At 63.7% G+C, this 115086-nt stretch carries 98 protein-coding genes, 3 tRNA genes, 1 other RNA gene and 1 riboswitch (1 of these 103 only partly in view); of the genes, 61 read left to right on the plus strand and 41 right to left on the minus strand.

Going from position 1 to position 115086, the window contains the following annotated elements:
• Positions 1 to 201 precede the first annotated feature (201 nt).
• Entirely contained in the window at positions 202 to 555 is a 354-nt protein-coding gene (locus tag EPB08_RS08520; RefSeq protein WP_130618671.1) for a hypothetical protein, read from the plus strand.
• Positions 556 to 1087: 532 nt separating this feature from the next.
• On the opposite strand, the gene EPB08_RS08525 is transcribed toward EPB08_RS08520, so the two are convergent.
• Complete coding sequence (locus tag EPB08_RS08525; protein WP_130618672.1) at positions 1088 to 1789, minus strand: transposase; 702 nt, start codon at positions 1787 to 1789, stop codon at positions 1088 to 1090.
• A gap of 178 nt (positions 1790 to 1967) precedes the next feature.
• Between EPB08_RS08525 and EPB08_RS08530 the strand changes: the two genes are divergently transcribed.
• A complete protein-coding gene (locus EPB08_RS08530; RefSeq protein ID WP_130618673.1) occupies positions 1968 to 2990 on the plus strand; it encodes an RHS repeat-associated core domain-containing protein in 1023 nt (340 codons plus the stop codon).
• Between the two features lie 1549 nt (positions 2991 to 4539).
• On the opposite strand, the gene EPB08_RS08535 is transcribed toward EPB08_RS08530, so the two are convergent.
• Both EPB08_RS08535 and EPB08_RS08540 read right to left on the minus strand, forming a co-directional pair.
• On the minus strand, positions 4540 to 5553 hold the full coding sequence (locus EPB08_RS08535) for a gliding motility protein GldB-related protein (RefSeq protein ID WP_130618674.1): 1014 nt from the start codon (positions 5551 to 5553) through the stop codon (positions 4540 to 4542).
• A gap of 363 nt (positions 5554 to 5916) precedes the next feature.
• Complete coding sequence (locus EPB08_RS08540; RefSeq protein ID WP_165418448.1) at positions 5917 to 6747, minus strand: helix-turn-helix transcriptional regulator; 831 nt, start codon at positions 6745 to 6747, stop codon at positions 5917 to 5919.
• Positions 6748 to 6951: 204 nt separating this feature from the next.
• Between EPB08_RS08540 and EPB08_RS08545 the strand changes: the two genes are divergently transcribed.
• Together EPB08_RS08545 and EPB08_RS08550 are read left to right on the plus strand one after the other, a co-directional pair.
• Complete coding sequence (locus EPB08_RS08545) at positions 6952 to 7332, plus strand: cupin domain-containing protein (protein WP_130618676.1); 381 nt, start codon at positions 6952 to 6954, stop codon at positions 7330 to 7332.
• A 126-nt stretch (positions 7333 to 7458) separates the two neighbouring features.
• Positions 7459 to 8322 (plus strand): PhzF family phenazine biosynthesis protein, encoded by an 864-nt coding sequence (locus EPB08_RS08550; protein WP_130618677.1) that lies wholly within the window; start codon positions 7459 to 7461, stop codon positions 8320 to 8322.
• A 178-nt stretch (positions 8323 to 8500) separates the two neighbouring features.
• Here the strand turns inward: EPB08_RS08550 and EPB08_RS08555 are convergent, their stop codons facing one another.
• The 3 genes from EPB08_RS08555 to EPB08_RS08565 all read right to left on the minus strand — a co-directional run bounded on the left by EPB08_RS08555 (position 8501) and on the right by EPB08_RS08565 (position 11729).
• Positions 8501 to 9613: an alkene reductase gene (locus EPB08_RS08555; RefSeq protein WP_130618678.1), complete on the minus strand. Its 1113-nt coding sequence runs from the start codon at positions 9611 to 9613 to the stop codon at positions 8501 to 8503.
• Between the two features lie 86 nt (positions 9614 to 9699).
• Positions 9700 to 10503 (minus strand): 2,5-didehydrogluconate reductase DkgB, encoded by an 804-nt coding sequence (gene dkgB / locus EPB08_RS08560; protein ID WP_130618679.1) that lies wholly within the window; start codon positions 10501 to 10503, stop codon positions 9700 to 9702.
• Between the two features lie 41 nt (positions 10504 to 10544).
• Entirely contained in the window at positions 10545 to 11729 is a 1185-nt protein-coding gene (locus EPB08_RS08565; RefSeq protein WP_130618680.1) for an MFS transporter, read from the minus strand.
• Positions 11730 to 11830: 101 nt separating this feature from the next.
• Here EPB08_RS08565 and EPB08_RS08570 point away from each other — a divergent pair, with 101 nt between their 5' ends.
• The 3 genes from EPB08_RS08570 to EPB08_RS08580 all read left to right on the plus strand — a co-directional run bounded on the left by EPB08_RS08570 (position 11831) and on the right by EPB08_RS08580 (position 14669).
• Complete coding sequence (locus EPB08_RS08570) at positions 11831 to 12733, plus strand: LysR family transcriptional regulator (RefSeq protein ID WP_130618681.1); 903 nt, start codon at positions 11831 to 11833, stop codon at positions 12731 to 12733.
• Positions 12734 to 13091: 358 nt separating this feature from the next.
• Positions 13092 to 13733, plus strand: a complete 642-nt coding sequence (locus EPB08_RS08575; RefSeq protein WP_130618682.1) for a hypothetical protein — start codon at positions 13092 to 13094, stop codon at positions 13731 to 13733.
• A gap of 228 nt (positions 13734 to 13961) precedes the next feature.
• Positions 13962 to 14669 (plus strand): DUF4386 domain-containing protein, encoded by a 708-nt coding sequence (locus EPB08_RS08580; protein ID WP_229238268.1) that lies wholly within the window; start codon positions 13962 to 13964, stop codon positions 14667 to 14669.
• 54 nt (positions 14670 to 14723) lie between these two features.
• On the opposite strand, the gene EPB08_RS08585 is transcribed toward EPB08_RS08580, so the two are convergent.
• The 3 genes from EPB08_RS08585 to EPB08_RS08595 are packed head-to-tail and all read right to left on the minus strand — an operon-like array spanning position 14724 to position 17123.
• Positions 14724 to 15473: a LytR/AlgR family response regulator transcription factor gene (locus EPB08_RS08585; RefSeq protein ID WP_165418449.1), complete on the minus strand. Its 750-nt coding sequence runs from the start codon at positions 15471 to 15473 to the stop codon at positions 14724 to 14726.
• Positions 15466 to 16536, minus strand: coding sequence for a sensor histidine kinase (locus tag EPB08_RS08590; protein WP_130618685.1), 1071 nt, complete (start codon positions 16534 to 16536; stop codon positions 15466 to 15468). The genes EPB08_RS08585 and EPB08_RS08590 overlap by 8 nt, the downstream gene beginning before the upstream one ends.
• Positions 16537 to 16541: 5 nt before the next feature.
• Positions 16542 to 17123 (minus strand): hypothetical protein, encoded by a 582-nt coding sequence (locus EPB08_RS08595; RefSeq protein WP_130618686.1) that lies wholly within the window; start codon positions 17121 to 17123, stop codon positions 16542 to 16544.
• Positions 17124 to 17289: 166 nt separating this feature from the next.
• Here EPB08_RS08595 and EPB08_RS08600 point away from each other — a divergent pair, with 166 nt between their 5' ends.
• Together EPB08_RS08600 and EPB08_RS08605 are read left to right on the plus strand one after the other, a co-directional pair.
• On the plus strand, positions 17290 to 18015 hold the full coding sequence (locus EPB08_RS08600; protein ID WP_229238269.1) for an ABC transporter ATP-binding protein: 726 nt from the start codon (positions 17290 to 17292) through the stop codon (positions 18013 to 18015).
• Positions 18008 to 20377 carry an ABC transporter permease gene (locus EPB08_RS08605; protein WP_165418450.1) on the plus strand — a complete coding sequence of 790 codons (2370 nt, stop codon included), beginning with the start codon at positions 18008 to 18010 and terminating at the stop codon, positions 20375 to 20377. The genes EPB08_RS08600 and EPB08_RS08605 overlap by 8 nt, the downstream gene beginning before the upstream one ends.
• A 111-nt stretch (positions 20378 to 20488) precedes the next feature.
• On the opposite strand, the gene EPB08_RS08610 is transcribed toward EPB08_RS08605, so the two are convergent.
• Complete coding sequence (locus tag EPB08_RS08610) at positions 20489 to 20764, minus strand: hypothetical protein (protein ID WP_130618688.1); 276 nt, start codon at positions 20762 to 20764, stop codon at positions 20489 to 20491.
• 420 nt (positions 20765 to 21184) lie between these two features.
• Here EPB08_RS08610 and EPB08_RS08615 point away from each other — a divergent pair, with 420 nt between their 5' ends.
• Positions 21185 to 22123: a Vgb family protein gene (locus EPB08_RS08615; RefSeq protein ID WP_425598250.1), complete on the plus strand. Its 939-nt coding sequence runs from the start codon at positions 21185 to 21187 to the stop codon at positions 22121 to 22123.
• A gap of 207 nt (positions 22124 to 22330) precedes the next feature.
• Here the strand turns inward: EPB08_RS08615 and EPB08_RS08620 are convergent, their stop codons facing one another.
• Positions 22331 to 23023 carry an SGNH/GDSL hydrolase family protein gene (locus tag EPB08_RS08620; RefSeq protein ID WP_130618689.1) on the minus strand — a complete coding sequence of 231 codons (693 nt, stop codon included), beginning with the start codon at positions 23021 to 23023 and terminating at the stop codon, positions 22331 to 22333.
• A gap of 321 nt (positions 23024 to 23344) precedes the next feature.
• Between EPB08_RS08620 and EPB08_RS08625 the strand changes: the two genes are divergently transcribed.
• From EPB08_RS08625 to EPB08_RS08635, 3 genes are all read left to right on the plus strand, one after another.
• The gene (locus EPB08_RS08625; protein ID WP_165418451.1) at positions 23345 to 24370 is read left to right on the plus strand and encodes an alpha/beta fold hydrolase; all 1026 of its coding nucleotides are present in this window, start codon (positions 23345 to 23347) and stop codon (positions 24368 to 24370) included.
• 288 nt (positions 24371 to 24658) lie between these two features.
• Positions 24659 to 25684 (plus strand): alpha/beta fold hydrolase, encoded by a 1026-nt coding sequence (locus tag EPB08_RS08630; protein ID WP_229238271.1) that lies wholly within the window; start codon positions 24659 to 24661, stop codon positions 25682 to 25684.
• A 218-nt stretch (positions 25685 to 25902) separates the two neighbouring features.
• Entirely contained in the window at positions 25903 to 27003 is a 1101-nt protein-coding gene (locus EPB08_RS08635) for a serine hydrolase domain-containing protein (protein WP_205746317.1), read from the plus strand.
• Positions 27004 to 27567: 564 nt separating this feature from the next.
• Here the strand turns inward: EPB08_RS08635 and EPB08_RS08640 are convergent.
• Complete coding sequence (locus EPB08_RS08640) at positions 27568 to 28101, minus strand: dihydrofolate reductase family protein (protein ID WP_130618693.1); 534 nt, start codon at positions 28099 to 28101, stop codon at positions 27568 to 27570.
• A gap of 515 nt (positions 28102 to 28616) precedes the next feature.
• Between EPB08_RS08640 and EPB08_RS08645 the strand changes: the two genes are divergently transcribed.
• Both EPB08_RS08645 and EPB08_RS08650 read left to right on the plus strand, forming a co-directional pair.
• On the plus strand, positions 28617 to 30116 hold the full coding sequence (locus EPB08_RS08645; RefSeq protein ID WP_130618694.1) for a GGDEF domain-containing protein: 1500 nt from the start codon (positions 28617 to 28619) through the stop codon (positions 30114 to 30116).
• 210 nt (positions 30117 to 30326) lie between these two features.
• Positions 30327 to 31916, plus strand: a complete 1590-nt coding sequence (locus EPB08_RS08650) for a carboxylesterase/lipase family protein (RefSeq protein ID WP_130618695.1) — start codon at positions 30327 to 30329, stop codon at positions 31914 to 31916.
• A 73-nt stretch (positions 31917 to 31989) separates the two neighbouring features.
• On the opposite strand, the gene ssrA is transcribed toward EPB08_RS08650, so the two are convergent.
• Positions 31990 to 32342, minus strand: a transfer-messenger RNA (tmRNA) gene (gene ssrA / locus EPB08_RS08655).
• Positions 32343 to 32448: 106 nt separating this feature from the next.
• Here ssrA and EPB08_RS08660 point away from each other — a divergent pair.
• On the plus strand, positions 32449 to 32961 hold the full coding sequence (locus EPB08_RS08660; protein ID WP_130618696.1) for a GNAT family N-acetyltransferase: 513 nt from the start codon (positions 32449 to 32451) through the stop codon (positions 32959 to 32961).
• Here EPB08_RS08660 and smpB read toward each other — a convergent pair.
• Entirely contained in the window at positions 32953 to 33441 is a 489-nt protein-coding gene (gene smpB, locus EPB08_RS08665; RefSeq protein ID WP_130618697.1) for an SsrA-binding protein SmpB, read from the minus strand. The two genes, EPB08_RS08660 and smpB, sit on opposite strands and share 9 nt — an antisense overlap.
• A gap of 80 nt (positions 33442 to 33521) precedes the next feature.
• Here smpB and EPB08_RS08670 point away from each other — a divergent pair, with 80 nt between their 5' ends.
• Both EPB08_RS08670 and EPB08_RS08675 read left to right on the plus strand, forming a co-directional pair.
• Complete coding sequence (locus tag EPB08_RS08670; RefSeq protein WP_130618698.1) at positions 33522 to 33953, plus strand: type II toxin-antitoxin system RatA family toxin; 432 nt, start codon at positions 33522 to 33524, stop codon at positions 33951 to 33953.
• Positions 33946 to 34227 carry an RnfH family protein gene (locus EPB08_RS08675; protein ID WP_130618699.1) on the plus strand — a complete coding sequence of 94 codons (282 nt, stop codon included), beginning with the start codon at positions 33946 to 33948 and terminating at the stop codon, positions 34225 to 34227. The genes EPB08_RS08670 and EPB08_RS08675 overlap by 8 nt, the downstream gene beginning before the upstream one ends.
• A 16-nt stretch (positions 34228 to 34243) precedes the next feature.
• Here EPB08_RS08675 and EPB08_RS08680 read toward each other — a convergent pair whose 3' ends face one another.
• Positions 34244 to 34702: an outer membrane protein assembly factor BamE gene (locus tag EPB08_RS08680; RefSeq protein WP_130618700.1), complete on the minus strand. Its 459-nt coding sequence runs from the start codon at positions 34700 to 34702 to the stop codon at positions 34244 to 34246.
• A 76-nt stretch (positions 34703 to 34778) separates the two neighbouring features.
• Here EPB08_RS08680 and fur point away from each other — a divergent pair, with 76 nt between their 5' ends.
• Positions 34779 to 35195 carry a ferric iron uptake transcriptional regulator gene (fur, locus tag EPB08_RS08685; RefSeq protein WP_130618701.1) on the plus strand — a complete coding sequence of 139 codons (417 nt, stop codon included), beginning with the start codon at positions 34779 to 34781 and terminating at the stop codon, positions 35193 to 35195.
• Positions 35196 to 35589: 394 nt separating this feature from the next.
• On the opposite strand, the gene EPB08_RS08690 is transcribed toward fur, so the two are convergent.
• Positions 35590 to 37185: an MASE1 domain-containing sensor histidine kinase gene (locus EPB08_RS08690; protein ID WP_130618702.1), complete on the minus strand. Its 1596-nt coding sequence runs from the start codon at positions 37183 to 37185 to the stop codon at positions 35590 to 35592.
• 69 nt (positions 37186 to 37254) lie between these two features.
• On the opposite strand from EPB08_RS08690, the gene EPB08_RS08695 reads away from it, so the two are divergent.
• Complete coding sequence (locus tag EPB08_RS08695) at positions 37255 to 37890, plus strand: response regulator transcription factor (RefSeq protein WP_130618703.1); 636 nt, start codon at positions 37255 to 37257, stop codon at positions 37888 to 37890.
• A 262-nt stretch (positions 37891 to 38152) separates the two neighbouring features.
• On the opposite strand, the gene recN is transcribed toward EPB08_RS08695, so the two are convergent.
• Complete coding sequence (gene recN, locus EPB08_RS08700; protein WP_130618704.1) at positions 38153 to 39823, minus strand: DNA repair protein RecN; 1671 nt, start codon at positions 39821 to 39823, stop codon at positions 38153 to 38155.
• Between the two features lie 192 nt (positions 39824 to 40015).
• Between recN and hrcA the strand changes: the two genes are divergently transcribed.
• The 6 genes from hrcA to EPB08_RS08730 all read left to right on the plus strand — a co-directional run bounded on the left by hrcA (position 40016) and on the right by EPB08_RS08730 (position 47368).
• Positions 40016 to 41068, plus strand: coding sequence for a heat-inducible transcriptional repressor HrcA (gene hrcA, locus EPB08_RS08705; protein ID WP_130618705.1), 1053 nt, complete (start codon positions 40016 to 40018; stop codon positions 41066 to 41068).
• An 85-nt stretch (positions 41069 to 41153) separates the two neighbouring features.
• The gene (grpE, locus tag EPB08_RS08710; protein WP_130618706.1) at positions 41154 to 41687 is read left to right on the plus strand and encodes a nucleotide exchange factor GrpE; all 534 of its coding nucleotides are present in this window, start codon (positions 41154 to 41156) and stop codon (positions 41685 to 41687) included.
• A gap of 158 nt (positions 41688 to 41845) precedes the next feature.
• Positions 41846 to 43774 (plus strand): molecular chaperone DnaK, encoded by a 1929-nt coding sequence (gene dnaK, locus EPB08_RS08715; protein WP_130618707.1) that lies wholly within the window; start codon positions 41846 to 41848, stop codon positions 43772 to 43774.
• Between the two features lie 131 nt (positions 43775 to 43905).
• Positions 43906 to 45033 (plus strand): molecular chaperone DnaJ, encoded by a 1128-nt coding sequence (gene dnaJ, locus EPB08_RS08720; protein WP_130618708.1) that lies wholly within the window; start codon positions 43906 to 43908, stop codon positions 45031 to 45033.
• A gap of 145 nt (positions 45034 to 45178) precedes the next feature.
• Entirely contained in the window at positions 45179 to 45982 is an 804-nt protein-coding gene (gene dapB, locus EPB08_RS08725) for a 4-hydroxy-tetrahydrodipicolinate reductase (RefSeq protein WP_130618709.1), read from the plus strand.
• A 142-nt stretch (positions 45983 to 46124) separates the two neighbouring features.
• A riboswitch (yybP-ykoY riboswitch) is annotated at positions 46125 to 46296 on the plus strand.
• A gap of 64 nt (positions 46297 to 46360) precedes the next feature.
• Positions 46361 to 47368 (plus strand): sodium:calcium antiporter, encoded by a 1008-nt coding sequence (locus EPB08_RS08730; RefSeq protein WP_130618710.1) that lies wholly within the window; start codon positions 46361 to 46363, stop codon positions 47366 to 47368.
• A 133-nt stretch (positions 47369 to 47501) separates the two neighbouring features.
• Here EPB08_RS08730 and EPB08_RS08735 read toward each other — a convergent pair whose 3' ends face one another.
• Positions 47502 to 48197 (minus strand): 2OG-Fe(II) oxygenase, encoded by a 696-nt coding sequence (locus tag EPB08_RS08735; RefSeq protein ID WP_130618711.1) that lies wholly within the window; start codon positions 48195 to 48197, stop codon positions 47502 to 47504.
• 213 nt (positions 48198 to 48410) lie between these two features.
• Here EPB08_RS08735 and carA point away from each other — a divergent pair, with 213 nt between their 5' ends.
• From carA to greA, 3 genes are read left to right on the plus strand one after another with little or no spacing between them, the layout of a single operon-like run.
• Complete coding sequence (carA, locus tag EPB08_RS08740; protein ID WP_130618712.1) at positions 48411 to 49547, plus strand: glutamine-hydrolyzing carbamoyl-phosphate synthase small subunit; 1137 nt, start codon at positions 48411 to 48413, stop codon at positions 49545 to 49547.
• Entirely contained in the window at positions 49540 to 52767 is a 3228-nt protein-coding gene (gene carB / locus EPB08_RS08745; protein ID WP_130618713.1) for a carbamoyl-phosphate synthase large subunit, read from the plus strand. Before carA ends, carB begins: the two co-directional genes overlap by 8 nt.
• Entirely contained in the window at positions 52764 to 53243 is a 480-nt protein-coding gene (gene greA / locus EPB08_RS08750) for a transcription elongation factor GreA (protein WP_130618714.1), read from the plus strand. Before carB ends, greA begins: the two co-directional genes overlap by 4 nt.
• A 250-nt stretch (positions 53244 to 53493) precedes the next feature.
• Here greA and ykgO read toward each other — a convergent pair whose 3' ends face one another.
• From ykgO to EPB08_RS08770, 4 genes are all read right to left on the minus strand, one after another.
• On the minus strand, positions 53494 to 53619 hold the full coding sequence (ykgO, locus tag EPB08_RS08755; protein ID WP_010342887.1) for a type B 50S ribosomal protein L36: 126 nt from the start codon (positions 53617 to 53619) through the stop codon (positions 53494 to 53496).
• A gap of 158 nt (positions 53620 to 53777) precedes the next feature.
• Positions 53778 to 54674, minus strand: a complete 897-nt coding sequence (locus EPB08_RS08760) for a LysR family transcriptional regulator (protein ID WP_130618715.1) — start codon at positions 54672 to 54674, stop codon at positions 53778 to 53780.
• A gap of 369 nt (positions 54675 to 55043) precedes the next feature.
• Positions 55044 to 57056, minus strand: a complete 2013-nt coding sequence (locus EPB08_RS08765) for an NADPH-dependent 2,4-dienoyl-CoA reductase (protein ID WP_130618716.1) — start codon at positions 57054 to 57056, stop codon at positions 55044 to 55046.
• Between the two features lie 291 nt (positions 57057 to 57347).
• Positions 57348 to 57605 carry an acyl-CoA-binding protein gene (locus EPB08_RS08770; RefSeq protein ID WP_130618717.1) on the minus strand — a complete coding sequence of 86 codons (258 nt, stop codon included), beginning with the start codon at positions 57603 to 57605 and terminating at the stop codon, positions 57348 to 57350.
• Between the two features lie 117 nt (positions 57606 to 57722).
• Here EPB08_RS08770 and cmk point away from each other — a divergent pair, with 117 nt between their 5' ends.
• The 12 genes from cmk (at position 57723) to EPB08_RS08830 (ending at position 76544) form a co-directional block, all read left to right on the plus strand.
• The gene (gene cmk / locus EPB08_RS08775; protein ID WP_205746318.1) at positions 57723 to 58403 is read left to right on the plus strand and encodes a (d)CMP kinase; all 681 of its coding nucleotides are present in this window, start codon (positions 57723 to 57725) and stop codon (positions 58401 to 58403) included.
• Positions 58404 to 58572: 169 nt separating this feature from the next.
• Positions 58573 to 60246: a 30S ribosomal protein S1 gene (gene rpsA, locus EPB08_RS08780; RefSeq protein ID WP_130618718.1), complete on the plus strand. Its 1674-nt coding sequence runs from the start codon at positions 58573 to 58575 to the stop codon at positions 60244 to 60246.
• A 73-nt stretch (positions 60247 to 60319) separates the two neighbouring features.
• Positions 60320 to 60607 carry an integration host factor subunit beta gene (locus EPB08_RS08785; protein WP_130618719.1) on the plus strand — a complete coding sequence of 96 codons (288 nt, stop codon included), beginning with the start codon at positions 60320 to 60322 and terminating at the stop codon, positions 60605 to 60607.
• A gap of 182 nt (positions 60608 to 60789) precedes the next feature.
• A complete protein-coding gene (locus EPB08_RS08790) occupies positions 60790 to 61050 on the plus strand; it encodes a LapA family protein (protein ID WP_130618720.1) in 261 nt (86 codons plus the stop codon).
• Entirely contained in the window at positions 61047 to 62222 is a 1176-nt protein-coding gene (gene lapB / locus EPB08_RS08795; RefSeq protein ID WP_130618721.1) for a lipopolysaccharide assembly protein LapB, read from the plus strand. The genes EPB08_RS08790 and lapB overlap by 4 nt, the downstream gene beginning before the upstream one ends.
• A 7-nt stretch (positions 62223 to 62229) precedes the next feature.
• Complete coding sequence (locus tag EPB08_RS08800) at positions 62230 to 63261, plus strand: MraY family glycosyltransferase (RefSeq protein ID WP_130618722.1); 1032 nt, start codon at positions 62230 to 62232, stop codon at positions 63259 to 63261.
• The gene (locus tag EPB08_RS08805; protein WP_130618723.1) at positions 63248 to 65131 is read left to right on the plus strand and encodes a polysaccharide biosynthesis protein; all 1884 of its coding nucleotides are present in this window, start codon (positions 63248 to 63250) and stop codon (positions 65129 to 65131) included. Before EPB08_RS08800 ends, EPB08_RS08805 begins: the two co-directional genes overlap by 14 nt.
• A gap of 12 nt (positions 65132 to 65143) precedes the next feature.
• Complete coding sequence (galU, locus tag EPB08_RS08810; protein ID WP_130618724.1) at positions 65144 to 66016, plus strand: UTP--glucose-1-phosphate uridylyltransferase GalU; 873 nt, start codon at positions 65144 to 65146, stop codon at positions 66014 to 66016.
• 332 nt (positions 66017 to 66348) lie between these two features.
• Positions 66349 to 72378, plus strand: a complete 6030-nt coding sequence (locus tag EPB08_RS08815; RefSeq protein ID WP_130618725.1) for an MG2 domain-containing protein — start codon at positions 66349 to 66351, stop codon at positions 72376 to 72378.
• A 48-nt stretch (positions 72379 to 72426) separates the two neighbouring features.
• The gene (gene pbpC, locus EPB08_RS08820; protein WP_130618726.1) at positions 72427 to 74820 is read left to right on the plus strand and encodes a penicillin-binding protein 1C; all 2394 of its coding nucleotides are present in this window, start codon (positions 72427 to 72429) and stop codon (positions 74818 to 74820) included.
• 87 nt (positions 74821 to 74907) lie between these two features.
• Positions 74908 to 76197: an NAD(P)/FAD-dependent oxidoreductase gene (locus tag EPB08_RS08825; RefSeq protein ID WP_130618727.1), complete on the plus strand. Its 1290-nt coding sequence runs from the start codon at positions 74908 to 74910 to the stop codon at positions 76195 to 76197.
• Positions 76194 to 76544, plus strand: a complete 351-nt coding sequence (locus EPB08_RS08830; RefSeq protein ID WP_130618728.1) for a tRNA-binding protein — start codon at positions 76194 to 76196, stop codon at positions 76542 to 76544. The genes EPB08_RS08825 and EPB08_RS08830 overlap by 4 nt, the downstream gene beginning before the upstream one ends.
• Here EPB08_RS08830 and EPB08_RS08835 read toward each other — a convergent pair whose 3' ends face one another.
• Positions 76545 to 77819 (minus strand): MFS transporter, encoded by a 1275-nt coding sequence (locus EPB08_RS08835; protein WP_130618729.1) that lies wholly within the window; start codon positions 77817 to 77819, stop codon positions 76545 to 76547.
• Positions 77820 to 77888: 69 nt separating this feature from the next.
• On the opposite strand from EPB08_RS08835, the gene EPB08_RS08840 reads away from it, so the two are divergent.
• The gene (locus EPB08_RS08840; RefSeq protein WP_130618730.1) at positions 77889 to 78500 is read left to right on the plus strand and encodes a TetR/AcrR family transcriptional regulator; all 612 of its coding nucleotides are present in this window, start codon (positions 77889 to 77891) and stop codon (positions 78498 to 78500) included.
• A gap of 12 nt (positions 78501 to 78512) precedes the next feature.
• Here EPB08_RS08840 and EPB08_RS08845 read toward each other — a convergent pair whose 3' ends face one another.
• Positions 78513 to 79460 (minus strand): MBL fold metallo-hydrolase, encoded by a 948-nt coding sequence (locus EPB08_RS08845; RefSeq protein ID WP_205746319.1) that lies wholly within the window; start codon positions 79458 to 79460, stop codon positions 78513 to 78515.
• A 79-nt stretch (positions 79461 to 79539) separates the two neighbouring features.
• Positions 79540 to 80241 carry a pirin family protein gene (locus tag EPB08_RS08850; RefSeq protein WP_130618732.1) on the minus strand — a complete coding sequence of 234 codons (702 nt, stop codon included), beginning with the start codon at positions 80239 to 80241 and terminating at the stop codon, positions 79540 to 79542.
• Positions 80242 to 80515: 274 nt separating this feature from the next.
• Here EPB08_RS08850 and EPB08_RS08855 point away from each other — a divergent pair.
• The 5 genes from EPB08_RS08855 (at position 80516) to EPB08_RS08875 (ending at position 82022) form a co-directional block, all read left to right on the plus strand.
• A tRNA-Gly gene (locus EPB08_RS08855) sits at positions 80516 to 80591 on the plus strand.
• Positions 80592 to 80675: 84 nt separating this feature from the next.
• A tRNA-Cys gene (locus tag EPB08_RS08860) sits at positions 80676 to 80749 on the plus strand.
• Between the two features lie 105 nt (positions 80750 to 80854).
• Positions 80855 to 80941, plus strand: a tRNA-Leu gene (locus EPB08_RS08865).
• Between the two features lie 34 nt (positions 80942 to 80975).
• On the plus strand, positions 80976 to 81218 hold the full coding sequence (locus tag EPB08_RS08870; protein ID WP_130618733.1) for a hypothetical protein: 243 nt from the start codon (positions 80976 to 80978) through the stop codon (positions 81216 to 81218).
• Between the two features lie 150 nt (positions 81219 to 81368).
• Complete coding sequence (locus EPB08_RS08875) at positions 81369 to 82022, plus strand: response regulator (protein ID WP_130618995.1); 654 nt, start codon at positions 81369 to 81371, stop codon at positions 82020 to 82022.
• Positions 82023 to 82097: 75 nt separating this feature from the next.
• Here EPB08_RS08875 and rne read toward each other — a convergent pair whose 3' ends face one another.
• A complete protein-coding gene (gene rne / locus EPB08_RS08880) occupies positions 82098 to 85187 on the minus strand; it encodes a ribonuclease E (RefSeq protein ID WP_130618734.1) in 3090 nt (1029 codons plus the stop codon).
• A gap of 342 nt (positions 85188 to 85529) precedes the next feature.
• Here rne and EPB08_RS08885 point away from each other — a divergent pair, with 342 nt between their 5' ends.
• Positions 85530 to 86543 (plus strand): RluA family pseudouridine synthase, encoded by a 1014-nt coding sequence (locus tag EPB08_RS08885; protein ID WP_130618735.1) that lies wholly within the window; start codon positions 85530 to 85532, stop codon positions 86541 to 86543.
• Here the strand turns inward: EPB08_RS08885 and EPB08_RS08890 are convergent.
• The gene (locus EPB08_RS08890) at positions 86511 to 88025 is read right to left on the minus strand and encodes a CPBP family glutamic-type intramembrane protease (RefSeq protein WP_130618736.1); all 1515 of its coding nucleotides are present in this window, start codon (positions 88023 to 88025) and stop codon (positions 86511 to 86513) included. The genes EPB08_RS08885 and EPB08_RS08890 overlap by 33 nt on opposite strands.
• Positions 88022 to 88363 (minus strand): 4a-hydroxytetrahydrobiopterin dehydratase, encoded by a 342-nt coding sequence (locus tag EPB08_RS08895; RefSeq protein ID WP_130618737.1) that lies wholly within the window; start codon positions 88361 to 88363, stop codon positions 88022 to 88024. The genes EPB08_RS08890 and EPB08_RS08895 overlap by 4 nt, the downstream gene beginning before the upstream one ends.
• Before the next feature lie 138 nt (positions 88364 to 88501).
• Between EPB08_RS08895 and EPB08_RS08900 the strand changes: the two genes are divergently transcribed.
• On the plus strand, positions 88502 to 89107 hold the full coding sequence (locus EPB08_RS08900) for an NfuA family Fe-S biogenesis protein (RefSeq protein WP_130618738.1): 606 nt from the start codon (positions 88502 to 88504) through the stop codon (positions 89105 to 89107).
• A gap of 72 nt (positions 89108 to 89179) precedes the next feature.
• Here EPB08_RS08900 and EPB08_RS08905 read toward each other — a convergent pair whose 3' ends face one another.
• Together EPB08_RS08905 and EPB08_RS08910 are read right to left on the minus strand one after the other, a co-directional pair.
• Positions 89180 to 89533 carry a c-type cytochrome gene (locus tag EPB08_RS08905; protein ID WP_038617254.1) on the minus strand — a complete coding sequence of 118 codons (354 nt, stop codon included), beginning with the start codon at positions 89531 to 89533 and terminating at the stop codon, positions 89180 to 89182.
• Between the two features lie 19 nt (positions 89534 to 89552).
• Positions 89553 to 89876, minus strand: coding sequence for a c-type cytochrome (locus tag EPB08_RS08910; protein WP_130618739.1), 324 nt, complete (start codon positions 89874 to 89876; stop codon positions 89553 to 89555).
• 230 nt (positions 89877 to 90106) lie between these two features.
• On the opposite strand from EPB08_RS08910, the gene EPB08_RS08915 reads away from it, so the two are divergent.
• Positions 90107 to 91216 (plus strand): glycoside hydrolase family 18 protein, encoded by a 1110-nt coding sequence (locus tag EPB08_RS08915; protein WP_165418452.1) that lies wholly within the window; start codon positions 90107 to 90109, stop codon positions 91214 to 91216.
• Positions 91217 to 91274: 58 nt separating this feature from the next.
• Here EPB08_RS08915 and EPB08_RS08920 read toward each other — a convergent pair whose 3' ends face one another.
• The 4 genes from EPB08_RS08920 to EPB08_RS08935 all read right to left on the minus strand — a co-directional run bounded on the left by EPB08_RS08920 (position 91275) and on the right by EPB08_RS08935 (position 95150).
• On the minus strand, positions 91275 to 92507 hold the full coding sequence (locus tag EPB08_RS08920; protein WP_130618741.1) for a TraB/GumN family protein: 1233 nt from the start codon (positions 92505 to 92507) through the stop codon (positions 91275 to 91277).
• Positions 92508 to 92588: 81 nt separating this feature from the next.
• Positions 92589 to 93479, minus strand: a complete 891-nt coding sequence (locus EPB08_RS08925) for a carbon-nitrogen hydrolase (RefSeq protein ID WP_130618742.1) — start codon at positions 93477 to 93479, stop codon at positions 92589 to 92591.
• 137 nt (positions 93480 to 93616) lie between these two features.
• Positions 93617 to 94651 carry an agmatine deiminase family protein gene (locus EPB08_RS08930; RefSeq protein ID WP_130618743.1) on the minus strand — a complete coding sequence of 345 codons (1035 nt, stop codon included), beginning with the start codon at positions 94649 to 94651 and terminating at the stop codon, positions 93617 to 93619.
• A gap of 154 nt (positions 94652 to 94805) precedes the next feature.
• Positions 94806 to 95150, minus strand: coding sequence for a hypothetical protein (locus tag EPB08_RS08935; protein ID WP_205746330.1), 345 nt, complete (start codon positions 95148 to 95150; stop codon positions 94806 to 94808).
• A gap of 172 nt (positions 95151 to 95322) precedes the next feature.
• Between EPB08_RS08935 and EPB08_RS08940 the strand changes: the two genes are divergently transcribed.
• From EPB08_RS08940 to recJ, 3 genes are read left to right on the plus strand one after another with little or no spacing between them, the layout of a single operon-like run.
• Entirely contained in the window at positions 95323 to 97239 is a 1917-nt protein-coding gene (locus tag EPB08_RS08940; RefSeq protein WP_130618744.1) for an ABC-F family ATP-binding cassette domain-containing protein, read from the plus strand.
• Between the two features lie 2 nt (positions 97240 to 97241).
• Positions 97242 to 98162 carry a phosphoglycerate mutase gene (locus tag EPB08_RS08945; RefSeq protein ID WP_130618745.1) on the plus strand — a complete coding sequence of 307 codons (921 nt, stop codon included), beginning with the start codon at positions 97242 to 97244 and terminating at the stop codon, positions 98160 to 98162.
• Entirely contained in the window at positions 98159 to 99874 is a 1716-nt protein-coding gene (recJ, locus tag EPB08_RS08950; protein ID WP_130618746.1) for a single-stranded-DNA-specific exonuclease RecJ, read from the plus strand. The genes EPB08_RS08945 and recJ overlap by 4 nt, the downstream gene beginning before the upstream one ends.
• A gap of 4 nt (positions 99875 to 99878) precedes the next feature.
• Here recJ and EPB08_RS08955 read toward each other — a convergent pair whose 3' ends face one another.
• Positions 99879 to 101045 (minus strand): hypothetical protein, encoded by a 1167-nt coding sequence (locus EPB08_RS08955; RefSeq protein ID WP_130618747.1) that lies wholly within the window; start codon positions 101043 to 101045, stop codon positions 99879 to 99881.
• A gap of 35 nt (positions 101046 to 101080) precedes the next feature.
• Entirely contained in the window at positions 101081 to 101929 is an 849-nt protein-coding gene (locus tag EPB08_RS08960) for a hypothetical protein (RefSeq protein ID WP_130618748.1), read from the minus strand.
• A gap of 313 nt (positions 101930 to 102242) precedes the next feature.
• On the opposite strand from EPB08_RS08960, the gene EPB08_RS08965 reads away from it, so the two are divergent.
• The 3 genes from EPB08_RS08965 (at position 102243) to EPB08_RS08975 (ending at position 106001) form a co-directional block, all read left to right on the plus strand.
• A complete protein-coding gene (locus EPB08_RS08965) occupies positions 102243 to 103631 on the plus strand; it encodes a DUF3300 domain-containing protein (RefSeq protein WP_229238273.1) in 1389 nt (462 codons plus the stop codon).
• 2 nt (positions 103632 to 103633) lie between these two features.
• Positions 103634 to 104533 (plus strand): DUF2950 domain-containing protein, encoded by a 900-nt coding sequence (locus EPB08_RS08970; RefSeq protein ID WP_130618749.1) that lies wholly within the window; start codon positions 103634 to 103636, stop codon positions 104531 to 104533.
• 220 nt (positions 104534 to 104753) lie between these two features.
• Complete coding sequence (locus EPB08_RS08975; protein ID WP_130618750.1) at positions 104754 to 106001, plus strand: BamA/TamA family outer membrane protein; 1248 nt, start codon at positions 104754 to 104756, stop codon at positions 105999 to 106001.
• A 34-nt stretch (positions 106002 to 106035) separates the two neighbouring features.
• Here EPB08_RS08975 and EPB08_RS08980 read toward each other — a convergent pair whose 3' ends face one another.
• From EPB08_RS08980 to EPB08_RS08990, 3 genes are all read right to left on the minus strand, one after another.
• The gene (locus tag EPB08_RS08980; RefSeq protein ID WP_130618751.1) at positions 106036 to 106503 is read right to left on the minus strand and encodes a glycine zipper domain-containing protein; all 468 of its coding nucleotides are present in this window, start codon (positions 106501 to 106503) and stop codon (positions 106036 to 106038) included.
• A 65-nt stretch (positions 106504 to 106568) separates the two neighbouring features.
• Positions 106569 to 107150, minus strand: coding sequence for a DUF4136 domain-containing protein (locus EPB08_RS08985; protein WP_130618752.1), 582 nt, complete (start codon positions 107148 to 107150; stop codon positions 106569 to 106571).
• 76 nt (positions 107151 to 107226) lie between these two features.
• The gene (locus EPB08_RS08990; RefSeq protein WP_165418453.1) at positions 107227 to 107889 is read right to left on the minus strand and encodes a response regulator; all 663 of its coding nucleotides are present in this window, start codon (positions 107887 to 107889) and stop codon (positions 107227 to 107229) included.
• 468 nt (positions 107890 to 108357) lie between these two features.
• Between EPB08_RS08990 and EPB08_RS08995 the strand changes: the two genes are divergently transcribed.
• The 3 genes from EPB08_RS08995 to EPB08_RS09005 all read left to right on the plus strand — a co-directional run bounded on the left by EPB08_RS08995 (position 108358) and on the right by EPB08_RS09005 (position 111107).
• Positions 108358 to 109947, plus strand: a complete 1590-nt coding sequence (locus tag EPB08_RS08995) for a sensor histidine kinase (protein WP_130618754.1) — start codon at positions 108358 to 108360, stop codon at positions 109945 to 109947.
• A complete protein-coding gene (locus EPB08_RS09000) occupies positions 109902 to 110546 on the plus strand; it encodes a response regulator (RefSeq protein WP_130618755.1) in 645 nt (214 codons plus the stop codon). Before EPB08_RS08995 ends, EPB08_RS09000 begins: the two co-directional genes overlap by 46 nt.
• Before the next feature lie 150 nt (positions 110547 to 110696).
• Complete coding sequence (locus EPB08_RS09005; RefSeq protein WP_165418454.1) at positions 110697 to 111107, plus strand: response regulator; 411 nt, start codon at positions 110697 to 110699, stop codon at positions 111105 to 111107.
• A 7-nt stretch (positions 111108 to 111114) separates the two neighbouring features.
• On the opposite strand, the gene ligD is transcribed toward EPB08_RS09005, so the two are convergent.
• Positions 111115 to 112017 (minus strand): non-homologous end-joining DNA ligase, encoded by a 903-nt coding sequence (ligD, locus tag EPB08_RS09010; protein WP_229238275.1) that lies wholly within the window; start codon positions 112015 to 112017, stop codon positions 111115 to 111117.
• A 318-nt stretch (positions 112018 to 112335) separates the two neighbouring features.
• Here ligD and EPB08_RS09015 point away from each other — a divergent pair, with 318 nt between their 5' ends.
• Positions 112336 to 112572, plus strand: a complete 237-nt coding sequence (locus tag EPB08_RS09015) for a hypothetical protein (protein ID WP_130618757.1) — start codon at positions 112336 to 112338, stop codon at positions 112570 to 112572.
• Between the two features lie 92 nt (positions 112573 to 112664).
• On the plus strand, positions 112665 to 114341 hold the full coding sequence (locus EPB08_RS09020) for an amidohydrolase (protein WP_130618758.1): 1677 nt from the start codon (positions 112665 to 112667) through the stop codon (positions 114339 to 114341).
• 723 nt (positions 114342 to 115064) lie between these two features.
• Here EPB08_RS09020 and EPB08_RS09025 read toward each other — a convergent pair.
• Positions 115065 to 115086, minus strand: partial view of an FMN-dependent NADH-azoreductase gene (locus EPB08_RS09025; RefSeq protein WP_130618759.1) — the end only. Its footprint extends 563 nt past the window's final position; the window shows 22 of its 585 coding nt (coding positions 564–585); its start codon lies beyond the right edge, outside the window; it ends in the stop codon at positions 115065 to 115067.

Raw genomic sequence — 115086 nt, forward strand, 5'->3', positions numbered from 1 at the left:
TGGCGATGTCGATCCCAATGCGCGTAAGCTTCATGAGTGGACTCCTCCTCACTGTGACTGGTTGTCTCGCAACTCCAGTCTGGCACTCTTAGATGCCGAGGGTGGGGAGGAGTCCATCCCATTGCTTTCGACCCGAAGCGGATATTGCAGGAATATCGTAACGATCATCTGGCGAAGGTCTAAATAGTCGAGGGGAAGGAAATGGGCGTTCTCGAATTTGCTGGAGGGGCGCTCATCTTCGGCCTCGGCCTTTGGATTGTGCTGGGAGCTTGGCAATCGCAGCTCGTTCGTATTGCGAGTCAGCATGACTTGCCGACGAGATTAAAAGTGGCCGAACGTTGGTATGTATTCGGGATATTTCCGCTGCTTCTGTTCATCATTGGTGGCACTTTCCTGCTGAGCTTGATCGGTGCCAGCCAGATGGGTGGTGACGCTACAGAGCGTCGAGTTCACTTGCTTCTCTTGGTCGGCTTGTACGTTTTGACTGCCTATCCTGGCTGCGAAAGGTGGTTCAAGGCTTCACCGGCGCGAATTGCCGTTGGCTACAAGTGGTGATTACCTTCGAAAGCGCCATGGCGTAGTGTCTGCTGTCGACCCAGTACGGACCTAATCACAATCGGAGAGATGGATTGGCTGAGATTCGAATAGCGCCGGCTGTGTGGCTAATGTCGATGATGATCGCCGTTTGCCTTGCATCTTGTAAGCAATCCGATGCCCCTCCTGCACCGCGTGGCGCGCGGTCCGTGCAAGAGCTTCACGCGGGCTGTGCAGCGCTTGCGGAGTTTGCGAAGGATCTGCAGGCACAAGCCCCAAAGAATGACTTTCAGCGATTCGCCGCCTCCCCAAATAGCTATACGTTTGTCGTTAGAGAGAGTAGCGACTCCTACACCTTCTACTTTGCGCTGAAGCCCTTTCGCGGACGACCAGTAATTGATGAAGGCACGGCCTACAAAGTAGACAAGGCCAACATGAAAGCCGTGGGAGTTGCGTCTCACTGAAACGACCGCTCTCGACCGAAAGTGGACATCGCACTCCCAAAAGGGGCCGGAGGCTGTTAAGGGTCTCATGCGATACATGCCTGCCAAACTCAGACTATCGAGGTTTGTGATCGTGACGGGCGCCCGGGTGATCTAACGGATGCCGGTCGTCCAAGCGTCTTTTCAACCATGGCTTGGAAACGTTGGTCGCCAAGTGCGCGCCCTTGCTTCAGGTGCAATCGAATGGCCGCAATTTCATCGTCGCTAACGCCTTGGCGCAACCACGAACGGTAGGCTTCTGCACGTTGCAGTGCATCTGGCGCCATGGTCAGGAACGTCTCGTGCGGGGTAACGAGAGGATCAGCGGACCGCCCGAGATTGGCATGCACACTGGACCACGGATGATCTTCTGGTGCCTGCACCATGCCAGCCCGGACCGGGTTAAGTTCAATGTAGCGGTAGACCGTCAATAGATACTGATCAGTATTCACCAGGCATGACTTGAAACGTCCTTCCCAAAGCGTGCCGCTACGTCGATGCCGACGATTGAAGGAAGGTACATAGCTTTGTCCGATTTGCCGCATCGCGTTGGATACACCCCTGGCTTGAGCCGTACTGACGAGCAAGTGGACGTGGTTGCCCATGAGAACGTATGCGTGTACGGCAAGTTCGTGATCACGAGCACTTTCCGCGAGAAGCATCAGATAATGTTGCCGATCATCGTCATCAACGAATACAGCACCGCGATTGACGCCGCGCTGGGTGACGTGAAGAGGATGCAAAGGTAGTTCAAGTCGCAATCCGCGTGGCATGCTGCAAGTCCGCTAGGGGAGGGCTTGTGCATCTTTGACGATTTGCTGGTTGGGGTGATGTCCGTGCATATGCGGGTGCAGCGACAGATGAAGTCTCAGCCGAAAGTGATCGTTTAACTACCTCCGGTCCCTTTTGGGCGACAGCCGAAAGTGATCGTTTAACTACCTCCGGTCCCTTTTGGGCGAGACCTTCGGCTACGGCTACAACGGCCGCAACCGAATGACAGTCGTGCAACGCAATGGCGCCGCCGTGGGTACCTATACGTACAACGCCCTGGGCCAACGCACGGCAAAGGCGGCGACGCTCCCTGTCGCGCTCAATCAGCGCTTCGTGTACGACGAAGGCAGCCAGCTGTTGGGTGAGTATGGAGATACCACGCGGGACTACATCTGGCTCGGCAGCTTGCCGGTGGCCGTGGTCGATACCGCCGGGTCCTCGAGTACCGTGAGCTACGTGCATGCGGATGGCCTTAATACCCCGCGCGCCGTCGCAGATGGGAGTGGCAACACTGTCTGGCAATTGGCTTATCAAAACAATGCTTTTGGCGAGGAGCAGCCAAGCAGTGCGAGCGGCTATGCCTTCAATTTGCGCTTTCCCGGCCAGTATTACGATGCTGAATCTGGAATCGCTAATAATATGAATCGTGACTACGAGGCGGCGTCAGGTCGATATGTGCAGAGCGACCCTGTTGGGCTGACTGGCGGCGCAAATACCTATGCCTATGTGAGCGGCAACCCGCTGAATATGATTGATCCGTTGGGTCTTTCGGGAATCTATATCAACTACCCGGATTACCCGATAACCATTCCTGGAACGTCGACTCAAATAGCGCTTGGCCACGCTGCGGTTGTCGCGATAGACGACAACACCGGTACGACTCAGTACTTCGAGTATGGGAGATATGACAGCGACTTTGGCAACGCGAGGCAGGAGCCTGTGCCAAATGTCCAAATAGGGGATGACGGTTTACCCACGCAGGCATCACTCACGAACCTGATGAACTTCGTCTCTAAGCACTATGGGCATGGCAGCCCTGTGGATGCCCAGTATTATCAGGACGCGGACTACCAGAAGACAGTTGATTTCGCTCGGAACCGGATCCGAGACAAGAATCGTGATGCCTACAGCTGGAATCCCCTTCATATGAACACGTGCAAGACCTTCGCACATGACGCTATATCAGCAGGACTAGGGAAATGAGCATGATGACCAAGCGGAACATTTCAACGATCGTTATATGGGTGCTGTCGGTCGCCTTGGTGGGAGCCACTTCATTGCTCTTGTTTGTTTCGGCGAACTCCGGGGTATCGCTGGATAACGCACGGCAAGCGCAGGGCTCGTACCGAGAAGAGGCCAGTGTTCTACGGTCACTTCTTTTGAATGTGGCATCCCTAAACCAGGAAGATGCACTTCGCGTCATTCAGGGGAAGTACTCAGGCTCACATGTGGTCAAGCACGACGTGCAAAGCATTAGCGTTGATTCCGTTCTTCTGAAATATCAAAACGGAAGGCTCGCCCAGGTGTGCTCTGCGCAAGATGACTCATTGAACTCGTGTATAAGCCGCTCTGACTAGCAGGGTCTTGCGAGGCCCAGCGGACCAGACATATATGCGTACGTGAACGGGAATCCCTTGGCGCACTGGGACGTCCTTGGCTTGGCTGACCTGTACTACTGGAGGGGTGTTGGTGGTGACTGGGGACACGTTGGATTGATGCTGAATGACGGGAGCACTTATGTAAGTTGGTGGCCCGTGGACTACGGCCATGTTCATCCGCTGGGCAACCAGACGTTCGAGCATTACTGGGAAGCAGATGCTAGGCCGAATTACACCCCCGAGGCTGATACCAAAGGTGAGGGATATCGGCCACCAACAATTATTCACTTAGACGGGCTGGACGAGGATGCCATACGAGATTGGTGGGACACGTTCAAGAAGTCACCTCGGTGGAACTCTGTGTCTCAGAATTGTTCGACGACGGTGGCAGACGCGCTTAGAGCGGGAGGAATGGAAGGTGTCATGGCAGGGTATCCGAAACCCTTGATATGGAGCCCAGAGGCAGTTGTTGATTACGTAAATACGTACAACGATGTTCGTGCCAATCCAGCTAGTCACGCTTGGTTACTGCGTTAACTACTGTTACGAATTCGAGGTAACAATGAAGTCAATCTACCGACATGGACCCTTGTCCTTCTTGGTCGCAATTGCTCTTATCGGTTGTGGAAGCCCTGCAGGCTCGGAGGTGGGGGGCTCTCAGTCAATTTCTGCGTCCTGCAAGTCAGTAACCGCTGAAGACCAAGCTGCTCTGGTTGCCAATGTGGCTAAGCTTCAGATTGGTGATTCGCAATCAAGGGTTGAATTATTGCTAGGTAAGCCAGGCGACGTGGATCGCCCGCTTGGAAAACCTTCGGGTCAAGTCATCGGAACCGAATACATGTATTTTGTGAAAAAGTGTGACGCCAGCCCGCATGCAGGTTGGGACGATGACTACGTTAGGCTTAGCTTTGATCTTGATGGTCGATTGGGGCTCATTGAGGGGATCCGTGTACAAGGAGTGACTGTGCGTACTCAACAACTCCGGAAGTAGCACTTGAGGCATTCCAAAACGGGGTCAAAACGGGGTCAGGTTCACTTCTGTCGCGGTGGGCGATGGGCGGGCCCAATACTGGCGAAGCGATGCGTTTTGGCCTCCATCATCGCCTTGAAGCAGTCACGCCCAAATGCGCGGTTCGCCTATGCTCGGCGCGAAATCACTTTGACGACGTGGGCGTCTTCGTCGATGCAAACCGCTGCGCATAGCCACTTTCCTGCAGAATCATCTGCGGGTCCTTCAGCGCGATGAGCACCTGCAAGGCCTCGTCCTTGTCTGCCGCACGCTGGTAATAGGCAGCGGCGATGCGCATCCCTATCCAGTATCCCGCTTCGGCGGGCCAGCCTTCGGGCGCGGCACCCTGGTTCCACATCCAGCGGTGCATTGCGGCTTGCCACTCGGCATCGGGCTTACCGTCGACCGGCGGATGCGCGAGTATCGTTGCCCGGTCCTGCGTGAACTGCTTCCACAGGGCTTGCTCCTGCGGCAGACCCCATGCGTCGTGCGAATCCGGATCACCCGTTACCAGGCCCCCGATCAAATTGGCGACGCCTTCGCGCAGTGCCTGGGCAAGCAGGTCGTTGTCCTGGTCGTCGGGCATGGGCGGTTGCAGGGTGTGGACGGTCTCGTGCGCGAACAGGCCACGCAGCCGTCGTCGCAGGTCGGCCGCGTCGACCACGCCATTACAGGCGGCTTCCAGGCCGATGACCTGTGCCCCCGGCTCGGCGGAGCCTCCGGCGTTGCCCGCGCCAAACACCGCGTATACCTGAGGCAGAACAACACCGGGCATCATTCGCTGATACGCCGAATAGATGGTGCGCAGTTCGGGAGTGGCGGTTTTCGCCGCAGGAAGGCAAACGTCAATCGCGTGCTGGTAGATCGGTTGCCTTTCCGCCACCACCTGCGCGAGGTGGGTTGCATCGATGATGCGGTAGGGCGTGAACACGGCGATGCCAGGTGTGCCCTTGTCGAGATAGTCGGACTGCAATTGCGCGGCGGTGGGCCGGCCGTGGGTCCGCTTGAACAGCGCGGCGAATCGATCGGCGTCTGCGGTATCGACGACAGCTGTCTGCGGGTCCCTTACCGTGTTCTTGGTCGGGGCATCCTGTGCCGTCGCAGTCGCCCACGACAGGAGCGCGAGCAAACCCATCCCTGTATTCGTCAGCATTCGCATCGTACCTCCGGTTATCCCTGACCTCTGGCCACGGCATCGTAATCCGCATCCGGTCCATCGTGCCAACCCATCGCGATGATGCCAATGAAACAGGGATGGAGTGGACTTCAGGTGATGACTGGCGTCCTGACGATGCCGGCCGGGTTCTCCAGCACCATGCCTCGTGCGAATTGCCTCTTTAGCGCCTCGCGAAATCGCTAAGGCCCCAGTACGTATTGCACATGCAGGCGGATCGATTCGAGTTCATCGTTCGACATGGCCTTCGTTGGCAACGTACGGCAGACAACGTGTCGTTCTGCTGCGCGCCGAGAGATAAATGGCCGCCATGAGCCACGGCAGGGTGTCCAGGTGTCGCCCACCGGCTTAGTGCTCGATGGCGTAGCTCGAACAGGTGGCGAGCCGATACCGGCCGGGCGTCACGCCCTCGTGTTGCTTGAAGCGGCGGGTGAAGTGACTTTGGTCGGCGTAGCCGAGGCGCAATGCGATATCGACGATGGAGAGCGTCGATTTGAGCATGTGTCTGGCTATGCCCATGCGAACGGCTTCTGCATAGATGGCGATGGGAGCACCGACCTCGGCTGTGAAGACGTGCGCCAGATGGTAAGGGCTCATTCCGGCGATCTGCGCCAGTTCCACCAGCGAATGATTGCGTGTCGGATCGTCATGAATCGCGGACCGGACCTTGCGCACCGCGGGTCGATGGGAGGGACAGGTTCGAGCGGGTGCGTTCTGCTCCGCGTTACGAGCGATCAGCGCTTCGATAAAGTCGATGAGAAGCTGCTCGCACGCGAGAGTCGGGAGGCCAGTATCCATCGCCTCGTGCAGGGCGACGAGACCGGCATGGAGCTTCGCGTTGTAGATGACGGGATCCCTGAAATGCAGTTCATGGAACCGGTGGTCGTCAAACAGGCGGCGAAGCACGCTCATATCCAGGCAAAGGCTTCGATAGGTGTAGCCGTGCTCGTCGCCGGCCTCGCCCGTGTGCGCCTCGCCGACATTGACGAAGAAGAGTCCCTTCGGACCGGTGACATGACGACCGCCGCGGTAGACATAGGACTGCAGTCCGGATTCAACGAGGCCGATGACCGCGTGCTCGTGCGCGTGGCGGCTATATCGATAGGCTTGAAAATGGGCGCGCAGGACTTCGATGCCGGGAAGATCCGGGCGAACCAGCATGTCCGCATGATCGCTCATTTCGGCATTCCTGATATTGGGTCGCGGTGACTCGCTGCGTCGAGCTTGGTCCGTGGGTTCACCACCGTCGAAAGTGTATCTCCAGTCCATTGATGCTCACCAGAGCGCAAGCGAGCGACTGACAGTCTGGATCCTCGCAAGATCGTTCAAGACGTGGAAACGCTCGTCGCTAGTATGCGAAGGCAACTACCGAGGAGCAGGCCAATGGTCAACGATAATCTCGACGTTCTCTTGAAGCGATTCGAACAGCCCGATGAAGTCCATGAAATGGAGAAGGGCAGGTTCGAGGTAGTCCGGCTTGGCGGCATGACGATCGGGCGTGCGACGTATGAGCCCGGTTGGCGTTGGTCCGAGCACGTCGGGCGGCAGCAGGGCGTTGCGCTTTGCGAGGTGGAGCACGTTGGCATGGTCGTCGCAGGACAGGCGACGGCGGCCATGAGCGATGGCCAAGTATTCGTGATGTCTGCCGGCGACGTTTTCTATGTGCCGCCCGGTCACGACAGCTGGGTCGTGGGAGAGCATCCCTATGTCTCTCTCCACTTCATCGGGGCGGACCACTATGCTCGTGACTTGGCCGTTGATTGAGCGCGATGGATGCTGGCTGCCGCGGAGATGGTTCCGGCGCCGTCGCGTCGTTCGCCACCGAACGTCAGGGCTGTGGCATGGCAACAAAACGAACGACGGCTAACGTGTCACATGGGAAATATTCGAATGAAACTCGAATTTCGCCACGTCGACGTCTTTACATCGCAGCCGTACAGCGGAAACAGCCTGCCGGTCTTCCTGGATGCCGGCGGGCTGTCGGCCCGACAAATGCTCCGCATTACACAGGAGCTGCGGCATTTCGAGGCGATTTTTCTCGAGCGGACTGAACGGCCTGATACGGTTCGCGCGCGCGTTTTCGACCTGTTCGAAGAGCTTCCTTTTGCGGGCCACCCGGTTATCGGAGCGGCAGCGGCGTTGCATGAGCATACGGACGTCGAAGATAAATACCTGTGGAACTTCTGTCTTCCCGACAAGACGGTGACGGTCGCGACCGAGCGAACCGAGACTGGCTTCTTTGGTCTGCTCGAGCAGGGGCGGCCGGAAATCATCGGGCCGCCTCTCGATCAGGCGTGGATGGCTTCGGCGTTCGGTTTGGAAAGCTCTGACCTTCATCGCCAGTTGCCTGTCGAGATTGTCAGCACGGGGCTGCGATATCTGATCGTCCCGCTGATACCGGAAGCGCTCGGCCGCGCGCGGATCGCGCGCGATATCAGCTCACAACTCGAGGCCGTCGGCGCGCAGTTTGCGGTCTTGTGGGATGAGTCGGCGGCGGAAGCCAGGCACTGGAACAACGATGGCGTGATTGAGGATGTTGCAACTGGCAGTGCCGCCGGCACCATTGGCGCGTATCGCTTGCGCCACGGTCTCGCAAGATCGGGCGAAACCTTCGTTCTCCATCAGGGGCGATTCACAGGAAGGCCCAGCATCCTGCGTGTCTGCCCGGTGGGTTCGAGCCAAAACATCGAGAACGTCAGCGTAGGCGGAGACGTCGCGATGGTTGGCCGTGGTTGGCTGGATGTCCGGCCATGATCGCTCGTGCTTGGGGCGAAGCCGTGAAGCGATGATCACTCCGAGGATAGTCAGTGCGAATGAGTTGCCTGCATGTATCTCGCGAAGCCGACGGGATCCCGGTGCGAGTCGTCGTTGTACATACGGGTGGGTCGATTGGTGGTCATGCTCCCAAAGTACCTCCGTGGGAAGCATTTGCTCAGGCCACGGCCAACACGGGGTAATCCGTGAGGCCGTGTGCGCTGCCGCCGAAAAGCGTGGCGCGGTCATGCGTATTGAGCGCCGCCCCGGTACGCAGTCGCTCCGGCAGGTCAGGGTTGGCGACGAACGGACGGCCAAACGCGATGAGGTCGGCCCATCCTTCGCTGAGCGCGGCGCGGGCACGCTCGGCGGTGTACTTGCCAGCGTAGATCAGCGTGCCGGGGAAGGCGGCGCGCAGCTTCTGCTTGAACTCGACCGGCATGTGCGGGGCATCGTCCCAGTCGGCCTCGGCGATATGGATATAGGCGATACCTAGCGTGCCGAGCAGCTTCGCCGCGGCCAGATACGTGGTTTCCGGATCGGCGTCGGCGCAGCCATTGAGCGTGGTCAGCGGCGCCAGGCGAACGCCCACGCGACGCTTGTCGCCGGTGCTTTCGATCAGCGCCTGCGTGACTTCGGCGAGGAAGCGCAGTCGGTTCTCCAGTGATCCGCCATAGGCGTCGGTGCGATCGTTGGCGTTGGAGTCGATGAACTGGTTGACCAGATAGCCATTGGCCGCATGCAGCTCGACGCCGTCGAAGCCGGCCGCCATGGCGTTGCGTGCCGCCTGGCGGTAGTCATCGACGATAGCGTGGATTTCCTCCACCTTGACTGCTCGCGGCTTGGACGCCTGCACGAAGCCGGGCGTGCCGTTGCTCTCGGCGACAAAGACGTTCACGCCCTCGGCCTGGATGGCCGACGACGAGACGGGCGCCTGGCCATCGAGCAGACTGGTGTGGCTCAGGCGGCCGACGTGCCAGAGCTGGGCAAAGATGCGCCCGCCGGCCTTGTGCACTGCCTGCGTGATCTTGCGCCATCCAGCGACCTGCGCCGGCGAATGGATGCCCGGCGTCCACGCATAGCCTTTGCCGAGCGGCGAGATCCAGGTGCCTTCGCTGACGATCAGGCCGGCGCTGGCACGCTGCGCGTAGTACTCGGCCATCAACTCGTTGGGTACGTCGCCGGGCTGGCTCGCGCGGGAGCGCGTCATCGGCGGCATGACGATGCGGTTGGGCAGTTCGAGACTGCCGAGCGCATAGGGTTGGAAGAGGGCATCCGATGTATCAGACATGAGGGTCTCCGTGACCGGCACATGCATGCCGGTCGATGAGTAGAGTGGGTGGCGTCAACGCCGGTTCGTGCGATCGACAGTCGCGATCAATCCCATACCGGCGCGAGGCCAGCCGGGTTCACTTCGCGGCCATCACGCTCGAGCGCAGCGATCTTCGTCATGTCGTCGGCGTCGAGTTGCAGGTCGCGGGCAAGCAGGTTGCTGGCGAGGTTCTCGCGCTTGGTGGACGAGGGAATCACCGCATAACCAAGCTGCAATGCCCACGCCAGCGCCACCTGGGCCACGGTCGCCTGATGCTTGTTCGCGATCTGCGCCAGTACCGGATCCTTCAGCACCTTGCCGTAGGCAAGCGTCATATAGGACGTGACCGTGATGCCCTGTTCCTTGAGGAACGAAGTCAGCTTGCGGCTCTGAAGATAGGGGCTCAGCTCGATCTGGTTGGTGGCGATCTCGTTCTTTCCAACGGCCGCAATCGCTTGCTTCGTCAGCTCGATGTTGAAGTTGGAAATGCCGATCTGCCGGGTCAGGCCCAGGACCTTCGCTTCCGCCAGCGCCGTCATGTATTCGGACAGCTCGACACCGTTGCCGGGTGCCGGCCAGTGGATCAGGGTGAGATCGACATAGGGCATGCGCAGCTTTTCGAGGCTTTCGCGCAGGCTGGGCACCAGCTTGTTCTTCGCGTAGTTCTCGGTCCAGATCTTGGTGGTGACGAACAACTCGTCGCGGTTGATGCCGCTGTCGGCGATGGCCTGTCCGACTTCGGCTTCATTGCCGTAGATCTGCGCGGTGTCGACGGCGCGATAGCCGAGTTCCAGCGCGGTACGCACCGAGTCGATGACGGTCTGGCCGGTCAGGCGGAAGGTACCGACGCCAAAGGATGGAATGCTCATGGGGGACTCCTGAGGGAATAGGTCGATGGAGGGAAGGGAGATCAGGCTTGGGCGAGCTGGGTCGATGCCTGGCGGTTATCCAGGCGGCCGGCGAGTACGGTCAGTCCGAAGGCGCCGAGCGTTACCAGTGCGGCGATCCAGGGCGTATGCGCCAGACCGAGATGACTCACCACTTGCGCACCGGCCCAGGAACCACCGGCTACGCCGAGATTGAATGCGGAGATGTTGAAGCCGGCGGCGACATCCGTGGCTTCGGGCGCCACCTGTTCGGCCTGCCGCACGACGTACACCTGCAGGGCCGGTACGTTGCCGAATGCCACGGCGCCCCATGCCAGCACCGTCAACACCACCAGCGGCTTGCTGGGTGCGGTGAAGGTGAGCACGAGCAGCACGACAGCCAGCAATCCGAAGATGATCTTCAGTGCGCTCACCGGTCCGCGATGGTCGGCGAGGCGTCCGCCCCACACATTGCCGATCGCCACCGAGACGCCGTAGGCCAGCAGCACCACGCCCACCATGTCGGGTTTGAAACCGGCGAGGTCTTCCAGGATCGGCGCAAGGAAGGTGAACGCGATCAGCGAGCCGCCGTAACCCACCGCCGTCATCGCATAGACTAGCAACAGGCGCGGTTCCAGCAATACGCGCATCTGGCGACGCAGCGGCGCCGGCGCGGCATGCGGGATGTTGTTCGGCACCAGCGCCAGGGTGCCGATCAGGGCGACCACGCCGAACGCGGCAACGGCAAGGAACGTCATGCGCCAACCGAAGTGCTGGCCGATGAAGGTGCCCAACGGGATGCCGGTGACGAATGCCACCGTCATGCCGCTGAACATGGTGGCGATGGCGCTGGCTGCCTTCTCGCGCGGCACCAGGCTGGTGGCGACGATCGAGCCCACCGAGAAGAACACACCGTGCGCCAGGCCGGTGAGCAGGCGGGCAACGATCAGCGTGTTGTAACCCGGCGCCATCCACGCCACCACATTGCCGATGGTGAACAGCGCCATCAGGCCGACGAGCAGCGGCTTGCGCGGCACGCGGCCGGTAAGCGCGGAGAGGATGGGCGCGCCGACTGCCACGCCGAGGGCATAAAGGCTGACCAGCAGGCCGGCCGAAGGAAGGCCCACGCCGAGGTCGCCGGCAATCGTCGGGATCAGGCCGACGATGACGAACTCCGTGGTACCGATGGCGAATGCCGCCAGGGTCAGGGCAAGCAGTGCGAGAGGCATGACTGGGATCCGGGAGGGGAATCGATGGAGCGCAGTCTGACGGCTTTACATTTGCTGATTAAGCCGCGTATAAGCGAAATACTATTGATTTGAAATCAACAATGAAAACGACCCTCGATGAATTGCTGGCATTCGTGGCCGTCGTGGACACCGGCTCGATCACCGCGGCGGCGGAACAGCTGGGGCTGACCATCTCCGCCACCAGCCGCACCCTGAGCCGGCTCGAGGAAAAGCTGCAGACCACGCTGCTCACGCGAACCACGCGGCGACTGGAGCTGACGGAGGAGGGCGCCGCGTTCCTGCAGCACGCCCGCACCATCCTCGCCTCGGTGGACGAAGCGGAAGAGCAGATGGCGGCGCGGCGCCTGCGCCCGGTGGGTCGCCTTCGGGTCGATGCCGCCACGCCTTTCATGCTGCACGTGATCGTGCCGCACCTTGCCGGATTCCGTGAGCGCTTTCCCGAGGTCGAGCTGGAACTCAATTCCAACGAGGGCATCATCGACCTGATCGAGAAGCGCACCGACGTCGCGTTTCGCATCGGCACACTGAAAGACTCCACGCTGCACGCACGCCCCATCGGAACCAGTCGCGTGCGTGTTCTCGCAAGCCCCGATTACCTGAAACGCCGCGGCACTCCCGTCAAGGCCATTCAGCTGGAGCAACACGATCTTCTCGGCTTCAACCAGCCGGACAGCCTGAACGACTGGCCCCTGCGCGATGCCAGCGGAAACACCGTCCACATCGCGCCGACGGTCGCCTCATCGAGCGGCGAAACGCTGAGGCAGATGGCCCTGGCAGGACTGGGCATCGTCTGCCTGTCGGACTTCATGACCCGCCAAGATCGCCAATCCGGTCGACTGATCCCGCTGTTCCCCCGGCAAACGCTGGACGTCCGACAGCCGATCAACGCGGTCTATTATCGAAACACCACGCTTGCGTCGCGTATCACGTGCTTTGTCGATTACCTTGTCGAGGCGCTGGGCAAGAGGCCCTTTGAAGAGTGAGTCCGACAGGAGCGGGAATATGCAGGAAGCTGGAGCAAGCCGAATAGGCAGAGCCGCATGGTTTGCCATTTGCCTGATCGGATTCGTGTTGATCCGACACTATTTTGGCGAGGAGCCCTTGGCATCTCGCCCGGATGCAAGCCGTGCGGTTGGCGAGTTCATGGTCGTATGCCCCGTCTGGCGCCTGGGTGATTTTCGACTGAAGAGACATAAAGCCCAGTGACCATGGTTCGTGTATGGATGTTCCGGGGGCATCACGACGCCCGCCATGACCATCGGCACCCGTGTGACCAATGACCCATGGCGACCGCCAGGCCCGTGGCTACGCTGGCCCGGTCGAAATGGGAATGGCCACGTCATGAAGATGAAAGCCTTGGCTGCTTTGGTATTCCTGGCAGGAGCCTCCGGAGCCGCAGCGCAGGATGCGTTGCTCACCCAAGCACTCGCCCGGCCCGCGCTACCTGTAGATGAGCTGCATGGCAGTGTGCGTACGACTACCGTCGTGCGTGGTGGCAAGTCGCCCGAGACGGAGGTCGAAACGATCGACCTCGCCAAGTCGCCCGACAAGGCACTGGCCTCTTACGCCGAGTTGAAGGATGTCATTGGCCCCAATGCCCACGTTGCCAGCCAGGGTGCCGGACGCACCGTTTACGCCTTCACCACCCATCGACTTCCGCGTGGGCACACCGGCGGTACTTACGTGCACGCCAACTCCGACGGCGAGGATCGTGACGAGCTGTTTGCCGGCGAGGCTGAGGTAACCATGGACAGCCATGGTCAACCCTTCATCAGTCGCCTTGACCTGCACACCCCCAAGGCGACAGGCAACATCCTGGCCCACGTGAAGAAGCTCGAGGTCAGCTACGCCTTCATCCCGGCCGCGATGAAAGACGCCATGGTGACGACGGCCGTATCCGTCCACGTCGACGTTCGCGCGCTGCTTTTCGTGCACCGGGACGTGCATGCGGAGTCGGTGCTGCTGGCTGATGCCGAGCACTGAGTAGGCGCGTCGCCGTAGGGGTCGTGGCAAATCCCTGCGGGATTGCCACACGCCCGGTTTGTGATCCGCTGGCGCTGACCGAGTTGTAAGCTCCCAGCTGACGCAGGCACCACCGCGTGGCCCGAACGGGCGGGTTTCACCGTCGTCAGCGCTTGCTTTAAACCCAGGGCGAATCAAGGAAGTGTTGCGATGACGACGATTGAGGCTACGCCGCAACGGTATGCACGCGTGGGCGGGTTGCTGTACTTGCTCATCATCGTGTTCGGCGGCTTCGCCGAGGGATACGTGATGAACAGTCTTGTCGTGGCCGGCGATGCCGCGGCAACGGCCCACAACATCATGGCGTCGCCCGGACTCTGGAATCTCAGCGTTGCCGGCAATCTGCTCGTACCCGTATTCGCCGTTGCGCAGACATGGATCTTCTATCTGCTGCTACGGCCGGTGAGCAGGCAGCTGGCTTTGCTCTCGGTGGTCTTCATGCTGGTGTCCCTGTCTGTGGAGTCCGTCAGCAAGTTGTTTCTCCTCGCCGTCATGCCCATCCTGGCGAGCGCCGCCCATCCGGGAGCATTCGATCCCGTCCAGGCGCAGTCTCTTGCTCATCTTTCGCTGATCCTGCACGACATTGCATTCAATATCGCCCTGATCTTCTTTGGTGTCGGCTGCCTGGTGGATGGCTTTCTGATCATCAAGTCCGGCTACCTGCCCAAGCTGATCGGCTGGCTGATGCAAATCGCGGGGTTGTGCTATCTGATCGCCTGCTTTGCTGCGCTGATTGCCCCTGCACTCGCCAATGCGATCACGCCGGCCATCCTGATTCCGCCGCTGATTGGCGAGGCGTCGTTCTGCCTCTGGCTGCTTTTCAAGGGCGTCAACGTCGCGAAATGGAAGGAGCGCGCTGGCATCGCGATGACGAACGTGAAGACGGCCTCGATATAGGGCCCCGCCACCGTAACCGACCTTGCCGCTACGGCCGCTCCGAACGAGTCGCGATCAACGCGCCAGTTCGCGAAAAACCTGCGCCTTGCTTTTGCTCACCGGCAACTCGATGCCGGAGTGCAGCACAGCCATCAGCCGACCATCGAGCTCCCGCCTGAAGCGCGCCAGTTGGTCGAGGTTGATGAGATGGGTGCGATGGATGCGGGCGAAGCGCTGCGGGTCCAGTCGAACCTCGAGGCGGCCCAGCGCGAGATGCAGGATATGGTCGCCGCCTGCGGTATGCGCCACGACATAGTCGCCGACTGCCTCGAACCAGTGGATGTCGTCGACGGCGACCGGCTGGATGCTGCGTCCGTTGCGTACGAAAAGGCGCTGCATGGGACCGTTGGCCAGCATTTCACCGTAGCGGTCCAGCGCCGGTGGCAGCGGCTCGCCGATGGATGCCCGGACCCGGTCGAGGGCCGCGGCGAGGCGGGTGGCTCCAAACGGTTTGAGCAGGTAGTCGAGCGCGCCCAGCTCGAAGGCGGCCACGGCATGTTCTGCATACGCCGTGGTGAAGATGATGCGAGGGGCAGGCTGCGGCAACTGACGCAGGACGTCGATGCCCGAGCATCCCGGCATCTGGACGTCCAGCAGGACCAGTTCGGGTTGCAGCCGGTGAATGGCTGCGACGGCGGCCGGGCCGTCCGCGGCGTCACCTACGCAGCGTATCCAGTCGACCTCCTGCAAAAGATGGCGCAGGCCAGCGCGAGCCAGAGGCTCGTCGTCGACGATGAGGGTGGAGACTGCGTCGCGCTCAGTCATTGTCGTTGCCTGTCGCATGGGCCGTCGTGCGCGCGGCCAGCGTGGCCGGCAAATGCAGTGCCGCGGTGACGCCTGTCGGGGACGCCTGGATCGCCAGCCTGGCGTTGCTGCCGTAGAGGGCAGTCAGCCGCTCGCGCAATCGCTGCAAGCCCGTTCCACCAGCCTGGTCCAAGGCCTCGGGCTCGGCACCGGCGCCATCATCGCTGATCACGAGACACAACCGCCCTTGTTCGATGCTGGCTTGAATGTGCAGATGCGTCGCGCTGACCTTGGGGGCCGCGCCGTGTCGCACGGCATTTTCCACCAGCGTCTGCAACGCAAACGAAGGTAGGGAGGCGTCCATCAGGTTGGCGGGTAGAGCAGCGGTCACCAGCAGCCGGTCGCCGAAGCGCAGCTGTTCGATCGCCAGATAGCGCTCCACGAAACGCCATTCCTCCGCGAGCGGGATCTGGTCCCGTCGCTCGTCCAGCGCCGAGCGCAGCAGGTCGGCCAGTTGCTCCGCCGCGTGGCTGGCCTCGGCGGGATCGAGCGGTATCAACTGCACGACGGTGTGCAGGGCATTGAACAGGAAATGCGGGTGCAGCTGGGCGTGCAGCGCAGCGAGCTGTGCGCGCGCCGTCGCCGCCTGGATCAGGGCGGTGCGCTGGGTCGCCTGCTGGGCATAAGACACTGCAGCGATCATCAGATACAGCCAGATGCCGGTCACCATGAAGCGACCCAGGCCGGGGCCCACGTCGAACACGAGGTGCCAGCGAACCAGGCTTTCGACCAGGCTATAAGCCGCCGCCCACAGCAAGGAGTACAAGGTGGCGGCGAACGTATGGATCAGCAGGAACGACCAGCGAAACGGGTAGGGCCACGGACATCGCCGGACCAGCGCGCTCACGCCCAGCCCCACGACAGCGCCGCTGACGATCATGCGCAGCGCCACTTTTGCAGCGCCAGCGAAAGGCGCGCTGTGTACGTTCATGATCAACACGGTGAACAAGCCCCACATCGGCAGCCAGCCGATGATGAGCTGCAGCCAGAACCAGCTGCGCGAAGGCTGCGGCGAGTTCGTCACGCGGGTCAGTTGCCCGTACGAATGGCGTTGAGTGTCACGAAAGCCGTTTCCCACGTCTTTCCTTCATCGTATGAGCGGTCCTGCACCATGTGGAACCCCGTCGACGTGATGGCGTTGAAATGCGTGCGGCTTCGATAGCGCTTGCCTTCATGGTCCGTGCCGCTGCCGATGACCACCATTTCGCCGTCTTGCCAATGGCCGGTCGAGGGCTGCGCACGGCCCTCGCGGGCATCGAGCACGGTGATCTTCCAGCAGTTTTCTTCGCGGGAAAAGATGCGGGTGGATTGCACTGACGATAGCGGGTTGCCCGAAGGGTCGGTCAGTCGCAGTTCGTCCTCGATGCCCCTGCCATCCACGGCGTGCCACGCCTTCCAGTTGCCCGTCAGCTTTGGCATGCCGTGGATCAATGCCACCAGTCCTCCGACTTTCACCTCGCCCTTCACTTGCCATTGACCGAGCAGGAAATCGAACTGGTGGAGCTCTGCTGCATTGGCCGTCGGGGTTCCGGCATCAGCCGCGTGGGTCATGCCGGCTGCGAAGCTCAGGGACAAGGCAGCGACGAACGCGCGGCGAAGGAACGGTGTCATGGTGATGCCTCGATGTGGGATGGGACGCCTCGAGACTGCCACGGCACCCCATGCCCCAAGCACCCGGATTCGCCGAATCGCCGAAACAGGCCGGTGAACGGTCGGCACCCATCAGGCGGGCCTGCCTACGCTATGCATCAACCCCAGGCCACGTCGGGAGTCACCCGTGTATCGATCCATAGCCCAGTCGCTTTCGCCCGAGCCTGTGATCCGGCTACGTGGCGTCAACAAGACCTACGCCGCCGGCAGCGCAACCTGCGTCGCGCTGGCCGATGTCGACCTCGAAGTCTTTGCAGGGGAGTTTGTCGCCATCACCGGCAAGTCCGGCAGCGGCAAATCGACGGTGCTCAACCTGCTGGGCGGGCTTGATCGTCCGACAGCCGGCGAAGTGTGGGTGGACGGACAAGCCGTGCAAACGCTGTCGGAACAAGCGCTGGCGCGATTGCGGGGACGCTCGGTCGGCATCGTGTTCCAGTTCTTTCAGCTCATGCCGACGCTGTCGGCGGTGGAAAACGTGATGCTGCCGATGGACCTCGCAGGACGCTGGCCCGCAAGCGAGCGCCGCCAGCGCGCTCTTGCGCTGCTGGACAGGCTGGGTGTCCAGGCCCAGGCAGACAAACTCCCTTCGGCCATGTCCGGCGGACAGCAACAGCGAGTCGCGGTGGCGCGAGCCTTGGCTAATGCACCCGCCTTACTGCTGGCGGACGAACCGACCGGCAACCTCGATTCGTACAACGCGTCGTCCTTGCTGGACTTGCTCGGCGAGTTGGTGGCCGAAGGACAGACCCTGGTGATGGTGACGCACGATCCCTCGGTGCTGCGACGGGTCGACCGCACCATAGCCCTGGAAGATGGCCGCGTGGCTTCGCGCCAAGAGGTCTGCCATGTTTGATACGCGCTGGCGCAAAACGCTGCGGGATGCTTGGGGCCATCGTGCGCGGACCTTGCTCGTGGTGCTTGCTGTAGCGCTGGGACTCATCGGCGCCGGGGCGATACTCGATGCATGGGCACTGGTGCGCGTGACGACGCAGGCCAGCTATGTTGCCAGTCACCCGGTCGCGGCGACATTGCAGATCACGCCGTTGGATGGTGCATTCTTGGCTCGCGTCCGCACGGTGCCCGGGGTGGCCGCTGCCCGGTTGCGCCGAACGGTCGTGGTGACTACGCAAGGGCCCGGCGAGCAAAAAACGGTCGTGCTGCATGCTCTCGATGACGTATCCCGCCCGGACATCGGACGACTGCAGGATGCGCAGGGCGGATGGCCGCCGAAGGACGGGGAGATCATGATCGAGCGTTCGTCGCTGGGCTATTCCGGCGCGACGGTCGGCGCGGCTCTTGCCGTGGCGGTGGCGGGCAAGCCGCCCGTCACGCTTCAGGTCGGCGGCCTCGTGCGCGACGTCTCGGTGGCGCCCGGCTGGATGGATCACCTGGTGTATGGCTTCTCCAGTCCGGCAACCTTGGCTCGGCTGGGCGTGTCGTCCGCGTTCGACGAACTGCAGATCACGGTGTCGGACCCGCACCCCACGCAGCAGGCTGTGCGGCAACTGGCGTGGCGCATCAAGGCGCTGGCGGAAGCGGAAGGTCGTCGAGTGGGCCACCTCGACGTGCCCGTGCCGGGCCAGCACATCCACGCTGCCCAGATGAGCACCCTGATGCTCACGCAGGGAGGCTTCGGCATCCTGACCCTGCTCGTGTGTGGCTGCCTGATCGTCAACCTGGTCTCGGCGATGCTGGCGGGACAGCAGCGCGAGCTCGGCATCATGAAAGCGGTTGGCGCCAGCGAGGGGCAATTGGCCGTGCAGGTCCTGGCCCTGGCGGGCGCTTTGGGATTGCTCGCCGTAGCCATGGCGTTGCCTGCGGCGGCGTGGTTGGGGCGACGCTACGGCAGTTTCCAGGGCGAGCTGTTGAACTTCCCGGTCGATCGCTACGCCATTCCTGTATGGGCATTCGTTGCACAGGCGGCCGTTGGTGTCCTGTTGCCTGTCCTTGCGGCTGCCGTGCCCGTCGCTCGCGCCTGTCGCCAGTCCGTGATGGCAGCGCTGCACGGGCAGGACTTATCCGATGCGCCGACCACAGTTAGCGCACGTCGCTGGCTGCAAGGCATGCCGCTCGCGCGTCCGCAACTGCTGTCGTTGCACAACGTCTTTCGCCAGCGTCAGCGTTGCATGCTCACCTTGGCGGCGCTGGCAACCGCGGGTGCCGTTTTCGTCGGCGCGAGCAACCTGCGCGCGGCAGTGGAGCGATCGGTGGATCTGCTCTTCGTCAATCAACATCACGACCTCACGCTGCGCCTGCTCGATCCACAGCCGGCGAGTCGCCTGATCGAGACGGCGAAGGCCGTGCCTGGCATCACCCTGGCCGAAGCATGGGGCACTGCCCGTGCAGGCGTGGCACGCGCCGATGGCACCGTGGGCAACATGTTCAGCCTCCTTGCGGTTCCGAGGAGCAGTCGTCTGCTTACGCCCGCCATGCAAAACGGACGCTGGCTGAGCGATGACGATGCCGACGCCGTGGTGATCGGTAGCGGGGTGCTCAGGAGTGAACCGGCATTGCAGGTAGGGCAGCCGTTACAACTGACGATCGATGGTCGACAGACGACCTTGCGGATCGCCGGCATCATCGACAGCGGGCCAGAGCCAGTGGCGTTCATGTCGCAACACGGGTTCGCCACATCGAGCGGGCGCGACCTCACTTCACTGTTGCTGGTAAGCACCGCTGCCCGCGACAAGGACGGTCAACTCGACGTCATTCGGCGATTGCGCGATGCCTTCGACCGGCAAGGCATGGTCGTCTCCAGCACCCAGTTGCTCAGCGAAGAAAGGCAAGGGATCGAGGATCACCTGCAAATGGTGGTGAGCTTCCTCGGCGGCATGGGCTGGGTGATGATCATCGTCGGCGGCATGGGCCTGGCATCGACCATGAGCGTGGCCGTGCTGGAGCGTCAGCGCGAAATCGGCGTGCTGCGGGCCATCGGTGCGCGCGGCCGCACCATCCTAGGCATGGTGCAACTGGAAGGGCTGGTGATGGCATGGCTGGGCTGGCTGTTGTCGCTGCCGCTGTCCGTGCCCATCAGCATGGTGCTGGCGCGAGGCTTTGCCGCCGTGATGTTTCCCGTACCCACGTCGTTGCTTCCTGAGCCTGCCGGTGCATGGTATTGGCTGGCGCTGGTAAGCAGCGTTTCGGTGATCGCCTGTGCGTGGCCCGCACGGCGAGCCCTGCGCTTATCGGTGGTGAGGGCGTTGCAGTACGAGTGACTGTCGCTCACCTCGATTGGGTGCGGGTGGCCTAGACAAGAGACCGGAGCACGGTGAAGCGCATGATGCTCGCTTCACCGCGCGCCGACCCCGTCCACCGCAAATTTCGTATCAGTGACCCTTGCCCTTGGTCTTGGTCAGACCTTTGCCGTTGGACTTGTCGTGAGCCACATTGCGCACCTCGGGGCCCACCTTCTCGTCGGCAGCCTTGGCGGATTTGGCCTCTGCCGAAACGGCGTCGCCATGCGCGTCATGATTCATGGGCATGCTCGTCGGCATGTCCGAAGCGTGACCACCGCCACCACCGTGGCCATGAGCTTGCGGAGCGGCCATGGCGGGCATGGCGACGATCGAGGCGAGTAGTGCGAATGCGATGAGTGTGCGCATGACGGAACTCCAGGAAGAAGGGCGGCCGTAGCACCTGTGGCGAAGACGGCGCCGGTAACATGGCACAGCCGGCGCGAAGTTCGATGAATAGATGGCGCAACGCATACGAAAAAATCGAGCGTTGTTCAGTGCGTCTTTCTCTTGCGTCAGCCATGTGAAAGATACGGTGGCTGGCGCTCGCCATTCGTGATGCATCACGTCAGCGTGGCGTACGGAAACCCTCACTATGCACAGGTCCAGCCGCCAACCGGGATAAGTGCCACAATGCTTCGACCTACGGGCTTTGCAACTCGTACATCACGAGGGGAGGTAGCCATGCTGGGGATCGCGAACGCGAGCGTATCGTTGGCAACCCATAAGGCATCGGGCCGGGGATGGGCCGCGTGTCTCATGGTGGTCCTGCTGGGCGTCCTGCCCATGATGGGGTGGGCCCAGGCGCAGCCGTCTTCCTTTCAATCATTCGATGTCCCTGCCGGTAGCGGGCCACACGACGTGGCTCCATCACCAGATGGCACGGTGTGGTACACCGCGCAGGCGCGTGGTGCGGTCGGGCGACTGGATCCGCGTAGTGGCAAGGCCGATTGGGTGCCACTCGGTACGGGTTCCGCGCCACACGGCGTCATCGTCGGGGCCGACCATGCCGCGTGGATCACGGATGGTGGCCTGAATGCGATCGTCCGGATCGACGCAAAGACGCTCGCCGTCACGCGCTTCCCGCTGCCGAAGGATCGGCCAGACGCCAATCTCAACACGGCCGTATTCGATAAGCATGGCCATCTGTGGTTTACCGGACAGAACGGCATCTATGGTGAACTCGATCCCGCAAGCGGTCGCATGCGCGTCTTCGATGCACCGCGTGGTCGAGGGCCATACGGTATCTGCGTGACTCCGGATGGCAGCCTGTACTACGCGTCGCTGGCTGGCAGCTATCTCGGCCACATCGACCCCAAGAGTGGTTCGACGCAAGTGATCGAGCCGCCGACAGCGAACCAAGGGGCACGCCGTGTGTGGTCCGATTCGAAGGGGCACGTATGGGTCAGCGAGTGGACGGCGGGAAAAGTCGGCATGTTCGATCCCGCGAAGCATCAATGGCGCGAATGGTCGTTGCCGGGCAATGGCCCGCATGCCTACGCGATATTCGTCGACGACCATGACGTGGTCTGGCTAAGCGAGTGGACGGCCAACGCGCTCGTGCGGTTCGACCCACGTACCGAGCATTTCGACGTAATGACGTTTCCCCTGCCGAATTCAAACGTCCGCCAGATGATGGGGCGAAAGGGCGAGGTCTGGATGTCTGCATCGGGCACGGATCATGTGCTGCTTCACCAGACGCAGGCGAATGATGCGGGAAGCAAGTGATGTCGTGATCGCGGGCCAGCACGGCGCGGATCGGTCATCGACACGCCGTAGCTCAGTGATGGCTTGACTTCTTACTTCGCGAACCGTGCAGGATGAGAGTAACAACTGCTAGCTTGTGCCAGCGTGGCTGCGCCGCGCGGATCACGGATTTCCACGTTCGACGCGATGCGCGCTTGGAAATGCATGGATCGCACCATCAATGTGAGTTCATGGCGAGCGATGACTCGGTCCTCGCAGCGCATCCTGTATGGCCCGGGCGACGGTAGTTGCGATCTCTCGATACCCCTCATCCGAGTAGTGCACATTTTGAGGGCGCTTGAAGAGCTTGGGTTCGAAGCCCTTGGTCAGGTTATACAGATCGACCACAGGGATGCTGTGTTCATCCATGATCTCCTTGGCAGCCTGGTTGTACTTGATGGCGTCCTCGGGGTATCGCCCACTTTCACCCTCGGGAACAAACGTCGAGTTCTCCCAGATGAGATGCGCCTTCGTCCTCTGCAGGCGCTCAACGATCGCTTCCAGGTTTCTCTTGTATTGGTCCAGACTGATGGCAATCGCGCCATGGATCTTGTCGCGATCGTTCCCATCGGGAAGTGACGGGTTGTGATAGCAAAAGTCCCATTGACCGAAGTTGAAGCTGATGACGTCCCACTTCGTGGACCCCAACCATTCGTCCATGCGCTCGAGTCCATAAGCAGACGTCTGCCCGTTTTCCGGATTTCGGATCACTTCAGCCTCGCCACCAAGAAGCGTGGTCACATGCGGTGTATAGCCCTGCGAAATCGAGTCCCCGATGATGAGCACCTTCGGCAGCGAAGGTGCCGCGTACACCGGCGTTGCAAATAAGAGAGCGAGGAACGCGATGGTCAAAAAACGCCTTATCCGTGCAATTGCCCACATGCGGCTAAGCTCCTTGCCGGCGTCGTAGATGGAGCGATAGTAGTGAAAGGGGCGACCACATCCATCACCCCCGCATTGAAGCCGTCTGAACGCGCCGTCTGTGAATTACCAGCTTCTGCTGCGCCGCGGCATTTGCTGGGGATGGGTTGTATGTAATGTCGGCTTCCGATCCCGGAGTAGACAATTGAGGTAACGGGCTAAGTCAAGTTGTCCGAGGAATCCAGGGGATTCAGAGTTGCTGATACGCTGGCGCGCCAACGCGGTTGAGGGATCATCAGATCGATGAAACAGTGCTGTTTACTATCGTTCGGGTTGGCCTGCTTGATCGCGACAAGCTTCGCCAGCGGACGGGCTGCAAATGACCGCATCGCCCTCAAGGAGTACACCCACCCGCATCTGCTGGTGGAGGTGGATCCAGGCCGCCACCTAAATGTCTTCTGCACCGGCAGCGGCTCACCAACTGTGGTTTTTGAAGCTGGCGGTGGCGACGACAGCGCGAGTTTCCGCTCTGTGCAGCTTGGTATCTCCAAATTTACCCGTGTGTGCGCCTACGACCGGGCGGGTATCGGCTTCAGCGATCCGGCCCCATGGCCATCCACTGCGGTGAACACCGTCGCAGACTTACATCGTCTGGTGCGGATCATCAGTCCGAGCCAACCGGCGATATTCGTTGGCCATTCGGATGGTGGCCTCTATGTGTCGCTCTACGCGTCGACTTATCCAGAGGACGTCGCGGGACTGGTGCTGATAGATCCATTCACTGTTGGCGCAGACAAGGTGGCGTCGGCCGTACTTACACGTCGCCAACGGGACGCCTGGTACGCATCGGACAATCGCGATATCGCTGACGCGAGGAAGTGCCTGGAACTTGCCCGCACCGGAGTACTCGCAAGGCCTGAGGGGAAGACGTCGTCCTGCCTGGATAATCCTGCCAGCCCGGACAATGCGCGCCATAAGATTTTGAACGAGCAACTCGCTCGTGCCAGCGAGCAGAGCGCCTTGCTCTCTGCCTTGGTTGACACCTATCCGGCACCAGATCATGGGATGTCGGCCGCCGAGCTTGCGCTGCAAAAGGCCAATTCCAACTTTGGAATGACGCCGCTTGTCGTTCTAACCGCGGGCAAGGACGAGCAGACGGCACTTCCCAGGCAGACGCGAATAGCGATCGCTAGCGCATGGAAGAAGAACAACGATGAACTGGCCGCCCGGTCGGGGCGCGGAAAGAATATCGTGGTCCCGAATACACACCACTATATCCAGGAAGAGCAACCGGACGCCGTCATCGATGCAGTGCACCAGGTGATAGTTGAAGTTCGCGGTCGGGCCGAGTCGCCATCGCGGCATTAGCTCGGGCTGGCCAAGTGGGGCGGCCCCAATGCACCTACTTTGCTTGGGGCGGCGCCAAGAAGGACGCTTAGCCTGGGTGCGATGAGTGTCCATTTCGCTCCGGGGCAGATGCCCGCATGTACCTGGAAACGGGGCCTTGGCTGACCATTTCCCGCGCGTTACGGGCTTCCTCTCTACCGGTTTTGCCATGGCATGAGTGAATGTGCCGAACTTTCCTGGTCTCGACCGAGTCGATAAGAGCACATGCCGGGCGGCTCGCCGAGCTGCCGCACCTCGAAGGGGAAGGCTGTGGACGGAAAGCTTTGGAAGGCAAGCCAGGTAACCCTGTGGTTGTTCTTGGCGAGCAGTGCGCATGCTGTCAGCGGCGCGACCATCCATGTGCCTGATCACATCCCGGACAGCTACGCGCAAGCAGCGACCCTCGTCACCATTGCACCAGGCCGAACATTGAATCTTCGCTGTGAGGGCAAGGGCACCCAGACGGTGCTTCTCGAAGCCGGCTCGCATGCCGATACCACGACCTGGTTCAAAGTGCAGCCGCTGTTGGCCTCATCCGTCAAAGTGTGTTCGTACGATCGGGCCGGCTTTGGCTTCAGCAACGAAGGCCCATTGCCGCGAAACCTGGATGCCGAAGTTGCCGACCTGCACGCGTTGATCCAGCACGCCAGCCTGAAGACGCCATTGGTCCTGGTCGGACACTCGAGGGGGAGCAATATCGCTCGACTGTATGCGCAGCGTTACCCGGCCGATATCAGTGGCATGGTTCTGGTCGACCCTCCGGCGCAGGATGTGGCTTCCGTCGCGCCGAAGTGGGCTCGGGAAGAGGATCAGATGAACGAGCAGCGGTTTGCCTTCATCCGCGAGTGTGAAGCCGGTGCCGAAAAACATCAGCTGGCTTCCCCGCCGCCTGCATTGGCGCGCTGCGTTGCCGGCAGTAATCCGAGTGCCAGTGCCAAGGTGAATGCGGCCATCGTTTCATACAAATACGAGCCGGCGTTCTGGCGCACGCTGAGATCGGAGCTTGAGGACAACGCGGTCGTGTATGGCCAACCTGTATCGCCTGAGGAAACCCTTGGTGCGTTGCCGGTTGTCGTGCTGAGGGCTTCGGACACCGATGCGGATGCCCCTGCCGATATTCGCAAGACGCTGGAAGCGGCAAGGGACAAGACGCAGGCGAAGATTCTCTCCACGACGACTCATGGCCAGCACGTCATGGTCGATCACGCCTCTCACGATATCCAGCTGGACCAGCCCGAAGTGGTAACCAACGCCGTAACTTCCTTATTGAAGGAGGCGACCGTTTCAGCCCATTGATGCGCGTGAGCTGGATCGTTACATGGCCCACGATGCGATGCGCTGACCGACTGAGGTCGTAGCCCAAAGCGGCCATCGCAATCTGTCGGACTCCGTGGGATCAAGTCGGGGCCAGTACGGCTGGCAGGAAGGGAACATAAACCTTATCGCGTCGTGTGGCATCCAATGCGGAAGTTGTTTGCCCTCACCAGTCAAATAGGCACCCCATGGATGGTTCAGTGAAATTGCGAAGCGGCGTGGATCGGCACGCCGGCTGGCGATTCGTGCTTGCAGGGTTGGCCTTGCTCATGAGTCTTCCGGCCTTGGCGGACTGCGGCCGTTGTGCAGCGATCGCCCGGCGCTTTGCCGCGGACAACGGATTCAACGGCGTGGTGCTGGTGGGGCATGACAACAAGGTCGACTACGCGGAGGCGTTCGGCTTGGCTGACGCCGGGGCAGGCACACGCATCTCCGTTGATACACCATTCGAGGCAGGGTCCGTCTCAAAATGGATCGCGGCGATGGTGGTGATGCGCCTTGTTCAACAAGGCCAGCTCGCGCTCGACGAGCCCATATCAACGTACCTTCCTGATTACCGTCATGACAGTGGTGCCAAGCTGACGCTACGCAGTCTGATGACCCATGCCAGCGGCGTTCCGAACGAGATCGATGAGGCCATCAAGCGCGATCCGGCTACGCGTGCGCTGTCGCTGAGCAACGCAGAGGCCGTGCATCGTTTTGCCAGCGGCGACCTGCATTTCGAACCGGGAACGGACTGGGACTACTCACACTCGAATTGGCTATTGGTCAAGGCGATTGTCGAGAAGGCCACCGGGCGTGACTATGCGTCGTTGGTCGACGGTTTCGTGGTCCAGCCGCTCGCGTTGCATCACAGCGGCATCTACAGTGGAAGTTCTTCCACCGTGCCGGGCATGGCGCGTGGGTACCTGCGGCTCACTCCCTACGCCGAGCTGCTCGACAAACCCACCCCGAACTTCATGGTCCTGGCCGGAGGGTTCTACTCCAGCGCCAGCGACCTCTTCGTCTTGATGGATGGCCTATTCGCGGGGCGAATCCTGTCGCCCGAGTCGACGCGCACTCTGATGACCGTTGAGCGTCCGGCCCAGAATTACGCGCTGGGTGGCCGCACCAAAACGCTGACGTTCGCAGGCATGGAGCATTCCGTCGCCTGGGAATATGGATCCAACGGTGCCTTTCGGGTACTTGCCTGGCGCACGCTCGATGGCGGGCATACGGTCATTGTGATGAACAACACCAGCTTCGATCACATGAAGATCGGAGAGCTTGGCACGGCGTTGATGGAGGCCAGCTATCGCTGAATCGTTTGACGACGAGGCCCCAGCGAAGCTGCTTCTTGATCCGCTCACCAGCCGATGCCGTGTCGCAATATGGGCGAATTTTCGAGACGAAAGGGTGGCGTACGGCGTTTGGTTGTAAGGTTCGTCGCCCGGGCCGGAGGTGGATCTGAGTTCGAGCGAAAGCCGTGGGCGTCGTTTGCCAGGCGGCGTTACGATTAGCCAATGGCGCCCGCAAGGTGGCGCACGAGTGATCAGCAAGGGCGGTAGTCGGTGCAGAGTCTGAAGGCGAAAATACATTCGATTTTTTGGGGCTTGGCCCATGGGAAGCCAATCGGCAGCCCTAAATACGACGTTATGGAAAACATGCTTCCGCTGTTGCTGGCCGTTGTCGCGATCGGCGTCAAATTGTGGCTGTACTGGTAAATGCAGCTGTGACAGCTGCATTCGAACCTTCGGGTACCTGACGGCCGCGCGTTGAGTCGCGCTGCAGTGGGGAAGAGGGCAGGGCCGCTTCGAAAGAGGCGATCCTGGGTTCATCAATTAGCCGCGCCTTATGTGCTGGCGTCGCCAGTCGCGCGAGACGTATCAAGCAGGTGCATACGTCAATCGAATCACGCTCTCGCCGATCAATTCGCTGGTCACGTAGCGAAGTGGTGATCTAGGGCCTGCGAAGAATGGCTTGCCGTGACCAAGCACGACGGGCTGAAGATAGAGCTGGTACTCATCTATGAGGCCCAGGTCCGTCAGGCTTTGGGCCAGCTCGGGTCCAGCGACTTCGATCTCACCCGGGCGATCTGCCTTCAATCTCCGTATCACCGCCTCGATGTCGTCGGCGATCAGGGTGGCGTTTGGGCCGACTGACTTCAGTGTGCGCGATACGACCCACTTCGGTCGGCTTCGCCATACCGCGGCGTACTCGCGTTCATCGGCACCCCAGTCGGCAGCGTCGTCGTCCCAATACCGCATGACCTCGTACATGCGGCGGCCGTAGAGCATGCCTGTCTGGTCGCGCACTTGTTGCGTGAAATGACGAAAGAGCACGGGATCAGGCGCTCCCATTCTCTGGTGTTCGACGTAGCCATCCAGCGACACGTTCAACCCGAAGACAAACTTCGCCATGGAACGTCTCCGCGCGCGGGGGGGCTTTAGCGTAGCGCGCCTATGTGCGGTGGAGAAGCGAAGAGCCCCGTCCCCAGGAAGGCTTCCTGTCAACGGACGTATCGAGCGTATTGGCAACGAATGTATGAAGGCAGCGCTCAGGCGGCTCGCATTTTCATGCGTTTTCTTGGGGCGCGCCGATTGCCCGGTATCGATATCGGAAAATGGATATGTGAGGCATCGCTCTGAGGTGCCTGGCCGGGGCAGCGAGCAGGACTCGTTCGAGCTTCACATTCCGGGTTTGCATGAGCATGCCCCCGGTGGGCGCCCTTCTTTCGAGCCGCCACTTTCTCGCTACGGAGCCATTTGAGATGGTTTACATGGCCACACCTGCACGGCTTGCGACGGCAGCAAAGCGTCATGCGCGTACCCGCGTGGTGGCCGGGTGGGACGGGTTTCCGGTGTGGCGCATGTTTTTCATTGACTCCATGCGAGCCGTGTCGTAGTTGTTTCGCTGACCCGAAGGAGCCTCGCGCTTGGCTGTCGTCCTACTCATCGTGCTGCTGGTGGCCCATCTGGCCTTGGCGTACTGGTACGGCCATGTGGAGGCCGTGCCTCCCCAACTGGCCATGCTGGCGGTGCAGGCGATGGCGGTGTGGGCGGTGTTTACGCGTTACCGGCGTAGCCCGGCTCTGATCCGGCTGCCGTGGCTTCTGCTGGCGGTGGCCGTGTCGATGCAGATGCTATGGGACAGCACCAATGTGCTGGCGTCGGTACTGGGAGACAAGGGCGGTTACCTGGCGGCGCTCGCCACGGTGTTGTCGGCGCTGTACATGATCCCTTGCATGTTCATGTCCACACGCTCGTTCACGATGCACGAACCGCGTGCCGTGGCCGTGCTGGACCTGGTGCTGCTCTTTATGGTGGCGGTGCTGGTGTACCAGTTCTTCACCACGCTGTTGAGCGGGCCGCTGGCGTCCGATCCTGCCAGCATCCACGTCGTGGTCGACCTGGCCGACGCCATCGATTTTTCGCTGGCTGCCATGGCGATCGTGCGCCTGTTTGGAGCGCGAAGCTTCCGGTGGCGATTCTTCTACTACACGGCTGGCGCCTATCTGCTGGTCAACGCGACGGTCGCCTGTATCTACAACCGTATGGAAATGCACGGTCTGCCATGGTGGGCGGGTTCCCTGATCGATATTCCACACGCCCTGCTGGTAGTGGTGGTCCTGCGCCAGCCGCCTCGGTGGTTGCGCTCCTACCATCCATCGCTGGGCGTTTCGCAGACCATCGCCTCGTTCGCGCCGATCCTGCTGGCGACAATGGTGGTGATGCTCTGCATCAGCACGTCACGCTTCAATTTCGTTCCCAGCCTGGTGGTGGGGGCGTTGGCGGTGCTGTTTTACGGGTTGCGCGTGGCATTCATCCAGAGTCGGCAAATCGACCAGCAGCGTGCCATCGATCAAAGCGCCTGGCGCTTGGAACAACAGCTGGGCCGCGATCCGCTTACCGGCATCGCTAATCGCGTCACGCTGGACAAGCGCCTGCGCGAGACGATGGAGGAGGGGCGCAGGACGGGGCGTTTCTGCTCGCTGCTGATGATCGATATCGACTACTTCAAGCAGTACAACGACAGCTTCGGCCATATTGCCGGTGACGCTTGCCTGGTGCAGGTGGCTGGCGCCCTGACCCGCAGCCGTGTGCGCGTGCACGACCTGGTGGCGCGCTACGGTGGCGAGGAGTTTGCCATCGTGTTGATCGATACCAGCATGGACATGGCACAAGAGGTCGCACGCCGCCTGATCACCGCGATCGAGCACCTGCAGATTGCGCATCCGGCCTGTCCGCTCGGGCGTCTCTCGATCAGCATTGGAGTGGCCACCCAGACCGCACAGACGCCGATCGATCCGGTTGTCATGCTCGCCGAAGCCGACCATGCGCTGTATCGCGCCAAGCACAATGGGCGCAATCGCTTCGAGGCGGGTGCAGGCGACGTCGGTCCTTCCTCCGTGTTGGCGGGCGCCAGCAACGCGTAGTGGGCCTGGTTGTGCCAGCGATGGTTGGTGACCGTATGCTGGCCTAGTTCATCGGCATGAAAGTCGCTGCCCGATAGTCGCCGAATCGCCGGTTTCCCTGGGCTGTGGCGAAGGGCGCGCCATGCGAACCCCTGCGTGCCGGAAGCGTCCACCTGGCGATGCTGCATCCTTTAGGATGGGCGCTCTGCTACCTGACCGAGGCGGCCCTTCATGCGTACGGCTTTTCCGTATTCGTACCGGTTTCTCCTGGCCCTGGCCCTGGTGCTGCCCGTTCCGTGGGCCGCCGCTGCCGATGCCGGGCCGATAGTGCGGATCGACACCGGCAGCGTGTCGGGTGTCCCAAATGCACAGGCTGGTCTGGATGAGTTCAAGGGCATCCCCTACGCCGCGCCGCCCGTCGACACGCTGCGCTGGAAGCCTCCGCAGCCAGCGGCCGCATGGAAAGGCGTGCGCACGGCAGACCGTTTCGGCCCGCGCTGCATGCAGCGCCCGATCTACAGCGACCAGGTGTTCCACTCCGATGGCATGGGCGAAGACTGCCTCTACCTCAACGTGTGGAAGCCTGCGCACGCCGGCAACGGCAAGCTGCCGGTGCTGGTGTATTTCTATGGCGGCGGCTTTATCACTGGCGACAGTTCCGAGGCGCGCTACGACGGTGCCAGCCTGGCGCAACGCGGCATCGTCACGGTGACCGTGAACTATCGGCTGGACGTGTTTGGTTTTCTCGCCTTGCCTGCACTGGCCGCGGAGTCGCCGGCACACGCCACCGGCAACTATGGCCTGCTCGATCAGGTGGCCGCGCTGCGTTGGGTACAGCACAACATCGCAGCGTTTGGCGGTGATCCGCAGCAGGTCACCATTGCCGGCGAGTCGGCAGGTTCGATGTCCGTGTCGGCCTTGATGGCTTCGCCGCTGTCGAAGGGATTGATGCAGCGTGCGATTGGCGAGAGCGGCGCAGTGTTCGGTCAACGCCAGCCGGCGTCGCGGGCATCCGCCGAACAGCAGGGAGCGGCCTACATGCAGCATGTAGGCGCGCATTCACTGGCGGATTTGCGCGCGATGAAGGCGGATGTGCTGCTCAAGGCTTGCGGTGACGAGGGCGTCACCAAGTTTGGACCTTCCATCGATGGCGACCTCCTGCCGCGTACACCCGCAGCCATCTATGAGGCTGGTGCGCAGGCACACATTCCCTTGCTGGCAGGGTCCAATTCGCAGGAGCAAGACTGGCATGCGCTGCTCGGCGACAAGCCGCCCACGCCTGCCAATTACCGCGCCGCCGTGCAGCGGGAATTCGGTGCGAACGCCGAGGAGGTGTTGCGGTTGTACCCGGGCGGTGACGAAGCCGAGGTGAGGGCTTCCGGCACTGCACTGGGGGGCGACCGCTTCATGGGCTACCCCACCTGGCGCTGGATGCATCTCCAGTACAAGACGGGCGCTCCGGTGTACTACTACCGTTTCGAGCAACCACGCCCCGCCAAGCGAGACGGCAGCGCCGGCCCGGACCCGGGCGCCGTACACAGCGGCGAAATCGAATACGCATTGGGCAATCTCGACGGCAACCCGATCTACGCATGGACCGCCACCGATCGCGGCGTGTCGTGCGTGATGGAAGGCTACTTCGCCAACTTCATCAAGACCGGCAACCCCAACGGTCCAGGCCTGCCGCATTGGCCGGCCGTGGCGAGCCAGGAGGGCGGTCTGCTGCGCCAGGCCATCGGCGCGGATACGCATTCCTACATCGACCGTGACGCCGCACGTCATGAGCTCCTGCAACGAGTCGATCCCGACAGGCAACCCTGATCGGTATGGGGGGCACGACGTTTGGCGAGCCAACAAAAAAGCCCGGCGATCACTCGCCGGGCTTTTTTGTTGATGGTGGAGGTGGCGGGAGTCGAACCCGCGTCCGAAGGCGTTTGACGCCCGGTACTACATGCTTAGCTCGCCGTTAGATCTCGTCCCGCGACAGCACAGCGTGCAAAGCGCATCGAAGGACCAGCCTGCTTGATTTAACCCTTACCGACAGGCGGCAGCTTCGGGCGATCTCGTGATAATGACCCTACATCCACGAGCACGAGCACAAGTGGGTTCGGGGCTAGGCCTTAAGCGGCCAGAGCGTAGTTGTCGTCGTTGGCAACTATGAGTTTTGCCGCTGGATTAACGAGGAAAGCTGCCCCCTCGGCATGCACCAAGCCATCTCACTACCCCCGTCGAAGCCATGACACCCCCGGGGAAACGATTGCTGGTCGCCCAGTATATGTAGGTGGAAGGGCTTCCTTCAAGGCGGCATAGCAACGCTATCGTGTGCGCCGACCACCACCGGAAGGGAAGGGCCATGCTGCGAACTCGTCAGGCTGGGCTGTCCGATGCAGGTGTGTTGACCCAATTGCGATGTGCCTTCCTGGAGGACGAGCTCCACCAGGCACTGCCGGACGGTTTCGCCGACCAGCTGCGAGGCTGGATCGAGGAGGCGATTCCCGAGGGCCGCTTGTTGTTCTGGCTGGCCGAGCTGGACGGGCGTGCCGCCGGCTGCGTGGCGGTGCACCCGTACACCCATATGCCTTCGGCGTATTTCCTCCGGGGCGTGGGCTGGTACCTGCTCAACATGTACGTGAAGCCGGCTCACCGGCGGCAGGGCGTCGCCAATGCGCTGCTGGCCGCCGTGGGGGCGTCGGCGCGGGAGCAGGACGTGGATTCGATCAATCTGCATTCCACCTCGGAAGCGCACAAGATGTACGAACGCTTCGGCTTCGGCACCTCGATTGACGCCATGAACATGATGCTGCGTGCCAACGTGGTGGGGCTCTCCGAGGGAGAGCCCGGCTTGCGCTGGGGCAAATCAGGCTGAGCGGTTGTGGGCGCGCATGGTGCGCTGCTTTTCGCGCTGCCAGTCGCGCTCCTTCTCCGTCTCGCGCTTGTCGTGGGCCTGCTTGCCCTTGGCCAGGCCCAGTTCCACCTTCACCTTGTTGCCTTTCCAGTACATGGCCGTGGGGATGAGGGTGTAGCCCTTGCGCTCGACGGCGCCGATCAGCGTGTCGATCTCGGCGCGATGCAGCAGCAGCTTGCGCGTGCGGCGATCGTTGGCGATCACGTGCGTGGAGGCGCTGATCAGCGGCGGGATGGAGGTGCCCACCAGCTGGATCTCGTTGGCGATGACCATGGCGTAGCTATCGCCGAAGTTGATGCGTCCTGCGCGCAGCGACTTCACCTCCCAGCCCTGAAGCTCGATGCCGGCCTCGAAGCGCTGGTCGATGTGGTACTCGTGGCGGGCGCGCTTGTTGAGCGCGATGGTGCCGCCCTGCTTGTCTTTGTCCTTAGCCTTGGCCATGTCCGTTAAACTTCGGGCTGTTTGCCCTGACTTGATCCCGCCATAAGGCGTGGATCTGATGAATTCGAAAAGAGGCTGATGTGATCGAGATCCGCCGCAGCGCCCTGGTGCGATATTCGCCGGCCCAGATGTTCGACCTGGTCAATGACGTCGAAGCATACCCAAAGCGCTTCCCCTGGTGTGTCGGCGCCGAGATCCTCGAGCGTGGCGATGATGTGCTGGTCGCACGGCTGGATCTCAAGTACGCCGGCTTCCGCCAGAGCTTTACCACCCGCAATACCACCGTGCGTCCGCAGCGCCTGCACATGAGCCTGGTGGATGGTCCTTTCCGCAGTCTCGATGGACTGTTCGAGTTCATTGCGCTGGGCGAGGCCGGTTGCAAGATCTCTTTCGCGCTGGATTTCGACTATGCCGGCAAGCTCGGCGGTACGGCGCTGAAGCTGGGTTTCCAGGGGCTCGCCGGCCGCATGGTCGACGACTTCTGCCGCGAGGCGGAGCGCACCTATGGCTGAGCAAGTCCATGTCGAAGTCGTCTATGCCGAGGCCGCACGCCAGGTGGTACGTCGCGTGGCCTTGCCGGCAGGCAGCACGGTGATGCAGGCCATCGAGGCGTCGGGCATGGTCCGGGAGATTCCCGGGCTGGTCGTCGATCCGGCCCGGCTGGGCGTCTTTTCCCGCAAGGCCGCACCCGACCAGGTGCTAGGCGAGGGCGACCGGGTGGAAATCTACCGGCCGCTCACGCTCGATCCGAAAGAAGCACGCCGGCGCCGCGCCCACGAGTGCTGACGCCGGCCAGGCTGGCTCAGTGGCCGTCGTTGCCGCCGCCGTTGTCGCCGCCCTTGTCGCCGTCACTGCTGCCGCCGGTGTTCTTGTCACCCTTGGTTTCGTCCACCGGGTAGCTGGCGTGGTACTTCTTGGTGTCGTCGACCAGCTTCTGGGCGTCTTCGGCGAAGAAATCACCGTCCGTGCGCACCAGCGAGTCGTTGTTGAAGGTAAGCGTGAGCGTGCGGATCTTGATATCGCCACCGCGGTGCTGCTGGGTGGAGACGTAATTCCACTGGTTCTGGTTGAACGGCGAGTTCACCGAGGGCGAGCCCATCAGTACCAGCACCTGGCGCTTGGTCATGCCCGGCTGCAGCTGATCCACGTTCTTCTTGTCGAGCAGGTTGCCCTGCTGCACGTCAGGGGTGTAAATGAGGCGGCAGCTGGCCAGCGAGACGGCCAGCATGGCGAAACCCAGCGTGCGAATCAGCTTATGCATGCGTGTTGCGTCCGGATCGTAAAGGTGTCGGATGATACACTAACGGCCTTGTGGCGCCGTGTGCGTGGAGCTTGCTATGGAACAGGAAACCAAAGAACTGCGCAAAGCCGGGCTGAAGGTGACGCACCCCCGCATGCGCATCCTGCAGATCTTCGAAGACGAGGAGGTTCACCACCTCACCGCCGAAGACGTCTACAAGAAGCTGCTTGCCCACCAGGAAGACATCGGCCTGGCCACCGTCTACCGGGTGCTGACCCAGTTCGAGGCCGCTGGCATCGTCGTCAAGCACAACTTCGAGGGTGGTCAGGCCGTCTACGAACTCGACCGCGGCAAGCATCATGACCACATGATCGATGTTGACAGCGGAACGGTCATTGAGTTCGTCAGCGAGGAGATCGAACGCCTCCAGCACGAAATCGCGGCGCGCCACGGCTATGTGATCGAGGATCACAGCCTGGTGCTGTACGTGCGGCCCAAGCAGAAGGCCAAGTAAGTCCCTGAAAGGGCGGGCCTGCGGAAAGCCGGTGGCGGCGCCATCGGCTTTTTTTTGTGGCCGACGACATGGGTCCCGGGAAGGCAGGGACAGTGACTCGTGCAGGTGAGGGGGCGAGGGGGCTGGCATTCGCCCATAAAAAAAGCCGCGGGAGGACTCCTGTCCGCCCTGCGGCTTGATCCGTTACCGGATGGCCCCTGGAGATGGCGAGTTGCTCGCTCAACCCGGTCGTGCCACCGATTCCGGCGGAACGGCATCCTGCCGCTCTTCTTGCCCACCGTCCCCACGGTTGGCAAGGCTCACCATCTTGCGATGGTGGCTCCCCCACATCGATGTAGCCAGACTAACGAAGCCTTCACACGTCCGGTATTGGAAAATTTCCTATGTAACGTTCCTAAGTGCGAGCCACGTCACCGGTTTGCGTGTTGCTGCGCAGCAAAATGCGCAGATGGACCCCCTGGGACTCCGGCCGCACGCGGAACAGCCCGCCCAGCGCGGTGACCCGGTCGCGCATGCCCTGCATGCCGCGTCCGCCCCGCGGCATCCGGGCCGGCAGGCCGATACCGTTGTCACGGATGTCCAGTAGCGCCAGCGCCGCACCCTGGCGTTCGCCAATGCGAAGGCGCAGCTGGAAGATGTCGGCGTGGGCGTGTTTCACCGCGTTGGTGGCGCTTTCCTGGACCAGGCGATAGATCACCGTACGGGTGTCGTCGTCGAGCAGTCGCGGGTCGCCGCGCAGTTCGGTGCGATAGGCGACGCCCGCGGCGTTCAGCAGGTCGCGGATCGGGCCTTCGTCCAGGGCGCGCAACAGGCCGAATTCGTCCAGTACCGCAGGGCGCAGGTCGTCCAGCAGCCGGTGCAGGGCGCGGCGCATGTGGCCCAGGATCGCGTTGATCGATACCCCGATGTCGTCCATGCCGGCCTGCGCCAGGCGGGACTGGGCGAGCTTGACGTGCGTCTGGATCGCAGTGAGGTTCTGCCCCAGCTCGTCGTGCAGCTCGGCGGCCATGTGCCGGCGCTGATTTTCCTCGGCCTGCAAATTGCCTCGGGCGGCGTCCCTGAGCTGGCGGGCAAGGTGGTCCAGGCGGCGGTTCACGGCGGCCAGGTAGACGTTCTGCTCGGCCACGCGCTCGCTGCTGCGGCGCAGGGCATCGGTGGCGGAGCCGAGCATCAGCGCACCCGTGCCGGCTACCGCCAGGAACAGCTCCCCGGCTGCGCTGGGAATGCCGTGGCCGGAAATGTGGTCCATCAGTGTCATGCCGAGGCTGGAGATCAGCATGGACAGGCTGGCGCCGCGCCAGCCATGGCGGAACGCGAAGAACAGCACCGGCGCGAGCGACAGCACGCGGGCGAACTGCGGTTGAGGTGCGGCGTGCGAGGACAGCACCATCAGGATGGCCAGCGACGGCACCAGCACCAGCAGGCCGTCCATCAGCAGGCGGCCCCAGGCCCGTTTGGCCAGCCGGGCGCGCAGCAGCATCACCAGCAGGGGGACTACCAGCAGCACGCCGACGTAGTTGCCGAGCAGGTCCTGCCCCAGGGCCTGGATCATCAGGTCCGAGGTGGGGCTGGCGTGCACCAGGGCCAGCAGGACGGCGTCGGTGGCGGTGGTGGCGGCCACCGTGAAGGCGGCCGAGAGCAGCAGTCGTGCGACGTCTTCCGGGTCGCGCAGGCTGGGGTGCAGATTGGCGCGACGCATCAGCCAGAGGCAGATCGCCACCACGACGGGTTCAGGAATTTCGCCGAGGAAAAAGCCGGTCCAGCCCAGAGGGAGGCCGTGTACCGTGGCCAGCAGCCCCGTGGCGGCAAATTCGGCGCCCAGCAGCCAGGGCCACATCCGCACGGGAGCGAGCAGCAATGCGCCGAAGCGCAGGCCGTAGGGCAGCATCCAATACGGCTGCTCCGTTGGCCACAGCAGCAGCCAAAGCAGGAAGTAGCCGACCGCAAGCAAAAAACCGGTAGCAGGGAACACAGAAGATTTCGATGGCATGCGCTCGATGTTACCTGTAGGGGTCGGGGGGTATAGGCGGTCATCCTTCCGGCTGCTATACATGCAGCCATGTACAGCATTGTCCTGGTCGATGACCATGCCATCGTACGCGAGGGGTTCAAGAGGCTGATCGAGCTGGAGCCGGATCTGGAGGTGGTTGCGGAGTGCCGCAGCGCCGACGATGCGGTGGAAGCGGTTGGCCAGCGTCGACCCGATCTCGTGGCGCTCGATCTCTCGCTGCCGGATGGCAGCGGGCTGCCGTTGATCGAACATCTGCGCAGCGTGGCGGTGGACACACGCATCGTGGTGCTCAGCATGCACGATGGCGAACCCTATGTTTCCGAAGCGCTACGCCGTGGTGCCAGCGGTTACGTGACCAAGGGCGTGGCCCCGGAAGAGCTCGTGGCCGGCCTGCGCGCGGTGATGCAGGGCGAGTGCTTCCTCAGCTCGGACCTGCGCAAGCGTCGCGCCGAACGGCCGAGCGAATCACGCGATCCGATTCACCGCCTGACCGCACGCGAACGCGAAGTCTTCCTGTTGCTGGCGGCGGGTCGCGCACCCAAGCAGGTGGCCGGCGAACTGGGCATCGGGCAGAAGACCGTCTACATCCACCGCGCGAGCCTGATGGGCAAGCTGGGCGCGGGCTCGGAACTGGACCTGTACCGCATGGCCGCCGAGCGCGGGCTGCTGCCGCGCAAGAACTAGCCCGCGCCACATCCCATTGACCTTGTTGTAGGAGCGCACCCAGTGCGCGATCGCGGGGTCACGTCGCGCCTCAGTCGCCAATTTCCGCCGACTCGATAGAGGATGGATCCAACGTTGTGGGAGCGCACCCTGTGCGCGACTGCAAAGGAACCCGGGCGCCGCATCGTTCATTGCAGCACCACGGGGGCCATCGCCAGATGGTGTCGCGCACAGGGTGCGCTCCCACAGCAGGTCGTGGTCGGCGGCCTCTGCCGAAAACGCCTCAGACCTGCGCGCGATCCAGCATCTGCTTCGCATGCGCCTTGGTTTCGCGTGTGATCTCCACGCCACCCAGCATGCGTGCCAGCTCGTCGCGGCGTCCGTTCGCATCCAGCTTTTCGATGCGCGTATGCGTGGATTCGCCGTCGCTGGCCTTGCTCACGCGCAGGTGCGCGTGGCCCTGCGCAGCCACCTGAGGCAGATGGGTCACGCACAGTACCTGACGCTCGCCGCCGAGTGCGCGCAGCTTCTGGCCCACCACTTCGGCCACGGCGCCGCCGATGCCGGTATCCACTTCGTCGAACACCATGGTGCCGATGGTGTCCTTGCCCAGCGTGGCCACTTCGATGGCGAGGCTGATGCGCGCGAGTTCGCCACCCGAGGCCACCTTGCGCAGCGGACGCGGCGGCTGGCCCGGATTGGCGCTGACCAGCAGTTCGCAGCGTTCCTGGCCCTGCACGTCCGGGTCGCTTTCGCCGGTGGCTTCCAGTTCGATCACCAGGCGGCCGCCGCTCATGCCGAGTTCGGCCATCAAGGCGCTCACCTCGTCGCCGAGTCGGGAGGCAGCCTCCTGGCGCGAGCGACTCAGTGTGGCGGCGTGTTCGTCATAGCGTTGCTGCAGCTGCTGGCGCTGGCGGGACAACTTGTCGACCGCGTCGCCGGCGCCTTCCAGTTCGGCGAGTTCATCGCGCAGGGTGGCCGCCTTGTCGTGCAGTTCGGCTGTCGGTACGCGATGGCGGCGCGACAGTTCGTGCAGCCGCGTCAGGTGCGTGTCGACTTCGGAGAAGCGTTCCGGATCGAGGTCGACGTCCAGCGCATAGCGCCCCAGGCCGTCGGAGGCCTCGGTGAGCTGGATGGATGCGTTGTCCAGCAGCTCGAGCAGCGGGGCGAGCCGGTCGTCGAGCATGGCCAGCTTGCTCATTTCCAGCTGCGCGCGACCGAGCGCACGACGCAGCGCGAACTCGCTGTCGCCATCGATCAGCTCGACGACGCCGCCGGCGCCTTCCGCCAGACGTCCCGCGTTGGCGAGTCGCTTGTGACTCGTTTCGAGTTCGACCAATTGCTCAGGCGGCAGGGCCCATTTCTCCAGCTCGTCAAGTTCATGGCGCAACAGTTCGATGCGTTGTTCGCGGTCGTCGCCGCCGCTCAGCTTTCGGATGCGCTGGCCGAGCTCTCGCCACTGCGTAGCCAGTTCCCGCACCTGGCTTACCAACGCCTCGTTGCCCGCGTAGGCGTCGAGCAGTTCGAGCTGGTGGGCGCGCGACAGCAGCGCCTGGTGTTCGTGCTGGCCATGGATCTCGACCAGCAGCGTGGCGAGTTCACCCAGCTGGCTGGCGTTGGCGGGGCGGCCGTTGATCCAGGCGCGTGAGCTGCCTTCGGCGCGGATCACGCGGCGCAGCTGGCAGGTGTCTTCCTCGTCCAGTTCCTCGCGGCGCAGCCATTCGCGGGCTTCGGGCAGGTCGGACAGGTCGAACTCGGCGGTGAGTTCGGCGCGGTCGCTGCCGGCGCGCACCATACCGCTGTCGGCGCGGGCGCCGGCCAGCAGCATCAGGGCGTCCACCAGCAGGGACTTGCCCGCGCCGGTTTCACCGCTGACCACGGTAAGTCCCGGGCCGAAGGCGATCTCGGCTTCTTCGACGACGGCGAAATGACGAACGTAGAGCGAGGTGAGCATGGGCGAGGGCGTGGTGAAGTCGGAGGATTGTAAAGGGCAGGGGGCGGGGGGCGGATAGAGGGGGCTCTTTCGGGCGTGCGAACGGGTCGCCATGCGACCTGGAACCACTTTGGATGCCCCGTGACCCGCTCCCTTTCTTGCAAACTTTTCCGCCAGACCTTATTTCTTTGGTGTCTCACGGATTGCTACAGCATGCCCGCCGCCGATCTCGATGCCCGCGCACGCCGCCTGTTGCGCACATTGATTGCCCAATACCTCGCCGATGGCGAGCCCGTAGGGTCGCGCACGTTGTCGCGCTCCTCCGGCCTGGACGTCAGCCCCGCCACCATCCGCAACATCATGGCCGACCTGGAAGAAGCCGGCCTGGTCGCCTCGCCGCATACATCGGCTGGTCGGGTACCCACGCCGCGCGGCCTGCGCCTGTTCGTGGACAGCCTGATCGAGCTGCAGCCGCTGCCGGTGGACGAAATGGCCCGCCTGCGGCGCGAGCTGCCGCCCGGGCCAACCACCACCCGCGACCTGCTGGGCAACGTCTCGACCCTGCTGTCGGCGATGACGCGCTTCGCCGGCGTGGTCACGGTGCCGCGGCAGGCTGATTTCCCGTTGCGCCACATCGATTTCGTGGCGCTGCCCGATGCCCGCGTGCTGGTGATCCTGGTGTTCTCGGACAACCAGGTGCAGAACCGCATCGTGCAGCTGGCCAAGCCGCTGGACGGCCGCGAGCTGGAACAGGCCGCCAACTACCTCAACAGCCAGTTCGCCGGCCTGCGCCTGGACGACATCCGGGCCCACCTGCTGCGCGAACTCAGGGAGGCGAGCGGCGAACTCAACCGCCTGGTATCGAGTGCGGTAGAGCTGGCTGCGGCCTCGTTCGCTCCGCAGGCCGAGAGTGACGACGTGCTGGTCAGCGGCCAGACCAACCTCATGGGGTACTCGGAGCTGGCCAACCTGGAGCGCCTGCGCGAGCTGTTCGAGGCCTTCCAGAAGAAAAACGAGCTGCTGCAGCTGATGGAGGTCTGCGCCAAGGCCCCCGGCGTACGGCTGTTCATCGGCGAGGAATCGGGCTTTGCCGCCCTCGACGGCTGCAGCGTGGTCACTGCCAGCTATGGCGCGCAAGGGCGCGTGCTGGGGGCGGTCGGGGTCATCGGGCCGACCCGGATGGCCTATGAACGGGTGATCCCGGTGGTCCAGGCCACGGCCGGATTGCTCAGCGACGCCTTGAATCGCGTCGCTACGACCTTATAACCCGCACGGGAGGCGGGGTTTTACCCGCAGGTATTTGACGGCAGGTGCCAGGGGCACCGGCCACGGATGAGGCTTGGAGTCATTCATGCAGAGCAACGATCCAACGGCGTCGAACGAGGCGCAGGGCAGTGGCGGACAGGGCGAAGCCCATAACGCCGAACTGGAGGCGCTGAAGGCGCGCATCGCGGAGTTGGAAGCCGGCAACGTGGAGCTGCGCGACACCGTGCTGCGCGAGAAGGCCGAGATCGAGAACCAGCGCCGTCGCCTGCATCGCGACGTGGAGCAGGCACGCCGCTTCGCCAACGAGAAGCTGCTGAACGAGCTGCTGCCGGTCTATGACGGCCTCGAGCGCGGTCTGGAAGTGGAAGGTGGTGACGTCGCCAGCGTGCGCGAAGGCATCGCCCTCACGCTGAAGTCGCTGCTGAAGATCGCCGAGAACAACGGCCTGGTGCAGGTCGATCCCGTCGGCCAGCCGCTGGATCCGGAGCGTCACCACGCGGTGAGCATGGTGGATGCCCCTGGTGCGGCGCCGAACACGGTGGTCAGCGTGCTGCAGAAGGGATATGTGTTGAACGATCGGCTGTTGCGCCCTGCGCTGGTGGCGGTCGCGAAGGAATGACGCCCCTGCCGGCGGTTTGGACGCCTGAACAGCGTCCCCTGCCGGCGTCGGTGGCAAAGACATCGGAGCGCTTGCCGGCATTGAGTTAAGAAGCCGCGAGCCCCATCTGGAAACCAGTCGCGGCCGAGGGGTCGCTTAAGAATTCGGGAGTAGACAACATGGGTAAAATCATTGGTATCGACCTGGGCACGACCAACTCGTGCGTTGCCGTTATGGACGGCACCACCGCCAAGGTCATCGAGAACTCGGAAGGCGATCGCACCACGCCGTCGATCGTCGCTTTCACCAAGGACAACGAAGTCCTCGTGGGCGCGCCGGCCAAGCGCCAGAGCGTGACCAACCCCAAGAACACCTTCTACGCGGTGAAGCGCCTCATCGGCCGCAAGTTCACCGACGCGGAAGTGCAGAAAGACCTGCACATCGTCCCCTACGGCATCGTTGCCCATGAAAACGGCGACGCCTGGGTGCAGGAGGCCAACGGCAAGAAGATGGCTCCGCAGGAGATCTCGGCCAAGGTCCTCATGAAGATGAAGAAGACCGCCGAGGATTACCTCGGTGAGCCGGTCACCGAAGCCGTGATCACGGTGCCGGCGTACTTCAACGACAGCCAGCGCCAGGCCACCAAGGACGCCGGCCGCATCGCGGGCCTGGACGTCAAGCGCATCATCAACGAGCCGACCGCGGCCGCGCTGGCCTACGGCCTGGACAAGAAGGGCGGTGACCGCAAGATCGCCGTGTACGACCTCGGCGGCGGCACGTTTGACGTGTCGATCATCGAGATCGCCGAAGTCGACGGCGAGACGCAGTTCGAAGTGCTGGCCACCAACGGCGACACCTTCCTCGGTGGCGAAGACTTCGACATGCGCGTCATCGATTACCTCGTCGAAGAGTTCAAGAAAGACCAGGGCATGGACCTGCGCAAGGATCCGCTCGCGCTGCAGCGCCTGAAGGACGCTGCCGAGCGCGCGAAGATCGAGCTGTCGTCCAGCCACCAGACCGAAGTGAACCTGCCGTACATCACGGCCGATGCTTCCGGTCCGAAGCACCTCAACATCAAGCTGACCCGCGCCAAGCTCGAAGCGCTGGTGGAAGACCTGGTCAAGCGCACCATCGAGCCCTGCCGCACCGCGTTGAATGACGCCGGCCTGCGCGTGTCCGACATCCAGGACGTGATCCTGGTCGGCGGCCAGACCCGCATGCCCAAGGTGCAGGAGTCGGTGAAGGATTTCTTCGGCAAGGAGCCGCGCAAGGACGTCAATCCGGACGAGGCCGTCGCTGTCGGCGCCGCGATCCAGGGCGGCGTGCTGGGCGGTACCGTGAAGGACGTGCTGCTGCTCGACGTCACCCCGCTGTCGCTCGGCATCGAGACGATGGGCGGCGTGATGACCAAGCTGATCGAGAAGAACACCACCGTGCCGACCAAGGCTTCGCAGGTGTTCTCCACCGCCGACGACAACCAGAGCGCCGTGACCGTGCACGTGCTGCAGGGTGAGCGCGAGCGCGCCAGTGCCAACAAGTCGCTGGGCAAGTTCGACCTGCAGGGCATCGACCCGGCACCGCGTGGCATGCCGCAGATCGAAGTGACCTTCGACATCGACGCCAACGGCATCCTGCATGTGTCGGCCAAGGACAAGAAGAGCGGCAAGGAACAGAAGATCGAGATCAAGGCCGGCTCGGGCCTGTCCGAGGAAGAGATCAACCGCATGGTGGCCGACGCCGAGGCCAACAAGGAAGAAGACAAGAAGTTCCACGAGCTCGTCGGTGCCCGCAACAAGGCCGACCAGCTGGTGCACGCCACCCGCAGCGCGCTCAAGGAGCACGGCGGCAAGGTGCCGGCGGACCAGCTGAGCTCGATCGAAGGCGCGCTCTCCGACCTCGAGAAGGTGAAGGACGGCGACGACAAGGCGGCCATCGAGGCCAAGGTCGAAAAGCTCGAGCAGGTCGCCCAGGCGCTGTACGCCGCGGCCCAGGGCGGCGGTGCCCAGCCGGATGCCGGTGCCCATGCGGGTGCGCAGCAGCAGGGCTCGGCGGCCCACGACGATGTGGTCGATGCCGAGTTCACTGAAGTCAAGGACGACAAGAAGTAAGATAGACCGGTCGGCGCTGCCGATCTGACGCAGCCCGCGTCCGGACTCAAGTCTGGTCGCGGGCTGTTTGTTGATAGGACATGGATCGGACGATCCATGTAGCAAGAGAGCGATCCATGCCGGATGCAACGATGAGCAAGCGTGATTACTACGAAGTCCTGAGTGTCGAACGTACCGTCACCGAGGTCGAGCTGAAGAAGTCTTTCCGCCGCCTGGCGATGAAGTACCACCCGGACCGTTGCCCGGATGATCCGCATGCGCAGGAGAAGTTCAAGGAGGCCAAGGAGGCCTACGAAGTGCTATCCGACGCGCAGAAGCGCGCGATGTACGACCAGCACGGCCATGCCGCCTTCGAGCACGGCATGGGCGGTCGCGGTGGCGCCGGCTTCGGCGACATGGGCGACATCTTCGGCGACATCTTCGGCGATATTTTCGGCATGGGTGGTGGCGGCCGTGGTCGCCAGCGCCGTGGTTCCGATCTCCGTTACATCATGGAACTTGATCTTGAAGAGGCCGTGTTCGGCGTCGAGAGGAAGATCGAGATTCCGACCCAGGTGAACTGCCATCACTGCAATGGCAGCGGCTCCGACGACGGCAAGACGGTGACCTGCAAGACCTGCGCGGGTCATGGCCGCGTACGCATGCAGAACGGCATTTTCTCCATCCAGCAGGCCTGCCCGCATTGCGGTGGTAGCGGCCAGTCGATCGAGAAGCCGTGCAAGGAATGCGATGGCGAAGGCCTGTTGCAGGAAACGCGCACGCTGTCGGTCAACATCCCCGCGGGCGTGGACAACGGCGACCGCATTCGCCTCACCGGCCAGGGTGAAGCCGGTCCGCAGGGCGCGGAAGCCGGCGATCTCTATGTGGAAGTGCGCGTGCGCGAGCACGCCATCTTCCAGCGCGAAGGCAACGACCTGCATTGTGAGCTGCCGATCCGCTTCTCGCAGGCGGCGCTGGGCGCGGAGCTGTTGGTGCCGACGCTGGAAGGCGAGGTGCCGATCAGCATCCCGCAGGAGACGCAGACCGGGCAGCTGTTCCGCCTGCGCGGCCGCGGCGTGAAGTCGGTGCGCAGCAATCGCTCGGGCGACCTGATCTGCCGCGTCGTGGTGGAAACACCGGTACGCCTGACCAAGCAGCAGCGCGACTTGTTCGAGCAGCTCGAGGCCACCTTCGCCGGTGGCGAAGCGGACAAGCACACGCCGCGCGCCAAGACCTGGGTCGATGGCGTGAAGCAGTTCTGGTCGCGCGTCACTTCGTAACTCTTTGCGGGAAAGCCGGGCGCCGGCGTTTCCCGACTTGATGTGCCGTGCCATCGCGTGACTTCAGCTCGCGCGTGTACGCCGGCGACGGCAGGCAGTAGCATCACGCCCTTCCTGTCACGCTGCGCCGGTCGCGGAGTCCTGAATGAGCCATCCCGTTCGTCTTGCCATCAATGGTGCCACCGGCCGCATGGGACAGGCGCTGGTGCAACTGGTCAAAGGTGACAAGCGTTTCGTCCTGGTGGCTGCCATGTCGTCGCCCAATTCCGCGCTGCTGGGGCAACCGGTGTTCGCGGGCGAGGGCGCTCCGACCTACACCAGTGGCTGGCCGGGTGCGGACGCACTCGATGTGGTGATCGATTTCAGCGGTCCTGCAGGGCTTGCCGGAGCATTGACCTATTGCGAGTCCCATGGCGTCGCGCTGGTGACCGGTACCACGGGACTCGATCCCACGTTCGGCAAGCGTCTGGCCGTCTCTTCGCAGCGCATTGCGCTGCTGCGTTCCGCCAACTTCAGCCTGGGCGTCGCCGTGCTGACGCGGCTGCTGCGCGAGGCTGCCGCCACCTTGCCGAACTGGGACCTGGACATCTTCGAGGCGCATCACAATCGCAAGGAAGATGCACCTTCGGGCACGGCACTCGCCCTGGGCGAAGCCGCCGCCGAGGCGCGCGGTACGACGCTGGCTGAAAGTGGTGTGTATTCACGCGAAGGCCGTACCGGCGCTCGTCAGCCTGGCACCATCGGTTTCGCGGTGGTTCGCGGTGGCGACATCGTGGGCGAACACGAGGCGTGGTTGATGGGGGCCGGGGAGCGTATCGAGCTCACGCATCGCGCCACCGATCGCTCGATCTTCGCGCGTGGTGCGTTGGAGGCTGCGCATTGGCTCAGCGGCCGCCAGCCGGGTGCCTACGATCTGGATGCCATGCTGAGCGAGCGCGCTTCGCGTTGAGCTTGGCGTGCCCGAAGGCAGGTTCCGTAACGGACATGCCAGTGCTCGAAGCATGACCCGCCGTTTGAGTGGCAAACCGGCCCTCGCGACAGGCGATCGCAGGATTTCGCTTGTTCGCGCGGATACCCGCAGCTAAAATAACCTTGTTGTCATTGGGGAGTAGCCATCCTCACCCCACGCAGCCCCGATTGGGCTGCATATCCCAGAGGAATCCGCGTCAACAGACTTGAAGCTCAGGCTTCATGGCGTGGATGGTGAACGACACTTTCGGTGTCGGCAGCCCGGCGAGACCTTTGGCCGCGACGCGCTCACCTTTGCCGGGCGAGCTCGCGTCGTCGAGCCAATGGTTTTCCGCTCGCCCGGCCCTTGGAAGAAAACATGCTTACCGCGTTGTTGTTCCTGCTATCGGCTGGTGCGATCTATCTCGCCTGCGAGTACTTCGTGAACGGCGTGGAGTGGTTCGGCCAGAAGCTCAACCTGGGCGCTACCGCCACGGGCACGATCCTCGCTGCATTCGGCACGGCGCTGCCGGAAAGTGCGGTCACCTTCGTGGCCGTGATTCTCGGCAAGACGCCCGAGCAGAAAGATATCGGCGTCGGCGCAGCGCTGGGTGGCCCGTTGGTGCTGGCCACCATTGCCTACACCGTGGTGGGCGTGGCGCTGTGGATGAACCGACGGCGGTTGCAGCGCGCCGACAACCTGGTCCGTGTCGAACACGGCCGGCTGGCGCGCGACCAGGCGTGGTTCCTCGCCATCTTCGTGGTGAAGTGCTCGCTGGGCCTGATCGCCTTTGCGTTCAAGCCGTGGCTGGGCGTGCTGTTTCTTTCGGCTTACGGCCTCTACGTCTGGCGTGAGCTGAAGAGCGACGACACGGCGCCTGAGGAAGAAATACTCGAGCCGCTCAAGCTGCAGCCGAAGGCGGCGAATCCATCGCTGTGGTGGGTATCCGCGCAGACCGTGCTGGCCCTGCTGGTGATCGCCATCGCCTCGCATACGTTCGTGAAGCAGATCGAAGCGATCGGCGTGGCGCTGCAGTTGTCGCCGCATCTGGTCGCGCTGGTCCTGAGCCCGGTCGCTACCGAATTGCCGGAAACCATGAATGCGTTGATCTGGGTGCGCCAGGGCAAGGAACGCCTCGCGCTGGCCAACATCTCCGGCGCCATGATGATCCAGGCGACCATCCCGAGTTCGCTCGCGCTGTTCGCCACACCCTGGATGTTCGATGCGCCGTTGATGGTGGCCGGCGTGCTCACCGGCGTCGCCATCGTGTACCTGTGGTGGCTGTTTCGCCGCGGTCGCGTCGACGCGCGCTGGCTGGTGCCGGTGGGGCTGCTATACGGCGTATTCGCGGCATACATCGCCTGGCATTTCGGTAGCCAGGCCTGATCGATGTCCGAGGTTTCGGCTGTCGCCCTGAGTATCCATGGCGACAGCCGCGCAGGCCGGGAACGGCGTCAAGTCGTCTTGAGGCCGCCAAGTACGCCGTTCCCGGGCCGCTCGCCGAGGTCCGCGCTGCGCGTCAGTCCTTGTGCGAGGCGTTGCGATCGCGACCCGCGCCCAGCTTGCGGTCGAGCGAGCCGAACAGCTTCTTGAAGGCGCGGGAGAATTTGCCACGCTTGGTCTTGCGCAGCTTTTCCTCTTCGCTGGTGAGCCAGGCCACCTGGATCACGCGGCGCTCGCCCTCGTAGGGCAGGTGGCCGTGGAACGAGTTGTCGCAGCGCTTGAACACGGCGAATTCGCCGTACAGCGGCTTGAGCTCCGGCGCGACCATGTTGTCGATATTGTCGATGCTGCCAAGGAAGCGCAAGCAGCCGTCGCTGGTGTCCGGCCACAGGGTGTTGAGATAGAGCAGGGCCGTGGCGACCTTGGACTTGCTGTCGGTATGGATGGTGCCATGGCGCTTGTTGAGCAGTCGGCACAAGGTGATCAGGGTGGGGTATCCGCCGAGATCGGCGATGCCCAGGCGCTCACCGATGGCGCTGGCGAACTCCGGCGAGCTGAGACGCTGCACCAGGGCATTGACCGAAGGGCCGCAATCGCTGGCGTCGTAGGGGAAAAAGCCGGCGCTGGCGTACCGGGGGAAATCGCGCTCCAGGTCACCACGCGCCTCATCCGGAAGCTGGCCGTGCGCGATCATGAAGGGGAACGGGTCCAGCCGCACGTCTGTATCCGGTCGGTCGAGTCGGGAAGGATCGAGCAGTGCGGCTGTGTTCATAAGGTCCGTCTGGGAGCGGGGCGTGGGTAGTGTAACGCTCGGGAGGCCGGCCGTTAGGCCTTTCGGCAGGTCACGGACCAGCTGTTTTGGGTGGACAGAAAGGGGTCTTGCACCTATCATTGCCACCCGCCCTGAAACGTTCCTCGACCAAGGTCCACAAGCTGCTTTTGCAGCGGCTTGCGGACTTTGCTGCACCTAAAAGGCGGTCCTCCCATGCCTATCCCTGCTCTGCTTGCCCTCGAAGACGGCAGCGTGTTCCACGGCCACGCCGTGGGCGCGACTGGTGAAACCGTCGGCGAGGTGGTTTTCAACACCGCCATGACCGGCTACCAGGAGATCCTCACCGATCCCTCGTACAGCCGGCAGCTCGTCACCCTGACGTATCCCCATATCGGCAACACCGGCGTTAACGTCGAGGACGAAGAGTCCGACACCGTGCACGCCGCTGGCCTGATCGTGCGCGACGTGCCGCGTCGCGCCAGCAACTGGCGCAGCACCGAAAGCCTGCCCGATTACCTCAAGCGCCACGGCATCGTGGCCATCGCGGGCATCGACACCCGCCGCCTCACCCGCATCCTGCGCGACAAGGGCGCGCTGTCCGGCTGCATCGTTGCCGGAGAGACGGTGGATGCCGAAGCCGCATTGGCGAAGGCGCGTGCCTTCCCGGGCCTCAACGGCATGGACCTGGCCAAGGTGGTCAGCGTCGGTGAGTCGTACCAGTGGAACGAGGGCGTCTACGACCTCGACAAGACCGCGTTCAATCAGCCGTCCAAACGCTTCAAGGTCGTGGCCTACGACTTCGGCGTGAAGTACAACATCCTGCGCCTGCTGGCCGAGCAGGGCTGCGACATCACCGTGGTGCCTGCGCAGACGCCGGCCGCCGACGTGCTGGCGATGAAGCCCGACGGCGTGTTCCTCTCCAATGGCCCCGGCGATCCGGCGGCCTGCGACTACGCGGTGGAAGCCACGCGCCAGTTCCTGGAGGTGAAGATCCCGCTGTTCGGCATCTGCCTGGGCCACCAGATCATGGGCCTGGCCGTCGGTGCCAAGACGCTGAAAATGAAGTTCGGCCATCACGGCGCGAACCATCCGGTGAAGGACCAGGATGACGGCCGCGTGCTGATCACCTCGCAGAACCACGGCTTCGCCGTCGATCCGGCCACGCTGCCGGCCAACACGCGCGTCACCCACACCTCGCTGTTCGATGGTTCGCTGCAGGGCTTCGCGCTCACCGACCGTCCGGCCTTCTGCTTCCAGGGTCATCCGGAAGCCAGCCCCGGTCCGCACGACATCGGCTATCTGTTTGATCGTTTTGCCGCACTGATGCAGGAGGCCCGCACGAATGGCTAAGCGCACCGATATCAAGAGCATCCTCATCATCGGCGCCGGCCCGATCGTCATCGGTCAGGCCTGTGAGTTCGACTACTCCGGCGCCCAGGCCTGCAAGGCGCTGAAGGAAGAGGGTTACCGCGTCATCCTGGTGAACTCCAACCCCGCCACCATCATGACCGACCCGGAGACGGCCGACGCCGTCTACATCGAGCCGATCAACTGGCAGACGGTGGAGCGCATCATCGCCAAGGAGCGCCCGGATGCGGTGCTGCCGACGATGGGCGGCCAGACCGGCCTCAACTGCGCGCTCGACCTTGCCGACAACGGCGTGCTCGAGAAGTACAACGTCGAGCTGATCGGCGCTTCGCGTGAAGCCATCCGCATGGCCGAAGACCGCGAGCTGTTCCGCGTCGCCATGAAGGAAATCGGGCTGGAATGCCCGAAGGCCGAAGTGGTTCGCACGTTCGAGCAGGCGCTGGCCACGCAGGCGAAGGTGGGCTTCCCCACCGTCATCCGCCCGAGCTTCACGCTCGGTGGCTCGGGTGGCGGCATCGCCTACAACAAGGAAGAGTTCGAAGAAATCGTCAAGCGCGGTCTGGAACTCTCGCCGGTGGGCGAAGTGCTGGTCGAGGAATCCGTGCTCGGCTGGAAGGAATTCGAGATGGAAGTGGTCCGCGACAAGGCGGACAACTGCATCATCGTATGCTCGATCGAAAACCTCGACCCGATGGGCGTGCACACCGGCGACTCGATCACCGTCGCGCCGGCGCAGACGCTCACCGACAAGGAATACCAGCGCCTGCGCGATGCCTCCATCGCGGTGCTGCGCAAGATCGGCGTGGACACCGGCGGCTCCAACGTGCAGTTCGGCATCAATGCCGAGAACGGCCGCGTGGTGGTCATCGAGATGAACCCGCGCGTGTCGCGCTCCTCGGCACTGGCCTCCAAGGCCACCGGCTTCCCGATCGCCAAGATCGCGGCCAAGCTCGCCGTGGGCTACACGCTGGACGAACTCAAGAACGACATCACCGGCGGCCTGACCCCGGCGTCGTTCGAGCCGACCATCGACTACGTCGTCACCAAGATCCCGCGCTTCGCGTTCGAGAAGTTTCCGTCCGCCGACGCCCGCCTCACCACCCAGATGAAGTCGGTGGGCGAGGTGATGGCGATGGGCCGCAGCTTCCACGAGTCGCTGCAGAAGGCGCTGCGTGGCCTGGAGATCGGCAAGACCGGCCTTAACCCGACCGGCCTGGACCTCACCTCGGACGAAGGCATCAACGCGCTCAAGCGCGAGCTGCGCGAGCCGCGTCCGGATCGCGTGTTCCATCTGGCCGACGCGTTCCGCGCTGGCCTGAGCTTGGAAGACGTGTACGGCCTCAGCCGCGTCGATCCCTGGTTCCTCGCCGCCTTCGAAGACATCGTGCTGACCGAGAAGGAAGTGCAGTCGCAGGGCATCACCGCGATTGACGCCGGCCGCATGCGCGAACTCAAGCGCATGGGCTTCTCCGATGCGCGCCTCGCCGAACTGCTCGAGACCAACGAAGCCGCGATGCGCCACCTGCGTCGTACGCTGGGCGTGCGCCCGGTGTACAAGCGCGTGGACTCCTGCGCCGCCGAGTTCGCGACCACCACGGCCTACATGTACTCGACCTACGAGGAAGAGTGCGAGGCCAACCCGACCGACCGCGAGAAGATCATCGTGCTCGGCGGCGGTCCGAACCGCATCGGCCAGGGCATCGAGTTCGACTACTGCTGCGTGCACGCGGCACTCGCCCTGCGTGAGGATGGTTTCGAAACCATCATGGTCAACTGCAACCCGGAAACCGTGTCGACCGACTACGACACCTCCGATCGCCTGTACTTCGAGCCGCTGACGCTGGAAGACGTGCTTGAGATCATCGATCTCGAGAAGCCGAAGGGCGTGATCGTGCAGTACGGTGGCCAGACGCCGCTCAAGCTTGCTCGTGCGCTCGAGGCTGCTGGCGCGCCGGTGATCGGTACTTCGCCGGACAGCATCGACCTCGCCGAAGACCGCGAGCGCTTCCAGCAGATGATTGAGAAGATCGGCCTGAAGCAGCCGCCGAACCGCACGGCGCGCACGCCTGAAGAGGCCTTGGCCTCGGCTCGCGAGATTGGTTACCCGCTGGTGGTGCGCCCGAGCTACGTGCTGGGTGGCCGCGCGATGGAAATCGTCTACGGTGATGCCGATCTTTCGCGCTACATCCGTGACGCCGTGCAGGTGTCGAACGACTCGCCGGTGCTGCTGGACCGCTTCCTCGACCACGCGGTCGAAGTGGACGTGGACATCATCGCGGACGCCGAAGGCAACGTGCTGGTTGGCGGCATCATGGAGCATATCGAGGAAGCCGGCGTGCACTCGGGCGACTCCTCCTGCTCGCTGCCGCCGTACTCGCTGACCGCCGAGATGCAGGATGAAATGCGTCGCCAGGTCACGGCGATGGCCAAGGAGCTGAAGGTCATCGGCCTGATGAACACCCAGTTCGCCATCCAGGGAGACACCGTGTTCATCCTCGAAGTGAACCCGCGTGCCTCGCGCACCGTGCCGTTCGTGTCCAAGGCCACCGGCGTGCCGCTGGCCAAGATCGCAGCGCGCGCCATGGCTGGCCGTTCGCTGATCGCCCAGGGCGCCACCAAGGAAGTGATCCCCGAGTACTACTCGGTGAAGGAAGCGATCTTCCCGTTCCTGAAGTTCCAGAACGTGGATCCGATCCTCGGCCCCGAGATGCGCTCCACCGGCGAGGTGATGGGCGTGGGCCGCAGCTTCGGCGCCGCCTTCGCCCGCGGCCACGACGCCGCCGGCATCAAGACGCCGCCGAAGGGCAAGGTGTTCGTGTCGGTGCGTGATGCGGACAAGGATCGCCTGCTGCCGGTCGCCCGCGAAGTGCTGGAGAAGGGCTTCAGCCTGGTTGCCACCGAAGGCACGGCCAAGTACCTGGCCGAGCACGGCGTGACCTGCGAGCGCATCAACAAGGTGATCGAAGGCCGTCCGCACATCGTCGACCTGATCAAGAACGGCGAGATCGTCTATATCGTCAACACCACCGAGGGTAAGGCGGCTATCGCCGACTCGTTCTCGATCCGGCGCGAGGCCCTGCAGCAGCGCGTCACGTACTCCACCACGGTGGCAGGCGCCCGCGCGCTGGTGCACTCGCTGGATTACCACGGCGATGGGCAGGTGCACAGCCTGCAGGAGCTGCACAAGGAGCTGAAGGCATGAGTCGGGCGCCCATTACCAAGGCTGGTTCGGAGCGTCTGCGCAGTGAACTGGAAAGGCTGAAGTCCAGCGACCGGCCGCACATCATCGCGGCCATCGCCGAAGCGCGTGCGCACGGTGATCTGAAGGAGAACGCGGAGTACCACGCCGCGCGCGAGCAGCAGAGCTTCATCGAGGGGCGTATCGCTTCCCTGGAGGGGCTGCTGTCCACGGCGGAGGTGATCGACGTGAGCCGCCTCGGCGCGGGCAATCGCGTGGTGTTCGGCGCGACGGTGGATCTGGAGGATGAGGACAGCGGCGAAGCCGTGACCTACCAGATCGTTGGTGACCTGGAAGCCGACATCAAGCTGCGCCTGATTGCCGTATCCTCGCCGATCGCGCGTGCGCTGATCGGCAAGAGCGAAGGCGACAGCTTCGAGTTCACCGCACCGAACGGCGTGAAGCACTACGAGATCACCGGCGTGCGTTACGTCGCCTGAGAGCGGTTTTGCTCGAGGTGTGAAAACGAAGAAGGGCCGCGCAAGCGGCCCTTCTTCGTTTGGTGATCGACGTATGGATCGCGATAAGCGTGTGGGAGCGCACCCTGTGCGCGACCGCAAGGCATCGTAGTCACGGCGCCAATCGGCGGTCGCGCACAGGGTGCGCTCCTACAAGAGCCCATCTGCTTTTGCACGCAACAAAAAAGGGCCGCTTTCGCGGCCCTTTTCGTCGACTCATCGCAGCTAGAAATTAGCGCTGACGAGCCTTGAAACGCGGGTTGCTCTTGCAGATCACGAACACCTTGCCGCGACGACGCACAACCTTGCAGTCACGGTGCCGCGCCTTGGCGGACTTCAAAGAGGAAAGCACCTTCACGGCCAGCTCCTGAAACTATCGAAATGAAAAAGACAAGACAGAAATGGTAAACAATTTGCCGACTTGGCACAAGTCCTTGGGCCGAAGGGCAAAAAACGGACGATTTGAACCGGGTTGGCGCCCGGAGGCCTGCACTGTTTAGGTGACAGGCAACGTATTTACTCCGGCTCGGTCATCGCACTAAGGAAGCGTCGTACCACCGGCGAAGGGTCGTCGACCCTGCTTGCGAGGGCCAGCAGCATATACGCATCCGGATCCTCCAGTCGCAGGTAACTGACGCCGGGAAGGCTCACCGAGCGCATCGAGGCAGGCACCAGGGCCAGACCCATGCCGGCGGCCACCAGCACCAGCAGGCCGTTGATCTGCTGGGCATGCTGGCGGATCTGCGGGTGGAAATTGGCCTTGGCGGCGATCTGGGCCAGGCGGTCGTACAGGGTGGCCGCCAGTTCGCGAGGCTGGACGACGAAGGCCTCCATGGCTGCCTCACGCAGCCAGATGCTCTCCCGGGCTGCCAGGGGGTGGTTCGACGGCAGTGCGAGCAACAGGGGTTCGCGATCGATGACGTCCAGCCGCAGGTGGCGCGCCATGCCGGGGTGTTCGGGTTCGTCGCGGACGAAGCCCACGTCCAGCTCGCCTGCCATCAGGGCGGCGTACTGCTGCTCGGTGTACATCTCGCTGAGGATCAGGCGCACCTGTGGGGCGAAGCTGCGGTAGCGCAGCAGGGTCTGGGGCAGGGCGGGGTGGAACGTCACCGACACCGTATAGGCCAGCCGCAGCTTGCCGCTGAAGCCGGTGGCGGCATCGGCCATCTGCGCGCGGGCCTCTTCGGCTTTGTCGAGGATCTGGCGGGCCTGTTCCAGAAACAGTTTGCCCGGTTCCGTCAGGGAGACGTTGCGCTTGTTCCGCTCGAGCAAGCGGACCCCAAGGTCGTTCTCAAGTGACTGTATCTGCTGGGAAAGTGGGGGCTGGGAGATGTATAGCCGCTGGGCCGCCCGAGTGAAGCTCAGTTCCTCGGCGACCGTTACAAAGTAACGAAGCTGACGGAAGTCGAACATAAGAGGCCTTTAATATGCTTTTCGTATAAGTAAGGGCCTAAATATATATTTGTTTCTATAACGGGTCGATCATAAGATTGCATCCGTCCCGCCACCGTCCCCTCCCCCCAGGTGGCGGCGACCCTCGCCCCGCTGCGACGCTATCCCCGCGATATCTGGTCTTCCTCCCCCCTGACCCATATCGACGCGTCGCCCAGCGGGGCGCTTTCTTTTCAAAGCACGACGCCCGGCCATTGAGCCGGGCGTCGTCGTTTGGGCGGTCCTTTTTCCTGTGGGGGCGCACCCTGTGCGCGACTGCCGGACGGAGGAGGGGCCTCGGGCTCCGCGGTCGCGCACAGGGTGCGCTCCCACTGGGACAGGGCTATCGCCCTATAGCGTCGCCGCCAGCCGCGTGCCCTGGTCGATCGCACGCTTGGCATCGAGCTCCGCGGCCACGTCGGCACCGCCGATGATGTGCGGCTTGATGCCAGCCTGGATCAGTGCGTCGGCGAGTGCGCGGTTGGGCTCCTGGCCTGCGCAGACGATCACGTGGTCCACCGGAAGCACCTGCGGCTGGCCATCGACCGTGATGTGCAGTCCCTGGTCATCGAAGCGTTCGTAACTCACGCCGCCCAGCATGGTGACCTGCTTGGCCTTCAGGGTGGCGCGATGCACCCAGCCGGTCGTCTTGTTGAGGCGGGCACCAGGGCGCCCTTCGCTGCGCTGGAGCAGCCAGACCTGGCGTGCGGGCGCCTCGGGCTTGGCCGGCGTGAGCCCGCCACGCGTTTCCAGTTGCATGTCGACGCCCCATTCGCGGGTCCAGCGCGTCACATCCAGCGTGGGCGAGGGCTGATGCTCGACGAGGAATTCGGCGACATCGAAACCGATGCCACCGGCGCCGATGATGGCCACGCGCGGGCCCACGGGTTTGTCATGGGCCAGTACATCCAGATAACTCAGCACGCGCGGGTCGTCGCTGCCCGGGAAGCTCACGCGGCGCGGCGTGATGCCGGTCGCCACGACCACGTCATCGTGGCCGGCCAGCGCACTCGCGTCCGCGATGTGCCCGAGCCTGAGGGTGACGCCGGTGTCGTCGAGGCGATGGCGGAAATAGCGCAGCGTCTCGCGGAACTCTTCCTTGCCCGGGATGCGCTTGGCGTAGTTGAACTGGCCGCCGATGTCGCCAGCCTTGTCGAACAGCGTCACGGCATGGCCGCGCTCGGCCAGCGTGGTGGCGCACGCGAGACCGGCGGGGCCGGCGCCGACCACGGCAATGTTTTTCCGCGTGGATGCAGGCTCGATGCGCAGCTCGGTTTCATGACAGGCGCGCGGGTTGAGCAGGCAGCTCGCGCGACGGCTCTTGAAGACATGGTCGAGGCACGCCTGGTTGCAGGCGATGCAGGTGTTGATGCGTTCGCTGCGACCTGCCTTGGCCTTGTTCGGCCACTCGGGGTCCGCCAGCAGCGGGCGCGCCATCGACACCATGTCGGCTTCGCCGCCGGCCAGGATCTGCTCGGCCACCTCGGGCATGTTGATGCGATTGGTGGTGACGAGTGGAATCGATACTTCGCCCTTGAGCTTCTTCGTCACCCACGCGAACCCTGCTCGCGGCACGCTGGTGACGATGGTGGGCACGCGCGCTTCATGCCAGCCGATGCCGGTGTTGATGATGCTGGCGCCAGCCGCTTCGATGGCCTTGGCGAGCGTGACGATCTCGCTCCAGTCCTGGGCGTTGTCCACCAGGTCGAGCATCGACAGGCGATAGATGATGATGAAGTCGCGGCCCACTGCTTCACGCGTGCGGCGCACGATTTCGATCGGTAAGCGCATGCGCTTTTCTGCGCTGCCGCCCCAGGCATCGTTGCGCTGGTTGGTGCGCGCAGCGAGAAACTGGTTGATCAAATAGCCTTCCGAACCCATGACCTCGACGCCGTCGTAACCTGCATCCTGCGCGAGCTTCGCGCAATGGACGAAATCGCGAATGGTGCGTTCGACACCACGGCTGGACAGCGCGCGTGGCGTGAATGGCGTGATCGGCGACTTGATCTTCGACGGCGCCACCGACAGCGGGTGATAACCGTAGCGTCCCGCATGAAGGATCTGCATGCACAGCTTGCCGCCCTCCGCATGTACGGCGCGGGTGAGCTTGCGATGGCGGGCTACATGCCAGGGCATGGTCAGGCGTCCACCGAAAGGCTTCAGCCAACCCCGGATGCTCGGGGCGATGCCGCCGGTCACCATCAGGCCTACGCCGCCTCGGGCGCGCTCGGCGAAATACGCGGCCAACTTGTCGAAGTCGGCGGCCTTGTCCTCCATGCCCGTGTGCATCGAGCCCATCAGGATGCGATTGGGCAGCGTGGTGTGCCCGAGGTCGAGCGGGGAGAACAGGCGAGGGAAGTTCATATGGGACCGTTGATGGGATCAAACGATCGTATGAATGTGCCTGCTGGGGGCGTTTGAAAGCAAGGGGTTCCGACTTCAACCAGCGCGGCAGGGGCTCGCCATCATCCCGGCGCGACAAGCCGGAAGTCTCCCTGGCGGCCTCCCGAAAGAGGCAGGTACGTCGCTACACGCCGCAACTTTCAGTCGCAGCGTGGAAGCAAAATCGTGGTGCCCGGCTATCGTCGGGTCGGCGTTCGGGGAGCTTGGGCTAGGGGTGGGTTCGAGCTTTTGAGCCCAGGCCGAGAGGGGTGCTCAGCTCAGCAGCTCTCGCACCAGGTCGATGTAACGCTGCATCGCCTCGTCTTCGGGGGTGTCTCGCAATTGCGCCCAGGCTTCGTATTTGGCGGTGCCAACGAAGTCGAAGAAGCCAGGCTGTTCGCTATGGACGTTGCCTTCCGAACCCTGCTTGTAGAGGGCGTAGAGCTTGAGCAGCGTGTCGTTGTCCGGCCGCTGGCCAAGCTGCTGGATGTCTTCGGCGGCTTGTTCGAATTCGCGGCGCAGATCGGTCATGGTGTGGACGTGCATGGTTCTGACAGACGTAAGTAAGGGCAACTGGACAACCCGCGTTCCGTGCGAGGACCAACGCGATAGAATAAGCGTTTTCCTTCGCCGCTGTCAGGAGACCCCATGAGCCCATCCACGACCGTCCCCGTGCTGACTATCGACGGACCCTCGGGATCGGGCAAGGGCACCATCAGCCGGCGGGTGGCCGAGACCCTGGGCTGGCGGCTGCTGGACTCCGGAGCGCTGTACCGCGCGGTGGGCTACGCCGCGGGCGCCGAAGGGCTGGACCTGTCCGACGTGGACGCCATGACCCGGTGCGCCCAGACCACCAAGATCCGTTTCCATGCGGCCGCGGATGGAAGTGACACCCGGGTGCTGGTCAACGGTCACGATGCCACCGACGAATTGCGCACCGAAACGGCCGGCGCAGCCGCCTCGGCGATCGCCTCGATTCCTTCGGTGCGTCAAGCACTTGTGGACATGCAGCTGGCGTTTCGCAAGAACCCTGGGCTGGTGGCTGACGGCCGCGACATGGGCACTGTGATCTTCCCGGATGCCCCGTTCAAGGTCTTCCTCACCGCCAGCGCCGCCGAACGGGCCAAAAGGCGCTATAAGCAGTTGAAGGAAAAGGGGCTGAGCGTTACACTTGCTACCCTTCAGCGCGAGATCGAAGCGCGTGACGCCCGCGATGCCTCGCGGACAGTCGCGCCGCTCAAGCCGGCCGTGGATGCGGTTTTCATCGACACCACCGGCATGGGCATCGAGGACGTCGTGGCGAAAGTATTGGCTGTCGTGCGGCCCTGAAAGGGTTGCGGGCGGCTTTTGGTGCCCCTGGCTAAGCTGGGGGTGATTGGGTCAACGGTGACAAGGGAGCGATCCCGCGACACCCATAACCGGTGGGCCGACAGTCCGTGCGCCAGTCGATTTACGGCGTGCACAGGACCTAAGGCCTTTTATCATTTCTGGAATCAACATGACTGAAAGTTTTGCCGAACTGTTTGAACAGAGCCAACAGGCCATCTCCAAGCTGAAGCCGGGCGCGATCGTCACGGGCATCGTTGTGGAAATCCGCAACGACGTCGTCGTGATCAACGCTGGCCTGAAGAGCGAAGGCATCGTCCCGATCGAGCAATTCAAGGACGAGAGCGGAGAGCTGGAAGTGCAGGTGGGCGACGAGGTGAAGGTTGCCCTCGACGCGCTGGAAGACGGTTTCGGCGAGACCAAGCTCTCCCGTGAGAAAGCCAAGCGTTCCATGGTTTGGGACGACCTCGAGCAGGCCTTCGACAAGGAAGAGACCATCACCGGCAAGATCTCCGGCAAGGTCAAGGGCGGCTTCACCGTCGACATCAAGGACGTCCGCGCATTCCTGCCGGGCTCGCTGGTCGACGTCCGTCCGGTCCGCGATCCGGTCTACCTGGAAGGCAAGGACCTCGAGTTCAAGATCATCAAGCTCGACCGCAAGCGCAACAACGTTGTGGTCAGCCGCCGCGCCGTCGTCGAGACCGAGTTCTCCGAGGAGCGCGAGAAGCTGCTTGAGCGCCTGACCGAAGGCGCAGTGGTCAAGGGCACGGTCAAGAACCTCACCGACTACGGCGCGTTCGTGGATCTGGGCGGTATCGACGGCCTGCTGCACATCACCGACATGGCGTGGAAGCGCGTGCGTCATCCGTCCGAAGTCGTCAACGTCGGCGACGAGCTGGACGTCCGCGTGCTGAAGTACGACCGCGAGCGCAACCGCGTGTCGCTGGGCCTCAAGCAGCTGGGTGACGATCCGTGGGTCGCCATCGCCCGCCGCTACCCGGTCGGCAGCCGCCTGTTCGGCAAGGTCTCCAACGTCACCGATTACGGTTGCTTCGTTGAGATCGAGCCGGGCGTGGAAGGCCTGGTCCACGTGTCCGAAATGGACTGGACCAACAAGAACGTCAACCCGGCCAAGGTCGTGCAGGTTGGTGACGAGACCGAAGTGATGGTGCTGGACGTGGATGAAGAGCGTCGCCGCATCTCGCTGGGTATCAAGCAGACCCGCTCGAACCCGTGGGAAGCTTTCGCAGCGATGCACAAGAAGAACGACAAGGTGTCCGGTCAGATCAAGTCGATCACCGACTTCGGCATCTTCATCGGTCTGGATGGCGGCATCGACGGCCTGGTCCACCTGTCCGACATCTCCTGGCAGGCTTCCGGCGAAGACCTCGTCCGCAACTTCAAGAAGGGCGACGAGATCGAAGCCGTGGTGCTGGCCGTGGATCCGGAGCGCGAGCGCATCTCCCTCGGCATCAAGCAGATGGAGCAGGATCCGTTCGGTCAGTTCATGGCCACCAATCCGCGCGGCACCATCGTCAATGGCACCGTGAAGGAAGTGGATGCCAAGGGCGCCGTGATCGATCTGGGCGAGGGCGTCGAGGGTTACCTGCGCGCCAACGACATCGCCAAGGAGCGCATCGACGATGCGACCCAGCACCTGAAGGTGGGCGACAAGGTCGAAGCCAAGTTCACCGGCATGGACCGCAAGGGCCGCCAGCTGCAGCTGTCGATCCGCGCGAAGGACGAAGAAGAACTGCACGACGCCATGGCCGAGTACTCGAACGCCTCCGGCGGTACGACGAAGCTCGGTGCGCTGCTCAAGGAGCAGCTCAACAAGGCTGACTAAGCAGTTGTAGAAGGAAGGGCGGGGCGGCCACTTGGCCGCCCCGCTTGGTTCACGTCACGGACATTGGGGACCCATGACCAAATCCGAATTGATCGAGGCGCTGGCACGGCGTCAGACCCATCTCGCGTTCGCGGATGTGGAGCTGGCAGTCAAAAGCGTGATCGAACAGATGAGCCATGCGCTGTCACATGGCGAGCGCATCGAGGTTCGCGGTTTCGGCAGCTTCGCGCTGCACTACCGCCCACCGCGCATGGGCCGCAACCCCAAGACGGGTGATGCGGTCGCTCTGCCGGGCAAGCATGTGCCGCACTTCAAGCCGGGCAAGGAATTGCGCGAGCGCGTCAACATGGACCTAGTGTGACACCCGCCCGCGGGTGTCGATGAAAGACATGACGAAGGCAGGCGGCGATGAGCCGTTCCTGCCTTCTTTTTTGCACGTTTTCGGCAAGGCCCCATGGCCTGAGAAGACGCCCTGCTCAAATCCTGAACGAAGGGGCGGATTCCCGCCTGTGCCGGCCATCGGCAATCGGTTAAAGTCGCCGCATGCGACTGATCGTGACGCTGATCCTCCTGCTTTTCATTGCTGCCGGCATTGCGCTGGGGGCATTGAACGCCGACCTCGTCGGTTATGACCTGGGCTTCGCCCACATGGAACTGCCCAAGGGGGCGGCCCTGCTGCTGGCCCTGGTGATCGGCTGGCTGCTGGGCGGCCTCACCGCGTGGCTGGGTGTCAGCTTCGGCCATCGTCGCCAGCGTCGGCAAAAGCCCGCTGGAAAGACCAAGACCACGCCGGCCGGCGCATGAACGCGCTTCAGTACGTCCTCATCCTGCTGGTACCCGCAGCATTCGCCAGTGGCTGGTTGACTGCCAGGAAAGCGGGCGCACGCCGTTCCGGTGCGCAGGTCAGCGAGCTGTCGTCCGACTACTTCCGCGGCCTCAATTACCTGCTCAACGAAGAACAGGACAAGGCCATCGAGGTGTTCCTCAAGCTGGCCGAATACAACCGCGACACGGTGGAAACTCACCTGGCGCTGGGCAACCTGTTCCGCCGTCGTGGCGAGGTCGATCGCGCCATCCGCCTGCATCAGCATCTGGTGTCGCGCCCTGGTCTGTCCGATGCCATGAAGACCGTGGCCCTGCTGGAGCTGGGCGAGGACTACATGCGCGCCGGTCTGCTGGATCGCGCCGAGACGCTGTTTTCCGATCTGGTTGCCATGGATGCGCATGCGCCATCGGCACTTCGCCACCTGATCGCGATCTACCAGCACGAGCGCGACTGGCACAAGGCGATCGAGCACGCGCGCCGGCTGGAAGCCATGACCGGCGAAGACGAAGCAGACATGATCGCGCAGTTCTATTGCGAGCTGGCCGAACAGTCGCGGCAGCATGGCGCACGACAGGACGCGCGCGAATACCTGCGCCAGGCCTTCTCCTGCCAGGCGGACTGCGTGCGCGCCTTCATGCTGACCGGACGCCTCTATGCCGAGGAAGGCCAGCATGCCGAGGCCGCCAACGCCTACGAGAAGGCGGTGGAAGCAGACATCGCCTTCGTGCCGGAAATCCTGCCGCCGCTGCTCAATAGCTATGCACGCTCCCAGCAGATGGAGCATGCCGAGCATTTCCTGCGTGACATCCTCGAGCGTTATCACGGCATTTCGCCGGTGCTTGCACTGACGCGCCTGTACCAGCAGCGCGACGGCGAGCGCACCGCGATCGAGTTCCTCACTTCGCAGCTGCGCCAGCGTCCCTCGGTGCGGGGGCTGATGGCATTGATCGACGCCACCATGGACAAGATCGAAGGCGAGGCGCGCGAGAACTTCCTGATCCTGCGCGACCTGACCAAGAAGCTGCTGGAAGGGCAGGCGATGTATCGCTGCAGCCGTTGCGGCTTCGGTGCCAAGGCGCATCACTGGCAGTGTCCCAGCTGCAAGAGCTGGAGCACGATTCGCCCGATCCACGGCGTCGCCAACGAATGAGGCAAGGATGAGTCCGACTTCGCTGGCGATAGGGATGGTGCTGGCCTCGTTGGTGATCTCCCTGGCCGTCGTGCGCGGCGCGATTGCCTATGCCCATCACCGGGGCATGATGGACCTGCCCGGGCAGCGCCGCTCCCATACGATCCCCACGCCACGTGGCGGGGGCATCGGCATCGTGGTGGCTTCACTCGCGACGTTGCCGGCTGCCTTGGGACTGCTCACCGGACCATGGCCGGTGCCGGTGGTCGCCGCACTGGCTGTCGCGACCGTATCCGTGGCTGCCGTGGGTTGGTGGGACGACCATCATCCGTTGCCGGTCCTCCCCCGGTTTGGCATCCAGCTGCTGTCGGCTTTGCTGGTCGCGGGGGCGCTTGTCATGCAAGGGATGTCAGGCTGGTGGCTGCCTTTGGTGGTGCTGGCGGGCACCTGGAGCATCAACCTGCATAACTTCATGGATGGGATCGATGGCCTGCTGGCCCAGCAGGTAGTCTTCGTCGGTCTGGGACTGGCCCTGCTGGCCTGGGCCACCGCCCAGCCGGCCCTCGCCTGGGCGGCGGCCTGCCTGGCAGCGGCCGCGCTCGGCTTCTGGTACTTCAACCGGCCCCGGGCACGCATTTTCATGGGAGATGTGGGCAGCGGCACCATGGGGCTGCTCCTGTTTGCCCTGACGGCCATGCTCTGGCGGGTGGACTGGCACCTGCTGTGGCCCGCCTTGATCCTCAGTTCATCTTTTGTAGCGGACGCTACCCTTACCCTGTTGGGGCGGATGGCGAGTGGTCGCCGTTGGTACACTGCCCATCGCGAACACCTGTACCAGTGGCTGGTTCGCAGTGGGTTCTCGCATGCAACGGGGGGAGCATGCTATCTGGCCTGGAACCTGTTGGTCGCGGCGCCGTTGGCCGCGTTGGCGTGGTTCCAGCCTGAATGGTCAGTGCCGGTGTTCGTCGGTACCTACCTGATAGCGGCCGCCGTATGGATACTCATGAAGCGCCAATGCCTGAGGCGCGTTTCGAACAAGGGCCGTCATGTCGCTTCGTAAACTGATCGGTGTCATCCATCCGCGTATGGCCGTGGTGATCCACGACCTGCTGATGGCTGCGCTGGCCTGGTGGGTGGCCAAGGCCTTGCGCTATGCGCTGATCGACAATGCCGCGATCACCTTCCACCTGCTCGAGTTCCCACTGGTGCTGCTGGTGCAGGGCGCCGTGCTGAGCTGGACGGGCCTGTACAAGGGCGTATGGCGGTTCGCGAGCCTGCCGGACCTGTGGAATATCTTCCGCGCCGCCGTGCTGGGTGCGCTGGCGATCGCAGCGGCGTTGATGCTCTACAACCGCCTGGAAGACGTGCCCCGTTCGGTGCTCCTGCTGTATCCGATGGTATTGGCCGTACTGCTCGGGACGCCGCGGTTGATGTATCGCTTCTGGAAGGACAGCCGCCTCGATTTGTTCCAGGACAAGCCCCTGCAGCGAGTGGTGATCGTTGGCGCCGATCGTGCCGGCGAAGCGCTGTCGCGCGACCTGCATCATGACAGCGGCTATGTCGTGGTGGGCTTCGTCGACGACAAGGAAAGCCTGCGCGGCGCCAGCATCAATGGACGTCCGGTGCTCGGCCGAATCGATCAGATCCCGCAGTTGGCGCGCGAAGTGGCAGCGCAGATGTTGCTGATCGCCATGCCTGGCGCCTCCACGCAGGAAATGCGCCGGATCGTCGAATTGTGCGACCAGAGCGGGTTGCCTTATCGCACCGTGCCGAAGCTGGAGGACGTGGTCTCCGGCCGCGCGCACTTCAACGAGATCAAGGAAGTCGCCATCGAGGACCTGTTGGGGCGCGACACCGTCGAGCTCGACTGGACGGCCATTCGCGTTACGCTGACTGGCCGGCGAGTGCTCGTGACGGGTGGCGGCGGTTCGATCGGTTCGGAGCTTTGCCGCCAGGTTGCTCGCCTCGGGGCGCAATCGCTCTGCGTGGTGGACAACTGCGAATACAACCTCTACCGGATTTCGCAGGAGCTGCGCGCCGAATATCCCGAGCTGATCTACGAAGCCGTGCTGGCCGATTGCGGCGATCCGGCTGCGATGCGCAAGCTGTTCGGCGAATACAACCCGCAGGTCGTCTTCCATGCGGCTGCCTACAAGCACGTGCCGATGCTGCAGGGACAGCTGCGCGCGGCGTTCCGCAACAATGTGCTGGCTACGCGCAATGTCGCCGACCTGGCGGACCGCCATGGCGTCGAATGCTTCGTGCTGATTTCCACCGACAAGGCGGTCAACCCGACCAGCGTCATGGGCGCCTGCAAGCGCATGGCGGAAATCTGGTGCCAGAACCTCAACGAGCACTCGCAGACGCACTTCATCACCGTGCGTTTCGGCAACGTGCTCGATTCCGCCGGTTCGGTGGTACCGCTGTTCCGCCAGCAGATCCGCAATGGCGGCCCGGTCACCATCACGCACCCGGAAATCTCGCGCTACTTCATGACCATCCCCGAGGCCTGCCAGCTGATCCTTCAGGCAGCGAGCATCGGCAAGGGTGGCGAGATCTTCGCGCTGGACATGGGCGAACCCATCAAGATCCGTGATCTCGCCGAGCAGATGATCCGCCTGGCGGGGCGCAAACCCGGCACTGAAATCCCGATCGTCTATACAGGATTGCGTTCCGGCGAAAAGTTGTTCGAAGAGCTGTTCCATCCCCTCGAGAACTATGTCGAAACGACGCACGCGAAGATCTTCCTCGCGCAGTATCGTCAGGTGAAGTGGGACGTGCTCAATGCACAGTTGGCCAAGGCAGCCGATGCCGTGGTCGCTTATGACGAGGATACGTTGCGCCAATGCGTGTCCAACCTGCTGCCCTCGTTCCGGTGGAGCGAGGCGCCGCAGCCGGGCAACGTGGTGGCGCTGCGTCGCAGCGAATGAGGAGAGAAGTGAGTGAGTAAGCCGTTGCGCAAGGTAGTCTTCCCGGTAGCTGGACTGGGCACGCGTTTCCTGCCCGCTACCAAGGTAGTTGCCAAGGAAATGTTGCCGGTGCTGGATCGTCCGTTGATCCAGTACGCGGTAGACGAAGCCGTCGACGCCGGTGCGGACACGCTGGTGTTCGTGACCAATCGTTACAAGCACGCCATCGCCGACTATTTCGACAAGGCCTACGAACTGGAGGCCAAGCTGCTCGAAAAGGGTAAGGACGAGCTGCTCGCGCTGGTGCAGGGCACGCTGCCCAAGCACGTGCGCGCCATCTTCGTGACCCAGCCCGAGGCACTGGGCCTTGGCCACGCGGTGCTATGCGCCAAGCCGGTGGTGGGTGACGAGCCGTTTGGCGTGGTCCTTCCTGACGATCTGATCTGGAACAAGGGCAAGGGCGCATTGCGCCAGATGGCCGAACTGGCCCAAACGCAGGACGCTGGCGTGATCGCGGTCGAAGAAGTGCCGCACAGCGACACCGACAAGTACGGCATCGTGGATGCCACGCCGATCGACGAGCGCAGCGCGCAGATCCGCCACATGGTGGAGAAGCCCAAGCCCGCGGACGCACCGTCCAACCTGGCCGTTGTGGGTCGTTACGTGCTGCCCGGTCGCATCTTCCAGTTGCTGGAGCAGACCACGCCGGGCGCCGGCGGCGAGATCCAGCTGACCGACGCCATCGACGCGCTGCTCAAGGAACAGGGCAAGGTGCTTGCCTATCGCTTCGAAGGCACCCGCTTTGACTGCGGCAACAAGGCTGGCCTGGTGCGCGCCACCATGCACATGGCCCTGCAGGACCCCAAGCTGGCGCCGGTCGTGCGCGAGTTGATGGCGACGCTGTAACAGCGTCTGCGCGGCCACCGGTCAGGCGACCGGTGGCCTTCCCGGCCGGTAGGCCCGGTCTTCGCCCCTGGGAACGTCAGTCTTCCCCGTGAAGGGCGCCGGGCAATGGATGGCCCCTTGGTAAGAATCAGACTTATCCGACTGCGTCTTTGACGGACGCGTGCCAGAATCCTTCCCGCGTTCCGCCATCTTGGCCGGGCAATCTAGTCGTGGGTTCACCTGTGATCGTCGAGTCCGCTTCGTGAGAAGCGGGCATTTCGGTGCATCCGGCGTGCGCCCAGGGCCGGCGATTGCCGCCTTTGTGTTCATCGGATGAAACCCAGGGAAGCATCATGGATCTGTTGCGATTTCTCCTCCTGCTGCCGTTGCGCCTGCTGCGCGGCTTGTTGGCTGGCATAGCGCTGGTACTGCGCCCGCTGCTGGGGCAGGTCAGCTGGTCGGCGCCGGCGTGGATGCCGGCCACCGGCGGATGGATTCGCCGCCGCCCCGTGCATGCGACCGCGACGCTGGTGGCCGCCCTTGTGGTGGTGGCAGGTGGCTGGTTTGGCTGGCAGTGGTACCAGAACCGGCCGAAGCCGGTCGAGCCTTCGCGCATCACCCTGTCCGTCGATGCGCCGGCCATCACCGACTATACGCAGCAGCCCATCGTCATCCATCCCTTGACCGTGAATTTCTCCGGCTCCGCCGCGCCGATCGAACAGGTGGGCAAACCGGTGACGAGCGGCGTCGTGATGCAGCCCGCCGCCAAGGGCCAGTGGACCTGGATCGACGACCACACCCTGCGCTTCATGCCCGCAGAGGACTGGCCGGTGGGGCGTCACTATGAGGTTCGCTTCGATACGGCGAAGGCTTTCGCCAGCCACGTGCTGATGGCGGATGATCACTTCGCTTTCGATACCGCCGCCTTCGCGGCGAAGGCGGAACGCGGCGAGTTCTACCAGGACCCGCAGGACGCGACGGCGAAAAAGACCATCCTGCCGGTGACGTTCAATTATCCCGTCGATACGGCCGACTTCGAGAAGCGCATCATGGTGGGGCTGGCGCAGCGCGGCAGCCGTGATGTGCCGCTCAAATACACGGTCACCTACGACCAGTACAAGCTGCACGCATGGATTCACTCGCAGCCGCTGTCGCTGCCGCGCGACGAAAGCAGCGTGAACTACGGCATCGACAAGGGTGTGCGCAGCGCTCGTGGCGGCGATGGCGTGGCTGAGGCGATCAAGGCGCAGATCCGTGTTCCTGGCCTCTACAGCCTCACCATCGATGGCGTCGATCCGACCCTGGTCGACAATGAAAAGTACGAGCCCGAGCAGGTGCTGGTCGTCAATGTAGGTGGCGCGGTGCGCGACAGCGAACTCGCCGGCTTGACCAAGGCGTGGATCCTTCCCGCACGCAAGTCGGGCGTAGATCAGGGGGATGACGCGCCTCCTTACGCCTGGCGCACGGGCGAAGTCGGCGACGCTGAACTACGCCAGGCGCAGCCTCTCAAGCTCGAGCTGGTGCCCACCGAAAACGACTACGAGGCGGTGCAAAGCTTCAAGTATCACGCCGAGCCGGGACAGCGCATCTATGTGCGCATCGACAAGGGTCTGAAATCCTTCGGTGGCTACATCCTGGGCCGGCCGGCTGCGGCCGTAGTCACGGTTCCCAATTATCCGAAGCTGCTGCATTTCATGGCGGACGGCTCATTGCTGTCGATCTCCGGCAGCAAGCGCATCTCGGTAGTCTCGCGCAACCTGCCTGGCTTGCGCATGGAGATCGGGCGCGTGCTGCCGGACCAGTTGCAGCATCTGGTGAGCCTCAACCAGGGCAGCTATACGCGTCCCGAATTGAGCTATGCCTTCAGCGAAGACCATATCGTCGAGCGCTTCGAGCAGAAGCGCAGCTTCCCCAAGGGCGATCCGGCCAAGGCCCATTACGAGGGCATCGATCTAGGCCAGTATTTGAAGGAAGGCAAGCGCGGCGTATTCCTGCTGCACCTGTCCAGTTATGACGCCGTCGCCGAAAAGAAGCGCGAGGACGCACGCAAGGCGGCGGAAAACGAGCCGCAGGCCGCGCCGCGCAACGACGGCACGGATGCGGAATCGGATGCCGAGGAGGGCGACCAGGGGGAGATGTCGGAAAGCGATGGCAACGATGGCTCGGTGCCCGCCGATACCCGCATGATCGTGGTCACCGACCTTGGCATGCTGGTGAAACGTTCGCTCGATGGCAGCCAGGACGTCTTCGTGCAGTCGATCCGCACGGGCCAGCCGGTCGCCGGTGCCAACGTGACCGTGCTTGCGGTCAACGGGCAAACCTTGTTCAGCGATACCACGTCCGCCGACGGTGTCGTGCATTTCCCCACCTTCAAGGGACTGGAGCGCGAGAAGCAGCCGACCCTGTATGTGGTGAAGAAGGCCGATGATCTTTCGTTCCTTCCCATCGGTGGCTACAGCAGCTACGACCGCAAGCTCGACTTCTCCCGGTTCGACGTGGGCGGCGAACGCAACGCGCAGAATGACGGACAGCTGTCGGCCTACCTGTTCTCCGATCGCGGTATCTATCGGCCGGGCGATACCTTCCACGTCGGCCTGATCGTACGCGCCGCCAGTTGGACGCGCAGTGTGGTCGGCATTCCGCTGCAGGCGGAAATCGTCGATCCGCGTGGCATGACGGTGAAGCAGCTGCCGATGTCGATGGACGCTTCCGGCTTCGGCGAGCTGGCCTATGCGCCGGCAGAAACCGCGCCCACCGGTACCTGGACGGTGAACCTCTACATCGTCAAGGACGGCAAGGCCGGCGCGCAAATCGGCAGCACCACCGTGCAGGTGAAGGAATTCCTGCCAGACCGCATGAAGGTCGAGGCGCGACTGGCTGGCCAGGTGTCGGAAGGTTGGGTGAAGCCCGATCAGGTCAAGGGCATCGTTGACGCCATGAACCTGTTCGGCACGCCGGCGGCAAATCGCCGCGTGGAAGCAGCGCTGACACTGCGCCCCGCATGGCCGGCGTTCCGCAGCTGGAAGGACTACCACTTCTACGACCCGCGCCGTGCCAAGGAGGGTTACGAGCAACCTCTTCAGGACGGCAAGACCGACGACAAGGGTCATGCCGAATTCGACCTCGACCTCAAGAAATATGCTGACGCGACCTACCAGCTGTACTTCCTCGCCAAGGCCTACGAGCCCGAGGGTGGGCGCAGCGTCGCGGCGGCGGCGCAGACCCTGGTGTCGAACAACGACTGGTTGGTCGGCTACAAGTCGGTCGACAACCTTGACTACGTGAATCGTGACACGCCGCGCAGCGTGCATCTGGTGGCTATCGACCACACGGCCAAGGCGATGGCGCTGAAAGAGCTGAAGGCGCGACTGGTCGAGCGCCGCTACATCTCCGTGCTGACCAGGCAGGACTCGGGCGTCTACAAGTACCAGTCCAAGCTCAAGGAAATCACGGTCAACGAACAGGCCTTGGCGATCCCCGCCGAAGGCATGGATTACGCGTTGCCCACCGACAAACCAGGCAACTACGCGCTGGTGATCCTGCGCAGCAGCGACGGCGTCGAAGTGAACCGCGTGGAGTATTCGGTGGCCGGCGCCGCCAATGTGTCGCGCTCGCTCGATCGCAACGCCGAGCTGCAGCTCAACCTGAGCAAGGAAGACTACGCACCGGGTGAAACGGTCGACATCGCCATTCGCGCACCCTATGCCGGCAGCGGCCTGATCACCATCGAGCGCGATAAGGTTTACGCGCACGCCTGGTTCCATGCGGACACCAGCAGCTCGGTGCAGCACATCACCGTGCCCGCCAGCTTCGAGGGCAACGGCTACATCAACGTGCAGTACATCCGCGATCCGTCCTCCGACGAGATCTTCATGAGTCCGCTGAGTTATGGCGTGGTGCCGTTCTCGGTGAACCTGGATGCACGGCGCAACGACATCAAGGTGGAATCGCCGGCCGTGGTAAAGCCGGGGGAGACGGTGACGTTGAAGCTAAGCGCGCCACAGCCCACGCGTGCAGTGGTGTTTGCGGTGGACGAAGGCATCCTGCAGGTCGCGCGTTACAAGCTGGGCGACCCCCTGAAGTTCTTCTTCCGCAAGCGCATGCTCGAAGTGGGCACCTCTCAGATCCTCGACCTGATCCTGCCGGACTTCGAGAAGCTGATGGCCATGGCGGCGCCGGGCGGTGATGCGGATGCCGCGATCGGCAGGCAGCTCAATCCGTTCAAGCGCAAGCGTGACAAGCCGGTGGCGTACTGGTCGGGTATCGTCGACGTGAATGGCGAGACCGAGCTGCGCTACCAGGTGCCGGACTACTTCAACGGCAAGCTGCGCGTGATGGCGGTGGCGGTCTCGCCGGAGCGCATCGGTACCTTCGAGGGCGCAACTACCGTGCGCGGTGACTTCGTGCTCTCGCCGAACGTGCCGACCACGCTGGCGCCGGGCGACGAGGTCGAGGTCAGTGTTGGTGTTGCCAACAACCTTACGGGATTGGGTGGCAAGCAGGTGCCGGTGGCGGTCACGCTGAAGACGGGCCCCCAACTGCAGGTGCTCGGTGCGCCCACGCAAAACGTCAGCCTTGGCGAGATGCACGAAGGCGTGGTCACGTTTCGCGTCAAGGCCACTGACAAGCTGGGCTCCGGCAACCTGAGCTTTGTTGCCGGCTATGGCGACAAATCGGCGCGGCAAAGCGTGGACGTGTCGGTGCGACCGGCGTCCGCCTATCGCACGCAGGTCGATGTCGGGCGCGTCGATGCGGGCAGCAAGGTGGACCAGCCGGGCCTGCGCCGCATGTACAGCGAATACGCTTCGCGCGATGCCGCGATCTCCACGATCCCGGTGGTGTTGTCGAGTGGCCTGACCACGTACCTGGTCAACTTCCAGCATTACTGCAGCGAGCAGATCGTCAGCTCTGCGATGCCACGTCTGGTCGTTTCGAAGTGGCCGCAGGTGAAGGCATTTGCCGATGCGCTGCAGCCTAAGCTCGAGGGCAAGACGCTCAGCAACGACGAAGCGCTGGCGCAGTTCCTCGATGTGCTGCACACGCGCCAGAACGGGCAGGGTGGCTTCGGCCTGTGGTCGGCGACGCCGGATGCCAATCCGTTTGTTTCCACCTATGCCATGCACTTCCTGCTGGAGGCGCGCGAACGTGGCATCACGGTGCCACGGGACATGTTCGACGCCGGCAATCGCTATCTGCACCAGCTGGCGGCGGACGACACGCTCGACGGCCTCGATCTGGTGCGCCAGCGGGCCTATGCGGTCTATCTGCTGACACGCCAGGGCAATGTCACTACCAACGACCTGGCCGCCGTGCAGAAGCGGCTGCAGGAGGCCTATCCGGACCAGTGGCGCAACGATCTGGCGGCTGCATGGCTGGCCGCGTCGTACCAGCTGCTCAAGCAGGACAAGCAGGCCGCGCAGCTCATGGCGGGCCCGCAGAAGCTGCTGGAGCGTACCGCCGCGGACAAGGATTACAGCTATGGCTATTACTACGATCCCCTGATCCGCGATGCCAGCACCTTGTACCTGCTCAGCAAGCATTTCCCCGAGCGCGCCAAGGCACTGTCGCCGCGCGTGATGGAGAACCTCACCTGGCCGCTGTCGCACGGCTGGTACAACACCTTGTCGTCGGCCATGACCATGCTGGCCCTGGATACCTACGCCACGCAGGCTGGCGGCGAGCTGGACAAGCTGCGCATCGACGAAGTGCATGCCGATGGCAGCGTCAAGTCGATCGCGTCCCTGCAGGCGAACCTGCTGCAGGCGGGTAGCTGGGACGCCGCGGTGAATCGCCTGCGCTTCACCAACGGCAGCGGGCTGCCGGCCTGGCGCGTGGTGAGCCAGGGCGGCTATGACCGTGACGTGGCGAACAAGGCGATCAAGGACGGCCTGGAGATTACCCGCGACTACACCGACGTGAACGGCAAGGCGATCGACCAGGTCGCGCTGGGCCAGGAAATCGATGTGCACGTGAAGATCCGCGCCACGGGCAACGACGGCGTGGACGATGTCGCCATCGTGGACCTCTTGCCGGGCGGCTTCGAACCGGTGATCCAGCCGCCTCCGGCCGTGACCGACCAGCAGTCGAATGGTGACACCCAGGAGGATGCGGGGGGCGACAGCACGGTCACGCCTGGTGAGTGGCGCTCGCCGATCGGTGTCGGCAATGCGACCTGGCGTCTGGAGTATGCGGATATACGTGAGGATCGCGTGGTGCTCTATGGCGAGGCGTTGCCGGATGTCGGCGAATTCGTCTATCGCATCAAGGCCACCAACGCCGGCAAGTTCATCGTGCCGCCGGCCTATGGTGAATCGCTCTATGACAGGCGCATACAGGCGCGCACCGCCGGTGGTGCGAGCTTGACCGTAACGCGTCAGCCCTGAGGACAAGGGCGCGCCTTCTGGGAGGAAGGCGCGCCCTCCGTATCGACCATGCCCAAACGCGCCATTCTTCAACGCACCGGACGCGGCCTGCTGCGCGGGTTGCAGCGCTGGCAGAACTGGCTGGTGGGCGGTGCGCTGATCGCTGCCGTGCTGCTGGGTTTTCGTTATTGGCCGCACAAGCCGCTGCGTGAGTGGCTACCGTCATCGACGGCGGTCTATGACGCGCGCGGCCGCCTGATGCGACTGACGCTCGCCAGCGATGAGCGCTATCGACTATGGGTGCCGCTCAAGGACGTTTCCCCCGCATTGGTCGAAGGCGTGCTGCTGCATGAGGATCGCTGGTATCGCTGGCATCCGGGCTTCAACCCGTATGGCCTGGTGCGCGGTGCGTGGGTGACCTATGTAAGCCATGGCAATCGCCAGGGCGGTTCCACCGTCACCATGCAGCTGGCGCGTCTGTTGTGGAGGCTCAATACACGATCGCCCTGGGGCAAGCTGCAGCAGGTCACGCGTGCCGTACAGCTGGAGCTGTTCTATTCCAAAGACCAGATTCTCGAGGCGTATCTCAACTATGCGCCTTACGGACGCAATGTCGAGGGCGTCGGTGCGGCGAGCGTGGCGTACTTCGACAAAGCGGCCAGCGCGCTCAGCTTGCCGGAAGCGCTGACGCTCGCCGTGATTCCGCAGGATCCCTCGCGTCGCCTGCAAGCCAGCGAGGGTTCTGCCGAAGTGATCGGAAAGCGGCTCGAGACCTCGCGCAATCGCCTCTACGCGCGCTGGAAGGCTATGCATCCGCAGGATGCCGCGTTGCAATCCTTGTTCGCCTTGCCATTGCGGTTGCGCCCGTTGTCCCGGCTGCCGTTCGAGGCACCGCACGCTGTTGACCAGATACTCGCAGCGCGTCGCGTCGGCACGCTTGGGGAGGACAGTCGCGTCGTCAGCACCCTGGATATGGATCTGCAGCATGTGCTTGAGCGCCAGGTTGCCCTCTATATACAGCGCAACGATGCGCGCGGTATCCGCAACGCAGCGGCCCTGCTGGTCGACACGCGTGACATGGGCATCAAGGCGCTGGTGGGATCGGCCAACTATCGCGACGCCGGCATCCAGGGCCAGGTCAACGGCACGCTGGCCAAGCGTTCGCCGGGGTCGACGCTCAAGCCCTTCATCTATGGTCTTGGTTTCGACGAGGGCGTGCTGCATCCACAGACAGTGCTGCGCGATGTGCCCACGGCCTTCGGCCCGTATACGCCGGAAAACTTCGATGGTCATTTCCTGGGGCCGGTAACCGCCACTGAAGCCCTCGTGCGCAGTCGCAACATCCCTGCCGTGTGGGTGGCCTCTCAGCTGCAACAGCCGAGCCTTTATCAGTTCCTTCGCGATGCAGGCATCAGCCGCATGGCCAGCGAGAAGCACTACGGGCTCGCGCTCGTGCTGGGTGGCGGCGAGGTGACCATGCAGGAGCTGGCGAGCCTGTACGCCATGCTCGCCAATCGTGGCGAACTGCGTCCGCTGCGGCTGCTTGAGAGCGAGCCGAAAACCTCGGGAACGCGACTGCTCAGCGATGAATCCAGCTTCATGGTGATGGACATGTTGCGCCAGAACCCGCGGCCCGACGAAACGACGGGCGCCCAGCCGGGACGGCTTCCGGTGTACTGGAAGACGGGTACATCGTGGGGATTCCGCGATGCGTGGACGGCCGGCAGCTTCGGCCCGTACGTGCTGGTCGTGTGGGTCGGCAACTTCGATGGCAGCAGCAACCAGGCTTTTGTCGGCGTGGAGGCGGCAGCACCGCTGTTCTTCCAGATGGTCGACGCCTTGCAGGCAGCCCGGCCACACATGGTCGAACCGCTGCGGCATATGCCGGCGAACCTGCGTCGGGTCGAAATCTGCCTGGCCAGCGGCGATCTGCCAAACCAGTGGTGCCCGCAGCGCGGCATGACCTGGTTCATCCCGGGCAAGTCGCCGATCCGCGTCAGTCAGGTGCACCGACCGGTGGTGATCGACGATGCGACCGGCCAGCCGGCCTGTCCTCCCTATATGGGCAAGCGAACGCACGTGGAGGTCTACGAGTTCTGGCCGTCAGAGCTGCAGCGAGTATTCGTTCAAGCCGGCATTCCTCGCCGCACGCCGCCGCGTAACGATGCATGCGGTGATGCAGGAGTCGATGGAGAACCACCCGCCATTACCTCGCCATTGCGCGGCAGCATCTACGCAATGCGCCTGAAGCGCACTGGAGACGATCGCATTGCCTTCTCGGCCAATACAGATGCGTCGGTGCGCGAGATGTACTGGTTCGTCAACGATGCCTATGTCGGGCGCAGTGCCCCGGGTGAGCCGTTGTTCTGGCAGCCGGCCGCGGCTGGCAACTATGAGGTTCGCGTAGTGGATGATCGTGGTCGCAGCGATGCGCGTCCCTTGGGCGTCAGCGTGGTGGACTAGCGTCAATCTGTGCCATGCGTCATGTCGCGGTGGCGCCGGGAGGCTGCGTTAGACTGACTGCTTCCCCGAGACAAGTGCAGCCATCGCATGACTTCGTCACCGGCACCATCGTATTACCGCGCCACGGCCACTCCGTATGAGCCGTACGCACCCTTGCAGGGCAAGGTCGATGCGCGGGTCGCCATCATCGGTGGCGGTTTCGCCGGCCTGCATACGGCGCTGGGTCTTGCCGAACGTGGCGTGCGCGACGTCGTGTTGCTGGAGCGCGAGAAGATAGGCTTCGGGGCGTCGGGTCGAAACGGCGGTTTTGTCTTCGGCGGCTATTCGCTGGGCGAGCAGTCCTTGCTCGACCAGCGCGGTGAAGCGAAGGCCCAGGCGTTGTTCGGCTTGACCACGCAGGCGGTGGATCGCATTCGCAGCCTGACGCAGCGTTATGCCATTCCCTGCGATGTGGTGGATGAGGGTGTCATCTGGGCCAACTGGTTCCGCGATCCGAATGTGCTGCGTCAACGGCAGGAGCTGCTGGCCAAACACTATGGCGTGTCCTGGGACTGGATGCCGCAGCATGAACTGCGCGCACGCATTCATACCACGCGCTACTACGACGGATTGTATGAGCGGCACGCGTTGCACCTGCATCCGCTGAATTTTGCCATCGGCCTTGCAGGTGCGGCGGCATCGAATGGCGTACGCATCCACGAGAACACCGACGCCTGGCAACTCAAGCGCGATGGACTGCGTTGGCGCGTGGAGACCGCACAGGGTGCCGTGCATGCCGACCAGGTCGTGCTGGCGTGCGGAGGGTATCTGGCAGGGCTGCGCCGGCAGGTGGACAGGGCGATCCTTCCCATTGCCACCTACGTAATGGTGACGGAGCCGCTCGGCGATCGCATGGCTGATATCCTGGAGACGCGTTCGGCGGTCTACGACACGCGTTTTGCGTTCGACTATTACCGTCCGCTTCCCGATGGGCGATTGTTGTGGGGTGGACGCATCTCGGTACGCGACCGTTCGCCGAAGTCCGTGCAGCGCCTGCTGATGGCCGACCTGTTGCGTGTGTTTCCCCAATTGAAGGGCGTACGCGTCGACTACGCATGGTCGGGCCTGATGAGTTATGCGCGTCACCAGATGCCACAGATCGGGAACACGCCCGATGGCCTTTGGTGGGCGCAGGCGTTTGGCGGGCACGGGCTGGCACCGACCTGCGCCGCCGGTGAACTGCTGGCATCCGCATTGGCGGAGGGCGATGATCGCTGGAAGCAGTTCGCCGACTACGGCCTGGATCGCACCTATCGCCCGTTCGGCTATCTCGGTGCGCAGGGCAGTTATTGGTGGCAGCAGGGCAAGGACTGGTTCAAGACGAGGTTGGAAGGATGAGCGAGACGACGATCCCGACGGAAATCAGCTGGGCCGACTTCGAGAAGGTCTGCCTGGTGGCTGGCACGGTAACGCGTGTCGAAGCTTTTCCGGAGGCGCGCAAGCCGGCCTGGAAAGTGTGGGTCGATTTCGGTCCCTACGGCGAGAAGAAGACCAGCGCCCAGATCGCGCAGCTGTATCGCGCCGAGGACCTGGTAGGGCGCCAGATCGTGGGGGTGATCAATTTCCCCGAGAAGCAGATCGGCCCATTCCGCTCGCAGTTCCTGTTGACCGGTTTCCCTACCGATGGCGGCGTGGTCATCACCGCCATCGAGCGACCCGTGCCCAACGGTACCCGGCTGGCCTGATCAGCCCAGCGCAGGTACCAGCTCCACGCGGGGACGCCGGCGGATAAGCAAGGCGATCACCGCGGCGATCACACCGCTCGCACCCGCAATCACGAACGGCTGCAGGTAGCTGCCACCCTGGGTGCGCATGAAGCCGGCGAGGAACGCGGCGCTCGCTGCACCTATCTGATGACCCGCCGCGACCCAGCCGAACACCACCGGTGCATCGCGGTCGCCGAAGGCTTCGGCGGCAAGACGCAGCGTCGGCGGTACCGTGGCGATCCAGTCCAGGCCGTAGAACACGCCGAACAGCGACAGGCTGTAGAACGAGAAGTCGGAGTAGGGCAGCCAGATCAGCGAGAGACCGCGCAGCGCGTAGTACATGAAGAGCAGCTTGCGCGGGTCGTAGCGATCGGTGAGCCAGCCCGACATCGTGGTGCCGATCAGGTCGAACGCGCCCATCATCGCGAGCAGGCCGGCCGCACGCACCTCGGGGATGCCGTGGTCGCCACACATTGCGATGAAGTGCGTGCCGATGAGGCCGTTGGTAGTGAATCCACAGATGAAGAACGTCGCGAACAGCAACCAGAACGTGCGCTGCTTCGCCGCTGTCACCAGCGTGCCGAGTGCGATCGACAACAGGTTGCGGCGCGGCGGTTCGATGGCCTCGTCTTCGGTGGCGCCATAAGGACGCAAGCCGATATCGGAAGGGCGTTCCGGCAGCAGCCACCAGGCGAGCGGGATCAGCAAGGCGCAGCCCGCCGCCACCGTCCACACCACGGGACGCCAGCCGCCGTGGTCGGCAATCGCCGCCAGGGCCGGCAGGAAGGCCAGGGTGCCCGTGGCGGTGCTGGCGGTAAGCAGCCCCATCATCAGGCCGCGGTGGGTGACGAACCAGCGATTCACCACGGTGGCGCCAAGCACGATGGCCACGCACCCCGAGCCGATGCCGGAAAAGATGCCCCAGCTCACCAGCAGGTGCCAGGGCTGGCTCATCCAGGCGCTGGCCGAAATCGATGCGGTCATCAGCGCCAGCGCACCGATCAGCGTGCGCCGGACGCCCACGGCCTGCATCAGTGCGGCGGCGAACGGACCCACCATGCCGTACAGGAAGATGCCCACGGCGGCGGACAGTGAGATGGTGTCGCGGCTCCAGCCAAAGGCCTGGCCCAGGGGGAGGATCAGCACGCCAGGTGCGGCGCGTACGCCGGCGGCGGCAAGCAGGGCGAGAAAGATCACGCCGGCAACGACAAAGGCGTACTTCTGGCCGAAGGGACGGGTGCGCTGTATAGTCATGTTACCGACCGGTACGTTTGGTCTGCGGATCATACGTACCGATCGGTAACATAGTCAACCGTGACTGCCATGCCGACCAAACGTACCGAACCCTCCGCGCCCGTCCCGCCGGACGACGCCAAGCCCAAGGCCGCCGAGCGCATTCGCCGGACGGCCCGCGAACTGTTCTATCGCGAAGGCATTCGCGCCATCGGCGTGGAGGAGATCGTCACGCGCGCCGGCGTCACCAAGCCCAGTCTCTACCGCAGCTATGCGTCCAAGGACGAACTTGCGGCCGAATACCTGCGCGACTATGAACTCGCTTTCTGGAAGGTCTTCGAAGCGGGTGACGAGAATCATCCTGGCGATGCGCGTGCACAGTTGATGGCGTATTTCGAAGGCTTGGCGCATCGCGCGACGCAGGCCGGCTATCGGGGCTGCGGGCTCACCAACGCTGTCGTGGAATATCCCGGCGACGAGCATCCTGCGCGCAAGGTGGCGCAAGCGCACAAGCGCAAGCTGCGCGCACGCCTGGTAACGATGTGCGCGTCGATGGGCGCGAAATTACCCGAGCAATTGGCCGACGGTTTGCTGTTGTTGCTGGAGGGCACCTTTGCTTCCGGCCAGCTGTTCGGCAAGCAGGGGCCGGCACGTTCGCTGGTGGCGGTGGCGGAGCAGCTTATCGACGCATCGTTGCGTTGATCCGGCCTGCGGTCAGGGCGCGCGTTTCTGCGCGTTGTCCAGCCACACGCCCAGGCCCTGGGCATTGAGCTCGATATCCATGCCAATGAGTTCCAGCAGGTCGTCGCGGTTGCCCTGCCAACCGTGCGCCCAGGCGCGGGCGCCGTAGAGCCCGGTCAGCTCCTCCTTCATGGCTGCGTGACGCTGCGAAGGCTCCGGATGGTCGTGCTGGGCCGCTTCCGCGATCGCCACCATCGCGTCGATCTGCGCATGCAGATCATGGCCGAGGCGCTCGACACCTTCGACGCGGTTGTAGTGCGTGAGGTACATCGCGGCGGGCTTCAAGGCGACCAATCGATCGATGGACGCATGAAGCGCCTGCGGATCGAATTGCACCGGCGAGGTGGTGGGCAGGATGAAGGGGCCATTGGCGGTGTCGAACTCGCGATAGGAAAGCCCGAACACGTCGCCGGTGAAGCACACGCGCGCGCGTTCGTCGTACACCGTGAGGTGGTGGCGGGCATGGCCCGGTGTATCCAGGCAACGCAGCACGCGGCCCGAGAGGTCCACTTCATACCCGTCCGGAGCTTCGATCACGCGCTCGGCAGGTATCGGGCGAAGCCGGCCATAGGTCTCTTCCATCACCGATTCGCCGTAGACCGCGCTGGCACCCGCCCATAACTGGCTCGGATCGATCATGTGGCGTGCGCCACGTGGATGCACCACCAGTTTCGCGTTCGGCAAGTGCGCGATCAGTTCACCCGCGCCACCGGCGTGGTCGAGATGGACGTGAGTGAGGATGAGCCAGTCGACATCGGCGGGAGACAGTCCCGCGTCGCGCAGGCCATCGAGCATGCGCGGGACGGCGTAGTTGGTACCGCAATCGATGAATGCGCCGCGGCCGTTCTCCACGATGAGATAGGCCGCGTCGAAGTGAGGTCGTACGAAACCCGTGTCGATGGTGTGGATGCCGTGGTTCATCGCCAACCTCGCGCTGAGTGGATCAGGCGAGGTTAGCAAGCCCGGCGGGGCAGGGCACTCCCACCTTGGTCGAGAACGCTCAGGGAGCCGCGTCGACCAGCACGAGTTCGGCATCCTCGAGCGCCGTCACCACGAACCTCGACTCGTTGTGGATGGCCGCGCCGTCACGCGCATCGAGCTTCAGTCCGTTGATTTCGACCTTGCCCTTGGCCGGCACCATGTAGGCGTAGCGATTCGGCGCGAGCTCGTACTCGGCCTTTTCGCCGGCCTTCAGCGACGCCCCGAGCACGCGGGCATCGGTGCGCAGAGGGAGTGCGTCGGTGTCCTCCTTGTAGCCACTCGCCAGTGCGACGAAGCGTCCCGAGCGCTCACCCACGGGGAACGGCTTGGTGCCCCACGACGGCGCATCACCCTGCTGGTTGGGGATGATCCAGATCTGGAAGATGCGTGTCGCGCCAGGTTCGAGGTTGTATTCGGCATGCGTGATGCCGGTTCCGGCGCTCATCACCTGCACATCGCCGGCGACGGTGCGCCCCTTGTTGCCGAGGTTGTCCTGATGCGTGATGGCGCCTTCGCGCACATAGGTGATGATCTCCATGTCACCGTGCGGATGCGGCGGAAAGCCGGTCTGCGGAGCAATGGTGTCGTCATTCCACACGCGCAGTGTGCCCCAGCCCATACGTGCGGGCTCGTGATAGTTGGCGAACGAAAAATGATGCTTGGCATCGAGCCAGCCATGGTTGGCTCCGCCCAAGCTATCGAAAGGTCGACGTTCGATCATGCTGCACTCCTGCTGAAATGGATGCGCCCGTTGGCTTTTGCCAAGATAGGGCAGAGTGCTGCCGATACCAGTCGTTCAACGGGGAACGGACTGTTGCCGAAAAGCCTCGTATTGGAGGTTATCCAGCGCGCGCGACGAAGCCGTGAAAGGCATCGAGTCCACGCGCGCCATCCGAATCCGGCGAACAGGGCGGATGTTCTCGCTGGGAAGCGCAGAAAATTCATTCCGGGCTCTTCACAAATGCCACTGTTCTGTTACTATGTCTGACTCCGATGCGGGAATAGCTCAGTTGGTAGAGCACGACCTTGCCAAGGTCGGGGTCGCGAGTTCGAGTCTCGTTTCCCGCTCCAGTTTTCTGCAAAACCTCGGCTTTCCGAGGTTTTGTTTTTTAAGCGGATATGACCTGGGTTTTCAGGTTACGATTCGCGCGCGATGGCCTGGTGGCAGAGTGGTCATGCAGCGGCCTGCAAAGCCGTGTACGCCGGTTCGATTCCGACCCAGGCCTCCATTGCGCAAAACGAATCAACCCGCCGTCAGGCGGGTTTTTTTATGGCTCGGGGTGCCCCCTCGGCCAAGGGATGTGCGTGCTAGGATGCCCATCCCTCTGCATCCGGCCCGGATGGCGAAACTGGTAGACGCAAGGGACTTAAAATCCCTCAGCCGCAAGGCTATGCGGGTTCGATCCCCGCTCCGGGCACCACTTTTCAGGATGCCGGACGCATCCGGGAGAAGTCATGAGCATCGTGAGATTTCTGGGGCCGTACGACCAGCGCGTCGCGGCCGAGCTTCCCGAGGGTTACGTCGTGGGTACCTGTACGGGTGATTGCGTCTTCACCCATGGCACCGGACTCGACGGCGTGGACAGGCGAGTCGGTGAGCAGCAATGGTCAGACGGCCGCAGCGTCATGACCGTGCTGGTCGAGGATTTTGATCTCGACGGCGCAGGCCTCAGAAACTGGTCCACTGGCGTGGAATAAGCGGAACGGCGGGCTTCTTCAAAGGTTGTAAGGAAACGTCTTCCGAGTTCGTAGGATGGCGTGGATGAAGCGTCGCGCAAGCCTCGCGAGCGCTTGCATAAAGCGATATCGCGGCCTATGTTCGCGGAATCAACCCAAGGAGGGTGTCTGGTGATCAAGGTAGTCTTGATTGACGACCACGAGCTGGTGCGCACGGGATTCAGGATGATCCTGCAGCAACAGCCTGATATTCAAATCTGTGGTGAAGCGGGGAGCGCAGAGGAGGGCTTGCGACTCATCCGTGGGAAGGCGCCCAATATCGCGCTGGTCGATGTGCACATGCCCGGCATGAGCGGCATCGAGCTGACCGAGCGCGTGTCGCGGTCCAAGTTGCCGACGCACATCATCATCGTCACGGTAGTCGACGATGCCCGCTTTCCCAAGCGCCTGCTCGACGCCGGTGCGCTGGGCTATCTCACCAAGGGATGTACCGCGGAAGAATTGCTTGATGCCGTGCGGCAGGTGGCCTTTGGTCGCCGTTATCTCGCGCCGGCCGTGGCGCAGCAGCTGGCGCTCGCTACGCTCGACGGCGAAGGCTCGCCGTTCGATGCGCTGTCCAGCCGCGAGCTCGAGGTGGCGATGATGCTGGTGCGCGGCAAGGCGCTCACCACCATCGGCGAGCAGCTCAATTTGAGCCCCAAGACTGTTTCCACCTACAAGCAGCGTTTGATGGAAAAGCTGCAGGTGGATCATGTGATCAGCCTGGCCCATCTGATGACCATCCACGGCTTGCTCGACACCCATAACAACCAGGTCGGCAACTGAGTCATCCCGAGTTGATGGAGGCATAAAAAAGCCGGACTGATGTCCGGCTTTTTTTATGCCTGGAGGTCGACGGCGTCAGCCGTGCGACGCATCCTTCTTGAGCGTGTCCTCAGCGGATTCTTCGCTGGCTGACGCGTCATCGGACGACGGCGCAGCAAGGCCCGCATGGGCAAGCAGGTCGCCCTGTGCCGGAGTTACGGGCGCCACCGAATCGGTGACTGCAGGTTCTTCCGGCTGGACATTCACTGCTTCGACCGTCGGCGCCTGCACGTGTTCGGCATGCGGGGCGATGTCCAGGTGCGAGTGGAAGTCGATGGTCGTGCTTGCGACCACGGCTTCGGCATGCGCTGCTTCGACGACGACGGCATTCACTTCCGGAGCGTGCGTGACGGTGGCCGTGACATCCGCCGTCAGCGATGCCGGCGCTTCCTGCTCGACGACAGCGATGGCCTCGTGGGCGGTGACCGATTCCAGATGGGGAGCCGGCTCCGCAGCCGCTTCCACCTTGATCTCGCTGTCCGCTTCGCTCACTTCGACCGACTTTTCGGGAATCGGGGGAAGGGCGGGCAGGTTGAACGATGCCGGTGCCACTGCACTCATCACCTGCTCCGATGCAGGTTCGATCGGTGCGACAACACCAGATTGCGCGATGGGCTCCGGCGCATGCGTTGCAGTGACCTGCTCAACTGCGGCGACGGCCACAAGACTGGCAGCGACCACGCCACCAGCCACGGGTACAGCTGCAGCGACGGGCGCGACTGCATCCTCGCTGCGGTCCTCATCGTCCAGATCGAAATGCTCATCGCCTTCCGCCGATTCCGGCGCGCCGGCCTGGGCGGTTTCGTCATGACGACGGCGACGGCGTCCACCGCGGCGACCACGGCGACGACGCGACTGGCTGCCCTCGGTCGCGGCCGAAGCAGCGCCTTCGGCGGCGGCGATCACTTCCGCACCGGTCTGGGCGAGCGTCGCGGTATCCGGCAACGCCTCCTTGCCAACGTCGACGTCGGCCGGCGCGATGGCGGCAAGACGCTCGACGGGTTCAGCGACGGCGGGAGCCGGCGACGACGACTGGGCAGGCGCCTGCTGCGAAGGACGCGGCTGGCGCTGCTGCTGTTCCTGGCGTTGCTGCTTGCGCTCGTTCTGAGCCTGCGCGGCTTCCGCCTTGGGCTGCTGCGCCTGCTTCTGTTCCTGGCGTCCGCCCTGCTGCTGCGGCTGGCGCTGTTGCGACTGCTGTTCATTGCCGCGCTGGCGATTGCCCTTGCCCTGCTGCTGGCCCTTCTGGCCCTGCTGCGGCTGCTGTTCGCGACGCTGCTGCTGTTGCTGGCGGCCACCCTGTTGCTGCGGCTGGCGGTTGCGCTCATCGCGACGGTTGCCGCGCGGGTTCGACGGCGCTGCTTCGGCCTTGACCACCGGGGCCGGCGCGGCGGGAGCTGCGCTGCCGCGGAACCAGCCGAGCAGGCGGGAAATCACGCCACCGCTCGGAGCCGGGGTTGCAGCCGTAGGCTGGCGTGCCGGCAGCGCCTGCGGAGCGGGCGCGGCCGCGGTTTCTTCGCGAAGCGGGGCAGGGGTGGCCGGAACGATGCCGCTGACGGCAGGCTGTTCGCCGCTACCCAGGGTCTGGCCCATCTTCGGGATCGGCGAGGCTTCCACCGCCGTGAGACGCTCGTAGCTGGGCTTGCTGTGCTCGCCCATGTCGGCTTCGCGGATGCGCTGGATCTCGATGTGCGGCGTCTCGAGCTTGTCGTCGGCCACGATCACCACGTGCACCTTGTTGCGCAGCTCGATCTCGACGACGCTGGCGCGCTTCTCGTTGAGCATGAAGTTGGCCACGCTCGGCGGGGCCTGCACCAGCACCTGGCCGGTGTTGTCCTTCATGGCGTGCTCTTCGATCAGGCGCAGGGTCGACAGCGCCAGCGACTCCACGCCGCGGACGTGGCCATGGCCTTCGCAGCGCGGGCAGACGTTCTGGGTCGCTTCGCCGAGGCTCGGGCGCAGGCGCTGGCGGGACATCTCCAGCAGGCCAAAGCGCGAGATGCGGCCGATCTGCACGCGGGCGCGGTCCAGCTTCAGGGCGTCCTTGAGACGCTCCTCCACTTCGCGCTGGTGCTTGGGGCTGTCCATGTCGATGAAGTCGATCACGATCAGGCCGCCGGCATCGCGGATGCGCAGCTGGCGGGCGATCTCGACGGCGGCCTCGAGGTTGGTGTTGAACGCCGTTTCCTCGATGTCGCTGCCCTTGGTGGCCTTCGACGAGTTGATGTCGATGGCGGTGAGGGCTTCGGTCTGATCGATCACGATCGAGCCGCCGGACGGCAGGCGCACCTGGCGATCAAACGCGCTCTCGATCTGCGTCTCAATCTGGTAGCGCGAGAACAGCGGGGTGTCGTCGCGGTACAGCTTGAGCTTGCGCATGGCCGTGGGCATGACCTGCTGCACGAACTCGCGGGCGTCGTTGTACAGCGACTCCTCGTCGATGAGGATCTCGCCGATGTCGTTGCGCAGGTAGTCGCGCAGGGCGCGAATGAACAGCTTCGATTCCTGGTAGATCAGGAACGGGGCCTTCTGGGAGCCGGCGGCGGTGGAGATCGATCGCCACAACTGAAGCAGGTAATCGAGGTCCCACTGCAACTCTTCGGCGTCGCGGCCGAGGCCGGCGGTGCGCACGATCAGGCCGACGTCGTCGGGCACGGTGAGGTGGTCCAGCGCTTCCTTCAGCGCCTGGCGGTCTTCGCCCTCGATGCGACGCGAAACACCACCCGCTTTCGGGTTGTTTGGCATCAGCACCATGTAGCGGCCGGCGAGGCTGATGAAGGTGGTCAGCGCTGCGCCCTTGTTGCCGCGCTCCTCCTTCTCCACCTGCACGACCACTTCGTGACCTTCCTTGATGAGGTCGCGAATGTTGGCCTTGTTGGGGTCCAGGCCCGGCGTGAAGTACTCGCGGGCGACTTCCTTCAGCGGGAGAAAGCCGTGGCGTTCCGCACCGTAGTCGACGAAACAGGCTTCGAGGGAGGGTTCGACGCGAGTGATGCGGCCTTTGTAGATGTTGGCCTTTTTCTGTTCTCGGGACGGGATTTCGATATCAAGATCGTAAAGGGTCTGGCCATCGACGATGGCCACACGCAACTCTTCACGCTGAGTTGCGTTGATCAGCATACGTTTCATTGTAGTTTTTCCTCTGCTTGCCGCGCGTCGCGTGCCGCGGTGGCGCCGTGTTTCGGCGGCCTGCCGGGGATCGCGCCGCTGCGGTTAAGCGGCAACATGACGGCATCGTTTCCGGTGCCGGGATGATTCGTGGCAATGCACCCGCCGCCCCGGAACCCATTGGGAACCGGACAACGACCACCCGAACCGTTACGATGAAAGGGAGCAGCGACCGGCTGCCGAAGAAGGCGACCGGCGCTATCCTCGCCGACGTCACGGGGCGGGCGTCCCGACTCCACTCCGAACATCGGTTGGGCGGGACGTAGCGCCGGCCGAGTATCCTATTTCGTCAGGTTTTTTTCAATGCAGACGGCAACTTCCCCCGACGCACCTCACGGTGTGCGTCAAGTCGAGATTGGCCCCGAGCGAGACGGGCAGCGCATCGACAATGCGCTCATGACCCTGCTCAAGGGGGTCCCCAAGAGCATGATCTACCGGATCCTGCGCACCGGGCAGGTGCGCGTGAACGGCAAGCGAGCGAAGCCGGACACGCGTCTCGCGGCCGGTGACATGCTGCGTATTCCGCCGGTGCGCGTCGCAGAGAAGGCCGCGACAGCGGGTCCGTCGGCGGGCCTCGTCTCAGCCATCACTGAGTCGATTATTTTCGAGGACAAGCATTTCCTCGCGATCGACAAGCCCGCCGGTATTGCCGCCCATGGCGGTAGCGGTGTCAGCCATGGTGCGATCGAGCTGTTGCGGGCGGCCAGGCCGAACGAACACATCGAGCTGGTCCATCGCCTCGACCGCGATACCAGCGGCGTGCTGGTGTTCGCCAAGACCCGCGCCGGGCTGACCGGCCTGCAGGCGGCGATTCGCGAAGGCACGGTGACCAAGCAGTACCTCTGCCTGATGGTCGGTCACCCGTCCAAGGCCAAGTTCAGCGTCAACGCGCCCCTGTTGAAGTCGGTGCTTCAGGGCGGAGAGCGCATGGTACGAGTGTCCGATAACGGCAAGCCGTCGCTCACTTTTTTCCAGGAAATGGAGCAGTACCCGGCGGCCCGCCTGATGCAGGCGACCCTGGGCACCGGCCGCACCCACCAGATCCGCGTCCACGCCGCCCATATCGATCACCCGCTGGCGGGCGATCCGAAGTACGGCGACAAGGAAATGAACAAGAAATTCAGGGACCTGGGGCTGCAGCGGATGTTCCTGCACGCGTCCCACATGAGTTTCGAGCTGGACGGGCGGTCGTACAGCTTCTCGGCGCCTCTCCCGGATGACCTGAAGGAATTCCTGGATGTGCTTGCCGTGAAAGGAAAAAGGATACGCCGGCTGCAGGAACACCTACAGGAAAAAGCGCGCACTGACCTCAAGTGAGCGCAACAGGTGGCCGGTGAGGCCGCTTTCGACCAGCAGAGCCGAGGTGGCGTGGGCGATCGCGATCGGTATCAGGCGTGGTGAGCGCAGGAAGCACCACGCCCACCACAGCTCGGCCAGCATGCATAGCTGCATCAGCGAGCCATTGGGCGTATGGAGCAGGCCAAACAGGCCTGCGGTGATCAGGATGACGAAAGGTGTCGGCAGGCCCGTGAGGCGGAGCCGACCCATCACGATGGCCAGCATCGCCCATTGCTGAAGCAGTGCCCAGCCGAAATACGCGGCAACGTGTCGGGGGTCGAGATGGATCAGGCCGTGCCCGTCGGCCAGCATCAGCACGAAAGCGACGGGCAAAGGCACCAGAGGCCATAGCCAGTCCTGCCAGCTTCGACCCAACCATGACCAGGTAACAGGGCGGCGCCGCCACTCGCTGGCCGCACTGAACACGATGGCAGCGAGAAAGGCGATGACGCCTGGAATCGAGACGTGCGGCCCCCAGCGTAGACCGGCGATCAGCCAGAGCGGGCCGGCGGCAATGGCGGCGGCTTCCACCCATGGGCGGACCACGCCCGGCTTCTGGCGCCAGCTCAGCACCATCAGCCATGCCAGGTAGAGACCGCACGCCGCCCAATCCCACCAGGCCGGAGTCGGGGCATCACGGTGGATGGAGAGCGATTCGCCGAAGGGCAACACCAGGGCGGCGGGGCGGTGTGCACGAACGAAATCGCGCAACGACATCATGGCTTCCGCAGACGATCCTGCGGGCAGGCGCACCAGTGGCGCTGCCCGTTCGGGAAGGGGAAGAGTGCTCTGCTGCAGCGGAAATCGGATGTCACCTGCATTCGCGCCGACGGTGGCGGGCAGGGCGAGCGGCCTCGGCGTGACCAGCGCGACCTCGCTCAGCGCCAGTGCCGCGTTCGCCGGAACCTGCAGGCGGAGGCGAAGCATATAGGCCACCACGTCGGGCGCATCGCAGGCCGAACCGGTGATCGTGTGCCATGGGATCTTGCTGAGGTCGACCGACAGCGCGGTCTCGCCGGGCGTGATACGTGCGGCATCCGCTGCCAGGCAGGCGGGGCTGGATTCACTCGCCTGGTAACTAAGTGACAGGGAACCCGCGGCACTGCTCTGGAGCTGCAGCTGCAACAGCGGCCAGTGCGTCGTATCGACCGGGCCGTCCAGTGGCAAGCCCAACTCGAACGGCGTGCCGTCGTGGCTGGTGATCCGCAGCGCATGGGGGCCACGCGTGACCGTGGCGGCGCCGAAGACGCGGTGGGCGACCAGGTCCGTCGGGGCGCGCGGATGCCATTGCCACAAGGGATGGCCATCGCGCAGGGCGGTCAGTTCCTGCTGCGCGTCCTGCACCAGCCGCGCACGCGTTATCCAGGAGGACAGCAACGCCATCAGCCACAACAGGGCAACTACCGCCAGCGCGAACCCGGCGGCGTTGGCCATGCGGCGGGTGGCGCTGGTGGCGCTCAATGTTCGAGCAACGCCTCGACGCGTGCGGCGCAAATGAAATCGTTGAGCGACAGGCCGCCCACGTCATGGGTCGACCACAGCACCTGGCAGTGGCCGTAGCCGGCTTCCAGATCGGGGTGGTGGTCTTCCTGGTTGGCCATGAAGCCGATCGCATTGATGAAACCCAGCGTGTGATGGAAATCGCGGAACTTGAAGTCCTTGATGATGGCCTTACCGTCCGGAGTGGCCTGCCAGCCGGGCAGCGTGGCAAGCAGCTCGTTGACCTGGGCCGTGTCCAGCACGTGTTCCTTGCCCTTGCGCGGCGTGCAGTGCTGGCTGGCGAGTGGTCTTTGGCTCATGGCAGTCGGGTCCGTTTCAGAGGAAAGATGCGAAGCGTCGAAGCTCGGTGGTCAAAAGTCAAAACCGGCATCGATTTCAAAATAGGACTAAAATGGTGCTGTATTTCCGGCCAAGCCGGAGTTTCAGCTGGAGTGGACATGATCGAGATTTCCGAACGCGCGCAGAAGCACTTCCTGCGGTTGCTCTCCCAGCAGGGTATCGACGGGTTGGGCATCCGCCTGCGCGTGACCGCGCCGGGTACGCCGGCAGCCAATTGCGAGCTGGAGTTTGCCGAACCCGAGGAGCTCACCGGGCAGGAATGGACCATCGTCTGCGATGGTTTCGATTTCCATGTGGAAGGGGATAGCGCCCCCTGGCTGGAAGGCGCCAGCATCGATTTCGAGCCGAACGCCACCGGCGGCCAGTTGAATATCCGCGCGCCGCGCATCAAGGGTGAGATACCAGGCGAGAACGCCGGTCTGATCGAACGCGTGCGTTTCGTGCTCGAGGCCGAGATCAACCCAAGGATCGCCTCTCATGGCGGCCGAGTGAGCCTGCTGGAGGTCGATGCCGACGGCGTGGTGGTGCTGCAGTTCGGCGGCGGCTGCCACGGTTGCGCCTCGGTGGATGTCACGCTCAAGCATGGCGTGGAGAAGACCTTGCGCGAGCGCGTGCCGGAAATCACCGCGGTGCGCGACGCCACCGACCACAGCGGCGGCAGCAATCCTTACTACAAGAAGGAAGGCCGTTCGGCGATGGGCTGACCGGCCCTCGCCAGAGGCACCAAGAAAAAGGCCCGCTCGAAGCGGGCCTTTTTGCTGTCTGTTGCGTAGCGCTTACTTGTCGCCCTGGATGTGGCCCTTCACCGTGTCCAGCTTGGTCGGCAGGCTGGAGAAGTAGGCGGCGACATCTTCGATGTCCTGCTCGGAGAGGGTCGCGACGAAGCCCTTCATGATGGCGTTGTCGCGCTGGCCGCTCTTGTACTCGTGCAGGGCCTGCTGGATGTACATGTTGTACTGGCCGGCCAGGCGCGGGTACTGCGGATCGACCGCGTTGCCGTCGGCACCGTGGCAGGCGAAGCAGGTGGCAGCCTTCTGCTTGCCGTTCTCGATGCTGCCGGCGGCGAAGATCTGGGTGGAGGCGAACGCCAGGACGGCGCCGAATGAAAGCAGGGTCAGTGCACGTTTCATGCGGATCAGTGTCCTTGGCTTACTTGGCGAGGCTGGAGAGGTAGGCGGCAATGTCTTCGATGTCCTTGTCGGACAGACTCTGCGCCTGAGCCATCATCGTCGGATGCTTGCGGTCGCCGCTCTTGTAGCCATGCAGCGCGTTGACGATGTACTGCTCGTTCTGGCCCGCGATGCGCGGCACCGGATAGTTCGGATACGCGTTGGCGTAGCCCGGCACGCCATGGCAGCCGTTGCAGGTGTAGATCAACTTGCGTCCGGCAGCCTTGTCACCCTCGGCATGCACGCTGGCAGTGGCGAAGATAGCTGCGGCCACGGTCAGGCCAAGCAGTTGCAGTCGAGTCATCAGAAGCGTCCCCACGATTCCGGCTGGTACATGGTGAAAAGTCTCGGAAGTATAGTCGTTGCCTTCACGATGGGACAACATGTCGCAAACCACTGATTCTTATCAGCGCGTAGCGACATGCTCTATCAAGGAGGGGCAAGGGCCTCCGTTCGACGTCCATCAACCCAAGGGAATCAGGCATGACGAGCAGGTCGGCAGTGCACTCGGGCGGTCGCAGGTGGAAGCGGACGGTGACGCGGCTCCTGGCCGTGGCGGGCGTCTGGTGCGCGACAGCCGCCATGGCCGCGACACCCTCGGCGGACTACCGCATCGTCGGCTACGTGGTGGACAACGCGCCCTTGCCGCACATCAGCGCCGACAAGCTCGATGTCATCAACTACGCCTTCGCCAAGCTGGATGCCAAGGGCGACGTGGTGTTCCCGAGCCCGGTGGCGGATCAGACGCTGGCCTCCTTCGTCGCGCTGCGCAAGGTCAATCCGCAGCTCAAGGTGATCGTGTCCATCGGCGGTTGGGGCGCGGATTACTTCTCCGAGGCCGCGCTTACCGACGCCTCGCGCCAGCACATGGCCGACGGTGTTGTAGCGTTGATCGAGAAGCACGATGTCGATGGCGTGGATCTCGACTGGGAGTACCCCACGCTGCCGGGACCGGGCATCAGCCATCGGCCGGAAGACAAGCGCGATTTCAGCCTGCTGCTGGAGACGCTGCGTTCTCGCCTGGACCAGCTCGGCGCGAAGCATGGAGGTCGCCACTACCTGCTGACCATCGCCGCTGCCGACAGCGAATTCGTCGCGGGTATCGAGCTGGAGCGCGCTTCGCGTTCGCTCGACTGGTTCAACCTGATGACCTACGACTTCCACACCAGCCTGACCCCGACCACCGGCCATCACGCGGGCCTGCATCTTTCCACCATTGCGCCGGCCGACGATCGCGCGGGCGACAAGGCGGTGGCACAGTTCCTTGCCGCAGGTGTGCCCGCGAAGAAACTCAACTTCGGCGTGGCGTTCTACGGGCGCGCCTTTACCGGCGTCGATCCGGCGCATGACGGCCTGCAGCAGAAGTATGCCAATTTCGCAGGTGCTCCTTCATGGCGCGAACTGGTAGCCAGCTATATCGACAGGAGCGGTTACGTGCGGCACTGGGATGCGCAGGCGCAGGCGCCGTATCTGTGGAATGCGGCTACGCACACGTTCGTGAGTTACGAAGACCCCGAGTCGATCCGCGCCAAGATGGCCTTCGTGAAGGCGAAGGGGCTGGGGGGCGCCATGTACTGGGAGCAAAGCCTCGATCGCAACGAGGAACTGCTGGACGTGATGGACCAATCCTTGCGCACGCACTGATCCCGTCGCCGCCATTCCGGCCGACACAGGAATGGCGAAGGCGGCTTGCCACCAGGCGTTAGAACAGGCTCTTGAAGATATGGATGCCGGCGGTGTACTCGCCGATGATGGTGCCGAGGCTCACCAGGAAGAAGTTGAGCAAGGTGCGCGCCACGCGGTTGCGCCACCAGCCGCGCCATTGACCGATGTCGTCGCGTAGCGTGTCGAAATCGGCCACGCGCGGACGGCGTATCCAGGCTTCGGTCATGGCGCTGATACCGCCGGACGGTATGCCGGGGCGGAACGGCTTGATCGGCCCGGCCACGAAGGCAGCCAACGCGCTGAGCGGATGCGCGCCGGCGATGATCGCGCCCAGCAGCGAAAAGCCGCCGGTATAGAGGACCCAGTCGCGCAGGGCGGCCGCACCCAGTGAGGCATTGCGATGGAAGGCGAAGCCGATCGCGGCGAACACGGCCAGCACCAGGCCAATGGCCACCCATTTCGGCCAGCTGGCCTTCGGCGGCGCGGCGGCGAGCGTTGCAGCTTCGACGGACGGGTTGCTCTGCTGCGTGCGTAACTGCTCGCACAGGCCCTTCAAATGTCCCGCGCCGATGACCACCAGTACCCGGCGACCTTCGCCGAACGCGGATTGCGCAGCCTGCTCGCGCAAACGGGCGGCCATGTAGCTGTCGCGTTCGGCGATCAGGCTGCGATACAGCGGCGCCGACTGCGTGGCGAACTCGCTGAAGGCGCTCTCCAGCATGTCGCCCTGCTTGAGCTTCTCGATTTCGGTTTCCGCGATGTCCTGGCGTTCGAACACGCTGGCGATCAGGCCGCCCATCAGTCCGAAGCGCTGCCAGAAACCAACGCTGTGCCAGGCGCGGCGCAGCGTGATGCCCACTTCACGGTCGACCAGCCACACCGGCACGCCACGCTGTTCGGCGCCGTCCATACCGGCCTTCATCTCGGCGCCGGGCTGGATGCCGTACTGCTCGGCAAGACGCTTCTGGAACGAGGACAGCACGAGGCTGGCGGCCACCATGCCGGCCTTGCCCTGGCGGATCACCTGGAACAGATCCATCTGCTTGAACGCATCGGGATCGCGCATGCCCTGGGCGCGGCTGTCGCACAGCTCCACCGCCACGGCATCGAAATGCTCGTGCGCCAGCAGGGCTTCCACTGCTTCCACGCTGGTGCGCGACACGTGGGCCGTACCCAGCACGACGTATTCCACGCCGTCGCGGGTGACGCGCTCGATGGGCTGGTCGCGCAGCACGGGAGGCAGGGAATCGGCGATGTCGGTCTGGCTCATGCTTGGCGTCGTTGTGGCAGGGTCAGACCCTGCATGGGGATGCGCCGGACGCGGCACAAGCCGCGCCCGGGTTGGCGTTCATCAGTCGCGGAAGCGCTTGAGCAGGTCGCCATAGGCGTCGATGCGGCGATCGCGCAGGAACGGCCAGATGCGACGCACATGCTCGCTGCGGGCCATATCGACGTCGACGACGAGCAGTTCGCGCTGATCGGTGCCCGCCTGCGCCAGGAATTCGCCCTGTGGGCCGGCCACGAAGCTGGTGCCCCAGAACTGGATGCCATTGCCCACGCCGGCCTTGTCGGCCTCGTAGCCCGTGCGATTGCAGGACAGCAGCGGCAGGCCGTTGGCGACGGCGTGGCCGCGCTGCACGGTGACCCATGCTTCGCGCTGGCGATCCTTCTCGGCCTGATCGTCCTTCGGGTCCCAGCCGATGGCGGTGGGGTACAGCAGCAGGTCGGCGCCGGCCAGCGCCATCAGGCGCGCGGCTTCGGGATACCACTGGTCCCAGCACACCAGCACGCCCAGGCGGCCCACCGAGGTGTCGATTGGGTCGAAATCCAGGTCGCCCGGGGTGAAGTAAAACTTTTCGTAGAACGCCGGATCGTCCGGGATGTGCATCTTGCGGTACTTGCCCGCGATCACGGCCGAACGGTCGAACACCACCGCGGTGTTGTGATACAGGCCGGTGGCGCGCTTTTCGAAGATCGAGGCGACCACCACGAGCTTGAGTTCATGCGCCAGGCGGCCAATGCGCTCGGTGCTCGGGCCCGGAATGGTCTCGGCCAGGTCGAATTCGTCCACCGACTCGTGCTGGCAGAAGTACGGGCCGTTGTGCAGTTCCTGCAGCAGCACCAGTTCCACACCCTTGGCCGCGGCTTCACGCAGGCCGGCTTCGATGGCGTCGAGATTGGCGTCGCGGCTGCCGCGGTCGGTTTCCTGCAGCAGGGCGACTTTGAGGGTCTTGCGGGTCATCGGCGTCTTCTCGCGAGCGGCTGCTGGTGAAGGCTGGCCGCCAAGTCTAATGGATACGGTGCCCCGGCCCGTTTCAAGGCGGGAGGCCGGTTCAGCTATATAGGGTGCCGCGTGCCGGTTTCCAGGTGTGGCGCGGCTCAGACGATCCCGGCGGGCAACTGCATGGTGATGCAATGCAGGCTGCCGTTCTGCCAGATCAGCGGGCGGCAGGGCACCTGCACGACCTCGCGGCCCGGATGGGCCTCGGCAATGATGCGGGCGGCCTCATCGTCGGCCGTGTCGCCATAGGCCGGCACCAGCACAGCGCCGTTGACGATCAGGTAGTTCGCGTAGGACGCGGCGAGGCGGCGGCCCTCGTCGAGGATCGGCTTGGCCCAAGGCAGGGGATAAAGCTGGTAGGGGCGGCCGTCGGGCGTGCGCAGCGCGGCGAGTTCTTCGCCCATGCGGCGCAGTTCGTCGAAGTGCGGGTCATCCTGGTCGTCGCAGGCCTGGTACACGATGCGGTCGCCCGGCGCGAAGCGGGCCAGCGTATCGATGTGCGCGTCGGTATCGTCGCCTTCGAGATAGCCGTAATCCAGCCACAGCACGCGCCGGGCATGCAGGCTGTCGCTCAGGATCGCGCTCATTTCCTCGCGCGACTGCTCGGGGTGGCGCTGGGTGAGGCAGCGCCAGGTGGTGAGCACGGTGCCCACGCCGTCGCTTTCGATGCCGCCGCCTTCCAGCGCCCAGTCGACGCGCTTGTGCGCGGCCTTGCCGAACACGCCTTCACCGACCAGGCCGGCGATCAGGGCATCGTCCTGCTCCGCGCCGAACTTGCCGCCCCAACCGGTGAAGCGGAAATCGGTGAGCTGGAACCGGTCGTCGTCGGTCTTCAGCGTGATCGGGCCGGAGTCGCGCAACCAGGTGTCGTCGTAAGGCAGCTCGACGAAGCGGACCTTGGACAGGTCCACGCCTTCGCCGGTCAGCAGGGCCTGCACGCGCAGGCGCAGCTCGTTGCCGGCGACCACGATGATCAGCGGCTGGAAGCGCGTGACGGCCGCGGCCAGCGCCACATAGGTCGTTTCCACGTCGGCCAGGCGGTCGGCCCAATCGGTATCGGCGTGCGGCCAGGCGATCAATACGGCCGATTGCGGCTCCCATTCCGCCGGTAGGCGCAGGCTGTGGTCAGTCATCGTGAGCGAGTCTCTTGCAAGGGAATGGCAGCGCTAGCGGGGCGGCAGGCTGCGAGAGGCGCGCATTGTAAACGATGCCGTGTGGAGGGGACGGAAACGAAAAACGCGGCCCGTGTCGCCACGGGCCGCGCTGCAGGAGATGTGTATCGATGGCTTAGTTGACCGACGCGGGATTGGTGTTGTTGCCCGCTGGCGTATTGAGCACGGCGTGGATCACGTGGCTCTTTTCGAAGTACACGATGAAGTTGGAGTAGTCCCAGCGGTTGATCGTCGGGTGCTGGGCGCTGTCGCCGCCGCGCGGGGTGAGCTTGCGCTGCGGGGCGCCGTATTTCTTTTCGACCTGGTCCATGCTCATGCCGCGCGTGGGCAGGTCCATGCCCTGTTCCTGCTGCACGCGGTTGACCAGCAGGTTGTCGGCCCGTGCGGGTGCGCTCGAAGCGGCCGCAGCCAACAGCACGACCATGGACAGACTGATACCGAACTTGTTGATGCCGTACATGTTCACGGGTCCCCTCTCCGCGCTTGGCGTTGCCGCGCTGTTGTAGCAGAACTGCCCGGGGCAATCCATGTGAATCTGCCGCGAATGCGATCGGGTGGGCATTCGCAGGGCGGGGCTCGTTATGATGGGCGGCTGCGGGCGGCTGGACGCCCGGTACGGATAAGCTTCGCCCATGATTGCCTTTCGTCGTTTCGCCCTCCGCCGCGGTAGCCGCCTCCTGCTCTCCGACATCGACCTGGTGATCCAGAGCGGCTGGCGGCTGGGCGTGGTCGGCCGCAACGGTTGCGGCAAGTCCAGTCTGTTCGCCGCGTTGCAGGGCAAGGTCGAGCCGGATGCCGGCGACCTGGACCTGCCCGTCAAGCTGCGCATGGCCTCCGTCGCACAGGAAACTCCGGCCCTGCCGGATCCCGCCATCGAATACGTGATGGGCGGCGACGAAGAGCTGGCTGCCGTATTGCGCGACGAGGTCGACGCCGAGGCGCGAGGCGACACCGAGGCGATGGCCCGTGCGCATCATCGCATCGAGGAATTGAACGGCTATGACGCCCGGGCCCGCGCCGGACGCTTGCTGCACGGCCTGGGCTTTGCCCCCGAGACACACGAGACGCCGGTCAAGGAGTTCTCCGGTGGCTGGCGCGTGCGCCTGAACCTGGCCCGGGCGCTGATGTCGCCGTCCGAACTGCTGCTGCTCGACGAGCCCACCAACCATCTCGACCTCGACGCCGTGCTGTGGCTGGAAGAATGGCTGCGCCGCTACCAGGGCACCTTGCTGGTGATCTCGCACGATCGCGAGTTCCTCGACGGCGTGATCACCCACACGCTGCATCTCAATGACGGCGGCGGCAAGCTGTATACCGGCAACTACAGCGCGTTCGAACGCCTACGCGCCGAGCAGCTGCGCCAGCAGCAGATCGCGCACGAGCGCGAGCAGGCCGAGCGCGCGCACCTGCAGTCCTTCGTGGATCGCTTCAAGGCCAAGGCAAGCAAGGCCAAACAGGCGCAGTCACGCGTCAAGCGCCTGGAGAAGCTGGCCGGTACCGAAGCCGTGCGCGCGGAGCGTCCGTTCCGTTTCCAGTTTGCGGTGCCCGATCGTTTGCCCGACTCGATGATCCAGTTGGAGGAGGTCACCGCTGGCTACCCGGGTGAGCATGGCGACGCGCCGGCCATCATCCTGCATGACGTGCGTTTCCGCCTTGAAGCGGGCGAGCGCATCGGCCTGCTGGGACCGAACGGTGCCGGTAAATCCACCCTGGTGAAGACCCTCGTGGGCGAGCTCGATCCGCTGGGCGGCGAGCGCAAGGCGCACAAGGACCTGAAGATCGGCTACTTCGCGCAGCACACGGTGGAGAGCCTGCGAGAAGGGGCTTCGCCGTTCGATCATCTGCAGGACAAGGCGCCTGGCGTGGGCGCGCAGGCGATCCGCGACTTCCTCGGCACCTGGAATTTCGCCGGCGATCGCGCGTTCGAATCCATCGACGGATTCTCCGGTGGCGAGCGCGCACGCCTGGCACTGGCATTGATCGCCTGGGACAAGCCGAACCTGCTGTTGCTCGACGAGCCGACCAACCATCTCGACCTGGACATGCGCGAAGCGCTGGCCGATGCGCTGGCGGAGTTCGATGGCGCGCTGGTGCTGGTGTCACATGATCGGCACCTGCTGGGCCTGGTCTGCGACAGCTTCTGGCGCGTGGCCGATGGCGTGGTCGAAGGCTTCGATGGCGACCTGGACGACTATGCGCGCTGGCTGCGCAGCCGTGGCGCCACCAACAAGAAGAACAAGAAGGCTGCCGCCGAAGCGAAGCCGGTGGTGGTGGTCGAGTCGCCCGAAGAGCGACGCCAGCGGGTGGCCGCCCAGCGTGAGAACGAGAAGGTGACCCGCCAACGCGTCAAGAAGATCGAGACGCGGGTAGCCACCATCGAAGGCGAGTTGACGGAGCTGGAGACCAAGCTGGCCGACCCTGCCACCTACAACGGCCCCACCGCCGAGATGATGCGGTTGAGCCAGCGACAGGCGGAGTTGCGCAAGGAGAAGGAAACGCTGGAAGGCGAGTGGCTGGAACTGTACGAGCAACTCGAGGCAGGAGCCTGACCATGGATGCATCGTCGAGCGTCCCGCTGGAACTCTGGTTGCCCGACCTCGCACGGTTCGACAATACGCATCCGGTGCGCAGCTTGCTGCGCAAGGCGGACCACCCGTCTGCGGGTGCCAAGGGCTATCTCGCCGGACTGGCCTCGCACTTCGTGGTTCCCGGCGGATTGCCCGCGGGCGCGCTCACCCGCCAGCTGATGGCAGGCGATGCCGAGGGTGTCAGCTGGCTGTGTGCCGATCCGGCCTGGGTGCAGCCGGATCTCAACGGCGCGCGGTTGCTCGCGTGCGGCCAGATGCAGCTGGACATGGACGAAGCGTTGGCGTTCGCCAAACCACTGAAGCCGGTGTTCGGCGATGCCGGCATGATTCTGGAAGTGTCTTCGCCCGACCATTGGCATGTGCGATTGCCTGCGGGCGCACCGACCCCGGCGCTCGCCGCGCCGGAACAGGCGCTGGGCGAGGACCTCTATGAACACCTGCCCGAAGGTGCGGACGGGCGCCGCTGGCGCGTGCTGCTCAACGAGGTGCAGGTATTGCTGCACCAGCATCCCCGCAATGCCGAGCGACGCACGCTCGGCCTGCCGCCGATCAACAGCCTGTGGCTATGGGGCGGCGGCACGCTGCCGAGCCATGTGCGCACCACGCTGAAGGGCGTGGTCGGTAACGACGTCTTGCTCGGCGCGCTGGCCAAGCGTGCCGGTATTGCCATCGTCGAACGAACACCGCAGGCAGTCGCTGCGGCGTCTGCCGGATGGCTGGTGGATCTGCAGGACCTGCCGGTAGACGACATCGCCGCGAACTGGTGGCCCGGCATGCAGGCACTGGCGCTGAAGCAGCCGCTGCTGCTGAGTTTCGCCAGCGGCGAGCGCTTGCTGCACCGCCCCTGGCACCGCTGGCGCTTCTGGCGCGGGAGCCCGCGATGAAGTCGCTGCGGCTTCGTCGCCGCGTGCCGCAGGGCACGCCCGGTGGCTGGAGTGACGCAGTCCATCCGGTGGTGCGGCAGGTGTACGCCGCGCGTGGCGTGCTCTCGCCGGAGCAGGCCGAGTATCGACTCGCAAGATTGCTATCGCCTCAGCAACTGGGCGGCATGAAGGAAGCGGTCGCCCTGCTGGTCGAGGCGATCCGCGGTGACTGGCACATCACGATCGCCGGTGACTACGACTGCGACGGTGCCACGGGTACGGCCGTTGCCGTGCGCGGCCTGCGCCTGCTGGGTGCGAAGCGCGTGGATTACGTCGTGCCCAATCGTTTCATACACGGTTATGGGTTGAGTCCCGCCCTGGTCGAGTCCCTCGAACCCAAACCCCAACTCATCGTCACCGTGGACAACGGCGTGGCGAGCCTTGCAGGTGTCGCGGTGGCGCAGGCGCAGGGCATTCGCGTGATCGTTACCGATCATCATCTTCCCGGCGAACAGTTGCCCGCGGCCGATGCCATGGTCAATCCGAATCTTGCCGACGATGCATTCCCCAGCAAGGCGCTGGCGGGCGTCGGCGTGATGTTCTACCTGTTGATGGCCTTGCGTGGCGCGCTGCGCGAGCAGGGGGCGTTCGCGGCAGGAAGCGAACCGGATCTTTCCACGCTGCTCGACCTGGTGGCGGTCGGCACCGTAGCGGACCTCGTGCCGCTCGACTTCAACAATCGCGTCCTGGTCGAAGCAGGCTTGCGGCGACTGCGCAGCGGCCACGGCTGCGCCGGCGTCAGCGCGCTGGTCGAGGCAAGCTCGCGTGGTCTTGCCACGCTGTGCGCGAGCGACCTTGGCTACGCCATTGGTCCGCGCCTCAATGCAGCGGGCCGGCTCGAGGACATGCGCATCGGCGTGGAATGCCTGCTCACCGACGATATCGCCCAGGCCCGCCGTTATGCGGAGCTGCTGAGTTCGATCAACCAGGAGCGCCGCGAATTGCAGGCGACGATGGTGGCCGAGGCGGAAACGATGCTGACGTATGCGGTGGAAACCGATGCGGTCGGCGTGGCGCTCTATGAGCCGAGCTGGCACGCCGGCGTGGTGGGATTGGTGGCGTCCAAGCTGAAGGAGCGCCTGCACCGCCCGGTGATCGCCTTCGCTCCAGCCAGCGAAGACATGACCGACGAGTTGCGCGGCTCGGCCCGTTCCATTGCGGGTTTCCATATCCGCGATGCGCTGGCAATGATCGATGCGCGTCACCCGGGGCTGATCATTCGCTTTGGCGGTCACGCCATGGCGGCAGGCCTGAGCTTGCGAACGGAAGACTACGCGCGTTTCGCCGAGGCCTTCGATGCCATCGCGCGCGAGTGGCTCGACGAGGACCATCTGCAGGCCGTGCAGCTGACCGATGGCGAGCTGCCGGCGGGCGCGGCCACGCTGGAGCTAGCGCGCGAGCTGCGTGCGGCCGGGCCGTGGGGGCAGGCCTTTCCCGAGCCGTTGTTCGACAACGTCTTTGAATGCGCAAGCTGGCGCGTGATGGGCGAAAAGCATTTGCGCCTCAACCTGCGCGACCCGCGCGATGGCTCCGTGCACGATGCAGTGATGTTCAATGCCTACGAAGGCACGCCACCGCCGACGGTGTTGCGCGCCGTCTACGAGCTGGTGATCAACGACTGGCAGGGAAGGGAAAGCGCCCGCCTGCTGCTTCGATACATCGAAGCGATCTAGCGCGTCAGATGATCATGCCGACCAGGTGGCTCAACAGCACCTTGGTCGGGATCACCGCAAGCCAGATCGGTGCAAAAGGCGCCAGCGTGGCGATTGCCACCGACGTTGCGACGCGGGGATCGAACAGCGTGGGCTGCATGGCATAGACATTGGAGGCCACGCCGTACAGATCAGTGGTGGCCGAAAAGTCGGGTTCGCCCAACGCCGACGCATCGATGGTTTTGTCACGGGCCAGCCATTTGTCTTCGAACTCCGCACCCACGCGCCGTACCAGGGCGCCGTACTCGAACACGCCGCGCCGCCGCGTGAGCATCAGCAGGCGGGCAAAGAGCAGGGGCGGGCTGACCAGAAGGGCCACCACCACGATGGCCGTCGCCACCGGTACGGCGATGTGGTTCATCGGATCGAGGTGCAAATGGATCACTTCGTTGCCCAGCGTGCCTGCCGCCAGAACACCGATGGCGAAGGCCAACGGCGCGAAGATGCGCGGCGAGAGCGCGACGAATTCCAGCCCTGCCGCCTTGTCCGGGTGCGAGGGTACGAGACGCAGATCCATTCGTGACAGCAGATGAAGGAAACGCATCCATACGCCGATCCGCCATACCCAGCTGAGAATGAGGCCAAGCACCAGCGGTGCGCTCACCAGCAGGTACCACCAGCCTGCTGCCGAGAGATGGAGCGTCCCTTCCGCGTGCTGCCAGTCCAGCAGTGCTTCGGGTGATATGGTCAGGGCGATAGCCAGCACCAGTGCGTAGACCACGATGGCCATGCCAACCGAGGGCCACACGCCCAGGCTCAATCGCCGCGCCGATGCGATGGCCTCGTCGAAACGCGGCTGGTCGCGGGGAATAACCAGGCCGGAATGCACGAAGTACTGCGCGATCGCATCCAGCCGCGGCAGGATGATGTAGTCGGACAGGATCAGGATGGGCACCGCAATCAGAAAGCGCGCATAGGCGGCCACGTCGGTGAAGAAACTCGCCGATGATGGGCGCTGGAGAATCAGCCATTGCAGCAGGCACAGCAGGGCCAGCGGCAACCAGCCGATGGCCACTGCCAGCATGATGCGCCGTGATGCCTGTGCCCGGTGTTCCGGTTTGATCAGGCGCATCCGCCTGAGCACGGTGACATGACGCGGCTCGTCGAAAATGCTCTGGCCGTCGTCAGTCATTGAGTGGAGCTCCTGGGTGTCACGGTTCCCGGCGATCAGAAATTCCAGTTCACGCTGAAGGTCGGGCCGCTCAGGTTAAGTTCCTTGATGAACTTGTTGTCGCCGCTCTGGCTGTACTTGATGTCGCGGTAACTCAGGGCGATGTCACCCCAGTCGTAGCCGTAGGCAATGCCGAAGCTGAGCTTGTAGGTCGTATCGGAGCTGCCTGCGCCCACGTCCAGGTAGTAGGGCATGAACCAGCGCTTGCTTTCGAACGGTGACCAGTTGCCGCGTATCCCCACGATGCCATCGGTGACGTGCATCTGGTTGTTCAAATGGCCATCCGTCGCGATGTTGATATTGCCGGCGTTGCCGTTGAGCGTGAAGTTCCAGTTGAGGTTGCCCTTGAGCCACAGATAGCGCACGCCGAATATCAGGTCGATGAAGCCCTGGCCGGTGTGCGACAAGGTGTACAGGCCGGCGAAATTGACCATGCCACCCTTCAATCCCCAGCGGGTATCCAGGTTCGCATTGGCACCAAAGCGTTCCCCGCCGATATTGGTGAAGCGCCCCTGCTCGTTACTGAACTTCACCCAGTCGATATCGCCATACATGCCCCAGTCGCCCTTGCGCAGCGTTCCGTCAAGCATGAAGGCGCCGCTCAGGTAGGAGAAGATGTTGTTGTCCGTCTTCTGCTGGACTTCGCCGCCGCTGTTTGGGAGCTGATAACGGGTTTCCGCACTGATGCCAGGCAGCCACACATAGGGTTCGATGTTTCCATGCCAGTTGCCGTCCCAGAAGTCCGAGGTGTCGGCATGTGCAGCGGGAGCGGCCAACCCGGTGGCAAGCGCCACGCCGAGAGCCATCATGGAAAACCTGGGAAGCAGAGCGACGACGCGGCGCATGGCGAATGCTCTCCTGGGAATGGGTGCGCTTATGTTGGAACGTTTCCCAGCCGCCACACAGCGAACTATTACGTACCCGCTGCTGCGTAATTTTACGGAGGCCCAGCGTCGCAAGTTTGCGCGCATCGTGGCTAGGTAGATTTACGTAGCGTTGCTACCGCATAAATGCAGTGGTCAACCGAGCCCCCGAAGAGTCAAGCTGATACAAGCGCGATGGCGGCATGGGAGCAGCACCATGAAGACGACGATGCGTTTTGGATTCCTGCGGACATGCCTTTGGTGTTTTGCGTCGGTTCCGATCGCCGTGTCGGGTATGGCCCAGGCACAGACGAGCCAGGCGCAGCCCCAGGGCCAAAGCCAGGCTCAGAGTCAGAGCCAGCAGATCTACAACAAGCAACAACTCGACCAGATGCTCGCCCCCGTGGCGCTGTATCCGGATGCGCTGCTCTCCCAGATCTTCATGGCCACGACCTATCCCAGCGATGTCGCCGAGGCGGCCGACTGGTCGGCGGCCAACACCAAGGTGAAGGGTGACGATGCGGTCAAGCAGGTGAACACCAAGCCCTGGGACCCCAGCGTGCAATCGCTGGTGGCCTTCCCGCAGGTGCTGGCCCAGATGAAGGCGCATCCGGACTGGGTGCAGAACGTGGGTGACGCCTTTCTCGCCCAGCCGGACGACGTGATGGCGTCGGTGCAGCGTCTGCGCTCGCAGGCCAAGTCAGCGGGCAGCCTCAAGTCGAATGAACAACAGAAGGTGACGGAGCAGGCGGCACCGCCGGGATCGAGCGAGGGCACCACCATCATCCAGATCGAACCGTCGAATCCGGAAGTGGTGTACGTGCCGCAGTACAACCCGACCGTGGTGTACGGCTCCTGGCCTTACCCGTCTTACCCGCCGACCTATTGGCCGCCGCCGTACGGTTACTACCCTGGTTACTATCCGGGGCAGGCCTTGGCCGCTGGCTTGGCCTTCGGCGTGGGCATCGCCGTCACCGGCGCGTTGTGGGGTGGCTTCAACTGGGGCCATGGCGACGTCAACGTCAACGTCAATCGCTACAACAGCGTCAACAACGTCAACAATCGCATGTCCGGCAATGGCAACCAGCGCTGGAACCACAACCCGGACAACCGGCGAGGAACGCCGTACCGCGACCAGGGCAGTCGGCAACGCTTCGACCAGGGGCGTGGTGGCTCGCAGCAACGCGAAGCGTTCCGCGGCCGCGACACGCAGAGGGACGCCAGCCGCCAGAACGCATTGGGCAGCTTCGACCGCAGCACCGGCAACGGCTCGTCCATGGCAGCGCGGCGTGGTGCCGGGCAGACCGGTGACGCACTGAATCGCCCGTCCGCCGGCAACCGTGGTGGACAGGGAGTGGGCGGTGGCGCCGACCGGGGCAATATCGGCGGTGGTAATCGCCAGGGCGGTGACTTTGGTGGCGGCAACCGCCAGGGCGCGGCCGGAGGCAACCGCCAGGGTGGTGGCGACTTTGGTGGCCGGCAGCAAGGCAGCAGCGCGCGCAACAACGCCTTCAGTGGTTCGCAGTCACCTGGATCGTCACGCTCGCAGATGAATCGTGGGCAGAGCAGCCAACGGTCGATGTCCCAGTCTCGTGGTGCCGGCGGCGGTGGCGGCCGGCAGATGTCGCGTCCAGCGCCCAGCCGGGGCGGTGGTGGTGGTGGCCGTCGTCGCATAGGAGACTGACCATGAATCGCAATCCATGGGCACTTCGCCTCGCTCTCGCGCTGACCTTGTGGTCAGGCTGCACGGTCTCCTCGCTGGTACTCGCGCAGGAAGCCAATTATCCGTCGGCCGACGCGGCATCCACGGCGTTCGTGAAGGCGTTGCGCGACAACGACAAGGATGCGCTCGCCAAGGTGCTGGGTGCGGACTGGAAGGATTACATTCCCACCGAAGGTATCGATCGCGACGACGTGGACCTGTTCCTCAAGCGCTACGACGAAAGCCATCGCATCGATACGGCGGATGGTGCGACGCATCTGGTTGTCGGTTCGGAAAACTGGGTGTTGCCGCTCCCCCTTGCCCAGGACAAGGAAGGCTGGCATTTCGACCTGAAGAAGGGCGCGGAAGAAATCCGCGTTCGCCGTATCGGCGCGAATGAGTTGGCGACAGAGCAGGCGATGCTTGCCTACTACGACGCCCAGCGCGAATACGCCACGCAGGATCGCGACGGTGACAAGGTGCTGCAGTACGCGCAGAAGCTCAGGAGCAGCCCCGGCAAGCAGGATGGCCTTTACTGGCCGGTGACCGATGACCAGCCGCAGAGCCCCCTGGGCGAGCGTTTCGTGGGGCAGGAACCCAAGGGCCCGGATTTCCATGGCTATCGCTATCGCATCCTCACCTCGCAAGGGCCGTCGGCCCCCGGCGGCGCCTACAACTACATCGTGGGCGGGCGCATGACGAGCGGCTTCGCGCTCGTTGCGTGGCCCTCTGAGTACGGTGAGACGGGCGTCATGAGTTTCATGGTGAGTCATGACGGCGAGGTGTTCGAGAAGGATCTCGGCAAGAACGGTGCGAGCATCGCGGAGTCGATGAAGTCCTTCGATCCCGACAGTAGTTGGGAAGAGGTCAAGCAAGACCAGTGATGGTCGGCGCGGCCCGCGAGGCGGGCGGCATCGTTAGGTAGTTCTACCTAGCCAACTACCGAGTAATTGCGCTGTGCCCCATGGTCTCCATGGGGCAAGCTCGGCCTGCGTGTCGCTGACGCTGCTTCACCGAACGGAGCGGCATCCGCGCGAAGCGGATCGCCGCACCGTATCGCGCATGCGCGCGCACCTGACATCGAACATGCCAGTGAGGGCAGGGATGACACGCAAATACTCGGTTGCCTGGTGGTTTCCGGTGCTGCTGGCATCGGCGTCGTTGCAGGCGCAGGTGGCTCCCGTGCAGGCCGGAGGCAGCGCGCCGGTGAACCGGGCGCCACTGCTCGCACAATCGGCCCCCGCTGCGCAGACACCCGCCGACGCGCCCGTCGATCCGGATACCTCCTGGTGGGATCGGTTCAAGGACCCCAAGGATGGCGACATCGACATGTCGCGCTGGCTGCTGCAGCACAAGGGTGCGCTGCTGGTGCCGATCATCATCACCGAGCCGGCCGTGGGTACCGGTGGCGGGCTGGCGGCGATGTTCTTTCGCCGACCCAAGCAGTCCGAAGAGTCCAAGGAGCGTGGCGACCGCATTCCTCCGGACATCTACGGCCTCGGTGGTTTCAAGACGGAGAACGGCACCTACGGCTATGGCCTGGGTGGCACCTTCCATTTCAAGGACGACACCTGGCGCTACGCCGCTCTTGTCGGCAAGGCGTCGGTCAATCTGGATTTCTATACACAGGGATTGCTGCAGGAGAGCCGCAAGATCGGCTACAACCTGGATGGTCTTTTTGCTTATCAGCAGGTATCGCGGCGCCTGGGGCACAGCGACTGGTTCGTGTCGGGGCGCTGGATCTACATGGATCTCGACAGCCGGCTCAACCTGCAGAGCGACCAGCAGTATTTCCAGCCGAAGGACTTCGCCAGCCGCGCGTCCGGCCTGGGCCTCGGGCTCAGCTACGACTCGCGCGACAACACGCTGACGCCATCGCGAGGCTGGCTGTGGCGGCTGGAAGGCACGTCGTATGCGCCTGCCTTCGGCAGCGACAACACATTCCAGACCTACCGCACGCATGTCTACGGCTATCTGCCGATCGCCGAAAGCTGGGTGCTTGGTCTGCGTGCCGATGTCCGGTCCGCGCGAGGAGACACGCCGTTCTACCAGTTACCGTCGATCGACCTGCGTGGCATTTCCTATGGCCGTTACCAGGACGAAAACGTCGGCATGGTGGAGGCGGAACTGCGCTGGAATCTCACGCCGCGCTGGGCGCTGCTGGGCTTCGGCGGCGCAGGCAAGGCCTGGGGCCGTCGCCTGGATTTCGGGGACGCCAGCACGCACACCACGGAAGGCGTGGGGTTCCGCTATCTGATAGCGCGGGCACTGGGCATGTATGTGGGGATCGACTGGGCACGCAGCGAAGACGACCACGCGTTCTACATCCAGGTTGGAAGCGCATGGCGTTGAATCGCCGCCGCCATGCGCTGCAACCCGTCCCGCCTCAGCTGATCGTGTAGCCCTTGCCCTTCATGCAGGCGCCGTAGGCCGAGCCAACGTTGGCGGCGTTGTTGCTCTGCGTCTGCGCCGCGGCGGCGTTCTGCTCGCGCCGCTGCTGGCGTGCACGCATGCCGCCCGCCACCACGCCAGCCGTGGCACCCACGGCCGCGCCATGGCCGGCATCGTCATTGGCCACGCCGCCGATCACGGCGCCGGCGGCTGCGCCGCGCGCTGCTCCGGCAACGCGCTGTCCTCCGCCGACCGCAGGCCCGGTCTGCTGCTGCGGCACTGCCTGCGTCGGTGCATTGCTCTGCGCCCACGACATGCAGGCGCTCTTGTCGGCTTGTTGCTGGTTGGCGTCCTGCCCCTGTGCCGGATAGGCCACCGGCATCGGTGGCGCCTGCTGGGCCAGGGCGGCCGTGGCAACGGCGCAGCAGCTGAGGGTAACGAGACGGGCGATTACGTTGTTCATGGTGGCGCTCCGTGGGAAGAGAAGAGCGCGATGGCGACGGAAGAAAGCGACGCCACCGCTTCAGCTCAGCGAATCACACCATCGCTCTTGAGCTTGGGGATGAGCGTGGAAGCGAGCTTGCGCACGGCCTGTGGAATGTTGGTGGAGCTGACGTTCTCGGTCGTCGTGGACCAGATGACCTTTTCGGTCTTCAGGTCCCACACGCTCGTTTCCAGCGTGACGACATCGTACTGCGTGAGTTCGGGTGACATCGACCACGCGTTGCCGTACCAGGCATAGAAACGGCCGTAGGCAGGGCCCGAGGTCATCTCGTTGGTTTTCTGCTCGACGCGCTGCACGCGCGTGGCCAGCAGAGCCTCGGCACCGCTGCTCTTCACCAGTTCGACAAGCTTTTCCTTGGGCCCGCCGCCCACGGGAATGACGGCGTAGCTTTCCTCGGCGGTGACGCCGCTGGCCTGCAACTCCTGGGCAAAGGTGTCTTCAAACAGGCGTCGGTTCGTATCGCTCTTGGCGATGCCGAGCACGAGCACGTTGGAAGCCGGCGGGCCGGCCCAGGTCGGATCCTTCCATTGATTGGTGACCGTGATGGCGGAACATGACGCCACCACGAACGGCAGAAGAATCAGGGCTAAGCGTAATCGCCTCATGGCTTGGGTCCTCTTGCAATGCGGACAGGCGCGGCAGCAGGCAGGGTGTGCATGGCGGGCAGTGGCATGCGCCGGATCACGAGCATGGCTCCTCGCCTGCGTGGGCATTGGCGTCGTAGGGCGTCAGGGGAATCAGGCCGAGTCGCTCGGCTTCTCGGATCAATGCGACGCCACTGTGCACGCCGAGCAGGTCGAGCAGTGCCTGCCGATGGCTTTCCACCGTGCGCACGGAAATGCCGAGCGTGGCTGCGATCTCGCTGGTGCGTTGGCCCTTGGCCATGCACTGGATCACGTCGCGCTGTCGGCGGGTGAGGTGATGTGCGGCTTCGGGTGCCTGCAGCAGCGACGCCATCAGTTCCGGGCTGACGTACTGATTGCCAGCGGAGACGGCTTCGATGGCGCTGTAGAGTTCGCCGCTGGTGGATTGCTTCAGGACGTAGCCATTGGCGCCGGCCTGCATCGCCTCGCGTACGATCAGCGGTTCGCCATGCGTGGACAACACGATCACCGGCACCTCGCAACCCTGCCTGCGCAGGCGTCGCAAGGCGTGCAGCGCGCTGAAGGGTGAGAGCGCGATATCGGTGATCACCAGGTCGGCTTCGCCGGCGAGCGCGGCCAGCAATAAGGCCTCCCCGTCATGCACGATGCGCACGGAGTCGGTTCGCTTGGCCAGCAGTCCTGCGAGACCTTCGGCGACGCAGCGATGTTCGTCAGCCAGCAGGACGCGCAGCCGTTTCACCCTGGTTTGGCGGGTTCCCCTGATGGCCATGGCTCAGGTCGAGCCGACTGCGCTGCATCGCGCGCACAAACGAGTGGCGCAGGGGGCGGGTAGCGATGGCGGTAGGTCATGCCGCATCAGCCGACTCCTCGGTTTTCAGCGCATTAGCTACCTGCCAGCTTGGGCCGTCGGAGGTCGCGTGATAAGCGAATTTTCACTCAAACTCGCCCAGTAAAAATACTGTGCCCTGGCTGCGAAATACCGGTTCCGCTGCATTTGCAGGCCCTTGCCTGGTCGGTCCGTCGTCCGTCAGGCGGACACGACTACGCCTGTAGTCGCCCGTCGTTGTCCGTAGAACTACGCAAGTCATCACGAGGGCGTGACGCCCTTCGTGGAGAAATTACGTTTGCGATGGGGGCGCTGGAGGGAGTGCCCCCACTTGGATGGTCGTCCTGAGGGTTGGGGCGTCGCAAGGACGGTGAGGGGATCATGGGCGGAAAGGCACTGACGGGTGGTCTGCCTCATCTCGCGCGTGGCGCCGGCATGTTCGTCGCCGCGGTCGCCTTGCAGTGGTTGTCGATGGCCATATGGAACCGCCAGAGCGATGCACAGGCGATCTGGCTGCCCGGCCCCCTGTTGCTATCCGCCTTGCTGAGCGAATCGAATCGTTACTGGCCTGCCTACGATGTCGGCTGGCTGCTCGGCATGATGGCCATTTCTGCGAGCATGGGTTTGCCGGTGGAAGGGATGATGGTGGTCTCGCCCCTGGTATTGGTGCTGATCAATGTCGCCGCGCTCGTCATCAGCCGGTTCCGCGCCGACCAGACCATCGACGATTTTGGCCGCCTGCTGGGTTTCGTGGTGGTGGCCGTGGTGTTGTTGCCGCTGGTGACGGCCATGCTCATTTCATGGACGGCGTTGGTCATGGTTTTGCCGCCCTGGCTGTCCGGGCCATGGTGGCATGTCGGGCTGGCCGACTCGCTGGGTTACGCCTTGCTGCCGCCGGCGATCGTCAGCCTCGCCAATCCCGCATCGTCGCTGCGTCGCGATGCGCTGCCGAGCTGGAACATGCTGCTGATCACCACGGCCGCTCTGGTATTCCTCTGGTTCGGCTGGCGTGAGCTGGGCAGCATGGCCACCGTGCGTCCGTTGCTGTTGCTCGCGCCGGTGCCATTGGCCATTTACGTGGCCCTGCGTGCACAGATTCCCGGCACCAGCGTGGTGAACCTGATCATCGGCGTGATCGCCATCCAGCTCAGCCTGTCGCAGGACGGTCCCTTCGTGCAGGGCGGCGTGGCCCATACCAACCTCAGCGTGCAGCTGTGGATGCTGGGCATGGCGACCGCCTCGTTGTTCCTCGCCGCGTTGGTGGAGCAACGGCGATTCACGCAGCGTGCCCTTTCCGCCAGCAGTACCGAAGTGCGCGAATTGGCGGGCCGCCTGATCGTGGCGCAGGAGCAGGAGAGGGCGCGGATTGCGCGCGATCTGCATGACGACATCAACCAGCGTCTGGCAGTGGCATCGATCCGCCTCAGTGCCCTGCGTCGCAAGGTGGACGAGAGCAATCGCAACGACGTAAGCCAGCTGCAGAGCGAGTTGATCGCCCTGTCCGAAGACGTGCGCCATCTTTCACACGACCTTCATCCGAGCATGCTTACTCAGACAGGACTGACCGCTGCATTGGCAAGCCTGTGCCAGGCGCAGCGTCAGCGGATGGGACCGTATATCGAGTTGAAAGTGTCGCCGCATGCGCAGGATCTTCCCGAGGATGTGGCGCTGTGTCTTTACCGGGTGACCCAGGAGGGGTTGGGCAACGCGTTGAGGCACGCCGAGGCGCAGCACGTCGAGGTCGAGCTGCATATCGGTGATGAGCAAGTGAATCTCACAATAAAGGACGACGGCAAGGGATTCGCCACGGAAGCAGAGGGGCACCACCGGGGACTGGGTTTGATGAGCATCGACGAGCGCACGAAGCTGCTTGGTGGCAGCTATCGATTGCAATCGACTCTGGGGAAAGGGACTGAACTATGCATATGCATTCCGTTAGCACCGTACACGCCGTTGCACGGCCTGGCCTGATCATTGCGGATGACCACCGCATGGTTGCCGAGGGCGTGCAACACATCCTCGACGAAGACTTTGAATTGATGGAGATCGTTTCCGACGGCGAGGCGCTCATCGAAGCGGTACGCCGCCTGCAGCCCGATCTGGTGGTGGCCGACATCAACATGCCGCGTTGCAACGGCATGGATGCGCTGAAGCGGCTGCGCCAGGTAGGCATCGGCACGCGCTTCGTGTTTCTCACCATGCACATGGAACCGGCACTGGCCGTGGCGGCGCTTAGGGCCGGGGCCAGCGGCTACATCCTCAAGAGCTCGGCCGGTGAGGACCTGCGCAATGCCGCGCAACAGGTGATGCTGGGTGGCACCTACGTGACCCCTGCGTTGGGCGCGCGCTACATCAGCGGCCAGTTGACCGACATGCGCAACCTCACCTCCAAGCAGTTGCAGGTGCTTCGACTGGTGGGCGAGGGGCTTCGTTCCAAGCAGATAGCACTGCAGCTTGGCCTGTCGGTGCGTACCGTGGAGGCCCACAAGTACACCATGATGCAGGTTCTGGGGGTTCACTCCACGCTGGAACTGGTGCGTCGCGCCGAAGATCTTGGGCTGCTGTTCTGACCGGACCGGCAGGATTTCACGCTTTTCGACGGACTCGACCACAGGATAGGGTAGTTTTACTTAGCGGAAACTCGGTTCTCTTTCGGTGGCGGAAGTTCCCGCGATGGATAATGCTGCGTCGGTAGCCTTATCCGTCCACCGGGGGCGAGCGTGACGCGACCGACGGTCGTTCTGGCCGAAGACCATCCTCCTGTCGCCGAGCAGATCCGCGAAGTGCTTGGCGGCGAATTCGATGTGCTCGCCGTTGTTGGGCACGGCGAAGCCTTGGTCAAGGCGACCCGGCGCCTGCGGCCGGACGTGGTGGTGACCGACATCAGCATGCCCGGCATGGATGGCATGCAGGCCGCGCGCGAACTGCTGGCCGAGCGACCCGGATTGCCTGTGGTTTTCATCACCGTGCACGACGATCCCACGCTGGCACGTGCAGCACTCGCGATCGGCAAGGGCTACGTGCTGAAGGCTTCGGCGGGCGAGGAACTCACCGACGCCGTGAAGTGCGTGCTGGACAACCGCTACTTCGTGTCGCCGACGCTGGGGCGTGTCGAAGCGCTGCTCGGCTGAGCACCCCTCAATCGATCGAATCGCCGTATGCCCGCAGGGCCTTTTCCAGGCCTTGGCGCAGCGTGGCGAAACCATCCCATGGATCGCTAAGCAGTCTCGCCAGTCGTCGTGGCAGCGTGTGTATGTTGAAGTCGCCGGGATGCTTGCACTTGCCCAGATCCTGCCAGCGCAATGGCGTCGCTACCGTGGCGCCAGTGCGGCCGCGCAGCGAATACGATGCCACGCTGGTAGCACCGCGGCTGTTGCGCAGGTAGTCGATGAATATCCGGCCGGCACGTTCTTCCATGTTGGCCTTTGCGATGAAGTGGCGCGGTTGTTCGTTGGCCAACGTGTGGGCAAATGCCTGTGCAAAGCGCTTGGCGTCCTCCCAGGTGCAGGGCGTATGCAAGGGCAGCACGACATGCAGTCCCTTGCCTCCCGTGGTGCGTACAAAGCTCTGCAGGCCCACCTCGTCGAGGCGCGAACGAACCAGTCGTGCGGCGTCGATGATGTCGTTCCAGTCCACGCCTTTTCCGGGATCCAGGTCGAAGACCAGATAGTCCGGCGTTTCCAGCGAATCGGCGCGCGATCCCCATGGATGGAATTCGATCGCACCGAACTGCACCAGCCCGACCACCGACGACGCATCCGTCGGGCAGAGGTAGTCGTCCGTGGCTCCACTTTCCTCGCGCAGCCTGACGTGGCCGACATGGGTCATCCCGCGCATGGGGTGTTTCTGGAAGAAGCCCTGTTCGCCGATGCCCTCGGGAAACCTCAGGATCGATGTCGGGCGATGGGCGATGCCAGGGAGAAACCAGTCCATGACGCGCCGGTAGTAGTCGGCGACGTCTTGCTTGGTGACACCCGCGTCGGGGAAAAGTACGCGCTCGGGATGCGTGATGACGATGTCGTCGGTGCCTTGCCTGCTCATGGCGTCGCTCTCTCCATGCATGCACGTACGCATTTTTTTGCATGTATGCCGTGGTTTCGCATGAGACGCGACGGTGACCCATGCGCGGACAAGCCCGCGTGTATCAGCTGTGAAACAGTTGCCTTCGGGACAAATCGGAGTCACCTTATGAGACCTCACGATGTAGTCGTATTCCTACGCAATACTCAGTCAGGAACCGATAGGTTCCTCTGTAGATCGAGTGCACTCTTGGTCGGTCCTGGATGGACAGCTTGGTGAGCTTTTCGCTCACACGATCGAGCAGTGGCAGGGCTCTCCCTCTCCCTACTGGGTTGGAACATGGTCATCTACTCGCTCAATCAATCGGCCGAAGGCCAATGGAACGTGTGCCGTTCTGGCGCTTCGTTATTCAGTGATCTGCAGCTCCCGGATGCCATCCGGCTTGCGCGTGAAGTCGCGCGCGACGAGCACCTGCGTTCCGGTCGCTCCGTCTGCGTGGAGATGCCCGGTAACGAGTCGACCATCCGGGTCGCGCAGTTCGAGCGGTTGGGCCCATTCCTGGTGCGCGCCGCCTGAGTCAGGGGTGAGCGCCATGCATGCTGCATGGCCGCTTGTCTGAATGACGTTTGCTGGGCAAAGTCGCGGGGTCTCATGCACAGGACCCAACCATGCGTCTGTCGCTCCGCTGCTCGTCGATCGCATTGCTCGCCATGTCGGCCCTGCCGTTGCAGGCCACCACGCTGCTGGTTAATGCCCACATCCACACGATGGATCCCGCGCGCCCGGAAGCCACGGCGCTGGCATGGAAGGACGATGGCCACCTGCTTGCCGTAGGGGATACGGCTGACCTGCAGAAGCGCTATCCGGACGCCGCCAAGGTCGACGCCCAGGGCGCCACGGTGATCCCCGGCCTGATCGATGCCCATGGCCACATGCTTGGCCTGGGCATGACCCATATCCAGGTGGACCTGGTAGGCGCCTCGTCCAAGCAGGAGATCCTTGATCGCCTGAAGGCGGGCGCCGCCAAGCTCCCCAAGGGCGTCTGGCTGATCGGCCGCGGCTGGGACCAGAACCGCTGGGCGGTGAAGCAATTCCCCTCGGCGGCGGACCTTGATGCGGCCTTTCCGGATCGCCCGGTCTACCTCGAGCGCGTCGATGGCCACGCCGTATGGGTCAACACGGCGGCGATGAAGCACGCCACCAAGCCGCTGGATGGCGACTGGCAGCCGCAAGGTGGCCGCATCGTGCGCGAAGGCAAGAAGGCCACCGGTGTGCTGGTGGATGGCGCGGTGGGCCTGGTGGCCGATGCAATTCCACCGCTGACCCACGAACAGACGCGCGAAGCCTACAAGGCAGCGTTCGCCGATGCCGTCGCGGTTGGACTCACGGGCGTGCACGACCCGGGCGTTAGCCTCGACGACTTCAAGGTGCTGCAGGAAATGGCTGCCTCGGGCGAAGTCCCGCTGCGCCTGTACGAAATGGCCGATGGCAATCATGCGGCGCTCGATTGGTTGTGCTCGCAAGGCGGGCACTGGGCCGACGCAGGCGGCCGCCTGCAGATGCGCACCGTAAAGCTCTATATGGACGGCGCGCTGGGTAGCCGAGGCGCGGCCTTGCTGACGGACTACAACGACGACCATGGCAACCGCGGCATCCTGGTGACCTCGCCGGATGCCTATCGCAGCGCCGTGGAAAAGGCCTATCGCTGCCACGTGCAGGTGGCCACGCACGCCATTGGCGATCGCGGCAATCGCATGGTGCTCGACACCTACCAGTCGGTGCTGGGCGACCATGCGGACAGCGATCATCGCTGGCGCGTGGAACACGCACAGATCCTGGCGCTCGACGACATCCCGCGCTTCGCCAAACTGCGCCTGATCGCTTCGATGCAGCCGACCCACGCCACCTCCGACATGCCCTGGGCCGAACAACGCCTTGGCGCCGAACGCCTGAAGGGCGCGTATGCCTGGCAGCGCTTCATCCACGAGCAGGTGCCGCTGGCCTTCGGTTCGGATTTCCCGGTGGAGCAGGTCAACCCGATGCTGGGCCTGTACGCCGCCGTCACCCGCCAGGATCTCAACGGCCAACCGCCGGGCGGCTGGCTGCCCGACCAGCGCGTCAGCCGCATCCAGGCACTGGCCGGCTTCACGCGTGGCGCGGCCTTTGCGGCCTTCATGGAAAACGAAGTGGGCACGCTCAAGCCCGGCATGCGCGCGGACTTCGTGATCCTCGACGGCGACCTGATGACCGTGCCGCCGCGACAGATTGCCGACCTCAAGCCGTTGAGCACGTGGGTGGATGGCAAGGCGGTTTATCAGGCGGATAAGGCGGAAGCCGCGCACTGATGCACGACAGAGCCTGTGTAGAGGGCGGTGCTCCTTGATGCATGAGGGCGCGTGGTCGCTTGCCACGGCCCTCTCCACGTCGCGCGCCCTCTCCACTGTAGGAGCGCACCCAGTGCGCGACCGCCGTTCGCCTCGGTTTTCACTGCCATTCCCGCGAGACGCTTTTCAACAGCCGCAGGCTGGTCAAGCGGGAATCCAGTGACTTTCGCTTTTGATCTGGCATTGCTGAGACCTGGCTCGCCTGCCGCGGGCTTCCGTCCTCCTGCCGGAGGCCGGGTCACTTTTTCTTGCTTGCCCAAGTCCCACAGGGATTAGCTTCGCGTCAGAAAGTAACCAAAGAGAAAGGCGCCCCGCGCGGCGCTGTCTGGGCTGCGCCCAGCCAGTCCGTGAGGGGCGGCCGGGCTTTTCGACCGGGCTCCTGCCCGGACGAAAAGTGCCCGACATCCCTGTCGGGCACCCCTGCGGGGCCTGATCGTCCACCCCTCACCGCCACACAGGGGCCCCGGTGCCGGCTCGTGCCGCTGCGCGGCACATCGCGTTGCGGAGATTGGGGCCGCCGTTCGTTGTGGGAGCGCACCCTGTGCGCGACCGCAGAGGTGATGATCCGCGCCGCGGTCGCGTACTGGATGCGCTCCTACAAGGAAGCCAGATACAACAAAGGGCGCTGCCAACGGCAAGCGCCCTTCATCGAGTTGCTGCCCTCAGCCCAGAGGGCAAAGAACCTTACGCAGCCTTGCGCGTCACT

Source organism: Dyella amyloliquefaciens (assembly GCF_004296575.1).
Lineage (GTDB): Bacteria > Pseudomonadota > Gammaproteobacteria > Xanthomonadales > Rhodanobacteraceae > Dyella > Dyella amyloliquefaciens.

Excerpts from the sequence above, each read along its gene's own strand:
- cmk (WP_205746318.1), top strand. The coding sequence starts at position 57,723 with ATGAGCCCATCCACGACCGTCCCCGTGCTGACTATCGACGGACCCTCG.
- EPB08_RS09000 (WP_130618755.1), top strand. The coding sequence starts at position 109,902 with ATGCATTCCGTTAGCACCGTACACGCCGTTGCACGGCCTGGCCTGATC.
- EPB08_RS08730 (WP_130618710.1), top strand. The coding sequence starts at position 46,361 with ATGCTTACCGCGTTGTTGTTCCTGCTATCGGCTGGTGCGATCTATCTC.
- EPB08_RS08545 (WP_130618676.1), top strand. The coding sequence starts at position 6,952 with ATGGTCAACGATAATCTCGACGTTCTCTTGAAGCGATTCGAACAGCCC.
- EPB08_RS08555 (WP_130618678.1), bottom strand. The coding sequence starts at position 9,613 with ATGTCTGATACATCGGATGCCCTCTTCCAACCCTATGCGCTCGGCAGT.
- EPB08_RS08570 (WP_130618681.1), top strand. The coding sequence starts at position 11,831 with ATGAAAACGACCCTCGATGAATTGCTGGCATTCGTGGCCGTCGTGGAC.
- EPB08_RS08735 (WP_130618711.1), bottom strand. The coding sequence starts at position 48,197 with ATGAACACAGCCGCACTGCTCGATCCTTCCCGACTCGACCGACCGGAT.
- EPB08_RS08930 (WP_130618743.1), bottom strand. The coding sequence starts at position 94,651 with ATGACTGACCACAGCCTGCGCCTACCGGCGGAATGGGAGCCGCAATCG.
- ligD (WP_229238275.1), bottom strand. The coding sequence starts at position 112,017 with ATGAGCAGGCAAGGCACCGACGACATCGTCATCACGCATCCCGAGCGC.
- EPB08_RS08910 (WP_130618739.1), bottom strand. The coding sequence starts at position 89,876 with ATGACTCGACTGCAACTGCTTGGCCTGACCGTGGCCGCAGCTATCTTC.
- EPB08_RS08690 (WP_130618702.1), bottom strand. The coding sequence starts at position 37,185 with ATGCCATCGAAATCTTCTGTGTTCCCTGCTACCGGTTTTTTGCTTGCG.
- EPB08_RS08830 (WP_130618728.1), top strand. The coding sequence starts at position 76,194 with ATGAGCGAGACGACGATCCCGACGGAAATCAGCTGGGCCGACTTCGAG.
- EPB08_RS08605 (WP_165418450.1), top strand. The coding sequence starts at position 18,008 with ATGTTTGATACGCGCTGGCGCAAAACGCTGCGGGATGCTTGGGGCCAT.
- EPB08_RS08565 (WP_130618680.1), bottom strand. The coding sequence starts at position 11,729 with ATGCCTCTCGCACTGCTTGCCCTGACCCTGGCGGCATTCGCCATCGGT.
- dnaJ (WP_130618708.1), top strand. The coding sequence starts at position 43,906 with ATGAGCAAGCGTGATTACTACGAAGTCCTGAGTGTCGAACGTACCGTC.
- EPB08_RS08825 (WP_130618727.1), top strand. The coding sequence starts at position 74,908 with ATGACTTCGTCACCGGCACCATCGTATTACCGCGCCACGGCCACTCCG.
- EPB08_RS08935 (WP_205746330.1), bottom strand. The coding sequence starts at position 95,150 with ATGTACGGCATCAACAAGTTCGGTATCAGTCTGTCCATGGTCGTGCTG.
- EPB08_RS08695 (WP_130618703.1), top strand. The coding sequence starts at position 37,255 with ATGTACAGCATTGTCCTGGTCGATGACCATGCCATCGTACGCGAGGGG.
- EPB08_RS08870 (WP_130618733.1), top strand. The coding sequence starts at position 80,976 with ATGAGCATCGTGAGATTTCTGGGGCCGTACGACCAGCGCGTCGCGGCC.
- EPB08_RS08535 (WP_130618674.1), bottom strand. The coding sequence starts at position 5,553 with ATGCGAATGCTGACGAATACAGGGATGGGTTTGCTCGCGCTCCTGTCG.
- greA (WP_130618714.1), top strand. The coding sequence starts at position 52,764 with ATGAGTCGGGCGCCCATTACCAAGGCTGGTTCGGAGCGTCTGCGCAGT.
- EPB08_RS08925 (WP_130618742.1), bottom strand. The coding sequence starts at position 93,479 with ATGACCCGCAAGACCCTCAAAGTCGCCCTGCTGCAGGAAACCGACCGC.
- EPB08_RS08985 (WP_130618752.1), bottom strand. The coding sequence starts at position 107,150 with ATGAGGCGATTACGCTTAGCCCTGATTCTTCTGCCGTTCGTGGTGGCG.
- EPB08_RS08660 (WP_130618696.1), top strand. The coding sequence starts at position 32,449 with ATGCTGCGAACTCGTCAGGCTGGGCTGTCCGATGCAGGTGTGTTGACC.
- EPB08_RS08790 (WP_130618720.1), top strand. The coding sequence starts at position 60,790 with ATGCGACTGATCGTGACGCTGATCCTCCTGCTTTTCATTGCTGCCGGC.
- EPB08_RS08845 (WP_205746319.1), bottom strand. The coding sequence starts at position 79,460 with ATGAACCACGGCATCCACACCATCGACACGGGTTTCGTACGACCTCAC.
- rne (WP_130618734.1), bottom strand. The coding sequence starts at position 85,187 with ATGAAACGTATGCTGATCAACGCAACTCAGCGTGAAGAGTTGCGTGTG.
- pbpC (WP_130618726.1), top strand. The coding sequence starts at position 72,427 with ATGCCCAAACGCGCCATTCTTCAACGCACCGGACGCGGCCTGCTGCGC.
- EPB08_RS08805 (WP_130618723.1), top strand. The coding sequence starts at position 63,248 with ATGTCGCTTCGTAAACTGATCGGTGTCATCCATCCGCGTATGGCCGTG.
- EPB08_RS08640 (WP_130618693.1), bottom strand. The coding sequence starts at position 28,101 with ATGGCGAAGTTTGTCTTCGGGTTGAACGTGTCGCTGGATGGCTACGTC.
- rpsA (WP_130618718.1), top strand. The coding sequence starts at position 58,573 with ATGACTGAAAGTTTTGCCGAACTGTTTGAACAGAGCCAACAGGCCATC.
- EPB08_RS08540 (WP_165418448.1), bottom strand. The coding sequence starts at position 6,747 with ATGAGCGATCATGCGGACATGCTGGTTCGCCCGGATCTTCCCGGCATC.
- EPB08_RS08620 (WP_130618689.1), bottom strand. The coding sequence starts at position 23,023 with ATGTGGGCAATTGCACGGATAAGGCGTTTTTTGACCATCGCGTTCCTC.
- EPB08_RS08550 (WP_130618677.1), top strand. The coding sequence starts at position 7,459 with ATGAAACTCGAATTTCGCCACGTCGACGTCTTTACATCGCAGCCGTAC.
- dapB (WP_130618709.1), top strand. The coding sequence starts at position 45,179 with ATGAGCCATCCCGTTCGTCTTGCCATCAATGGTGCCACCGGCCGCATG.
- EPB08_RS09020 (WP_130618758.1), top strand. The coding sequence starts at position 112,665 with ATGCGTCTGTCGCTCCGCTGCTCGTCGATCGCATTGCTCGCCATGTCG.
- EPB08_RS08615 (WP_425598250.1), top strand. The coding sequence starts at position 21,185 with ATGGGGTGGGCCCAGGCGCAGCCGTCTTCCTTTCAATCATTCGATGTC.
- EPB08_RS08525 (WP_130618672.1), bottom strand. The coding sequence starts at position 1,789 with ATGCCACGCGGATTGCGACTTGAACTACCTTTGCATCCTCTTCACGTC.
- EPB08_RS08835 (WP_130618729.1), bottom strand. The coding sequence starts at position 77,819 with ATGACTATACAGCGCACCCGTCCCTTCGGCCAGAAGTACGCCTTTGTC.
- EPB08_RS08940 (WP_130618744.1), top strand. The coding sequence starts at position 95,323 with ATGATTGCCTTTCGTCGTTTCGCCCTCCGCCGCGGTAGCCGCCTCCTG.
- lapB (WP_130618721.1), top strand. The coding sequence starts at position 61,047 with ATGAACGCGCTTCAGTACGTCCTCATCCTGCTGGTACCCGCAGCATTC.
- EPB08_RS08920 (WP_130618741.1), bottom strand. The coding sequence starts at position 92,507 with ATGAGCCAGACCGACATCGCCGATTCCCTGCCTCCCGTGCTGCGCGAC.
- dnaK (WP_130618707.1), top strand. The coding sequence starts at position 41,846 with ATGGGTAAAATCATTGGTATCGACCTGGGCACGACCAACTCGTGCGTT.
- EPB08_RS08895 (WP_130618737.1), bottom strand. The coding sequence starts at position 88,363 with ATGAGCCAAAGACCACTCGCCAGCCAGCACTGCACGCCGCGCAAGGGC.
- EPB08_RS08520 (WP_130618671.1), top strand. The coding sequence starts at position 202 with ATGGGCGTTCTCGAATTTGCTGGAGGGGCGCTCATCTTCGGCCTCGGC.
- EPB08_RS08840 (WP_130618730.1), top strand. The coding sequence starts at position 77,889 with ATGCCGACCAAACGTACCGAACCCTCCGCGCCCGTCCCGCCGGACGAC.
- EPB08_RS08885 (WP_130618735.1), top strand. The coding sequence starts at position 85,530 with ATGCAGACGGCAACTTCCCCCGACGCACCTCACGGTGTGCGTCAAGTC.
- EPB08_RS08980 (WP_130618751.1), bottom strand. The coding sequence starts at position 106,503 with ATGAACAACGTAATCGCCCGTCTCGTTACCCTCAGCTGCTGCGCCGTT.
- recN (WP_130618704.1), bottom strand. The coding sequence starts at position 39,823 with ATGCTCACCTCGCTCTACGTTCGTCATTTCGCCGTCGTCGAAGAAGCC.
- EPB08_RS08585 (WP_165418449.1), bottom strand. The coding sequence starts at position 15,473 with ATGACTGAGCGCGACGCAGTCTCCACCCTCATCGTCGACGACGAGCCT.
- EPB08_RS08960 (WP_130618748.1), bottom strand. The coding sequence starts at position 101,929 with ATGCGCCGCGTCGTCGCTCTGCTTCCCAGGTTTTCCATGATGGCTCTC.
- EPB08_RS08800 (WP_130618722.1), top strand. The coding sequence starts at position 62,230 with ATGAGTCCGACTTCGCTGGCGATAGGGATGGTGCTGGCCTCGTTGGTG.
- EPB08_RS08765 (WP_130618716.1), bottom strand. The coding sequence starts at position 57,056 with ATGAACTTCCCTCGCCTGTTCTCCCCGCTCGACCTCGGGCACACCACG.
- dkgB (WP_130618679.1), bottom strand. The coding sequence starts at position 10,503 with ATGAGCATTCCATCCTTTGGCGTCGGTACCTTCCGCCTGACCGGCCAG.
- grpE (WP_130618706.1), top strand. The coding sequence starts at position 41,154 with ATGCAGAGCAACGATCCAACGGCGTCGAACGAGGCGCAGGGCAGTGGC.
- EPB08_RS08675 (WP_130618699.1), top strand. The coding sequence starts at position 33,946 with ATGGCTGAGCAAGTCCATGTCGAAGTCGTCTATGCCGAGGCCGCACGC.
- EPB08_RS08900 (WP_130618738.1), top strand. The coding sequence starts at position 88,502 with ATGATCGAGATTTCCGAACGCGCGCAGAAGCACTTCCTGCGGTTGCTC.
- EPB08_RS08575 (WP_130618682.1), top strand. The coding sequence starts at position 13,092 with ATGAAGATGAAAGCCTTGGCTGCTTTGGTATTCCTGGCAGGAGCCTCC.
- EPB08_RS08595 (WP_130618686.1), bottom strand. The coding sequence starts at position 17,123 with ATGACACCGTTCCTTCGCCGCGCGTTCGTCGCTGCCTTGTCCCTGAGC.
- EPB08_RS08965 (WP_229238273.1), top strand. The coding sequence starts at position 102,243 with ATGGCCCAGGCACAGACGAGCCAGGCGCAGCCCCAGGGCCAAAGCCAG.
- EPB08_RS08610 (WP_130618688.1), bottom strand. The coding sequence starts at position 20,764 with ATGCGCACACTCATCGCATTCGCACTACTCGCCTCGATCGTCGCCATG.
- EPB08_RS08680 (WP_130618700.1), bottom strand. The coding sequence starts at position 34,702 with ATGCATAAGCTGATTCGCACGCTGGGTTTCGCCATGCTGGCCGTCTCG.
- EPB08_RS08970 (WP_130618749.1), top strand. The coding sequence starts at position 103,634 with ATGAATCGCAATCCATGGGCACTTCGCCTCGCTCTCGCGCTGACCTTG.
- carA (WP_130618712.1), top strand. The coding sequence starts at position 48,411 with ATGCCTATCCCTGCTCTGCTTGCCCTCGAAGACGGCAGCGTGTTCCAC.
- EPB08_RS08650 (WP_130618695.1), top strand. The coding sequence starts at position 30,327 with ATGCGTACGGCTTTTCCGTATTCGTACCGGTTTCTCCTGGCCCTGGCC.
- EPB08_RS08760 (WP_130618715.1), bottom strand. The coding sequence starts at position 54,674 with ATGTTCGACTTCCGTCAGCTTCGTTACTTTGTAACGGTCGCCGAGGAA.
- EPB08_RS08955 (WP_130618747.1), bottom strand. The coding sequence starts at position 101,045 with ATGACTGACGACGGCCAGAGCATTTTCGACGAGCCGCGTCATGTCACC.
- EPB08_RS08945 (WP_130618745.1), top strand. The coding sequence starts at position 97,242 with ATGGATGCATCGTCGAGCGTCCCGCTGGAACTCTGGTTGCCCGACCTC.
- EPB08_RS08770 (WP_130618717.1), bottom strand. The coding sequence starts at position 57,605 with ATGACCGATCTGCGCCGCGAATTCGAACAAGCCGCCGAAGACATCCAG.
- EPB08_RS09015 (WP_130618757.1), top strand. The coding sequence starts at position 112,336 with ATGGTCATCTACTCGCTCAATCAATCGGCCGAAGGCCAATGGAACGTG.
- EPB08_RS08850 (WP_130618732.1), bottom strand. The coding sequence starts at position 80,241 with ATGATCGAACGTCGACCTTTCGATAGCTTGGGCGGAGCCAACCATGGC.
- EPB08_RS08815 (WP_130618725.1), top strand. The coding sequence starts at position 66,349 with ATGGATCTGTTGCGATTTCTCCTCCTGCTGCCGTTGCGCCTGCTGCGC.
- EPB08_RS08995 (WP_130618754.1), top strand. The coding sequence starts at position 108,358 with ATGGGCGGAAAGGCACTGACGGGTGGTCTGCCTCATCTCGCGCGTGGC.
- EPB08_RS08975 (WP_130618750.1), top strand. The coding sequence starts at position 104,754 with ATGACACGCAAATACTCGGTTGCCTGGTGGTTTCCGGTGCTGCTGGCA.
- fur (WP_130618701.1), top strand. The coding sequence starts at position 34,779 with ATGGAACAGGAAACCAAAGAACTGCGCAAAGCCGGGCTGAAGGTGACG.
- carB (WP_130618713.1), top strand. The coding sequence starts at position 49,540 with ATGGCTAAGCGCACCGATATCAAGAGCATCCTCATCATCGGCGCCGGC.
- hrcA (WP_130618705.1), top strand. The coding sequence starts at position 40,016 with ATGCCCGCCGCCGATCTCGATGCCCGCGCACGCCGCCTGTTGCGCACA.
- recJ (WP_130618746.1), top strand. The coding sequence starts at position 98,159 with ATGAAGTCGCTGCGGCTTCGTCGCCGCGTGCCGCAGGGCACGCCCGGT.
- EPB08_RS08785 (WP_130618719.1), top strand. The coding sequence starts at position 60,320 with ATGACCAAATCCGAATTGATCGAGGCGCTGGCACGGCGTCAGACCCAT.
- smpB (WP_130618697.1), bottom strand. The coding sequence starts at position 33,441 with ATGGCCAAGGCTAAGGACAAAGACAAGCAGGGCGGCACCATCGCGCTC.
- EPB08_RS08905 (WP_038617254.1), bottom strand. The coding sequence starts at position 89,533 with ATGAAACGTGCACTGACCCTGCTTTCATTCGGCGCCGTCCTGGCGTTC.